Source organism: Vibrio sp. E150_011 (assembly GCF_053544015.1).
The window spans coordinates 57672-151946 of record NZ_JBHFOL010000012.1; the positions used below are offsets into that span (position 1 = coordinate 57672).

At 42.6% G+C, this 94275-nt stretch carries 66 protein-coding genes and 2 pseudogenes (1 of these 68 cut by a window edge); 48 read left to right on the plus strand and 20 right to left on the minus strand.

Translation table 11 applies throughout. The features are described from left to right. Positions 1 to 857: the 5' end (the start) of a sensor histidine kinase gene (locus tag ACE1OE_RS17050; protein ID WP_449211807.1), read on the minus strand. It extends 1189 nt beyond the left edge of the window; the window shows 857 of its 2046 coding nt (coding positions 1-857); the start codon lies at positions 855 to 857; its stop codon lies off the left edge, out of view. Next, positions 847 to 2307, minus strand: a complete 1461-nt coding sequence (locus tag ACE1OE_RS17055; protein ID WP_449211759.1) for a sigma-54-dependent transcriptional regulator — start codon at positions 2305 to 2307, stop codon at positions 847 to 849. Before ACE1OE_RS17055 ends, ACE1OE_RS17050 begins: the two co-directional genes overlap by 11 nt. A 255-nt stretch (positions 2308 to 2562) precedes the next feature. On the opposite strand from ACE1OE_RS17055, the gene ACE1OE_RS17060 reads away from it, so the two are divergent. From ACE1OE_RS17060 to ACE1OE_RS17100, 9 genes are all read left to right on the plus strand, one after another. After that, positions 2563 to 3381 (plus strand): substrate-binding domain-containing protein, encoded by an 819-nt coding sequence (locus ACE1OE_RS17060; RefSeq protein ID WP_449211808.1) that lies wholly within the window; start codon positions 2563 to 2565, stop codon positions 3379 to 3381. Next, the gene (locus ACE1OE_RS17065; RefSeq protein WP_102470101.1) at positions 3381 to 4082 is read left to right on the plus strand and encodes an ABC transporter permease; all 702 of its coding nucleotides are present in this window, start codon (positions 3381 to 3383) and stop codon (positions 4080 to 4082) included. Before ACE1OE_RS17060 ends, ACE1OE_RS17065 begins: the two co-directional genes overlap by 1 nt. A 152-nt stretch (positions 4083 to 4234) precedes the next feature. Next, positions 4235 to 4957, plus strand: coding sequence for an energy-coupling factor ABC transporter ATP-binding protein (locus tag ACE1OE_RS17070; protein ID WP_449211760.1), 723 nt, complete (start codon positions 4235 to 4237; stop codon positions 4955 to 4957). After that, entirely contained in the window at positions 4935 to 5519 is a 585-nt protein-coding gene (mobA, locus tag ACE1OE_RS17075) for a molybdenum cofactor guanylyltransferase MobA (protein ID WP_102470099.1), read from the plus strand. Before ACE1OE_RS17070 ends, mobA begins: the two co-directional genes overlap by 23 nt. Before the next feature lie 180 nt (positions 5520 to 5699). Then, entirely contained in the window at positions 5700 to 7478 is a 1779-nt protein-coding gene (locus ACE1OE_RS17080; protein ID WP_449211809.1) for a bifunctional molybdopterin-guanine dinucleotide biosynthesis adaptor protein MobB/molybdopterin molybdotransferase MoeA, read from the plus strand. A gap of 26 nt (positions 7479 to 7504) precedes the next feature. Next, positions 7505 to 7774 (plus strand): DUF2960 domain-containing protein, encoded by a 270-nt coding sequence (locus ACE1OE_RS17085; protein WP_102470097.1) that lies wholly within the window; start codon positions 7505 to 7507, stop codon positions 7772 to 7774. A 305-nt stretch (positions 7775 to 8079) separates the two neighbouring features. Beyond that, complete coding sequence (locus ACE1OE_RS17090) at positions 8080 to 9096, plus strand: DUF2817 domain-containing protein (protein ID WP_449211761.1); 1017 nt, start codon at positions 8080 to 8082, stop codon at positions 9094 to 9096. Further along, a complete protein-coding gene (locus tag ACE1OE_RS17095; RefSeq protein ID WP_449211762.1) occupies positions 9078 to 9821 on the plus strand; it encodes an alpha/beta fold hydrolase in 744 nt (247 codons plus the stop codon). Before ACE1OE_RS17090 ends, ACE1OE_RS17095 begins: the two co-directional genes overlap by 19 nt. A gap of 98 nt (positions 9822 to 9919) precedes the next feature. Next, positions 9920 to 10171, plus strand: a complete 252-nt coding sequence (locus ACE1OE_RS17100) for a hypothetical protein (protein ID WP_449211763.1) — start codon at positions 9920 to 9922, stop codon at positions 10169 to 10171. Positions 10172 to 10176: 5 nt separating this feature from the next. On the opposite strand, the gene ACE1OE_RS17105 is transcribed toward ACE1OE_RS17100, so the two are convergent. Beyond that, a complete protein-coding gene (locus tag ACE1OE_RS17105; RefSeq protein WP_372062567.1) occupies positions 10177 to 10812 on the minus strand; it encodes a LysE family translocator in 636 nt (211 codons plus the stop codon). Between the two features lie 244 nt (positions 10813 to 11056). Here ACE1OE_RS17105 and ACE1OE_RS17110 point away from each other — a divergent pair, with 244 nt between their 5' ends. The 3 genes and pseudogenes from ACE1OE_RS17110 to ACE1OE_RS17120 form a co-directional block, all read left to right on the plus strand. Next, positions 11057 to 12634 carry a carboxypeptidase M32 gene (locus tag ACE1OE_RS17110; RefSeq protein WP_449211764.1) on the plus strand — a complete coding sequence of 526 codons (1578 nt, stop codon included), beginning with the start codon at positions 11057 to 11059 and terminating at the stop codon, positions 12632 to 12634. Between the two features lie 351 nt (positions 12635 to 12985). Then, positions 12986 to 13396, plus strand: coding sequence for a LexA family protein (locus ACE1OE_RS17115; RefSeq protein WP_065677401.1), 411 nt, complete (start codon positions 12986 to 12988; stop codon positions 13394 to 13396). Then, a pseudogene (locus ACE1OE_RS17120) lies at positions 13396 to 13722 on the plus strand (Y-family DNA polymerase); the annotation flags it as partial. The gene ACE1OE_RS17115 and the pseudogene ACE1OE_RS17120, both read left to right, overlap by 1 nt. Here ACE1OE_RS17120 and ACE1OE_RS17125 read toward each other — a convergent pair. The 5 genes from ACE1OE_RS17125 to ACE1OE_RS17145 all read right to left on the minus strand — a co-directional run bounded on the left by ACE1OE_RS17125 (position 13715) and on the right by ACE1OE_RS17145 (position 21918). Continuing rightward, on the minus strand, positions 13715 to 14755 hold the full coding sequence (locus tag ACE1OE_RS17125) for a UvrD-helicase domain-containing protein (protein ID WP_449211765.1): 1041 nt from the start codon (positions 14753 to 14755) through the stop codon (positions 13715 to 13717). The pseudogene ACE1OE_RS17120 and the gene ACE1OE_RS17125 overlap by 8 nt on opposite strands. 188 nt (positions 14756 to 14943) lie before the next feature. Next, positions 14944 to 16386, minus strand: coding sequence for a sigma 54-interacting transcriptional regulator (locus ACE1OE_RS17130; RefSeq protein WP_449211766.1), 1443 nt, complete (start codon positions 16384 to 16386; stop codon positions 14944 to 14946). A gap of 4 nt (positions 16387 to 16390) precedes the next feature. Next, entirely contained in the window at positions 16391 to 17992 is a 1602-nt protein-coding gene (locus ACE1OE_RS17135; RefSeq protein WP_449211767.1) for a phospholipase D-like domain-containing protein, read from the minus strand. A gap of 3 nt (positions 17993 to 17995) precedes the next feature. Next, positions 17996 to 19111, minus strand: coding sequence for a hypothetical protein (locus ACE1OE_RS17140; RefSeq protein ID WP_449211768.1), 1116 nt, complete (start codon positions 19109 to 19111; stop codon positions 17996 to 17998). Further along, entirely contained in the window at positions 19108 to 21918 is a 2811-nt protein-coding gene (locus tag ACE1OE_RS17145) for an AAA domain-containing protein (RefSeq protein ID WP_449211769.1), read from the minus strand. Before ACE1OE_RS17145 ends, ACE1OE_RS17140 begins: the two co-directional genes overlap by 4 nt. Before the next feature lie 355 nt (positions 21919 to 22273). On the opposite strand from ACE1OE_RS17145, the gene ACE1OE_RS17150 reads away from it, so the two are divergent. The 17 genes from ACE1OE_RS17150 (at position 22274) to brxL (ending at position 53029) form a co-directional block, all read left to right on the plus strand. Continuing rightward, a complete protein-coding gene (locus ACE1OE_RS17150; RefSeq protein ID WP_449211770.1) occupies positions 22274 to 23173 on the plus strand; it encodes a WYL domain-containing protein in 900 nt (299 codons plus the stop codon). Between the two features lie 9 nt (positions 23174 to 23182). Continuing rightward, positions 23183 to 23782: a DUF1819 family protein gene (locus ACE1OE_RS17155; protein ID WP_449211771.1), complete on the plus strand. Its 600-nt coding sequence runs from the start codon at positions 23183 to 23185 to the stop codon at positions 23780 to 23782. Beyond that, a complete protein-coding gene (locus tag ACE1OE_RS17160; protein WP_102420195.1) occupies positions 23782 to 24345 on the plus strand; it encodes a DUF1788 domain-containing protein in 564 nt (187 codons plus the stop codon). Before ACE1OE_RS17155 ends, ACE1OE_RS17160 begins: the two co-directional genes overlap by 1 nt. A 109-nt stretch (positions 24346 to 24454) precedes the next feature. After that, the gene (gene brxC / locus ACE1OE_RS17165) at positions 24455 to 28198 is read left to right on the plus strand and encodes a BREX system P-loop protein BrxC (protein WP_449211772.1); all 3744 of its coding nucleotides are present in this window, start codon (positions 24455 to 24457) and stop codon (positions 28196 to 28198) included. An 87-nt stretch (positions 28199 to 28285) separates the two neighbouring features. Beyond that, positions 28286 to 29605 (plus strand): hypothetical protein, encoded by a 1320-nt coding sequence (locus ACE1OE_RS17170; RefSeq protein ID WP_449211773.1) that lies wholly within the window; start codon positions 28286 to 28288, stop codon positions 29603 to 29605. Positions 29606 to 29748: 143 nt separating this feature from the next. Further along, positions 29749 to 33462 carry a BREX-1 system adenine-specific DNA-methyltransferase PglX gene (gene pglX, locus ACE1OE_RS17175; protein WP_449211774.1) on the plus strand — a complete coding sequence of 1238 codons (3714 nt, stop codon included), beginning with the start codon at positions 29749 to 29751 and terminating at the stop codon, positions 33460 to 33462. A gap of 148 nt (positions 33463 to 33610) precedes the next feature. Continuing rightward, on the plus strand, positions 33611 to 34837 hold the full coding sequence (locus ACE1OE_RS17180) for an SEC-C metal-binding domain-containing protein (RefSeq protein WP_449211775.1): 1227 nt from the start codon (positions 33611 to 33613) through the stop codon (positions 34835 to 34837). A 30-nt stretch (positions 34838 to 34867) separates the two neighbouring features. Beyond that, positions 34868 to 36964 carry a GmrSD restriction endonuclease domain-containing protein gene (locus ACE1OE_RS17185; RefSeq protein ID WP_449211776.1) on the plus strand — a complete coding sequence of 699 codons (2097 nt, stop codon included), beginning with the start codon at positions 34868 to 34870 and terminating at the stop codon, positions 36962 to 36964. A 74-nt stretch (positions 36965 to 37038) separates the two neighbouring features. Then, positions 37039 to 38835: an ankyrin repeat domain-containing protein gene (locus ACE1OE_RS17190; protein ID WP_449211777.1), complete on the plus strand. Its 1797-nt coding sequence runs from the start codon at positions 37039 to 37041 to the stop codon at positions 38833 to 38835. Between the two features lie 130 nt (positions 38836 to 38965). Next, positions 38966 to 40417, plus strand: coding sequence for a hypothetical protein (locus tag ACE1OE_RS17195; RefSeq protein WP_449211778.1), 1452 nt, complete (start codon positions 38966 to 38968; stop codon positions 40415 to 40417). A gap of 1 nt (position 40418) precedes the next feature. Continuing rightward, positions 40419 to 42176 carry a hypothetical protein gene (locus tag ACE1OE_RS17200; RefSeq protein WP_449211779.1) on the plus strand — a complete coding sequence of 586 codons (1758 nt, stop codon included), beginning with the start codon at positions 40419 to 40421 and terminating at the stop codon, positions 42174 to 42176. 36 nt (positions 42177 to 42212) lie between these two features. Continuing rightward, the gene (locus tag ACE1OE_RS17205; protein WP_449211780.1) at positions 42213 to 43040 is read left to right on the plus strand and encodes a hypothetical protein; all 828 of its coding nucleotides are present in this window, start codon (positions 42213 to 42215) and stop codon (positions 43038 to 43040) included. A gap of 100 nt (positions 43041 to 43140) precedes the next feature. After that, positions 43141 to 45270: a RecQ family ATP-dependent DNA helicase gene (locus tag ACE1OE_RS17210; protein ID WP_449211781.1), complete on the plus strand. Its 2130-nt coding sequence runs from the start codon at positions 43141 to 43143 to the stop codon at positions 45268 to 45270. Positions 45271 to 45283: 13 nt separating this feature from the next. After that, positions 45284 to 46747, plus strand: a complete 1464-nt coding sequence (locus ACE1OE_RS17215; RefSeq protein WP_449211782.1) for a DNA-processing protein DprA — start codon at positions 45284 to 45286, stop codon at positions 46745 to 46747. A gap of 161 nt (positions 46748 to 46908) precedes the next feature. Beyond that, positions 46909 to 47970 (plus strand): hypothetical protein, encoded by a 1062-nt coding sequence (locus ACE1OE_RS17220; protein ID WP_449211783.1) that lies wholly within the window; start codon positions 46909 to 46911, stop codon positions 47968 to 47970. A gap of 154 nt (positions 47971 to 48124) precedes the next feature. Then, on the plus strand, positions 48125 to 50845 hold the full coding sequence (gene pglZ / locus ACE1OE_RS17225) for a BREX-1 system phosphatase PglZ type A (protein ID WP_449211784.1): 2721 nt from the start codon (positions 48125 to 48127) through the stop codon (positions 50843 to 50845). A 144-nt stretch (positions 50846 to 50989) separates the two neighbouring features. Then, positions 50990 to 53029: a protease Lon-related BREX system protein BrxL gene (gene brxL / locus ACE1OE_RS17230; RefSeq protein ID WP_198594227.1), complete on the plus strand. Its 2040-nt coding sequence runs from the start codon at positions 50990 to 50992 to the stop codon at positions 53027 to 53029. 545 nt (positions 53030 to 53574) lie between these two features. On the opposite strand, the gene ACE1OE_RS17235 is transcribed toward brxL, so the two are convergent. The 3 genes from ACE1OE_RS17235 to ACE1OE_RS17245 form a co-directional block, all read right to left on the minus strand. Continuing rightward, positions 53575 to 54315: a hypothetical protein gene (locus tag ACE1OE_RS17235; protein ID WP_449211785.1), complete on the minus strand. Its 741-nt coding sequence runs from the start codon at positions 54313 to 54315 to the stop codon at positions 53575 to 53577. Further along, entirely contained in the window at positions 54308 to 55027 is a 720-nt protein-coding gene (locus ACE1OE_RS17240; protein ID WP_449211786.1) for a hypothetical protein, read from the minus strand. Before ACE1OE_RS17240 ends, ACE1OE_RS17235 begins: the two co-directional genes overlap by 8 nt. A 690-nt stretch (positions 55028 to 55717) precedes the next feature. After that, on the minus strand, positions 55718 to 57799 hold the full coding sequence (locus tag ACE1OE_RS17245; RefSeq protein ID WP_449211787.1) for a recombinase family protein: 2082 nt from the start codon (positions 57797 to 57799) through the stop codon (positions 55718 to 55720). 58 nt (positions 57800 to 57857) lie between these two features. On the opposite strand from ACE1OE_RS17245, the pseudogene ACE1OE_RS17250 reads away from it, so the two are divergent. Then, positions 57858 to 58142: pseudogene (locus tag ACE1OE_RS17250) on the plus strand (carboxypeptidase M32); the annotation flags it as partial. A 335-nt stretch (positions 58143 to 58477) separates the two neighbouring features. Next, positions 58478 to 58846, plus strand: coding sequence for a hypothetical protein (locus tag ACE1OE_RS17255; RefSeq protein ID WP_449211788.1), 369 nt, complete (start codon positions 58478 to 58480; stop codon positions 58844 to 58846). A 198-nt stretch (positions 58847 to 59044) separates the two neighbouring features. Here ACE1OE_RS17255 and ACE1OE_RS17260 read toward each other — a convergent pair whose 3' ends face one another. Further along, complete coding sequence (locus ACE1OE_RS17260) at positions 59045 to 60250, minus strand: MFS transporter (RefSeq protein WP_449211789.1); 1206 nt, start codon at positions 60248 to 60250, stop codon at positions 59045 to 59047. A 150-nt stretch (positions 60251 to 60400) separates the two neighbouring features. Here ACE1OE_RS17260 and ACE1OE_RS17265 point away from each other — a divergent pair, with 150 nt between their 5' ends. From ACE1OE_RS17265 to ACE1OE_RS17285, 5 genes are all read left to right on the plus strand, one after another. Beyond that, complete coding sequence (locus ACE1OE_RS17265; RefSeq protein ID WP_449211790.1) at positions 60401 to 61306, plus strand: LysR family transcriptional regulator; 906 nt, start codon at positions 60401 to 60403, stop codon at positions 61304 to 61306. A 193-nt stretch (positions 61307 to 61499) separates the two neighbouring features. Beyond that, positions 61500 to 61910 (plus strand): glycine zipper family protein, encoded by a 411-nt coding sequence (locus tag ACE1OE_RS17270; RefSeq protein WP_372062657.1) that lies wholly within the window; start codon positions 61500 to 61502, stop codon positions 61908 to 61910. A 109-nt stretch (positions 61911 to 62019) separates the two neighbouring features. Beyond that, the gene (locus ACE1OE_RS17275) at positions 62020 to 62556 is read left to right on the plus strand and encodes a porin family protein (protein ID WP_449211791.1); all 537 of its coding nucleotides are present in this window, start codon (positions 62020 to 62022) and stop codon (positions 62554 to 62556) included. Positions 62557 to 63140: 584 nt separating this feature from the next. Further along, positions 63141 to 65012 (plus strand): methyl-accepting chemotaxis protein, encoded by a 1872-nt coding sequence (locus ACE1OE_RS17280; RefSeq protein ID WP_449211792.1) that lies wholly within the window; start codon positions 63141 to 63143, stop codon positions 65010 to 65012. A 114-nt stretch (positions 65013 to 65126) separates the two neighbouring features. Continuing rightward, complete coding sequence (locus tag ACE1OE_RS17285; protein ID WP_449211793.1) at positions 65127 to 65900, plus strand: EAL domain-containing protein; 774 nt, start codon at positions 65127 to 65129, stop codon at positions 65898 to 65900. Positions 65901 to 66074: 174 nt separating this feature from the next. Here ACE1OE_RS17285 and ACE1OE_RS17290 read toward each other — a convergent pair whose 3' ends face one another. The 3 genes from ACE1OE_RS17290 to ACE1OE_RS17300 all read right to left on the minus strand — a co-directional run bounded on the left by ACE1OE_RS17290 (position 66075) and on the right by ACE1OE_RS17300 (position 72185). Beyond that, complete coding sequence (locus ACE1OE_RS17290; protein WP_449211794.1) at positions 66075 to 66599, minus strand: outer membrane beta-barrel protein; 525 nt, start codon at positions 66597 to 66599, stop codon at positions 66075 to 66077. Positions 66600 to 66769: 170 nt separating this feature from the next. Then, positions 66770 to 70696 carry an ATP-dependent RNA helicase HrpA gene (gene hrpA, locus ACE1OE_RS17295; RefSeq protein WP_449211795.1) on the minus strand — a complete coding sequence of 1309 codons (3927 nt, stop codon included), beginning with the start codon at positions 70694 to 70696 and terminating at the stop codon, positions 66770 to 66772. A gap of 163 nt (positions 70697 to 70859) precedes the next feature. Then, entirely contained in the window at positions 70860 to 72185 is a 1326-nt protein-coding gene (locus ACE1OE_RS17300) for a MipA/OmpV family protein (protein ID WP_449211796.1), read from the minus strand. Positions 72186 to 72436: 251 nt separating this feature from the next. Between ACE1OE_RS17300 and ACE1OE_RS17305 the strand changes: the two genes are divergently transcribed. The 3 genes from ACE1OE_RS17305 (at position 72437) to ACE1OE_RS17315 (ending at position 75332) form a co-directional block, all read left to right on the plus strand. Then, positions 72437 to 72865 (plus strand): VC1380 family protein, encoded by a 429-nt coding sequence (locus ACE1OE_RS17305; RefSeq protein ID WP_449211797.1) that lies wholly within the window; start codon positions 72437 to 72439, stop codon positions 72863 to 72865. After that, positions 72862 to 74814 carry an alkaline phosphatase family protein gene (locus ACE1OE_RS17310; protein ID WP_449211798.1) on the plus strand — a complete coding sequence of 651 codons (1953 nt, stop codon included), beginning with the start codon at positions 72862 to 72864 and terminating at the stop codon, positions 74812 to 74814. Before ACE1OE_RS17305 ends, ACE1OE_RS17310 begins: the two co-directional genes overlap by 4 nt. A 71-nt stretch (positions 74815 to 74885) precedes the next feature. Continuing rightward, on the plus strand, positions 74886 to 75332 hold the full coding sequence (locus ACE1OE_RS17315; protein WP_102470077.1) for a tellurite resistance TerB family protein: 447 nt from the start codon (positions 74886 to 74888) through the stop codon (positions 75330 to 75332). 108 nt (positions 75333 to 75440) lie between these two features. Here ACE1OE_RS17315 and ACE1OE_RS17320 read toward each other — a convergent pair whose 3' ends face one another. After that, the gene (locus ACE1OE_RS17320; RefSeq protein WP_372062589.1) at positions 75441 to 75971 is read right to left on the minus strand and encodes an exonuclease domain-containing protein; all 531 of its coding nucleotides are present in this window, start codon (positions 75969 to 75971) and stop codon (positions 75441 to 75443) included. A gap of 90 nt (positions 75972 to 76061) precedes the next feature. Then, positions 76062 to 77597 (minus strand): sensor domain-containing diguanylate cyclase, encoded by a 1536-nt coding sequence (locus ACE1OE_RS17325; RefSeq protein WP_449211799.1) that lies wholly within the window; start codon positions 77595 to 77597, stop codon positions 76062 to 76064. Positions 77598 to 77978: 381 nt separating this feature from the next. On the opposite strand from ACE1OE_RS17325, the gene ACE1OE_RS17330 reads away from it, so the two are divergent. The 3 genes from ACE1OE_RS17330 to ACE1OE_RS17340 all read left to right on the plus strand — a co-directional run bounded on the left by ACE1OE_RS17330 (position 77979) and on the right by ACE1OE_RS17340 (position 83346). Then, positions 77979 to 78611, plus strand: coding sequence for a DUF2760 domain-containing protein (locus ACE1OE_RS17330; protein ID WP_102470074.1), 633 nt, complete (start codon positions 77979 to 77981; stop codon positions 78609 to 78611). Continuing rightward, entirely contained in the window at positions 78611 to 80449 is a 1839-nt protein-coding gene (locus tag ACE1OE_RS17335; protein WP_449211800.1) for an Hsp70 family protein, read from the plus strand. Before ACE1OE_RS17330 ends, ACE1OE_RS17335 begins: the two co-directional genes overlap by 1 nt. A gap of 95 nt (positions 80450 to 80544) precedes the next feature. Beyond that, the gene (locus tag ACE1OE_RS17340) at positions 80545 to 83346 is read left to right on the plus strand and encodes an Hsp70 family protein (protein ID WP_449211801.1); all 2802 of its coding nucleotides are present in this window, start codon (positions 80545 to 80547) and stop codon (positions 83344 to 83346) included. A gap of 159 nt (positions 83347 to 83505) precedes the next feature. Here the strand turns inward: ACE1OE_RS17340 and ACE1OE_RS17345 are convergent, their stop codons facing one another. The 3 genes from ACE1OE_RS17345 to rsuA form a co-directional block, all read right to left on the minus strand. Next, a complete protein-coding gene (locus ACE1OE_RS17345; RefSeq protein WP_449211802.1) occupies positions 83506 to 84162 on the minus strand; it encodes a DUF2913 family protein in 657 nt (218 codons plus the stop codon). Next, positions 84162 to 85367: a Bcr/CflA family multidrug efflux MFS transporter gene (locus ACE1OE_RS17350; protein ID WP_449211803.1), complete on the minus strand. Its 1206-nt coding sequence runs from the start codon at positions 85365 to 85367 to the stop codon at positions 84162 to 84164. Before ACE1OE_RS17350 ends, ACE1OE_RS17345 begins: the two co-directional genes overlap by 1 nt. Positions 85368 to 85769: 402 nt before the next feature. Next, the gene (rsuA, locus tag ACE1OE_RS17355; RefSeq protein ID WP_102470069.1) at positions 85770 to 86468 is read right to left on the minus strand and encodes a 16S rRNA pseudouridine(516) synthase RsuA; all 699 of its coding nucleotides are present in this window, start codon (positions 86466 to 86468) and stop codon (positions 85770 to 85772) included. A 71-nt stretch (positions 86469 to 86539) separates the two neighbouring features. Between rsuA and ACE1OE_RS17360 the strand changes: the two genes are divergently transcribed. The 6 genes from ACE1OE_RS17360 to ACE1OE_RS17385 all read left to right on the plus strand — a co-directional run. Beyond that, positions 86540 to 88279, plus strand: coding sequence for a DEAD/DEAH box helicase (locus tag ACE1OE_RS17360; protein WP_449211804.1), 1740 nt, complete (start codon positions 86540 to 86542; stop codon positions 88277 to 88279). Positions 88280 to 88356: 77 nt separating this feature from the next. Then, on the plus strand, positions 88357 to 88779 hold the full coding sequence (locus ACE1OE_RS17365; protein WP_372062596.1) for a PepSY domain-containing protein: 423 nt from the start codon (positions 88357 to 88359) through the stop codon (positions 88777 to 88779). Positions 88780 to 88861: 82 nt separating this feature from the next. Next, complete coding sequence (locus ACE1OE_RS17370; protein WP_102470066.1) at positions 88862 to 89518, plus strand: response regulator transcription factor; 657 nt, start codon at positions 88862 to 88864, stop codon at positions 89516 to 89518. After that, positions 89511 to 90887, plus strand: coding sequence for an ATP-binding protein (locus ACE1OE_RS17375; protein ID WP_449211805.1), 1377 nt, complete (start codon positions 89511 to 89513; stop codon positions 90885 to 90887). The genes ACE1OE_RS17370 and ACE1OE_RS17375 overlap by 8 nt, the downstream gene beginning before the upstream one ends. Before the next feature lie 167 nt (positions 90888 to 91054). Then, positions 91055 to 91333, plus strand: coding sequence for a 50S ribosomal protein L25 (gene rplY, locus ACE1OE_RS17380; protein ID WP_102470064.1), 279 nt, complete (start codon positions 91055 to 91057; stop codon positions 91331 to 91333). 951 nt (positions 91334 to 92284) lie between these two features. Then, positions 92285 to 94275 (plus strand): VCBS domain-containing protein (locus ACE1OE_RS17385; protein ID WP_449211806.1); only part of this gene is annotated, 1991 nt, incomplete at its 3' end.

Below are 94275 nucleotides of genomic sequence, written 5' to 3' on the forward strand. Positions count from 1 at the left end.
TAGACGTAGGCGTTATCGATCCAGCGATGTCCCTGTTCAAGAACACTTTTACTCACCGAATCAGAGACCATCGTCCCTACCGCTCTTCTACCTTGATAAGATGATTCAATAGGGACATTAGTGGCGACTCGCAAATCGTCCAAGAAAATCGTGACCGTCCCTTCTACGTGGTTAGCCTGAGCAGAGACTGGATAAATAGTATCGCGGATCGTATCAACCAAACGTAAGTTATTATTGAGTAGCACTCCGCCATCGAGATAACCAACGAGTGCACTGCTATCGTCATAAACAGCAATAACGGAACGACTCACCAATGAACGATTTTCTAGACGATGGTTGTCTTGATGGCGTACCTCTGAGTGTTCAGACAGCAGGGGCTCTAAATTAAAGGCAGTTTCACGGGTAAGTACATCAAAAAATGAACGTTGGCTCGCCATCTGGCGATAAGCGTCGGATTCACTCTGTGTTGGTTTGGATACGGCAACGTCTACTGGGATCCATCTTAAATAATCAAGTTGGTAACGAAGGTTTTGTGCTTTAACCCAATCATCAAACTCTTGAGCGGTTTGAATATGCATAAGACGCGTTCGAAATTCATAAGACTCAGAAAATGCTTTCAGGTGGTCATACTGCTCAACCTGAAGGCTTTCCATCTTATCGGTAACGATGTTGAGCCGCTCATCAACATCCACCAACGCACTTTGCCACGTATAGTGAATTGACCAATACGCAGTAATCGCGAACATGGCAATCAACGTTAGAATAATCGGCGCAGAGGTGAGAAACAGAAGACGATAACGCACCATGGCTTGAGTACGAAAGCGCAGTCGGCTCAATATATTGCCATCAGCTTTCATTCGATAGCTCATTGTCGTCCCACTCTTTGTATTTTCGCTCTAATGTTTTCCGAGCAACACCCAAGTCACGCGACGCTGCAGACTTGTTACCCGAATGAAAAGCCATCACTTGTTGAATATGCGCTTTTTCAACATCTTTCAGCGACCATGAATCTGGATAACCAAATTGTGCATCACCATTAATAGCCGCGGCTGGCATGGTCGACATATCGTTTGCAGACAGTGTAATAGAAGCATTAACTGGCCCCCCATTGAGTTCTCTAAAATAATGAGCAGGAGGCTTATTGAGTAAAATACATCGCTCTAGCATATTTTTCAGTTCCCGCACATTACCGGGCCAATCGTAATCTTGCATCGCAAACATATCTTCATGGGCCCATTTAGGCTCGACCACGCCCAGCTCTTTCGCTAAACGTCTTGTCAAATAAGGCACCAGTTCATTTAAATCCGACAATCGGCTGCGCAACGATGGCACTTCAATCTTCAACACGTTCAAACGATAGAACAGATCTTGTCTAAACTTACCCTGTTCAACTTGTTGTCGCAGATTTCGGTTCGTCGCAGCAACAACTCGAACATCGATACTGACCTCTCGCTCAGTTCCAACTGGCCTCACAGTGCGTTGCTCTAACACGCGAAGCAGTGAAGCCTGCATCGCTAAGGGCATTTCACCAATCTCATCTAGAAATAACGTCCCGCCACTTGCAACCCGAAACAACCCTTCACGACTCTTTTTCGCCCCAGTAAATGCACCAGCAGTATGGCCAAATAACTCACTTTCCAGCAATTCAGGCGCTAACGCACCACAATTTATTGCCACATAAGGACCCTGTCTTTTACTGGCATCATGAAGCCCGCGCGCCACCAATTCTTTGCCCGTGCCAGACTCACCCTCAATCAAAACTGACGCCTTAGATGGTGCGAACTGACTAATCAACTGTTTAAGTTGTGTGGTTTTGATCGAAGACCCGATTAAATCTTTTGACACCCTTCGACTAATATCGTGACTCAATGCCACCGTGACTCGTTCTGCTAACCGCTTATCCATGCAGCGTTGTACTGCTTGTAACATTTGCTGGAGATTAAATGGCTTTAATATGAAGTCTGATGCGCCTAGTTTTAACGCACTAATTGCGACCTCTAAATCAGCATAACCTGTCATGAAGATGATGTCGGCCTTACGGTCTAAATCGCTAAATGCTTCTTCCCATTCGATCCCAGAACGACCAGGCAAATTAATATCAAGAATGATGAGGTCATAATGGTGTTTGAGTCTTAACTCCTCTGCTTCTTCAACGCTGCCCGCGGTTTCAACATGACCAAAGGCTTTTCTGAGCGCTTTTTTAAGAACGGTTTGCATGCCTACTTCATCGTCGACAACTAACGCCGAAAACGCGAGATAAGGAGAAACATGAGACTGTGTTTTTTCTGAGGGGTCAAAGAATGCCATAAATACTTGTTATTATTCCTATTTGAGACAGAGTGTACCAATTTGAGTCAAAATATCCTTATTAGAATTGCGACATTTTGTCTCAGCTCAAATTAATTGTAGTTGACCTACAAAAGTTTTTAACAAAATGTCGCACTTTACCACTTTTTTCCTTTAAAAATTATGGCATTGTCTTTGCTTACATGATGTGTAATCAAGAGCAAACTGCTCACCTAGAAAATAAACAAAATGGACATTATTATGAAACTCCCTCAGTTGATGGTTTCAGCCCTTTCCGTGGCAACGCTTTCTGTAACGGCTTATGCAGAAACCAGTAATTCCGAACTCCCTCGCATTAAACTTGCTACTACCACGAGTACGTATCACTCCGGTTTACTCGACTATTTACTGCCTGAATTTACAAAAGAAAGCGGCTATCAAGTTGATATTATCGCCGCAGGTACAGGCAAATCGCTCAGAATGGGCGAAAATGGTGATGTTGATGTCGTCATGACTCATGCACCAAAAGCCGAAGCCGCCTTTGTTTCTGCTGGCTATGGGATTGAGCCTCACAAAGTGATGTATAACGACTTTGTGATTGTTGGGCCTAAAAGTGACCCTGCCCACATCCATGATCAAAAAACCATTGATAGCGTCTTTGAGAGCATCGCCAAGACTAACGCTATTTTCATCTCACGAGGTGACGATTCTGGCACACATAAAAAAGAACTACAGATTTGGCAACAAAGTAAAATTGAACCAAACTTTGGTGGCTATCGTTCAGTAGGTCAAGGAATGGGGCCAACACTTAACATGGCCTCAGAAATGCAAGGCTACACGATGACCGATCGAGGCACATGGTTGGCCTACCAAGCAAAACTTGACCTAAAAATTGTGTTTGAAGGCGACAAAGAACTGTTTAACCCATACCAAGTTATTTTAGTTAACCCCGAGCGGTTCCCTACTTTAAACACCGAAGGCGCAAAAGCACTAAGCCAGTGGTTGGTATCAGATAAAGGACAATCTATGATCAACAGTTACCGTAAAATGGGCGAGCAATTGTTTGTAGCAAACGCAGATAAATCCGGTCAGTAATGAGTATCACAGAAACAACCATGGAGGCGTTTAGCCTCCTATTTAGCCTAGACCGCGAGCTTTGGAAAATCGTCGCGGTCTCTTTTAGTGTCTCCGTTTCGGCGGTGTCCTTAGTCGTCTTACCTGCGATCCTCTGTTCTTACCTGCTCGCTTATACCAATTTCCCAGGGAAATGGATGTTGCTGTCGTTAGTCAACACACTGCAAGCCATTCCAACAGTCGTTATTGGATTATTACTCTACATGATGCTGTCACGATCTGGTCCATTGGGCGATTGGCAGATGCTATTTACCCAAAAAGCGATGATTATCGGTCAGATACTGATTTGTTTCCCAGTACTGGTGTCAATGATGCATGGTGCGCTTCAAAGTACCGACCGACGCGCAATGGAAACGTCAATTACGCTTGGCGTTTCACGAACTAGAACATTAATGACATTAATTTGGGAATCTCGCTTCCCATTACTCGCCGCGGTTGTTGCTGGGTTTTCTCGAATTGTCACAGAAGTCGGCTGCTCAATGATGGTCGGCGGCAATATTATGGGGTTGACCCGTAATATCCCTACGGCCATTGCAATGGAAAGTCATAAGGGGGCGTTTGCCCAGGGTGTGGCACTTGGGATTGTATTGTTGCTACTAGCACTAATTTTAAATTTTGTACTCTCTTCAATGCGAGGCAAAGGCGTACTGCGAACGCACTAGAAACCAGTCATTAATCACTGGCCCTTAAACATCAGGCATGACTGAGACTAAAGCGCGTAGAAGCGACTCAATTGGCAATAAATCTGATTCATACAAAGTGATGCTCAACCACTATACTTATTCTAAGATTCTGCTTTAGGACGATAAAAATAATGACGATACAACTGAAAGCAAAGCAGATTTCCATGCGATTTAATACCCGTGTACTCTTTCATATCCCCAGCTTAACTATTGGCCCTAATGAAGCTGTCTATTTGAAAGGGGCAAATGGCGTCGGAAAGACAACGTTACTTAAAATATTAGCCGGCTTGCTGAAACCCAGTTCGGGCGATATTGAACCGAGAAAGAAAGGGCTACTCAGTCGGTTCTTTGCAACTTCTGGTCGTAAAGATGTCATATACCTCCACCAGTCAGCTTATCTTTTTGACGGTAGCGTTTATCAAAACGTGGTGTATGGGCTGAAGCATCGAACGCAGAACGCCCATGACAAACGGGCAGATGTTATTGCCGCGCTTAGACTCGTTGGCCTAGAGACGCTTGCTGATGAACATGTATCCGTGTTATCAGGAGGCGAAAAGCAACGCGTAGCAATGGCGCGAGCTTGGGTTTTAAAACCGTCAATCCTACTCATGGATGAACCCAGTGCTTCGCTCGACCATGAATCGATAGAGCGACTCGTATCGATGGCGCGGAGTTTGTTGGATTTAGGGTCCAGTATTGTTGTCACTAGCCACCAAGCTAATGAACTCACGGCGTTGTGTCGAAAACAGTGGTGGATAAAAGATTGTACCTTGATAGAATCACCGTTACTGCAAGTTATCGATAGAAATAACACGAATCAAGAGAGTACTTATGCTGCATCCAGAGCAGACTAGCTGGGTTGTCCTCGCAGGAGGTCAAGCCTCACGAATGGGCGGTAATGACAAAGGGCTGATTGAGCTCGATGGCCGACCTTTAATTGAGCATGTACTAGAAAAGTTGTCCGCTCAAACTAACAACATCACCATCAATGCCAATCGCAATCACGAACGTTATCAACAATATGCCCCTGTCATCAGTGATACTTTCCCTGATTATCCTGGCCCTCTTGGTGGCATGCACGCCGGGCTTACTGCCGCAACAACCGATTGGGTAGGGTTTGTTCCTTGTGATAGCCCCTTTATCGATACCTCATTGATTCAACGATTTTGTGACGCGGTCACTAATGAAACAGATATATTAGTGGCACACGACGGAGATTTCCATCAACCCGTGTTCACCATGTTTCACCAACGTGTGCTGCCAAAGTTAGAAGCGTTCTTAGAGCGCGGCGATAGGAAAATCATTCTTCTCTATAAAGATTGTCATACTGAGTATGTTGATTTCTCTGACTCACCAGAGTGTTTCATCAACCTCAATACGCCCGAAGAGTTGGCTAAGCTCGCCAAACAAAAGTGATTCGATGCAGCGCCTATTGTTCATACGATGTTCACGCTTTATCAACGCGCCAACCGCACCTTGTAATTGTAAGTATTAATATGAGCCGCACGGCGTTTAGCTATTGAATCATTAACGATGTATCGTCGTTAATACTTATCATCGTTCATACTATTACCGTAATCAGAGTTTGTTATGACCATAAAAAAAATCAAAAACATTCCACTACTCGGCTTTGCTGCTTATAGCGGCACCGGTAAAACCACATTATTAGAAATCCTACTGCCTAAATTAACCGCAGCAGGGCTTAAGATTGGCGTACTCAAACATGCACATCATAATTTTGATGTGGATAAGCCAGGCAAAGACAGCTACCGCTTGCGTAAAGCGGGAGCGAGCCAAATGCTGATCTCCTCTCGCTATCGTCATGCACTCATGACCGAAACCCCTGAAGAAGAGGCAAATTTTGAGTACCTGCTCTCTCGTTTTGATCATTCGGCATTAGATCTTATCTTAGTTGAAGGCTGCAAAAACAATGCCTTTCCTAAGATCGAATTGAACAGACAAGAAGTCGGCAAACCTTGGTTGCACCCTAACGATGACAACATCATTGCGATTGCAAGTGATAGTAACGATGACGACTTAAATGTTGCGATTCCTACTATGAACATCAACGACTTAGAAGCCATCACTCAATTTATACTCAATTACGTCAAGCCTGAGCACAACGTCGACACGCCCGCGGCTTGCTGCGATACGCTATCCCCTGCGTTATTGTCCGTCCAACAAGGACAAGCAAAGATACTAGATGCCGTCTTGTCATCACCAATCACCGAGGTGCTGCCCTTGATGTCAGCCTATGGGCGCGTGCTTGCACAAGACATCATTTCACCAATCAATGTCCCTGCGTTCACCAATTCAGCAATGGATGGGTTTGCCATACGCGGTGACGACATTGGTCACGAGGATTTCAAGGTTGTCGCCAGTATTATGGCTGGACATGGCTTTGATGGCACGTTAACTCGTGGCCAAGCTGCACAAATTATGACGGGTGCGCCGATGCCTGACGGGGCGGACACGGTCGTCATGCGCGAACAAGCAAACCACAGCAGTAATAGTGTCACATTTGGTTCGGCCTCGATTTCTTCAGGACAAAACGTACGTCAGGCTGGTGAAGATCTTGCAATGGGCCAAGCCGTGTTCAAGAAAGGCACATTAATTGAAGCCCCTGAACTTGGCATGATTGGCTCTCTAGGCTTCGGTGAGGTAGAGGTAAAACGCAAGCTTAAGGTCGCGGTTTTCTCTACCGGCGATGAGGTGCAAGCTCCTGGACAACCGCTACTATCTAATTCTATTTACGACTCTAATCGTTTCACCATCATGGCCATGTTGCAAAAGCTCGGTTGTGATATCGTCGACCTTGGCATTTTAGAAGATGACGAATCCGTCATGGAAGCCGCGATCATAAATGCAAGCCAATCGGCCGATCTCGTGATCACTTCCGGTGGCGTATCGGTGGGAGACGCCGATTTCATTAAAGATGTGTTAGAAAAAAGCGGCAACGTAAACTTCTGGCGCATCAATATGCGACCAGGTCGCCCTCTTGCGTTTGGACATATCAATAACAAACCCTTCTTCGGGCTACCAGGTAACCCTGTTGCGGTTATGGTGTCATTTCTCAACTTCGTTGAACCTGCCATCAAAAAAATGCAAGGTATCCGAGAATTCTTACCATTTAAAGCCTCTGCAATTGCAGAAACACCGCTTCGCTCACGCCAAGGCCGAACTGAGTTCAGCCGAGGGATTTACACCATGGATGAGCAATCAGGGCAACTAACGGTGCGTACAACCGGCAAACAAGGCTCTGGTATCTTGCGTTCAATGAGTGAAGCCAATTGTCTTATAGAAATTGCCCCCCACATTGATACAGTAAAAACAGGCGAAAGCGTGACAATCGTCCCACTTCAGGGCAGAATCTAGCGTAAAATTTTAAGCAGGTCCAAACTATGGCACGTACTATCCTTTACACCTATAAAGAAGAAGACAAAACACTGACGTTTTCTTACCAGCAACATCGTAATATCCACGAAGCCGTTGCGGAAGCGGAAGGCATCGATTTGACTGAGTTTCTAAAAATGGAACAGCAAATTGAAGCCATTTCAGACACTAAGTCCGTTCGTAATTACCGTGACAACCATTTCCGTAAGCTTGGTTTCAGCAAACTCACTTTGGCTTTAAAAGAAAACCATGGTGTTGGGAAAAAACCTAAGTCTTAATCCAGACGGCCTCAGGTAACCAACGCGTCCGACTCCACGCATGATCAGTCATTTGAGTAAAACCCTCATATGGCTAATCATGCGTTTTGTATCATGTAATGCGCTTAGTATCATACTTTTCATTGAACAACACCTCCCCACCCTTCGATAATACCTTCATTCCAATTTCTCTTTAGGCTCTCCCCACTCACCACGCCCAGTGAAGTTCACTGACACCTGTTTTAATCACACGACAGGTCACAAATATTTAACACCTCTGATTCACTCTCGACAGTAGACTAAAGAAAACCAACTCGAGTCGAATTATGTTTATCGCAACGCCACGGGAACTGAGGCATATTGAAGACTATGCCGAGCGCTACTCCGCACTGTCGCTCACCACTCTTGCACATATTGGACATGGTGATCACAATCTGCCGCTGTATATGCTATCAATGGGCAACGAAGATCCCACCGCGCCGTGCTTAATTCTTACGGGGTCTATACACGGCGTCGAAAAAATTGGCAGCCAAATCATCCTTTCTTTTATTCGGAATTTGCTTAAACGGTTGCAGTGGGATAAACGTCTTAGCGAGGCGCTAGACAAGATAAAAATCATCACGGTTCCTGTCGTCAACCCGTGGGGCGTCGCCTTAAACACTCGCGCTAATCATAACGGCGTCGATTTGATGAGAAACGCCCCCATTAACTCTCACAATACGAAATACCAGCTCTATGCGGGCCAAACGATCAGCGCTCGTTTGCCATGGTATAGAGGAAATCCTGACGATATGGAACAAGAACTTAAGGTGCTGTCATCGCATATCCTTAATATTTCGAAGCATGCACGGTCAACCATTGTGCTTGATCTCCATATCGGTTTTGGTACGCGGGACCGGCTGTGGTTCCCTTTCGCTCATCACAAACATCCCCCACACAATCTGCATCAGTTTTATTTGTTGTACTCTATCTTTCGCAAAAGTTACCCACAGTACGAGCTTTATCAATTTGAACCTCAATGTCATCAATACACCACTCACGGGGATTTTTGGGACTGGATGCATCTCAAACACTATGAGACCTCAACGAATCCCTTTGTCCCTCTAACGCTTGAGCTCGGTTCATGGCTTTGGGTTAAAAAAAACCCGATGCAACTGCTAAAATTTAGCCAACTGTTTCACCCCACAAAACCACATCGCATCAAACGGGTTCAACGTCGTCATAGTGCTTTATTGGGTTATCTCACGCAGGTGCTCGACAATGAGTTATTAACAAATATGAGTGCGGATGAACAAAGTCGATTAACCAAGAAGGCCACAAAGTTATGGTACCCATCGTCTTAGTCAGGGGGTTGCTTAGGGAGTCTGGACATTGGCAGAGGATGATTGATGCATTCACTGCTCTCGACCCTGACCTGCTTATCATCACACCAAACGTGCCTGGGAATGGCGCGCTTTTTCAACAACGTAGTCCAACCAATATTGAGTCTATGTTGCCCTCCGTACTGCACCAATTGCCCAGTGACTGCGAGCGCTACCACCTTGTCGCCATTTCAATGGGTTCGATGCTCGCCTCATCTTGGGCACATCGATTACCTAATAATGTGGCAAGCTTGACGCTCATTAATCCTAGTTTCTCTCGCTATAGTCATTTTTGGCAACGGATTAATTTGCTTAAGCTTCCTTACTTATGTGGCTCAAAGTTACTAGGATCAAAACCTTTTGAAACCGCGGTCCTCAACGTCACTTACCCCCGCCATGTTAGCCAGCCAGACGTATTGCATCATTATTTAACGTTGAGGCAGTCACACCCAGTGAGTTTTTCGAATGCACTTCGTCAGCTGATCGCAGCCGCGAGATTTAAGGGGCCGGCCATTGCTCCTCGATGCCCAACATTGGTCATTACAAGTGAAAGTGACCAATTAGTCAGTAGTCAGGCAGGTTTAGCGATAGCGAAAGCATGGGGTGTACAACATATGTGTTATGCAAGCGATGCTCATGATCTACCATCAGAAAAGCCGGAAGAACTTGCCCGATTTCTTTATGGTTGGTTTCAAAAATTCATATGATGAGGGAACTTATGGCGGAAAATGGCCACTAACTCGCTAATAAGTAATTATAATACCTGGTGTAATTGTATGAAATTACGCTATTGATAAGAGTGAATATGTTTAGATTGTTATCTTTGACCGTTGTCTTCGCTGCGCTTGCGGGATGTGCGACACACGACCAGTTTGCGACGGAGCATGAGTTATACCAACACAATATTGACGCCCGAAATTTCTGTAAGGACATCAACGAAGCCGACTCATCGTACCGATGCTTCGATCAATATGTCTTAAAGGCGCCGTCGGTGACGGTTAAAAAGCTACTCGCTACACAAAAATCTCTGATTGAAGCTAAGCACAAACAGTCTTAACGCCGCTATATTTGTGGGTCTTCAATCAGCAGTTTCACACCAAGCGCAATCAAAACGACCCCTGTTGTGCCTTCCATCCAACGAATAAAACGACCATTTTTAAGAAGTGTTTTCGCAGAGTTTAACATCCCTGATAAGCCGCACTGCCAAGCCATGGCAATGACAAAATGGATTGATGCCATGGTCATTGATTGTATCAGCGGCGAAAAGTCTGGATTAATAAACTGAGGCAAGAACGCGAGATAGAACACCGCCGTTTTCGGGTTTAGAACGTTAGACAAAAAGCCCTCGCGCAGTGACTTACCCGCATTTAAATTTTGTGTCGCTATTTCGCTAACACTCACATTGGATGAAGCTCTTAGTGCACGTAAACTCGAAATTCCTAACCAAATAAGGTACGCCGCACCAATGCCTTTAACCAATGAAAACAACTCTGCAGATTGCGTTAGAATCACAGAGATCCCAAGCGCAGAAAATGTGGCATGTACAAATAGACCAGAGCAAATACCTAAGCTGGTCAACGCACCATCATGAAACCCACCTCTCGACGTGTTTCTAATCACCAGCGCGGTATCAAGACCCGGCGTCATGGTTAGGATAACAATCGCAATAAGAAAAGCTTCAAGATTCAAGATATGCATAAACGTCCACTGTACAAGTTAATTCAAAAACTAATGAGCTGATAGCCTTGTCTCGGATTTTGACTCAAGCGACGACAAATAGCCATACCTTACACGGAAAAGAAACCCCGCTTCGTCAACACGCTCAAAGCGTTAGGTGACACATGGTGGCCTAAAAAACCTTGACTCTGTCATCGCTTCATCTTTTCGTAAACGCTTGTAGGTGTTAACTTATAATCATCGTTCACTCGGAAGGTCAACCGACATGGAAAACTACAACAAGCTCGTTGAACACTACAAAACAATCTCAAATTTCGGTCATCTCTCCTCAATTTGTGGTTGGGATGCCGCCGCAATGATGCCATCAGGTGGCAATCAAGCCCGCTCCGAAGCGATGGCTCAGCTGTCTTTACATATTCATCAGCTCTCGACAGCTCCGCATCTTGCTGATCTCATCAGTAACGCACAAGAAGAACGTTTGTCATCATCTCAGCAAGCAAGCTTAAATGAGATGGAGAGGCAATGGCGTTTGACGACGGTTGTACCTGAAGATCTTGTCAAAGCGAAGTCTCTAGCAGGCTCTAAATGCGAACACGCTTGGCGAACACAGCGCGGTCAAAACGACTGGAACGGCTTTTGTAAAAACTTTGAAGAAGTGGTGCAGCTTTCACAAGAGGAAGCTCAAATTCGCGGTGAGGTATCTGGCTTAACGCCCTATGACGCTATGCTGGATATCTATGAGCCAGGCGTCAACTCTGAACAACTCGATCGTATTTTTGGCGACCTGACGTCTTGGCTGCCTGAATTGACGCAACAAGTCCAAGAAAAACAGAAGCTCGAGTCGGTACATACCACCAACGAAACGTATTCTACCGCGGCACAAAACGCATTAGGCCTAGAGGTGATGTCATTACTGAATTTTGATTTCAACCATGGCCGTCTTGATATCAGCTCTCATCCATTCTGTGGGGGTGTTCAACAAGATGTTCGCATCACGACTCGGTATGATGAACACGATTTCGTTCAGTCTTTAATGGGTATTGTTCATGAAACCGGCCACGCTCGCTACGAACAAGGGCTGCCTCTACAATGGGCTGGATTGCCAGCAGGGCAAGCGCGCTCTATGGGCATCCATGAATCTCAGTCGTTATTTTTTGAAATGCAACTTGGGCGAAGTGACGCATTTATCGGAAATCTTGCCCCCCTAGCCAGCAAACACTTTTCCGCTAACGACGCTACGGTATTTGCTCCCGACAACCTGAAAAAAATCTACACCAGAGTCCAACCCGGATTTATTCGGGTAGATGCTGACGAACTCACCTACCCTGCTCATGTTATTTTGCGTTATGAAATAGAACGCGACCTTATGAATGGCAAAATTAGCTATAACGATATCCCGGAATTGTGGGACACCAAAATGCAGCAATATTTAGGGTTGTCTACGAAAGACAACTACAAAGATGGGTGCATGCAGGACATTCACTGGACAGAGCAGCAGGGAACAAAGTCACCTGCACCTTATATCTCTGATATAAATAAAAAATATGATTATAAGAATGGTTGCCTTCAAGACATTCATTGGTGTGATGGAAGTTTTGGATATTTCCCAAGTTATACATTAGGGGCTATGTATGCCGCTCAATTCATGGCAGCAATGAAGAAAACCGTTGATGTCGATTCTGTCATTCTAAGCGGTGATCTCTCTCCCATTTTTTCTTGGTTATCAGAAAACATCTGGAGTAAAGGTAGTTTATTAACTACTGATGAACTAGTTAGTCAGGTCACTGGAGAAACCTTAAACGCACAATTTTTCCAAGACCATTTGAGAAATCGTTATCTATAGAATGGTAGACGTCAACCAAATAGAATTGTTCTGCTTGCAGAACTTGCTGTGCAAGTAGAACCAAGTTAGTTCGAAACAGCGACTGAGTCGAATAAAACATCTATCAGCAGCACATCGAATTCAGACAAATTATCCATCAAAAAAGTAAAGCACTTTTCCGTGACCAAGACTCATCTTAGACGTGCCGCAATTCAAATTAATTGCTCTCGAAAAGGACACTACTCCTCAAATTTGGTAATCGTTGGTAACTTTGCCTGAAGGCTAATTAATCCGCACTTAGTTTTACAAACATTGACGAACCATAAATCAAAGCTGTATATTTATACAGTGGTAATTATAAGGTCGTCAAACATGAACATCCTACCGCTTTCTCCATCCAGTATTTCTTGCTCACTCACTTCATGGGAATCGCCTGCTGCGGAGTATGTTGAGCTTGGTGTGTCATTAGATTCCATCTTAGTCAATAACCCCAACGCTACGTATCTTGCGTATGCGAACGGAGATTCAATGGAAAAAATTGGTATCTTCAATGGCGACTTATTGGTCATCGACAGAAAGCCGCAAGCACAGCACTTAGATACCGTAATCGTCAGCTTGAATGGTGCGTTCATGTGTAAAATTCTTGATGTACACAGCAGACTTTTGCTGTCAGCAAATCCTAATCACCAACCTATTGATATTCATCCTGAGGATGCCTTTGCGATTGAGGGAGTTGTGATACGTTCCATTCGTTTACATAAACCCTTACCTGATTTCATATAATGTTCGCTCTCATAGATTGCAATGCCATGTATGTAGCTTGTGAACAAGTCTTTCGACCAGATTTACGTCTCCTACCCTGCATAGTGCTCTCAAACAATGATGGTGCAGTGGTGGCAGCCAATCGACTAGCAAAAGAAGCTGGTATTAAGAAATTTGAGCCATATTTCAAGCAAAAACGGCTCATCGAACAGCGTGGTATAAATGTCTTCTCATCAAATTACGCTTTATACGCAGATCTATCAGCAAAAATGATGGCAACAGTTACAGCTTTCGCATCAAGAAGCCATATTTACTCAATAGACGAGTGCTTTCTAGATATCAGTCGTTTATCTTAAGGTCGGATTTCCCTGGTGTGCTCAAGCTTGAAAAATAATTGACCAAAGCAGATTTAAATAGAGGGTCATGCTCAGCCATATCACTGAGCGTCTCGTCAATAAACTTCGTGAACTGATGTGGTTGTTCCGTAAAAGATGTAATTGAACGTTTAAATCCGTGATGCCTTGCTAAGATGTCATTACCTAGAGCGTGAAATGTACTTGCCTTTAGGTGATCAGCATTAGCTGGAATACGATCTTTTATACGTTCGTTCATCTCAGCCGCTGCTTTGTTACCAAATGCCAGCATTAGTATGTTCTCAGCCTTAGCTATGTTCGCTTGAATGAGATAGCCAGCTTTACCCACTAACGTTGCCGTTTTTCCCGTTCCAGCGCCTGCAATTACAAGGTTGTGATCATCATTAGTTACACAAGCAATTCTTTGCTTGTCTGTTAATGGGTTTTTCTCTACCTCATCAAAGAAGCGTTTGTATTTGGAGACTAATAATGGCGTTACTTGTTCATTGTGCAGATTTCGTCCTAGTTCACTTACGCTTTCCGAAGAAAGTGATTTAGCCTCTTCATAGACACTTCTGTGCAAAGGACTCGTTAATTGATCTGGCGATATGCCCAAATTCTGCAACTTACACACGAGTTGATAAACTAGTGCTATCGGTCTCCATTCATAAGATGACAAATAACAACTTCTGGCGTGAAGCTTTGCTAAGGAATCTTGATATGCTAGCCATCGATCACTACTCGCAATGAGAAGCAACAAAGAATCAATCGTCTTTTGAGTAAAATCCATTAGATCTGATTGACGATAACCTTTCAAAACAACAACACCGTTATCTTCAGTTTCAATAACTAAACGATGAAAGAACAAACCCTTTTCAATGGATATATTTACTAGTGAGTCGAGTGGAAGTTCTAAATTTTGAGAGGCATTTTCTAGCCTTATGCTGGTAGACGATAGAACGATAGACTGGTTCTTTTTCCAAAGTTTATTCCACAAGTTTACCGCTGGATGTGTACTTAAATGCATCAGACTACTTCAATAATTGGATAACCAGTTCTGCATCGCCGCTAGTAAACCAGAACATATGATGGTTCTTATTCTAACCAATAGCACAGAACAAATCAGTAACTGTCCAACATTAATCAACCAATAGTTAGGCTACCTTAAAACTCGCTCGCTGACGGTTTCCTCCAGCTCTGTGTCGATAAGACAGACTATGATTTGCTTGCCTTCGTGAGCTTCGTATCATTACGCAATGTTTTTTCTGTACAGCCTAATTGCTCCGCTGCTTGCTCCCACGTTCCATGGGTACTCTTTGCCCAATTCGCTAAGTCAGATTTAAACCTATTCAAGTGTTCTTCTCTTGTTAATGAAGCATTGTCACCTACAGGGTGACCGACAAAACTGTTTCGGTCTTTCTTCCAGTACTTAATGCTAATACTTAGACATTTTTGAACATCGGACTCATCCCAGTAAGCCATAATAAGAACAGCAAGCTTCTGGAGATCTCTGATATTTCCGTGCAAATCATCCGATTGAAATAGCCGTTCCATCTCCTTACTCATCGGGGCGACTTTTGGGTAACGATTTCCGACATTTAGTTCATACCACACCTGCTGCCAATCTTGATTCAAATCTCGTCGACAATGACGTAAGGCAGGTACTGTAACTTTGAGCATTGAGATACGGTCTAGGAAATCTGCATCTAGAACTTCCGTTAATTCCGAAAAACTCTTATTTGATGCGCACACTAACTCAAAGCTCGATGTTTCTTCCTTATCTGCACCTATGGGCCTGTAACGATGTTGATGATCTTGCAAGACTCTTACAAGTTTACGCTGAACGGTCGATGGTAAATCTTGTATTTCATCTAGGAAGAGAACCTTATTATCAGCATACTTCAGTACCCCTTCCCTATCTGAGATTGCTCCAGTATAAGATCCTTTTTTATGACCAAAGATAAAGCTCTCTGCTACAGAGGAATCAAGACCACCGCATGCAACGGTGACAATTTCTTTTTGTTTAATCGCTTTGACATAGGTTTCAATAAGTCTTGTCTTTCCTGTACCTCGCTCCCCTAGCACCAATAATGGGACATTTGGAATTGATGTGAACCGCTTTAATTGTTCAAAAGCCTCTCTTCTATCTATAGAGTTAGGCTCTACTTCATATATAGCTAGTTTGTGCTCAGTAGTAGACTGTGCTCTTATCTCGGACATGTATGTCGAAATATTGAAGCCTACTGGTTTAAGACTGGTTCTTTTTGTTTGAGGGTTCCATTGAGTCGACCAAAGCTTTGTCGTTGGAGGGAAACGTCCACCAGCTTGCAAAATTAGCCAAATAGCATGCATTGCTGGCGTACCTGGAGAAATATTGATATGCAGATTCGAAATACCGCTAACTTTAGGTAAAACTTGATCAACTACTTTCTGGTATACCTGAACATGATCAGTTGGATCAGATACTTCAATTATTTCAATCTGAATACGCTCACTAAGACCCTCATACACATCCAGTTTTTTATCATGTTGTTGAAGGAGCATGATTTTTGCAACGCGCGTATCGAGCTTTGCTTCTAACTTTTTTACCGCATTAGTTAAAACATCACCACCAGCTCTAACCGATTGCCAGCATAATAGTACATGCTCCTTCTTCATCTTTTTATCCCGCCTTCTTTAATACAATACAAGCTGTCGGAAAGCTTTCAGCTTTAAGTTGAATAGCGCCTGCCAAATCGTCTTTTTCAGACACCGCAATTAGCTTGCGATTTCCAGCTTGGTAAACTTTTGGCTCGTATGAGTGCTTAATCACTTTCACTTTTGGCTTCTTCTTTTTTCTATTGGCTTTAGTAACAATTGAGTCTTCTCCCTCAAGAGGGACTACCTGTTTTTCTTCCCAAAGAACTTCCGTGCTATTTGCTGGTAGTTCAGGAGGCAAAACCTGCCATTTATATTCGACTCGACTGCTAGGGTTATTCTTCCACGTCGTTTTTGGTAATACATGTTCTAAATCTAAGTCAGTCAAACATTCAGCCGTCAATGATGGGAGGTCTTTTGTTTCGAAGTTTGATATTGATATCGAATGTAACCGCCTTCCCTGCCAATACAGTATTTCACCAGTATGCGAGGACAGCTTACTGTTAAGCGCTAACTCCCTTACATCACTGGTTGCGTTAGCAGATAGATCAACTAAACAATTTTTTAGTTGTTCTGCTCGCTCACCAATCAATGAGACACCGATCTCAAACCCTGTATCAAGACCGTGCTCCTGTAGATTTGCGGACATAATCATCCCATGATTATGCTCATTCCAAATTGCTTTAGCGTGTAACCATCGAAATCCAAACACCTTAGCCCCAGCTTCAGCCATTTTCACAAGCGCTGGCATTGAGCTTGGTCTAACCCTAGATAAGATCGTCACACTCACGCCTTGATAGGCTTTTGCACAAATTGCATCAATCACTTCATGATCTTCTTGCCAGCCAAAACTGGATATAATCAACTCCTTAGAGCTTTCATTAATTAGCTTCAACACCTGTGCTCTTAAAGAATGGCGACTGTCTGTTGTACATACGATACTGTCCAGTTCATTCGGGAAAGCAACTAGGCTTTGCTTACTAGTTGCGGAAAACTCTGAACTATCTAGCATCTCATGCTCTGCATACTCAAACATTGCCCACTTGATTACCTTTACAGTTTCAACAATCTCTTCAGGTGAAAGACACACCGCCAGCTCTTCATTTCTTTCAAAGGCTTCTCGGGTTAGATTCGCGGTTAACAAGACACCTTTCGCTATATGCTGGTCACCGTTAGATAACGCATCAACTAGGACGACTTTAGAATGAAAGTGAGATGCCGAACGAATCAAGACCCTACCACCTAAACGCTTGAGCATTTTCGTATGCTGGCTCAAGCACTCCTTACCAAAATCATCATCGGGTATATCGCCTTCCAGCCTCGTTTCACATGCCAGCATCAAATAAACTCTAATACCTCTAGTCGTTGCATCAAAAATAGCATCCTCTAAAGCGGCATCAGCTAATAAGAAACTGCTTAACACCACGGTTTGCTTAGCATTGGAAATAAGGTTTATGACGTAATTAGCCAGCTTGCGTTTTTTCCCTGAAACAAATAACTCATTCTGAGTTTCTGATATAGCTTCTCGACTTAAAACCCCGTTTTTGCTCCATACTGGAGGTAACCGAGTATTTGATAGATCGATGGTCTTACTTACATTCTTTGTATATTTGTTAATATTAGCCATATCTTATAATCCCCAATCTGACGCAGCCACAATATACCAATCACTCTTCGAACGGCTTTTTTGTTCAGTAATTACACTTTTTGCTAGTTCATCTCTGGATGGAAGATTTATGTCAAAATCATGAAACGGCTTTTTAGCCTTCTGAAGCCAAGTTTCAAATTTTTCCGTTGTAGCGTAGTTGTCAATATATGAGAGTAATAGCCACTCAGACCATTGTTGCGCACACTCTTCGGTTTTAGGTCTTAAACGAACACCTTTTGCCGTAACAGTATTGAACCTATGCAACCCCTCTAATGATGGGCGAGGAAAATCAAGATTAATCCGCATCGTGCTCTTCGAGGTAAGCGGAATGTTTTCGAAATATTCCTCAAACTCAGAAGTATCGCTTCTCCATGAATCGAGCATTCGACTTCCCAGCAACAGTTCATACCAAACGGTGTCGATATCTCGCTCGGGAGCTTTAAATCTACCCATTTCTTTATTGTCTTGATGCAAAGTTAAAGAACGTTTCGTCACATTCCATTTAACAGAAATACTGAGTGCATTGGCAACATGCTCACCCTTTGGTTTAATCTCATCAATATTGATTAACTCTCCGCCTGTACAAGTTTGCCCAATCTCATTTTGAACTCGCTTTTTTATCCAGCTCGGTATTTTTTTTAGATTGGCAACCCGCTTATCGGTTACGTCTTTATTCCGATGCATAGCCTCTTCTCTAGCCTCAGGCTCTCTATGCTTTTCAAAAGCAATAATCGGAAATGGCAACAATGGATCATTACTAAACGTGATTTTCCACACGCCCTCTTCAGGGACAAAAACACTTTTTCTCTGAATTGCTTCATGACCTTCATCAGTTAATGAAAATTTACCGCTTTTTTTGTATACCAACTTCAAATCTAAGGCGCTACTAAGCATACGCTGGGCAATACCCAAACGTGCTCTATCATCAAACAGTAAGTGTTGAGCAACCTGCTCTTCGGTACAAAACCCATCTCGGACACATTTCAAAACCAAGTCATACTCAGGTCGTTTTTCTGCTTTCAATATTGTTGCGGAAATAACCCAAGTTTCTAATTGAACAGCTCTTTCTAAAATTAAGTCATTTTTCATAATTTTCATTCTGTTACCTCAACAGTACGTGACCATTCAGTATCCTCAGCCAGTTGCGCTAAAACACCAGATGCCCTTTTCATTGCATTTCGGTTTCCAAAAATCACTTGTGCATACCTTGCTCGTGTAACTGCAACATTAAGCCTATTTGGGCTTTCAAGAAAACTCGTGGGATGTGAATTCATAAAGCTTAATAGCACTACGTCTGCTTCATGCCCCTGAAATTTGTCGACTGTACAAACTTGCACATCGATATACGGAGAACCATTGTCACCTTTGGAGAAATGACGGAATGCTCTTGGGTTATTCGACCATTTTCTCAAACGTGTTCGAAGTTCACGCTCCTGACCTCGATAAAATGAAAGCACGGCAACTTCCCATGGTTTTCCATTTTCCTTAGGGTTATTCATGGCCCACTTATCAAACTGGGCCAGTTCAACAATCAGTTGTTCAGCTTCCTTTGGGTTTCTATTACCACTTGTTGCACGACCACCTTGCACATCAACCCATAGCGAACGTTTTCTATCCGACCTGTAACTCCAAGCTCTCTTTTCAATCATTTGATCTGGTGTAAATAAAGCGGCTCGGTTGTATACCCTTTGATGAGAAAAATTCGCTATATCTGGATGCATCCGATGCTGAAATTGAAGAGTTATCGACCTATCCATGAGTACATTTTCAGGAAGCCCATCAGATAATGCAGTGTCATTGCGCTGACGTTGAGTTCTTTGAAAACCTGACTGAAGAGATTCCAATATTGAAGGCAGTGCGACTCTTTTTACTCGATTGATCTGCTCAGAAACTGAATCTCTTCCACGCTTACCATCAAACGGAAATAGCGCTTCAATTTGATTAGCCAACTTCTGTGAAGTTGATAGCTTTTCATTAGATTCAACATAATTTAGCCTTTGCTCATACTGCCTAGCCATTCGCCAAGCTATCTCATTTTCCCAAGAGCTGTCGCTATTACTATGGTTGTGAGTTTTTGACTCAATCGCACTTTTTCGATATTTCACAGATAATGGAACACTCTTCAAATTTCCTCGAATATTGGTGATATTTAAAGGTAAGGCTTTCTCATGCTCGACAAAAAATTGCGGGCCTCCGATAACCACAGACGAATACGCAACACTTTCACTACCCGTTTTTGGTGTCGCAACCAGTACTCCATTTGCTTCACCTTGCTTTCTATAAAAATCTTGGACAACATGACTATCACTGGATATGAGAGATGAGACCCGTCTTCTTGCTGCACCCGCTTGTTCAGACGCATTAAACACATCTAAACATGCTTCACGCTTATACGATTCAGATAAACAAGGAGCAATGTTTACAGCCGTTGATTCATCATCAACATAAGGCGAAAGCTGCTTTTTATCACCGACCAAAACCCAGCGTTTTGCTAACAGAGCAGGAACCAAAAATTCTTGGAAGGTCGTCTTTGATGCTTCATCAATGATCATGTAATCAAACTGAGGGTTGGCGGAATTTTTATCTTTAATATCTGGATGTTTTAGAATACCAATGGTTGTTCCACAAATAAGATTTGCAGACTCCAACGCCATTCGCTGAATAGTGTTATTACCTCTATTCAACTCAACCATAAGCTGTTGTTGAGCCTCTGATAGGTGCGAAAGTTTTTGAAGCTCTGACTGCAACCTTTTCTTTTCAGTGGATAGAAATCTTTCTAACTGATAAGGCTTCACTTTTTCAGAGATATTTGTTTTATCACCTATTCGAAGAGCAATAATTGCGTCCCGAACATCACTATCTTCTTCAATGATTCTCTCAAGTACATTATCAACAGCAACATGGGTAGAGGCGCATAGTAAAATTCGTTTCCCTCTTAAAACTAATTGGATAATTAGCTCTAATATTGCAGTCGTTTTTCCAGAACCAGGCGGGCCTTCCATAAAAGCAAAATCAGGCGTATTAAGAGCAATTTCTACGAAGTTGCGCTGTTCTAATGTCCCTGGGCGACTTTCATCTGTAAGAACATACCAGCGTTCAACATGCATAACTTTATTATTTGTTCCGCCTAGAAACTCCTCAAATAGCGATGAGAAATCAGAAGCATCTAAATTGGGAAACTTCCCCCACTTTGCATGATCATTAGACTCAAATAACCTCAGCAATGGTCTATGAGATGTAGTTGGAGAACTCTGTAATGACTGAATAGCATTTATCTGGCATCTAAGCGTGTACGTATTCGGTCGTAACACAATGAAGTCTTCACTTGGCTTTCGGTGAACGAGTAGCTGCTCAGATTCAGGATCTCTATCTAGAATCACAATCTTGTTGCCATCATTAAACCTGATTCGGTCGACATCAAACTGCCTGGTCAAATGCCAGCCATACCCTCTTTCACATTCATAAACATTTAGAGGGTTATTAGATAATGAAGCAACTTCCAAAGCATGTTCTTCGGTCTGATATGCTACTTTAGGTTTACCATTTCGCCCCTTACAGACGGCACAGTCCCGAGCAGGACTGCCTACAAACTTCCAATTCGCATTATCTGCTTCATAAACCGAATCATTGCTTTCATCTAGGAAAGATTTAAATACTGACTCTGGTGTAGCCCCATCAACTTCCAATAACTGTATCCAAACACCTTTCGCTTCCTCCCCTACATCAGAAGGTACTACTTTTTTTTCTATGGCTTGCCAGCGAAGGCGCTTAACAGCTCCAGAACTCTCCATGTATTTTTTTGTATTTTCCAGATACTTATGAAAATCGGTCAACCCATTGAATGTCCTTTGAAGGAGAATATCTGGGCGATGCTCTTCTAGGTTTGCGTAGTGTAGTAATGCCATTACTATTCCTTTTTCGTTGTTTTGATACTCCGTTACAATTGGCATGCCAACAAAACAAAACAATAAGCCCATGATTAAATTAGAAAAATAATTTAGTGATAAATTACAATTCGGAACTTTAATACCGAATCGGAATTATATTTCCAAATACAATAGCTACTTATACTAATGCACTCGGCCTATGTACAACAAGACACCTATCCAATTAGTATTAAAAACAATCAACTGAATAGCCATATTGCTTGAAGATTTGTCACTTTTCATCGTGAACTAGCTTATAGAATGACACCCCAACAATTGAAGTCCAACCCAAAATGGTTCATACTATGCCCAAATTAAAAATAGTATGGATTTCATGGATAATCTCAACTACGCACAAAAACAAAGGCTTGCTTACATCGACTTTAAATTGATGTTTGTCGGCCACTTTACGCGTTCAGAAGTTGTAGAACATTTTAAGATGGGACTATCAAATGCCACTCGCGATATCAACCTCTACAAAGAAATGGCGGCCCATAACCTTACCTACGACAACGCTGAAAAACGGTACTTCAACACCAACGAATTTACTCCACTATTTAATCACAACACCAACGAAACGCTTGGAAAGTTGGCGAATCAACTCTCTGGTGAAGACAGTGTCATAAATGGGTTATCCATTCCGTTTGAAACCCCTAGCCAACTTAATGCACCAGATATTCATATAGTAGCTATTTTGACTCAAGCAGCAATCAACGGTAAATCTGTAGACCTCTGTTATGTTTCTCTTACTAGTGGCGAGAAAAAACGAACTGTCGTTCCCCACTCTATTGTTGATAACGGATTGCGTTGGCACATTCGCGCTTATGATTGCCAAACGAATGAGTTCCGCGACTTCGTTATTTCTCGAATTACCAAAGCTGAACTATCGGATAACGCCGTACTCGAAACTCAAACCATGCTCGCAGACAAACAGTGGATGAGATTCGTACCGTTAGAACTAGTACCTCACCCGAATAACGTAGATTACCCAAAAGCAATTGAACTTGATTACTCTATGAAGAATGGAAGACTCTCCATTGAAGTTCGCGCAGCATTAACGGGTTACCTATTACGGCGTTGGAATGTCGATTGCTCTGAGAACGCAACGCAAACGACGCCTGAACACCAATTATGGCTTGCGAATAGACCAACCTTGTATGGTGTCGACAACTTGCATCTTGCATCGGGTTACTCTGAATCTACAAGTACAGTTAATACTGAAAGCATCAATTAGGACGTAAACATGGCAGAACATAAAAAATACCTTGGCGACCTGATCGGCGGCAGCCTAATGATCACAGAAGCTCAGCTTATTGCCGAGCTGCTGCTTTCAGATCCAAGCAAAGAGCAATGGGATGATGCCATTGTTGATCAAAACATTCTTCAAAAGCGCTCTCCAGCATCGGCTAAACGCAATGCTGCAACGATAAAAAAGCGCATTGCCAACTTGGGAAATAAATTCCTATCAACTTTGGTTAACGCTAACTACGAAGAAGCGGCACAGTTAATGATGGCTGCAACACTGATTAACTCTCCGCTACTTGCTGACTTCATGTGTACTGTTGTGATGGACGCTAAGCGCATGTATCGCGAAAATATCGATATGAAAGATTGGGAATACTTCTGGGAAGATAAGTGCCGTATTTATCCTGACTTTGCTGATATGTCGGAATCTTCAACCTACAAAATTGCTCAGGTCGCATTCAAAGTCATGACAGACGGTGGGTTCTTAGAAAGTACAAAAACCAAAGTACTCACCAACATTTACATTACGCCAGATGTACGCCAACTATTGGTTGATATGGATAGAGACGACATCATCCAAGCTATGGAGATTTACTAATGCTCCAGTTACAACAACGCTTAGACAACATTCAATCACGCCTAGAAAGTGATGAGTTTCTTCAGAATAAGGAGCTTGGTGGTGAGATCGGCTTTTACATCTTCGACTATAAACCAGAGCATGAACTGGCAGTTCGTGAGCATATTGAGCTGTTAGAAAAGAAACTGTCAAACAGAGGCTACACCTTTGCCAGTATCAATTTGTTTGAGATGATCATTAAGTTGCTGGAATCACGCCGACTACTCGATAAGTCATTCAAGATGCAATTTGCGAAAGGCGATGAAGCACTCTTTAAAGCATTAAAAGGGCCATTAGAGCAGAATCGCGTTGCAGAATTCATAGTGAAAGAAGCCAACATAGATAATTGTGACTTTATCATGCTTCATGGCATGGGAAGTGTTTGGCCTATTGTCCGAGGTCACGGACTACTCAATGCGTTGCACGCTAAAGTAGGCCAAGTTCCAACTGTAATGTTCTACCCAGGTGAATATGATGGCGCGGCGCTAAAACCATTTGGCCGTATCGAGTCAAACAACTATTACCGAGCCTTTAAACTGGCATAACGTTTCTTTGAGTCCACTTAAAAAACGTAGTCGCACTAAACATAATCGGAAGAAGTACTCAGTTATTAAATAAGTACTCTCTGAAACAAAAAGTTAGCTAGGAAATCAAATGCAGTTACAGCAGCTATTTAACAAAGATATCTCGCGCCCAATCAATGGCGTTGTTAAAGCCGATCAGGTAGGTAATGAAACCGTCTTCGTCGAACTCGACGAGTATGTCATCACCGCTGAACTTAAAGGTCATATTGAGCAGTTCTTCAAATACTACATGCCCTCAGTAGACGACCCTAAAAAAGCCTCTGCAACAGGTAAGTCTGGTATTTGGGTATCGGGTTTCTTTGGCTCTGGTAAATCTCACTTTATCAAAATCATGTCGTACCTACTGAAAAACGTAGAAACCACACATGATGGCGTTACAAAGCGAGCGATTGATTTTTTTGAAGACAAACTAGCAGAAGATCAAATGCTGTTAGGCGATATGCGTCGTGCGATTCAAAAAGAAAACAACGTTATCCTTTTCAACATCGATAGTCGCGCAGACACCGACGACAAAGAAGACGCAATCTTAAAAGTATTCCTAAAAGTCTTTAACGAAAAGATGGGCTACTCTGGCGATCATGCGCACATTGCAGACCTCGAGCGTGACTTAGATGCACGTGGCAAGCTTCAAGAGTTCCACCAAGCTTTTGAAGCACTATCTGGTTCATCTTGGCTTGAAGAGCGTGATTCTTATGACTTCTACCGTGATGACCTTGCTCAAGCCTTCGCCAAAGTAACAGGTCAATCTGAAGAAGCAGGCCGCCAAGCGATAGAGCGCTTGGAAAACAACTTCAGCCTAGACATTCAAAACTTCTGTAAATGGGTTAAACAATACCTAGACGGCAGCCCTGAACGCCGCATTAGCTTCTTTGTCGATGAAATTGGTCAGTACATTGGTCAAAACACACAAATGATGCTCAAGCTTCAAACCATCACAGAAAGCCTAGGAACAATCTGTGAAGGCCGCGCATGGGTAGTCGTGACATCACAAGAAGACATCGATGCTGTACTGGGTAAAATGCAAGAAGGCTCGCGTAAGAACGACTTCTCTCGCATCCAACAACGCTTTGATCGTATCTCGCTCTCTAGCTCAAACGTAAACGAAGTTATCGAAAAACGTCTATTGGATAAAACAGCGCCTGCGCAAACTGCCCTAGCCGCTTTATACAATGAAAAAGGCGACATCATTCGCAGTCAGTTAAGCTTTGAACAAACGAACAAAGCGGAGTTCTCAAACTTCTCAGGAACAGACAACTTCGTATCAAGCTACCCATTTGCACCTTACCAGTACAACCTGATCCAAAAGGTGTTTTCTGGTATTTCTCAGGCAGGTGCAGCAGGTACGCACCTAGCAAAAGGTGAACGTTCACTAATTGAAGCTTTCCAAACGGCTACCAATCAATTTGTTACCGATGAGATTGGCCGTTTGATCCCGCTATACAGCTTCTACCCTTCTATTAAGAAGTTCCTTGATACAGCAGTCGTGCGTGACATTAACCAAGCATCAGAAAAAAGCTCTATTTCTGAGTTCTCGGTACAAGTTCTTCAAACGCTATTTATGATTCGTTATGTAGAAGAGATGAAATCGACAATCGATAACATCGTTACACTGTGTATCTCTGAAGTAGACCAAGACAAACGCCAGCTTCGTATCGACATCACTGATAGTTTAGATGCGTTAGAAAACAACCTATTGATTGCTCGTGAAGGTGATGAATATAAATTCCTAACTAACGAAGAAAAAGAGATCGAGAAAGAGATTCAAAATACCGACATCGAAACATCAGATGAAACGGCTGAACTCAGCAAGATCCTCTTTGAAGAAATTCTACGTAGTAGTAAAACGTACCGTTACCCAGAGAACAAACAGGATTTCCCTGTATCACGCTACTGTAACGGTCAACCTTTTGAAAAAGGCTCGATTGATAACGATCTACACCTAAAAGTGATCTCGCCAATTGATGCCAGCTACGATGACATGAGCGATGCCGTTTGCGGCAATGAGTCTTCTGATTCAATCTTGATCAAATTACAAGACAAGTCTCGTTTGTTCGGTGAGTTACGTACTTATATTCGTACTGCTAAATACACCAAGCGTAATGCTGGTCGCGATGCCGATATGGAGCTGCTCATTCGTGCGAAAGCAGCTGAAAACAGCGCTCGACGTAAACTTATTGTCACTGAGTTAGAAGAGGTCATTAAGCAATCAGACTTCTATCTACTAGGTCACAATTACAATACTAAAGGTGCAACCGCCACTGCGATTATCGACAATGCTTACCGCCAAGTAATTGAAGATACCTTCAATAAACTTAAGTTTGTTAAACCTTATAACGGTGACATTCGCCAACAAATTCAACAGACCTTGATTGTTGATGACCTAAGCCAACTAAATATCGACTTATCAGACGTAGAAGCAAACCCTCGTGCTATTTTCGAGCTAGAGCAACATATCTCTATCAGTGACGAGTATGGGCGCCCTCTTACCGCAGGCGATATGGTGAAGAAATTTTCACGTAGCCCTTTTGGTTGGAACGATAACGAAATTATCCTGATGATTGCTCGCTTAGCGGTAGCAAACAAAATCACACTACAAGCAAACCAACAAGATGTGCCTTTACGCAGCGCCTTTGACCACCTAGACAAAAATGCTAAGCGTGCCAATTTACGTATTCGTCGTATTCAGCAGCAATCAGAAGCAAACCTAAAAAAAGCAGCCAAGCTTTATAAGTCTGTATTCCACAAGAATGCGCCTGCGAATGAAAAAGATCTTCATGAGCAAGCGCTTCAGCTTCTTAAGGGCATGCTAGCTAAGCTAAAGGATTTCAAAGCGAAATCGACTACAGGCAAGTTCCCTGGGAAAAATGAAATTGAAGATGGCATTCTCTCAATTTCTTCCCTTGTTGAGCAACAAGGTAGCTATAAGTTCATCGATGAGTTCTTACGCCAAGGTTCTGATTTAGAAGAATTTGAAGAGGACTATGAAGAACTTGAAGTCTTCTATGAAAAACAATTCTCAACATGGCAAAGCCTAGCAAATGCTCTAAGCATTGAGTTTGCGAAAAACCGTCATCTACTTAAAACCTCTGAAGTTGCGAATACCGCATTAGAAAAACTGGAAGCGATTTATAACAATGAGCGTCCTTATGGCAAAATTTTCCAGGTGCAAGGTTTAATCGAAACCGTAAGAACCATAAATGACGAAATGCTGGTAGCTCGCCGTAAAGAAGTAGCAAGTAAACTTGAAGCCGCTATTGATGATGTTCAACAACACGTAACAGACTCAAAAGCGACAGATACCATCAGTAACGATGCACTTCGCCCATTGCAGCTGTCTCGCAAACGCTTAGAACACTTGACTAGCATCGCTGAAATCAATGAGGAGCTGAGAAACTCTGAAAGCTTAGTAGAACAAGCTGAAGAGATCATCAATGCCTTTATTGACCAGCAAATTAAAGCGGCTGAACGCCAAGCAGCCCTTGAAGAAGAGCGTCGTAAAAAAGAAGCTCAAAGCTCGCAGCCAGACTCAACAAAAGGCTCAAGCGCTGAAGGTAATGGAGCGTTAGACATAGAACCTACTAGCTCAACTCCTTATGGTGCGAGTGCAACAAAAGAACCATTAAAAGTTGCAGAACCAGTTGTAGTAAAACCTAAAGCTAAAAAGGTTGTGACCGTCAAAGCGGGGGCTGTATTCCAAGAGTTAGGCGATACCACTTATCTTGAAACAGAAGAAGAACTGGAAAACTACTTAGCTGCATTGAAAGCCCAGCTTTCCGAGTTGATAACTTCGAACCACAAAGTTCGAATTAAGTAGCTAAATACTCCCTCATTGCTAGTATGGCTTAGCATAAAGCAATGAGGGAGGCTTATTGATACCAAGTATTTATAGCTGATGGTGATTATGTTGTCGCAATTCAATATCAAGCCGAGTTTCATAAAAGAACTCATTGAAACCAATAACTATGACCTGATTAAAACTAACTTTGTTTTTTTTAGTCAGTCTTACAATAGTTCTGAGTCCAGTAAACTGCTAAATCTTCTAGATAAGCATGAATACGTTCCGTTTTTCAACGAGTTAAATGACTCTTGTTTTGATGCTTCTTTAAGCGCAGATGAGCTGAACCTCTGGGTCGAAGTATTTAAAGAGAATGCTCACAATATCCTCATTGACGAGTTTTCTAGATTTACTCTGACGAACGATAATTCTCAAGTTTTCAAGGCTACTCTAGTATTTCATTTCAAGTTACATAACGTAATTGAACTAATACTAACCGCACCAGAAGACCAAGAAAGTCACACGTCTTTGCTTGATACATTCCGAAGTACGCAAGAAAAAAAGCAGAAGCTAACTCAAGAAATGGATCTACTCGACATTGGTAGCGATGAATATATCCATACACATGAGTCCTTGCTTGCAATTGAACACGAGTTGCTGCAAATAGCGAAAGAAGTGAAAAGTACTAAAGATAAGTCTAATTTTGCGGTTGAAAGAGAGCGCTTATGTGAGTTGTTACAACCCTTATTGACACTAGGCTTTCCTTATAACATCACATCTCTTAATGAAATCACTTCAATTAAGACCCTATATTCGTCAAATCATAAGATACTTAAAAGCCTCACTAGCCAATATTTATCTCTTAAAAATTCCGAAGCTGATTCGCTACTCAGTAAAAACACCCTAGATACGGTGTCGCAGTTTCACCATGAAAATAATGACGTTGTCGATTTTGATTTGTATCGATATCTGTATATTCCAATGATGCCTAACCTGCCATCTCTATTAACATCTATCGAACTCGCTCAGATTCACCTAAACGATCTGTTAATAACACTAGATCCAGAAAACGCTGAAATTAGTAAAGTAGCGGAATTGCCAGAAAAGCATAAAAACATAAAAAACTTCCGATTGTACAAACAAGGCGAACTCGCAATTTTATCAACGCGTAGAGGGGGCAAAATTTTAGAGTTCCAATCTATGGAAGAAGCGGATGAGTGGAGTCGGCAGTTTCAGCTGCTTAACAACGACGTGAAAATAACCAATGCACGCCCAGTTCCTAAAAAACCAAAGCTCACAACAGTAAGCCGAGCTTATTCAACCCCCGCACTAGGTAAAAGAACTTTAGTCGTCGGGAACGCAAACGCTTCATCAATTTGCAAGACCTGTAATGGCACAGGATTATGGGGAAATTGTAGAAATTGCGGCGGTAAAGGATTTTTGTAAAAAGCGCCTCTGGTGGGGTGGGTTAGCGAGTATATGAATCAAGAATCCACGCTTCCAACCAGAGTCCAATAGCAAAACTGTATTGTTAACTAAGATTCCACGCTCTATGAGCGTGGAAATCCAACCGAACAGATGAGAATTCGATGAACACTAATAAACTAAAATCCTACGCACCAAAAGCACGTGTTGCTTTCATGGAAGCAGTAAAAAACAGAGCGGCAAAACTCGGTATTTTCGAAGACAGAATTAGCGAGATCACGATTGACGGTGATAGCGCGATTATCGAGAAAGAGATTTACACTCGTAAACAAGGTCAACAGCGTAATCAGCTAGTAAAACGTATTGAAACGTTAGGCACGCACGATGGTAAATTCGACCACAAAGACGGCTATAACCAGTTTATTAACGAAACGGCCTTTACATGGTTTAACCGCCTTACGGCTATCCGCTATATGGAAGTTAACGAGTACCTAGACCATGGTTTTCGTGTGCTAAGTAAATACGAAGGCGCTCAGTTTGGCGAAGGCTTCGAGATATTAAACTCAGCGGCAGATGTGGCCGATGATTTAGGCTTAAACAAAGAACAAATCATCGACATGGTGCTTGATGGCAATAAAGAAGAAGAGCTTTATCGCACTCTCCTTCTTGGTCAGTGTCACAAGCTTAGCGAAGCAATGCCATTCATGTTTGAAAAGCTGGACGATGCGACCGAGCTATTACTACCAGACAACCTAACTAAAACTGATTCTATACTCAAATCTCTAATTAATAATCTACCAGAATATGAGGTTGAATGGACAAATATCGAGATCATCGGTTGGCTTTATCAGTTCTACATCTCTGAACACAAAGATGCGGTTATTGGTAAAGTCGTTAAGCGTGAAGATATTCCTGCTGCGACTCAACTATTTACCCCTAATTGGATTGTTAAATACCTAGTGCAAAACTCGCTTGGTCGTCAATGGCTTGCTACCTACCCTGACTCTGACTTAAAAGAGAAGATGGAGTATTACATCACCCCTGCCGAGCAAAGTGATGATGTGATTGAACAGCTAAAAGCGATTACGCCAACCAGCATTGATCCAGAAGAGATCAAAGTGCTAGATCCAGCTTGTGGCTCAGGTCACATCTTGGTGGAAGTATATGAAGTCTTACGTGAGATTTACTTAGAGCGCGGCTACCGCCTACGTGAGATCCCAGAGCTAATCTTAACCAAAAACATCTATGGTTTAGATATTGATGACCGTGCCGCACAAATGGCGGCATTTGCTGTTTTAATGAAAGCTCGCGAAGATGATAAACGTATCTTCACACGTGATATCAAGCTTAATATCCACTCAATTCAATCCACTGAAAACTTGAACATTAACCAGTTATGGGCCGATTTAGATCTTGATGGTAATCAGCAGTCGGGCGATGTAAGCGATCTCTTTGCTGCCACTCACTTTGCAGCGCCATCAGCAGAGAACAAGGTCTACTTTGAGCTGCTGAGTTACCTAAAAACTCAGTTTATTGATGCAAAGAACTTGGGCTCATTAATCGAGGTTGATAGCCAATACCTAGAATCTCTGACTACGTTGCAAGAAAAACTAGCTGAGAAAGAACTAGGTAATGAACCAACGGCAAAAGAAGCAGCACAAGCTCTATTACCTATTATTGAACAAGCAATTCTATTAGCAACTAAGTACGACGTAGCCATAGCAAACCCACCATATATGGGTTCAAAGGGCATGAATGCTGCGTTAAAGGATTTTGCTAAGAAATCGTATGTAAATTCAAGGTTCGACCTATTTTCTATTTTTATGGAGCGTGTATTTAGCTTTTTAAAAGTTGGAGGGGATAACGCTCAGGTAAATATGCAGTCATGGATGTTTTTATCTAGTTTTGAAAAATTACGAGAATCAATGTTAAATACAAAAACAATAATTACTATGGCTCACCTTGGTTCTCGGGCATTTAGCCAAATTTCAGGAGAAGTAGTACAAACTACAGCTTGGGTGATAAATAAAAAGCATATTGATAATTTTAAACCATCCTTTCTTCGATTAATTGAAGGAAATGAAAACGACAAAAAGCAAGCATTACTATCAAAACACAATCTATTTAACAAAAGCACACAAGAAGACTTTAAAAAGTTACCTAGCAGTCCTATATCTTATTGGTTTTCGTCAAATATACATCGTGTATTTGACGAGAATACTATGTTGAAGGATTTGCATCATCCGAGACAAGGTAATACTACTACAAATAATGATAAGTTTGTACGATCTTGGTGGGAGCTTGATTCACAGAATATTGGGTTGTCGCATAATTCAGCAAGTGAATTGATTGAAAACAAAACAAAGTGGGTTCCATATAACAAAGGGGGGGGGAATAGGAAATGGTACGGGCTTAATGAGTCTGTTGTTAACTGGGAAAATAATGGCGAAGAAATAAAAGCAATAAAACATTCAGTTGTTGCGAATGAAGCTATGTATTTCAAGCCAGGAATCACTTGGTCGACAGTTTCAACAAGTAAGTCACCTGGTTTTAGAAGATACAAAAATGGATTTGTTTTTGACAATAAAGGAGCTAGCATTTCAATTAATGAAGATAATAATGCTAGTTTTATTCTTGCAATATTAAACTCTCTAATTGTTTCGGAGATAATAGGAGAGTTAGCTCCATCAGTTTCATTACAACCAGGCGACATAGCTAAAACACCGATCATAACCAATGTAGATCAAGAATTAAAGAAGACGATTATTCATCGTGCTTCAGAGCTTGAAGAAATCACTAGAAAAGATTGGAATAGTCAAGAAATCTCTTGGGATTTCGAACAGCTAACAATAGGAATTTCAAACAGCATATCTTTAAGAGAAACGTTTACAAACACTCTAAAAGAAAATAGAACAACGGTTGAAAATGTAAAACAGTTAGAACAATCTAACAACAATGACTTAGCTAAACTTTATCGCATTGAAAATGATGTGAATACAGTCGTTAATGATGAAGATATCACATTAAATATAAATCCGATTTATAGGTTCAAAGGTATTTCTGAGTACGATATCCAAGTGAATAAATTTTATTGTCAATCAAATGTTTCATTAATAAGCTACGCTTTAGGCTGCATATTGGGCCGCTACTCTATTGATCGCGAAGGCCTAGTTTATGCATATTCAGGAAACAACGGCTTCAAAGACCTAGTTGAAGAAGGTGCATACAAGACCTTCCCTGCTGATGATGACGGCATTGTGCCTTTAGCTGATGAAGATTGGGTGTTTGAAGATGATGCCACTACCCGCTTCCGAGAATTTGTGAAAGCAGCTTGGGGTGAAGATCACTTACAAGAGAACTTAGATTTTGTAGCAGAAAGCTTGTGCCTTGATGCAATCAAAGCTAAGAAGGGTGAAAGCTCGATCGATACTATTCGTCGTTACTTCTCTATCCAGTTCTACAAAGACCATTTGAAGACTTATAAGAAGCGCCCTATTTACTGGCTCTTTAGCTCAGGTAAAGCGAAAGCATTCGAGTGTTTGGTTTACCTACACCGTTACAACGAAGGTACACTGTCACGCATGCGCACCGAGTATGTCACACCACTTATGGGCAAGCTTGAGAGCCGCAAGAACATCCTTGAAGACTCTAAAGCAACAGCGTCTGGTGCAGAACTACGCGCAATCGACAAAGAGCTTAAAATTATCGATAAGAAGCAAGCTGAACTGGTCACATTCGATGAAGAGCTAAAACACTTAGCTGAAATGAAGATCAACCTAGACCTCGATGATGGCGTTAAGGTTAACTACGGCAAGTTCGGTAACCTACTCGCTGACGTAAAAGCGATCCACGGTAAGAAACCTGAAGTAATCAAGTAACTACATTATGAGTTAATCCACATCGTTCTCGATGTGGATTCCTCTACAGCTATTTGAGCTAGGTAATAAACACCAACACACTCATAACCTATGCACCAAGAGTACTGAAGCTTAAGGTTTCTAACTTCCAATTTTAAATGGCACATAAATGAATGACATCGAACTAGCGTACCAAATTGACACTTCAGTAGGTGAGCAATACCAACACGCTTTCGAAGCCCGAAGCTTGTATAAAGGTTCAGAGGTACATTTCATCAGAAAAGCTCTCGAAGCATTCGTGTTTAACGCTCTCGATGAATATCAGCTCCCTATTTGCTCTAATCTGCATGACAATATTGAAACAATGAAGTCAAGTTCCGCATTCTCTGATGGTGTTGTTATTTTATGTCATAGTGTTCGAAAACTGTGCAACCAACAACTGCATTTCTCTTTAGCAAATAATTGGAAGGAGCAACAAACAACAGATGACGCCTTTGATAAATTTGAGCAGTTACTCTGCACTTACTATATTGCTATTGGTGGACGCCTCACTGAGTATGAGAGACGTAAACTAGATGATTGTGATTTAACAAAAGCAATTGAAAAAATATATGTCGAAGAAGATTTAACTAGCCCTCAGATTGCTAGCGTAGCCTACTATTGGTATGAGAAACACAAAGGCGAGCGTAACCCAGTCACTGGACAAGTGGATTCAATGGGTAACCCTTTTTTCTTGGAATCTGCTGCCGCCTTAATGAAGCAACACCTCAAGACAAGCGATGATTCTTTACTACGACTTTACTTGTGCTTTTTATGCGAGCCTGCGCTCATTGATAACCACTTTGAAGAATTGTATTTCATTGCTGAATCAAAAGTTGGGGAGGGAGATTTAGAGTACCTTAATGATCTAAACTCCGTTTCATTATTCACCCAAAAGAACGTTCAAAAAACGGCTGATTATTATCGGCACGCCTATGAAAATAGTAAAGAACAGTTGTCTGATATTCAACTGGTCGCTATATACACCTATTTTAGTGGTTTAGTTCACCTCTTCGAAGACGTAAAGGTAGATACTGATTTAGCTAAAGAAGCACTCCTAGCTGCTGTGAACAAAAATTCTAGCCAGGCTCTACGGTTTTACGCCACGGATCTATTTAAAGGCTCATTGTTCGATCAGGATTTCAATAAATCATACGAAGTCTTAGAACAACTCGAAGAACAAAATCCCAAGTGGGCAGCTGAAACAAGAGCAATCTTACAAAAGCAGTTTCAATTAGGACATATCTCCGACAACTCAGGTAAAGCACACGTGCCAATAAGTTCAACTAAGTCTGTAGGTCGCAATGATGCTTGCCCTTGCGGATCGGGAAAGAAGTACAAAAAGTGTTGTGCATAAAACATATAAATTAATTCAGTTGGTGTAACCATGAAGGCAACAGAAAGTAAATTATTCAAGTTCTTACAAAAATCAGCTCAATTCATCATCCCGATATACCAACGGCAGTATAGCTGGACTCAAGACCAATGTGAGCAGCTATGGAAAGATATCGTTCGAGCAGGAACAACTGATCTTGAAGCTCATTTCATCGGTTCGGTAGTCTACGTAGAACGAGGCTTATACAGCCACAGTGATGTACCTCAACTATTAGTCATTGATGGTCAGCAAAGACTGACTTCCACAACGCTACTAATCGCTGCATTAGTTTCAGAACTAAACGAGCGCAATACTGACAATACCCCCGTCATTGAGGGTACAAATGCTAAAAAGCTCAAGAAGTACTACCTTTGTAATGACGCTGAAGATGGCGATCTCTATTACAAGCTTCTATTAACAAAAGCGGATGATAAAGAGCTAAGAACAATCATCGACGGTGAAGCAAAACACGATGATGATGCCACTTCTCGTGTGATTCAAAACTACCAGTTCTTCAAAAATAAGCTGAGTAAACTCAGCAACGATAAAGTATCTGAAATCTACCTTGGCCTTCAAAAACTGCTCATTGTAGATATTGCTTTAGACCGTGAAAGAGACAATCCTCAGCTTATCTTCGAAAGCCTCAACTCAACAGGTCTAGACTTGAGCCAAGCGGATCTTATCCGTAACTTCGTACTCATGGGGCTTGAGCCAAAACAGCAAAACACTCTATATGAAAAATACTGGTTCCCGATGGAAAGCGACTTTGGGAACGGTGAGTACAGTTGGTTGTTTAATCAGTTCATGCGTGACTACTTAACACTTAAAACTAATAAGCCACCAAGAATCAACGATGTATATGAAGCGTTCAAAAAGTATGTAGGTAACTCTCATCTCGACATAGAAGATGTTGTGGCAGACGTGCGCAAGCATGCTCAGTTCTATATTGCCTTTTCCCTTGAAAAAGAAAAAGAGCATAAGTTACTTGAAGCATTTCAAGACTTAAACGCATATAAAGTGGACGTATCTTATCCATTGATACTAGAGCTGTATCATGATTACGATAGTCAAATTTTAACGCTCGATGAGTTCATTGAGTGTGTACGTCTCATTGAAAGCTATGTGTTCCGACGCTATGTATGCGACATTCCCACGAATTCACTGAACAAAACATTTGCTAGCTTCGCTCGTTCAATTCGGAAATCAAGCTATCTGGAGAGCTTTAAAGCTGAGCTTATCTGCTTGACCTCTTATCGCCGTTTCCCATCAGATTTAGAATTAAATCGATGTCTACAGCATAAAGATATGTACAACGTTCGCAGCAGAGCCTATTGGTTACGTCGTCTAGAAAACTACGATAAGAAAGAACGTATCAGCGTTGAAAATTATACGATTGAACACGTATTGCCTCAAAACAAAAACCTCTCAGCTAAATGGCAGCAAGCATTGGGTGACGAATGGCAATCAGTACAAGAAGAGTACGTTCATACCATTGGCAACCTCACATTAACAGGCTACAACTCTGAGTTGAGTGACCGATTCTTTACCGAAAAACGAGATATGGAAGGCGGTTTCGCAAACAGTCCATTAGCCTTAAACCAAAGCTTAAGAAACCATGAAACTTGGAACAAGGAATCCATTCAAGTTCGCTCTAAGCTGCTCTCAGATAAAATGCAGACAGTATGGCGATACCCGAATTTACACGAGGAAGTACTCAAACAGTATCAAACTCAGCCTGCGGAAAAATCGGCTTATACAATAACAGATCACCCGTACATTGCTGTAGGCTCCTCAAAGGAATTGTTCCAAGCCTTTAGTCAAAAAGTGATGTCGCTGGATGATAATGTAAGGCAAGAGTTTTTAAAGCTTTATGTCGCTTTCAAGCTGGATACCAACTTTGTCGATGTTGTCCCTCAAGCTTCTGGACTAAGGCTGTCACTCAACTGTAAGTTCACCGAGATTCATGATCCTAAGAATCTATGTAGAGATGTGACTAACCTTGGCCGTTGGGGTAATGGTGATGTTGAAATCAAAATCAGTGAATTTTCAGATATCCCCTACGCTATCCAACTAATCCAGCAAGTTGTTGATATGCAGGTTGAAGGTTAATATTCATTGAGTTAGAGCAAGCATAGCCTTAAAGCTGTGCCTTGCTTTACTGATACAAACAGAGAATTACTATTATGCGTCGGACTTTTTCGCTTATCGGCTGGGTAGCATCTTTAGGGCTATCTTCCACTGCACTCGCTAGTGTTCAGCCCCCTGTTTGCCAAACTCTTTCTCAAGAGCTAAACATCATTTATTCAAGCCCGCAGTCTGACAGCTACTCTCTCAGACTGGCAAGTGAGGTGAACCTCAACGATGAAAATCAACTGACAGTAAAGCCACCATTTACTAATGATAATTTTTCGTGGACTAACTGGACTCTAGACTCGGCGAAGTTATCATCGCCGAAATCTTTGAACTTCAGGCCAGGTGACACTTCAAAAAGTGAAGACTTACAACTACACATCAGTGGCTTTGAGTGGTGGCGAGGTCTTACTTATCAATACCAGACTAGTGATAACAAAACACTCCAAGGTAACTTCCATAATGCGGGGCCATTCGGCTGGTTTTATAGCTCATTTTGGAATGTATTCTATTTCCAAGAACAACCTTATGTGATGGCAACTTCAGGTCTTTATAAACCAATTACAGTTTATTCCATCAAGAATGGTAACGGACAAGAAGTGTGCAACGTAGAGCCACCTATATCTGTTGATGTCAGGAAAGAAAACCTCGATTTAGCTTATCGCCATGCTCTGCAATATTTTATGACGGATATCGAAGGCAACTTTGGGAGCATGGGAAGTCGTTACTATTCCTATACTCATGATTTGATGTTAGATGTCATATACCGCCCATCTGTTCATGTAGAGAAAGCTGATAGCGATGAAGAAATCGATAGCTTGGCATATCTGGCTCAAAGTGACGCTTGGTCAGCTAGAGAGCTGGGGGCTGCGAAAAACATAGTATCAATCAATCGCTCGTACTTGAAAGGTTACTTTACTGATACTTCTAACCAGTTCGATGCTAATAACCTTGCTTCGCTAGTATTGAATCAAGTTTATTCTGATTATGACCGAAAACAACTCGATGAAAATGGACAGACTCAACTGAAAGAGCTAACAAACGCCCTTTCAGGCAATGATACCGAGTCCATTTTGAAAAGCTGCCAAGAAAACATTCACAGTGAGTCATTCGATTACTACCATGACAATAAAAGAAACATGGTCGACTGCCTCTCGCTAGCATTGGATAAGCCAACGGTGCTTGGTGATTTGGCAACGCAATGTGCTGAGTCTAACCCAAAATGTGCGCTATCAGAGGTCAATCAATTCGGCAAAAACCTCTTAATGTATGCTGCACATATGAACAATCCTAAAGCCGTAACCGCACTCATTGGAAGCACGGCAATGATCAATGCTTCAACCATAAACACGGCTCGCTTTGACTTCCCACTAGCAGAAAACCTGACGACTTATGGCAGAACACCGCTGATGTATGCAGCAGAGAATGCGAGCCAAAGAACAATACAGTTACTACTAGATGCAGGTGCCGACCCTAAATTAAAAGATAGTAAGGGCAATGACTATTTTAACTACATGGATAAGAACTGGCGATTCAACTCAAGTAAAGCACGCGCCTATTTATCCAAACCAGGGCCAAGCTTCAACTGTGAACTGGCTGCAAGTACCAGAGAGAAAGCCATTTGCTCCGATACCATGCTTTCTGATTACGACAGAGAACTTAGCTATCTGTATCGTGAAGCCTACGACCAGTCTCCCAACGTAAAGGCGCTAAAGACTGACCAGAGAAAATGGTTAAAGGACATCGACCAATCATGCTCTTCTGAAGCCAGTTTAGTTGAATGTTTATCACATGAGTATCGAGAACGCATTCGAGCTTTTGAGTTCATTGTATTTAGCTCACAACTTTAAATCGTATAGTCATTTGGTACGGACGATTCGGCACTAAACCACCATATAATTGTTCACCGAATGACTGATATCAAAATATATGGTATGCAGTTAGGTACACTAACTTCACATTAAAATTGAGGAATTGTAATTGAGTAGCGAAGTCATATTGTCTGAAATTGAATCACAAGATTCTTTGGTAGGCGTAAACACTATCCTGACTGACTGTATGGCAAAGCAATCCATTCAGGGCGTTATTAAAGGTGATAACCTTCATCGAGTTCTTGATGTAGTCATAGATTTTGCTACTGAAGATAGTAATCCTCTCAGCCCACTGAGATTGAAAGCAGCAGCTTCTCTTGGGCGATTGGCTGCTGTCGCTCGAAGTAGGCAAAATGAAGTTTATCAATACCTTCCCCAGCTATTTAATGATGAACCTTGTGATTTTGATATGCTCACGGACGGTGACGAAAAACATTATGCCGCTCAATCTATAAGGCACATTCAAGACTCTTGGGTCGTAGACTACTGTTTGAGGCAAGCTGTTCTAGCTGATACAGCTGAAAATGCTCGTAGAACACTGATTCAGAATGCTTTGATTGGCTGCGGCAACCTAAGTGACTTACTTCTACTCGGCAAAGATTCATTTACCTACCTTTCTATTATTGACTCTGCTGATACTCGCATGAAGCGTGCTCGTCGGATTACAAGAGCTTGGAATGAAATAATAAAAGATTGGAACGGCGACGTTGGTAACAACGTTGGCAAATCTCTTGCTAGTTGGTTGCATTCGATTCTTATGCACTCCTCCCCTTCCGTCGAGTCAACAGTAATGATTGATATTGTTGACGACGCTTTGGCGATACTGATCCGTACCATCGAGCTAAGATTTTCAAACGCCCTACTTGCAGATACCTATCAGGTCTTAGAAATATCCAGAAATGTTCTGAGTAGCAATCTTTGGGGAGAAATTAATCGGGACTCGGAGTTCCTTCCGAGAATCAAGACTAACTTGAAAGAAGCTGCTCTTGTTCTCGCTCGCCAGAATCGAACTGACAGCAACATAATGAAACAGCTCTCTAAAGCGTACTACTCAAAAGCTCAAGTCATTCCAGCACTCAAGCGTCACTTTGATTCCAGTCAAGAGTTAGACCCACAAGTCAAAGAATGGTGGTTGAATGGAGGAAAGCAAGTTATCTCGGCTAAAGAACCAGTGCACACCCTTGGTAATTCTGAAGATCAACAAATTGGCTCGCTACTTATTCAAGTAGAAACAAGTCAAAATACTATGGAGAAACTCGAACGAGCTGTCGTTCCTTTCTTAGAAATTTCAGATCCTCCTCTCGCATCGACCGTAAAGAAAGCATCAAGTGGTTTTGGTGATATGTCTAGAATTGCCCGTCAACTAGCACGAATGCGAAAATTAACGCACACCGAAAATCTAGGACAAGTCATTGAGTACAACCCAATGCAACATGAAATGCTTGGTGGACATAAATACGGTGTTCGAAAAGTCCGAGTAGTCCGAGATGGCATCCAAAAAGAATTTGGTGGAAAAATAAAGACACTGGTAAAACCTTGGGTAGAGGCTGTAGAAGATTAAGATGACGAATAACCTAGAATCACAAATATTACTCCAGAATCTACTGGAGAGGTTTAAGCCAGCACAGGATGGTGGATACGTATTACCTGGCGAGCTGACTGAACGTGAATTTCGAGCTTTAACACATGCACTCGATCACTTAAAGCAAGAAGTTGACCAGTCACAAGGAGAAGATGAAAAAACGACTTTCATTGATATTCCTGTTGCTAAACAAGAGAAAACAGCCGAACCCGAACCTTCTTTAGTCGAGCCTGAATTAGAGTTAGAAAGCGATGTCAGAGCCGACATACCCTCTATTGAAGAAGTCAAACCTTCGGTAACTTATACCCCATTAAATATCAGTACCATGTCTCTCCCTACGCCTAAAAGTAATGTTCGAGTCTGCTTAGACTTTGGTACAGCAATGTCTAAAGCCACCTTGATTTCTGAAGAAACTGATGATGACGCAATTGAGGATATAGAAGTTATATCTCTTGGAATACCTGGTGACCAAGAAGAAATCAGTGAAAATATGCTTGTTTCATCCGTCTTTATTGATGATCTAGGTAAGATTTGGTTCGGTCAAGCCGCAGTACAGATGTCACATATTCAACCTCCTGATACTCACAGACAGCGACTCGATAATATAAAACGCTACTTATCTGAGGAAGGTTTATCCTCGGAAGTAGGTAAGCAATTCAACCCTACTAGCTCACAAATCACTTATGAAGATATGGTATTAGCTTACTTAAGCTACTTTACATGGGCAATGAACCAAGCTACGTCATTACAGGGGATCGATAAAAACATACTCCGCCGCTTTGCTATGCCTTGCTTCGACAAAATGAAACATGTCCAAGTCGTGAATAAACTCAAACAGCTATTAGGAGAAGCGCAGATCCTCGCTGATACATTTGATTTACAGTTTTCTTCAGGGATCGAGTTGAATGATTTCCTTAATGCTATAACGCAAATCAGAAAGAAAAATTTAAAGTTCAATTTTATTCGAGAGGATGTAACTGAACCACTTGGAGTCGCTGGCTCCCTTATCTCGTGGCAAGAGAATGTTAACTCATTAGTAATGGTTATTGATATTGGCGCAGGTACTAGTGATTTCAGCCTGTATCGCATGAAATATGATGAGAAGTTGAAGAAAAGTGCAGCTTTAGAGATTAAAGATTCCAACAGAGGTATCACGGAAGCAGGCAACCACCTAGATAAACTACTTCAAGGCGTGATCCTCAATAAAGCAGATATACGCCAAGGTAACCCTCTCTACCTTAATACATTTGGCGCGTTAAACTTACACTTGAGAGATTACAAAGAAGCACTATTTAGAGACGGTTTCATCTCCGCCACCTTATTCAACGGAGACGTTGTTGAAATCACGCTTGATGAGTTTATGGCTTTGCCTCAAGTAGAATCATTTTCAAAATCACTCAAAGAGTGTATGCAAGAAATCTTAAACAACATATCGCCTAGTTTTGTTCACGCTGCTCCTAACAACGCACTCGCAGTTGCCTTAACGGGCGGTGGTGCTCAGTTGCCAATGGTCAAAGTTCTCGCAAATGGAACCATCTCGGCGCACGGAAAAACACTGAACCTAGTACAGACACAAGAATTCCCTCAATGGTTAGCGGCTGAATACCCAGAACTTGAGCAAGACTACTCACGGATAGCTGTATCTTTAGGCGGTGCTAGGAAAAATATTCTCCAAGCTTCAGGCCCCGCGACGATTACGTGTGATCCTGTCGGTGAGTACCGACTTGCGACATATTAACAATTTGGGATTTTCTACATTTCTGGAGAAAAAATAATGACAGCACAAGTATCCGAAACACTTATTTATGAAGGTGAGGAAGTTCAGCTTCACAGCGAACCCCATTTCCCTTTAGATCACCCAGAGATAATAAAGGCTGAATCAAGCGAAGGTATCTTTAATTCAACCGCTTGCTGGCGCGGTTATGTGGGTACATGGGAGCTGAAAGATAGAAAGCTACTGCTCAAAAACATCGAAGGAAAATACACGCTAAAGACGACACCAATAGAAGCGAGTTGGTTTACTGGTCAGCTTGTGATTCCCGAGTCAGGGAAAGGTGCATATTTCCATGGTGGTTGGGGTCATGACTACGCACAAAACAAAATCATAACTGTTGTGAAAGGTAATATAACAAGCATTGAGTACCAAGATAAAGCAGCCCCAGACTTTATCGATGGATGGGTTAAAACTCGATTAAACCGAATTTTGGGAGCTATTACTGAAGCATCTGACAGCTGCCATGTTCAACTCGATGAAAACAAGGAAGACAGTAAGATCTTTGTTTTTATCTTCGAGCAGAAAACTGTATTAGAAACAATGACGGGCAAACTTTTTGTGACTGCACAGGAATGTAAATTAGCTTTACCTATCTCTACATGCCTTGCAAAGCCTAACCTAATTAAAGGTAACAAAGCTCACATGCTCACTGTTTCAATTCCCTTGCGTTGGGCTGTAGAACTTGAACAAATGTTTATTAGTAATAATTGGGCAAGTAAAGAAAACTCACTAGAAAACATCAATGGATTTTGGCATTTTTCTGAGAAAGAAGTGACAAACAACCCTAATAGTGGCGGTAGTCTTTGGGATGAAGATATCCCGTTCTGAGGAATTAACAGAGACTATTTTAGATCCTGTCTTAACTATATAAATCGAATTAGACAGTGAGTATTTTAAATTCACATTACAACGTCAAATGGCTTATACAATGTTTAGAAATTCAAATAATAGTTCAAACCTAGAAACACAAGGGTTAGCGCTTCTTCAGCAAATGACAGGCTCTTCGGCTGCCCAGTTTCACGCAGATCAATGGGAAGCAATTAATGAACTAGTCGCAAATCAAAACCAATTACTTGTCGTACAAAGGACTGGTTGGGGTAAGAGTGCAGTTTACTTTATTGCAACAAAGCTACGTCGTATGCAAGGGCATGGGCCGAGTATTATTATCTCCCCTCTTTTATCCTTAATCCGAAACCAAATCGACAGCGCCGCTAAACTTGGATTAAATGTTGTTTCTTACAACTCATCTATGGATCAACATGAGAAAGCACGTTCTGAACGTCAAATCCTCAGCCAGAATGTGGATGCAATAATCATCGCCCCAGAGCAATTAGGTGATACTAAATTCGGTCAAGAGATTCTGCCTCGGATTGTTGGTAACATTGGTTTATTCGTTGTCGATGAAGCCCACTGTATCTCAGACTGGGGGCATGACTTTAGGCCAGACTACGGTAGGATTGTTCGTGCTATTCAGTTTATGCCGCGTAACATGCCTGTACTTGCAACAACAGCAACAGCTAACAACCGAGTAGTCACTGACATTAGAAATCAACTGGGTGATCGATTAAAAGTGTTTCGAGGGTCTTTAATGCGAAGCTCTCTTAATTTGCAAACAATCCATGTACACAGTAAGTCTGAGCGTTTAGCGTGGCTTGTCGAAAATCTCCCTCAGCTTTTAGGCTCTGGAATTATCTATTGTAAAACGACGAAGGATGCAAATATCGTTGCCGAGTTTCTACAAACGCAAAATATTAATGCCCATGCCTACCATAGTGATATAGATGGTGATAACAAGCCTCGTTTAGAACAGGCATTGCAACAAAATCAAATTAAAGCCCTTGTCGCAACATCTGCATTAGGTATGGGGTTTGATAAACCAGATCTAGCGTTTGTTATTCACTTTCAAGCACCAGGCAATATAGTCGAATACTATCAGCAAGTCGGTCGTGCGGGACGTGGAATTGACAATGCCATTGGTATACTAATGGTAGGTGAGGATGATGCTCGAATTCAGCAATATTTCATCAAAAATGCTTTCCCAAAAGAAGAACAAATTGACTCATTCTTAGAACTGCTTACTAACCATGACGGGATTAAGCTAGCTGAATTAGAGAAGCATATGAACTGCTCTCGAGGCAAGCTCACTCATACGATCAAGTTTCTAACGTCGGAGTTTCCTTCTCCTATCATGAAAGATGGCCCGTTGTATTACCGAACTGCCTCTGACTATAGTTTGCCTCACGATAAAATAGAAAGATTAAATGATCTAAAAGAAGAGGAATGGCAGCGCCTACTTGCCTACTTTGATGGTTCGCTAAACCGTTGCTTAATGCAAATTTTAGGTTCTGAACTAGATGACCATGACATCCAGGCTTGTGGAAAGTGCGAATATTGCAAACCCACTACTAAGCTCACCGAATCTGTTCAGCAAGAGTCCATCAATAAAGCATCTGATTTTCTTCGCAACCGTTATATAGAGCTTAAGCCAAGGAAATTGTTTGGAGCATCAAACGATGTCGTGCGAAGCGCTTTCCCTATCTATAACCTTCCTCGTCAGAACCCCAATCTAATGTGCGATACTGGCTGGACTCTTTCGACTTGGAGAGATGGCGGTTGGGGTGATATGGTCGCGCAAGGAAAATTCAATGATGTATTCAGTGATGACTTGATTGCACCAATGGTAAAAATGTTAAATAGCTTACCTTGTGAACAACGACCAACATGGATAACTTATGTTCCATCACTTAGGCATCCAACATTGGTGAAAGATTTTGCACACAAATTAGCGTTCGCCATAAGCATTCCTTGTAGAGATGTTATTTCTGTCGCTGAGTTGCGTCCAGAACAGAAGAAAATGGAAAATAGTTATCATCAAAGCAAAAACTTAGATGGTGCATTTAACTTGGATACGACCCAAATATACAACAATCCTGTCTGGCTTTTAGATGATGCTGCCGACTCAGGTTGGACTTTTACTGTAATCGGGGCATTATTGAGAAGAGCTGGTGTACAACGAGTTGTCCCTATCGCATTAACTAGTACAAAGAATAACCAATAGAATGAATCATATTATGCAAAATGAACTATCAGAAAATACCAAAGCAATGCTAATGCTCACGCATTACTTCAACCGTTCCGATAGAACTGCATGTAAGCCGTTGACCGATAATGGATTCGGTTATCTAGCTCACTGGATGGCAGCAAACCAATTTCAGCCTCAGGATTTACTCGACAATGATCGACTAGAGTCCTTCTTTGTCGAGTTTGGCGATGAAGCTACACATTTCGCCTCTAAAAATGCACTTTCGGGCTTTATGAGAAGTCTAGATAAGACTGTTTCAGAGATGACAAATGACCGATTCCAATCATTATTGTCACGCGGTATGGCCCTATCACAAGCGCTAGAAAAATGGCAAAGTGCAGGTATTTGGATTCTAAGTCGAGCAGATAAAACCTACCCAGTTCAGATAAAGCAAGGGTTAAGAGAGAAGGCTCCTGCAATCTTATTTGGCACAGGGAATATCGACTTATTGAATTTTAAATGTGTCGGCTTTGTTGGCTCTCGTGATTGTGGTGCAACGGACGAATCAGCCACGATTACCTATGTTGATAATATTAATCAACATGGTTTGCAAGTTGTTTCGGGAGCAGCAAAGGGCGTCGACAGTATTGCTATGCATCGTTCGATGAGTAACGGTAGTAATTCCATTGGGATTCTTGGTGATAGTTTGTTTAAAGCTTGTGGTGATAGCCAATGGCGAAGCTACTTAAAGAGCGGTCAATTACTTCTACTCTCTCCGTTTGACCCTGAAGCAAGTTTTGGCCGTGGTCAAAATGCAATGCAACGCAATAAATATATCTACTTCTTATCTGAAGCCGTTGTCGCAGTTTGTTCTGGTTTAGAAGGCGGGACGTTTAATGGAGTAAAAGAGAATTTGGTAGCTAATTGGTGTCCTCAATACATCTCACGCCATGACTCCCCTAACTTAGCTGGCAACGAAGAAATACTGAATGGTTTCCCTAGCAGCAAAACCAAAGTAAAAGTACTTATGCAAGCAAAGTCAATTACGCCAATGGATTCTTTGTCTTCTGCTTTGGGCGCCGTTGGAGAGACAGAATCAAATTCAACAGAAACTGACACTGCTATAGATATTAAATCAGATGCGGATTCGCCTACTCCGAAGACAGCAAGCCTATCAGAAGAGAACCTCGCGTTAAGTGCTTCTGAGGGTCTACAAGAAAACTCTCATAACGATGATGCTGACAGCATGGCTAACATTCATCCTGCATTCTGTGGCTCAGAAACACTCGCATTTTTCTATTTTGATTTGCTTGATTTATTCAGGGCAAAACAAACGAATGATGCTAGTCATGCCTCGTTATCGGAAGCAGATATCCTTAAAGGTTTACATGTGTTGGTAGAAATAATTGGAAAGGCTGCCGTTACTAAATTGGTGTCACACTTTCAAAGTCATGAACTACTCATCCGTCAAGGGCGAGCTAAAACCTATCAAATCGTTGATATTGAAAAATAAGATTTATAATGCTCTTGAGCAGCCTATCTGCTGCTCTTTTTCACTACACATGCTTAACACCATATTTTAGTAGCACCCTAGAAATAAAATAACTAGATATCAAAAAACTCTTATTATTGATACTATTCACATCAATATCCCCCCTAGTTTCAAAGTACCTCATGTCCGAATCTATACCACGCAATTACCCGTCAGAGCTTAAATCTGTACAGAACTCTATCACTGCCTACATGAACCTCGTCGATTGTAGTGACAAGTCACCGAATCAAATTGAGAATGCCTCTTTCCATGCACTAGATAGTTGTTTTGAAGAGGTCTTTTTTGTCGAGCTAGCGGGAACAAAAAGTTTTTTTAAAAATGCTAGTCGTGCTCTAGGTGCTTTAACCTCCCTTGGAGGGTCGTATGTACTTGCTCTTCAGAAACAGCACTATTCTGATCTCTATGAAGCGCTATACACTCCCGCACTTTATGAATTAGAACAACTGCAAGAACAAACCAATGAGATTCTAAATAGTATTGGTACTTTGATAGATCGCTATAGCTTCACAATGAAGAAAGTCGAAAAAGTACTAAAAACCAACTCAACAGGTCAATTCAAAGCAACACAGCAAACCTTCTCTCCACTGACACAAGTTCAAAAATTTAATACCAAATACCATTCTATTTTAACAAATGGCTTTGGTGGATTAGTTGGCGGAAGTACTGCTGTTGGCGCTTGGGGTATAGTATCAATTATTGGTAGCGCATCGACTGGAACTGCTATTTCGTCCTTGTCAGGAATCGCCGCTACCAACGCTACTCTAGCATGGTTTGGAGGAGGCTCACTTGCAGCAGGCGGTGCAGGCATGGCAGGTGGATTCTGGGTACTTGGTGGGATAGTAGCTGCACCTTTAGTCTACTTTTCAACAAAGAGTTCTTATAAAAAAGCTGACGATGTCAAAACCGAAAAACAAAAACTTTTAAAAGAACTGGATAGATTCAATATTCTAAAGCCAGAAGCCAGCCAACACTTAAGTGAAATCCGACTTAAGCATACGGATGTACATAATGTAGTTAATAAATTTGTTCCTAAGCTTGAACAAGCACTATCTGAGTTCAAGTCTAATAGCTCTTTTTTCTACAAAATCTTCGGCGGTCAAATGAATTCCGCCCAAAAAGCAGCCATCAAAACCATAGAGGCGTTGAGTTTAGAAAGTATGACAAAGCTTGGTTTTCGTAGTTAGGATTAAATAATGAGTCCAATAAATACTTCTAAATAGTATCGGGGCACTGGCATCTTTCATCATCGTATCAGCAGCGATTTTTACTCTAAAAAGTGATAAGCTATTAATTAGTTACCACTTTTAAACAGCCACACTCAGGCGAAGTAAAACAACGATGAATATTGATCAGATCACTAGTGGGCTATTAGCCAAATTTGAAAAAAGTAGACTTGTCTTTTGGCAGGATACTGACAACGAGTTTAACGATCTCATTGAATCGCTATCTCTTGATACGTCTTACGAAAGGACTCAAGTTATCTACCTTGATACTTTGTCCCACTTGGAAGTAAAGCATCGTATTGAGCTAATGGAACCTGAAACGGCTTTCCTTCTATACAGCAACACGGCTCCTAATGACCCAACCCGTGATTGGCTATACGACATCAGGCTTTACGCACAGGAGTTTTATGCAGATAACAGCTCCATGATTCTGAATGAAATCGGTATGAACATGGAATTTCGTCCTACTATTGCTAAATATAAAGCATTCTTTGGTGACAAGAAGCGAGTAGCACGATTAAAGAAAATTCTTCCGCCTTCTGCTACAGAGAGAGAGTTAGAACTTACCCTGATAGCGGCTACCCTAAAAATTGAAACACCTACGTTTGTAACTATCCTGCAAGCCCTGCTTACTCAACTATCCGTCGATTTTGATTCCGAAGAACTTTTAGCAGAACTTGAGAAGTTCAATTTAATCGATGCATTCTGGAAGTTTGCTTACGAAGAACTTGGATATATTGTTGAAGCAACAGGTGACTCTTGTCACCTAAAACCAACAATTCAAGAACTAGCAGTAAAGCTTCTCTTTACTGAATGCTATCAGTCTCTTATCAACAGCGGTTGTTCAAACAGTGACGAGGTCATTGGACGGTTTACTACACATCTACTACCAATGCCTACTCAAGAGCAGCTTGAAGCAGGATATACCGCTGAACGCGTGGGTTTGAATTCAGGCCGTCGTGCTCAAGTTGTAAGTTTTGTCGTACAATTACGTGAAGGTCGCAGTTGTCAAGATGGCTATAATCGCCTTTCTCGTCGTATAGAAACTGATTATGAAATCTCAGATAAATTGCGTCTGATAGAATCACCTGAAAAACTAAGACTCGTTGAAACATTTGAGTTTGCAGACAAACAGTTATCAATTTTACTCGCAAAACATATCGCTTCATTAAGCTCAGAAGAACTGAACAGTCTTGTATCACACCGTCTCACGACTCACTGGTGTCATGTTAGAGCTGAGTTTGTGGATACAAAATACGCAAACGTTTATAAGGCAATCAAAGCAGCGAAACAGTTCTACTCTCTTAAGTCTAAATATATTGATGGCTTTGATTTTGATTCAGCTAAAGAGCTTTACAGGGCTTACGAGCAAGAGCTTTTCCTTTTCGATACGGCTTATCGAAACTTCTGTGAGAACGCAAACCATGTTGCTCATCAAGGCTCAGACATTCTAAAGAAACTGAAGCTAGTCGAAGACATTGAAGACTTGTACGTAAATTGGTACTTGCATGATTTAGCCATTGCGTGGGGCAAGCATGTCGACGATGAAAACTTATTAGACACATGGAAAATCAATGGCGTCTTGAACCAATATGACTTCTACAACAATGAAGTAGAACGCATCTTCCAATCGAGTCAGATAAAGCGCGTATTTGTAGTTATAAGTGACGCCCTTCGTTATGAAGTCGCACATGATATACATGAGCAAATAAATAAGGAAAAACGCTTTAAGTCTGTTATCAAATCACAGCTTGGTGTCGTGCCTAGCTATACTCAACTTGGAATGGCGTCTTTACTACCTCACAAAGAGCTGACTGCTCACATTGGAAAAGATGTTAAATACAAAGCTGATGGCCTAAGTGTTCATGGCTTGGACAACCGACACGCTGTACTTGAAAAATACCAAGGTATGGCAGTAAAAGCTTCTGATGTTCTCAATTGGACAAACGAAGAAGGTCGTAAAGCGGTAGCTGATGCTCGTGTCGTGTACATTTACCATGATCAAATAGATGCTATTGGTGATAAAGCGGCAACAGAGAACCAGACCTTTGATGCCTGTGCCGATGGTATCGAGCAAGTCAGATTACTTGTCGAGCGCATCATCAACAAATTAAACGGTAACAGAATCTTGGTCACGGCTGATCACGGTTTCTTATTTAAATCGAGTGATGTCGTTGAGTCCGATAAAACCGCGCTATCCGTAAAACCAAGTGGGACGGTAGAGGCTAAAAAGCGTTACCTTATCGGTCAACAGCTTCCAAAAGACAGCTTCTACTGGAAAGGCGATATGGCCGTAACGGCTAAGTTGTCTGCCAATGGTGACCAAGCCGAGTTTATTGTTCCTCGAGGCTCAAACCGCTTTAACTTTGTGGGTGGTGCTAAGTTCATTCATGGTGGGATCATGCCTCAAGAGATTTGTGTTCCAGTCCTTCGTATTGAACACTTGAAAACAACCAAGCAAAAGACGACCGCAAAACAAAAAGTAGGTGTAGTGCCACTGAGTAATGGGCTTCGTATTGTTACACTTAGTGAGAAAATTGAATTCTTACAAACCAATGCCGTTGGCGATCAATTTAAAGAGCGTAACCTCAACATTTGGATAGAAGCCCCTGAAGGCACAGTTGTTTCAAACAAAGCACAGATACTATTTGACTCTTCAGCCTCAAATTCTGATGAACGCAAGCGCAATGCGATACTGACGCTAAACGGCAGCAACTTCGATCGAACTACCCCCTATAAACTGATCATGTGGGATAGTGAGCAGGGTGATCGCTACGCAACTCATTCGGTAACAATCGACTTAGCAATCCAAGACGATTTTGATGATCTTTTTTAACGGAACCTATTCATGATTGACGATAACAACGATAGTAAAGCAACGGAAGTTCATCACTACCATCATTTTGACAATGAAGAAAATGACACATCTCCACAACCTGATGAAAGCCCCCTTTCTCAGGAAGAGGTCATCGCACAAGAAATCAAAGATGTTCGAGATGTCGACTTAGACGATCTCATGACCACTGAGTTCAAAGGACGCGTTGTTCGCAAAGACTTAACGAAACAGCTTAAAGAAGGGGCAAATGTCCCTGTTTATGTCCTTGAATATCTACTTGGTATGTACTGCTCGGCAACCGATGACGACCTTATCGAAGCAGGAATGGGACGTGTTAAGAAAATCTTAACGGATAACTACGTTCGACCTGATGAAGCTGAGAAGGTTAAATCTCTCATACGTGAACGCGGTACACATAAAGTCATTGATAAGATATCGGTTAAGCTCAACCAAAAGAAAGACGTCTATGAGGCAAGCTTATCAAATCTCGGTATCAAAGATGCTGTGATCCCTGCCAGCATGGTGAAAGAGAACGAGAAACTACTTACTGGTGGTATCTGGTGTATCGTGACTCTAAGCTATTTCTTTGAAGAGGGACAAAAGACGTCACCATTCTCTGTACTTGGTCTTAAAGCAATCCAAATGCCATCGATGAATATGGACGAAGTCTTTAATGCTCGTCGAAACTTCTCGATGGATCAGTGGTTAGATTTGCTATTGCGCTCGATCGGCATGGAGCCTACAAATCTTGAGCAACGGGCTAAATGGCATATCTTGGCTCGCATGATCCCGTTCGTAGAAAATAACTATAACGTCTGCGAGCTTGGCCCTCGTGGTACAGGTAAATCACACGTATACAAAGAATGTTCTCCGAACTCTTTGCTCGTCTCTGGTGGTCAAACAACTGTTGCTAACCTTTTCTACAATATGTCTTCACGCCAAGTAGGGCTTGTAGGCATGTGGGATATTGTGGCGTTCGATGAAGTTGCTGGTATTCGTTTTAAAGACAAAGACGGCGTGCAAATAATGAAGGACTACATGGCTTCAGGTTCTTTTAGCCGAGGTCGTGACTCCATTGAAGCTAAAGCTTCTATGGTTTTCGTCGGTAACATAGACCAAAGCGTAGAAACTCTCGTAAAAACAAGCCACCTACTCGCTCCGTTCCCTCAAGAGATGATCGATGCTGCTTTCTTTGACCGTTTCCACGCCTATATCCCAGGGTGGGAAATACCTAAGATGCGCCCTGAGTTCTTCACAAACCGTTTTGGGTTGATTACAGACTATCTAGCCGAGTACATGCGTGAAATGCGTAAACAAACCTTCTCTGACGCTATAGATAAGTTCTTTAAGTTGGGCAACAACCTCAACCAACGTGATGTGATTGGTGTTCGTCGCACAACTTCGGGGTTACTGAAACTGCTCGTTCCACACGGTGAATATACCAAGGAAGATGTTCGCACTTGCTTAACATACGCATTAGAAGTTCGTCGCCGTGTCAAAGAGCAGTTGAAAAAAATCGGCGGTATGGAATTCTTCGATGTGAACTTCTCTTATATCGATAATGACAGTCTTGAAGAGTTTTTCGTTAACGTACCAGAACAAGGCGGTTCTCAGCTCATTGCACCAGGTATTCCAAACCCAGGGGTGATTCACTTTGTTAGTCCTGGTCATAGCGGCAAACTCGGTGTGTTCCGCGTAGAAACACAAAAGACAGCAGGAAATGGCAAGCTTACGACTTCAGGCCTAAGCTCCGATACTGAAGCAAAAGAACAAGTGAAGATCGGGTTTGAGTATTTTAAAGGCAACTTGTCACGCATTGCTGCAAACAGCCAATTCTCAGACCATGAGTTCCACCTGCACTTCGTTGACTTACAGATGTCGGGTAATTCTCACAGTTCAAGCCTTGCCTCGCTAATCGCTAGCTGTTCAGCTTTGCTGAATAAGCCTATGCAAGAATCAATGGTTGTACTAGGGTCAATGACACTTGGCGGTGTACTAAACACAGTGCAAGATTTAGCTGGTTCTATGCAAGTTGCTCTTGAAGCGGGCGCAACAAAGATATTGATTCCAATGGCATCTGCTTCAGACATCCCTACCGTGCCAGCAGAGACTTTTACCAAGTTCCAAGTGAGCTTCTATAGTGATCCTATTGATGCGGTATATAAGGCTCTTGGGGTGAATTAGACCAGTTAACATCATGTGCAGTTCCCTTTGTAATTATATATACACTAGTGAACTGCACATGGACTTGAGCTGCTCTGCTTGCAGAGCCTAAGGGCTTGCACTGCAAGCAATATCAAAGTGAAATACGTTAAACTCGCCTTTTCATACTGAACAAATCTCATGTGCAGTTCCCTATGATTTTATATATACCTAAGGAAACTGCACATGGACTTGAGCTGCTCTGCTTGCAGAGCCTGAGGGCTTGCAAAACAAGCAAATATCAAGAGAGACAAAATACTGTTGCATTTCGCCTGCCAAGGAAACACATCAAAAGCATGATTCTGGTCAAATCATCTCATGCACTTTTCCTCAATATTATATATATCAGGAGAAAGTGCATAGAATCATTGGCACTGTTCTGCTTGCAGAACCTTAGCTCTAATTACCCCCTAATGAACTGCCACAAACTTGAGCCGCTCAGCTTATATAGCATTAGAGCTGCCATAGCTTTCTTGACCTAAGTCGACATTAAATTAGCCGAGGCAAGCCACGCCACTTTTATCTCGTTAAACGCTCGCTAAATCTTGCAAAAGCATGATGTTACGAACTTTAGGCATTCCCTTAATCGGTGTCGTATCATCGATAATACAAACTGAAAGGTCTGTTTTTTCGCAGAAATGGCTAGCCAGACACTTCACTTCGATTGACATGGTCGTATGAGTCAGCCTATCTTCAATCTCAATAATGCATCGTTCTGTATCAAGTGAATTACATTTATGAGTAACGCAATAAATCAGAACTGTGGCAACAGCAGATTCTAAGTCTGTGGCTGGAACCACGCATTCAGCAACATCATGGATATTGATGTACTGAAATTGTTGTTCATTACTGAGCACAATTTTTAAATTATTTTGAAGCCGCTTATCTTCCATGAAGTCCTCTCGAATTTCCCTCCAAAATTTTTGGTATAGAAAATAAGGAATAGCTAACCCATTACTTACATCTTGCTGTTGAAGCCAAGCCGAGAACGTATAGTCTTCAATCCCCAATAATTTTTTGAATTCTAGAAACCCGCCAAGAATATTTTTAGATTGAGTTGGTGACATAGCTTCTTCAGTAAAGAAATCTTCCTCATCGAACCACGGACACTTCATTAGTAGATCTATTGCGCGGTCGTAAAAACCAATTTCAGCTTCCGTAATACCTAGCTTCAAGAAATAAGAGAGATCGAGAGTGTCACGATAACTAGCACCGTTTTGAAGTGCGTAAATCAGTTGAGTCCGATTTGTTTTGTTTAGTCTAGTCATTATAATTTGTCCTTACTAAGCTCAGTTGGAGTTTCCATTCAATGTTTTCGGCTGGATTTAACGATATGAACCCCTTCATATCTAGCCATTTTAAAAATTGTGTCGTTGAGTTGAAGTAGTCTCTACTGCTTTTTGGCGAGCGACCTTCACTACCAAGTAATTCGAGATAATGCGAGATATCAGCAGGGGTCACTTTTGCGATGTAGTATGTCTCTGTGTACTCAATAAAGTGATTAATTCGCTCTTCTTGTTCTTGACAATCTTTCGATGCCCTTACGCTATCAATGAAGAGCTTCAGATAGCCTCTATAGGGAAAAGGATTATGCAAATCTTCACTGGTTATACCCTCAGGAAGATCTGAACCAATGCAATCATCAAAATCGACAGCATGCCCAAATTCAATTGGCTCTACGCTGCTTAGTTTATGAGTAGATAAAGATGTGATTATGTAGATAGCTTGCTCTCTAACTGCCTGCATATGCTTATCAAGTACGGATTTAAAATCACAGTAAGGAATTGGCTGCGAAGTCTGGGAGGCAATTACCGCTTCTTTAATACAAGCTGATATCCCAACATTACGTTGAATAGCAACCTGGCGGTCTTTTGTCATTAGCGGAACTTTGATATCGAATGGATACCCCTGTTGCGCAAGATTTTGGGGGAAACAAACACGAGAAAAATAGAATTCGTTTTTTGATTTTAATAGGTACATTTTTCGACGTCCTCGGAAAAGAAAACAGATCGGCAAATTGCTACTCAACACTAGTGCGAGCAGTGATACGAAGTGAGTTAATGTGATGTTTGGACGACAAAAAACCTTGCACGATGTACAAAGTGGGTTGATGTGATGCTGATGAAGAAAAAATAATGACATAACAAACACTCCTATCCAAAACAAAAAAACACACTACTGGCGTGGTAAACCAGATTCCCAACGATTATCAAGTTGGGTATTACTAAATTGTATTTTGTTTTTATTTTGAATATTTTGTGCTTGTCTACGCTAGAGTGCCGACGCAACCTAGCTAGATGAGCTGAATCGAATTGGGCAAGGCAAAAGAATTTTGCTTTGATTCCGCTGATTCAACTTCAGTATTAACAACTAATAAGCACAAGTCAAGCGAGATTTGTATCTTTTTTATTCATTATACTGGATAAAAAATCTAGTCAACTAAAAAGTGAGCAAACATAAAGCACAGAGGAGCTTATCTCTAGAGTAAATGATTGGTAATTCTGTGCCAGTAGATAGCAAAACGTAGTCAGATACAAAATTCAGGTGTGCGATTTCCGACTTAAGACACGTTCGTCCAATACGATGTAAACCAAAAGCTCGACAAAGCCTAGCACTGTTACTTTCGTCAAGCTAAGCGTCATCATCAAAACATGAATTTGGAACTCAGAATCAGTTCTTCTTACGGTTACTCTTGGCTAAAAAGTCTTGATGTTCCCGAAAGTTCGCTTCATTTGCAATATCTCTCTCCCACTCAATCCATTTCTCCTGAATTTCGTCCGCTTGTGTCTTCTTTTTTTGATCACTCGAACCAAATACTTCTTCGGCAGCAGCAAAAGTTCCATCATCTTGTTCGCTGTCGAGCAACTTTTGCATTACCTTATCGAAAGCATCAAAATCTTCATAGGCTAAGTGTTGTTCGTACAATTCATCTCCTAATTCGTTCCACAGGCTTAGCTCAGATTTTGTTAAACTATTCTCGTTTTCATCCGAATTTAATACGACCGTAAAAGCAGACTCGTCTCTCTGGACGTTGTGAAAGCACCACAAAATCTTTCCTGATTTGAAATGCACTTCAATAGCGTAAATTAAAACACCTGGCAATATATTTGGTAGATTGAAGTCTGCCATAGTCTGTTTCTTGTCTATGTGCATGACGATCTTAGTCGTCGACTGCATTAAAATACTCTTTACATCTTCTCTCGCTTTGTGATCATCAACATTAAATGCGGCTCGATCAATCAAACGAATAAAACGGTCAATTGCTTCTTGGCTGATAATAAATTCCTTACCGTCCAGTTTCTTGACTTCAAGCTCTTTTTGCTCTTCTTGTAGCGCAAGCAAATTCTTATTAGCTGTGTTCTGGATAATTTCATTGTCAGTTGTGATCAATAGATTAACCGCTTTTTCTAGCTGAATATCAATCTCTTTAAGTCTACTGTCAATCACCTCTACTTCTCGACTATCCGTGCTTTTATTTAATAGATTGAAGTCAATATGCTTGGAAACAGCTATTAGAAACGATGCCTCCATGTTACCAATTCTTATACTGCCAATATCGCACTTTTTGTTGTTTGTTGTACCAGAGTCGTTGCACGCAAGCCTGTACTCAGTTTTTGTGTACTCTCCTGTTCTTGTATATTGTCGCTGCCGTCTTGTTCCCATACTTCCGTTGCATTTCGAACATCTGCATTTAGCAATACCATCTTTAGCCAGCCCATAGCTACTAAGTAAATAGATAGAGTTCTGCTCTACAACCTCGATAATACTACCATTTTCATCAGTCACTTTTTTCGCGGTTCTATAACCCGTTCTACCATGCGTCTTTAACCTCTTGATTTCTTGAATTAAATCATACTCTTCTTTACTAATTAAAGCGGGAAAGTAATTGTCTAGCACAGCATGAAACGGGGCAATAACACCATCTTCTGAACCACCTAAATCTACAGTTTTTTGGCCAAAAAGAGCTTCATTCTCTAGGATTTTGGTAATGGTATTTACTCGCCAATGTGATGATTTTCCGTATGTTTCTATTTTATTATCGGTAAGAAAGCCCGCTATATGATTCATAGACTTACCGTCAATGAACATATTGCATATGGCTTTTACTGTTTTTGCTTTGTCATCAATAAGAACAAAACCATTCCTTGTTCGCTTAACCCAGGTTGGATTTGCCCCGCCCACACTAATGCTTTTATTTCCATCCTTCCACTTCATAACCGCCCCACTGATTTTTTCAAGTGAGCGCTTTTGCTTTTCTAAAGATTCATTGTGAGCACGCATCATAATGCCCGCCATCATAAAGATTTGCCCAGGGTTCTTATATACAGACTCTTTGTTATATACCTGCATATCACTAGAGGTAATAATAGTGATATCGCTCTCTATTAAAGCTGAAATATCAGTTTGAGCACGCATTGCGTGCTGTCTACTCAGACGGTCAAAACTTTCTACTATGAGCACTGAGCCTTTTGCTACATTTCCATTTTTGACAGCTTCCAGAAAAACACCGTACATTCCGTTTTTTTTATGATCTGCATGAAATGCTGATTTGCCATGATCAGAAAAAACTAGATCTTCATTGATTGTGAGGTTGTATTCTTTTGCTATTTTTTCCGCGTACATTGCTTGACGCCTAATCGAGTCGCCGTCTTTTTGCTTCATTCGTGAGAATCTACTATACGAGTAAACTTGAGCATTTTGAGAGAAAGAGACCATTATAACGCCTTGAAATAACCAATAATTATTCAACATATCTCACGCTACTATCTAGCACAATAGCAGGAATAGCTTTTTGTCTACGTTGAGATCTTGCGCAAGTGATATTCTCCACTGGATAGATGGTGCTTTTGGTTACTTTCCTAGCTACACTTTAGGCGCGATGTATGCGGCGCAGTTTATGGCGACAATGCGTAAAACTGTGGATGTTGAATCAGCGATCGCTTCCAAAGAACTCTCCCCAATTTTCTCTTGGTTATCGGATAATATTTGGAGCAAGGGAAGTTTGTTGACTACTGATGAGTTGGTTAAAGCTGCGACTGGTGAGGCACTGAATGCTGATCATTTCCAAGCGCACTTGAAAAATCGTTATCTGTAATGATGTAAGCAGAATGAGGCTGAACAGGTGTCTGATTCAGCCTTTCAATTCGTTTCAATGCGCGTCAAAAATATGCTCTCTTTACTTATAAAGCAAAATGTCGTTGGCGATGATCAACCAGACATGCTTCTTCTGTGATTACAAACACGCTCATTTCGAACACTGAATAAAACTAAACTCACTTTTCAATGCAATCCAATTACCATAGAACGCCAAGGCGATTACAATAATAAAACTTAGTCAACTCAGGAAAAATGAATACCTGTAAGACTATCTCGCATCTTATTTCACATTACGTGAATCATATAGTACTAAGAAAAATGGTAAGAATATAAATGAATGAAGTATTAGCTAGCACATTATTGTGGGGCGGAATCATAACAATTACAGCTGGGTTACAAGGCATCTTTCTAGACAAGTATTTGCAACTTAGTTATAAAATGTCGGTGACTGAAAGCTTAGGGCGCCTATTTTCACGTACGTGGGGCTTCAATACAGCAATTCTCGGAGCTTTAATGATCACTGCATCTCAGAATACAGCACTGACGACCGTTATCACGTTAGCCGCTATCTTATCTAAAACTTTATTAATAGGTACAATTTTATTCACTGGAAACGGCAGGTTGAGAGCGCCAATGAAATCAATTATTGCCGTCGATAGTATTATGACTCTTCTGCTTATTTATGGCCTTGATATTAACTAAAACATAAAACCAATTATAAAGACACTCCGTAATTATAGAAAACAAAACCAACAATATTTCGATAACGTTAATGGCCTCTCTAACAAGATCTTTAAGGCTGCCTGCGCTATTCATGACCGTATTTCTACCATTAAAATACGGTCATGATATGAAGCAGCACTCGCTTTTGCTAAAGTAGTGAATGATATTGCGCCTTCACTAGTCAGTTTGTGGCAACGAATGTAGATTATTATCTTCTTTAGCAAATGCCTGTTTTTCACGTTTGTTGGTCTGAAATATAAACGCTAACCCAACAACCGGAACCAACACCGCGGCAAAGGGAATCATACTTGCGCCCAGTTGGCTATCAATCACCACACCACCAAGTATTCCACCAAATGCATTGGCTAAATTAAACGCGGAAATATTGGCTGTTGCGGCTAACTCTTGACCATTTCCACCATGATTCATTACTCGAAGCTGCATCGCAGGGACGTTGGCAAACGAGGCGACACCAAACACAAATGCCGCGGCAACAAACAATATCTTGCTATCAACGGACAACCCAACAAGTACGAGGGACAAGACCATAGCCATCGCCCAAAACATGGATGACTTCTGAAGATTGATATCCGATGAACGACCGCCCAATGTATTGCCGACAATTAACCCAACACCCACAATAACTAAAATCCACGTGACCGCACCTTCGTCAAAGCCAGTGATGTGCATAGCTATTGGAGCAAGATACCCATACAACGTCATAAACCCTGACCACGCAAACACCGTTATCGCCAAACTCATTAGTAGCATTGGATTTTTGAATGCTAACAACTGGTCTCGTATATTCTTCGCTTCGCCATGCCCGGTTGACTGAACCACAGCGAGTATAAATAACATCGCAACCAAGCCAAGACTCGCAACAACAAGAAACGTCACATGCCAACCAAACTGTAGCCCAATCCACGTCCCTCCTGGTACGCCAAGGACATTAGCAAGCGTCAAACCTGCAAACATTTGCCCAACCGATCGACCAGCCATTTTTTCAGACACTAGGTTGGTAGCAACGACAGCGCCAATACCGTAAAAAGGCCCTTGGACCAAGCCAGTAACAACTCGGCTCCACATCAATACCTCATAGTTTGGCGCAAACGCTGACAAAACATTCCCTAATATAAACAACACCATCAAGCTCGCCAGGACCATTTTTTTGTTAAACCGAGCGAGATAGATAGTCAATATCGGTCCACCGAAGACAATCGCTAGCGCATAGGCGCTAATCAAATACCCAGCTTGTCCTTCAGTAATCGATAGTGACGTTGCGATCTGAGGTAAAATACCCGCGATAACAAACTCTGCGGTACCAATCGCAAACGCGGCCAGTGTTAATATCCAAACCTGAAGCGGCATTTTATCTTTGTTCATTGTCATCTCACTTAATCTCTCATCGCCAGCTATCATTAACTTTACTGGCGCTCTCTATATCGAATACAGCCAGTATATTCGTTCACTTTATTTTGATAATTGGTTAATATGTGAATTCATTATTCAGCTGAGCCGAATTAAGAGAGAAGCATGGACAAATTCTCAGACATGACATTGTTCGTCAGTATTGTTAAACATCAAGGCCTTGCTGCTGCTGGACGCGAACTTGGGCTGTCTCCAGCAACGGTGACTGCCCGCTTACAATCTCTAGAGCAGCGTTATAGCGTGAAACTGCTCAACCGCAGCACCCGTCACTTATCACTGACCGACTCAGGTGCGTTGTACTATCAAGCATGTCTGGATATTATTGAAAACGTCAATGAGACTGAGAACTTACTTCAAAATGGCTTAAAAGAGGTGAAAGGCACGCTTAAAGTCTCCGCCCCGAAAGACATCGGCAAACAGGCGATCCTTCCTATTCTCGATGAATTTTGTCAACGTTACCCCGATGTTATTCCTCACTTGTACCTCAACGACAGCCTGTCCAATGTAACCGAGTCAGGTGTCGATATTGTCATTCGATATGGAGAGCTTGCTGACAGTTCACTAATATCAAGGCGTCTCGCATCAAGTACGCGTTTACTCTGTGCCTCACCTTCTTATTTACAGCGAATGGGGACACCGAAAACACCGCGTGATCTGTTAAATCACGACTGTTTGGCAATGTTGAGAAGCCATGAAGAACTAAAAACTTGGCATTTTCACAACGAAGAAGACCGCCACTCAATTACCTTACTACCATGCCGTTTTTCTGATGATGGAGAAGTCGTCCGTCATTGGGCGCTCGCCGGCGCAGGTATTGCACTAAAATCTCAATTAGATATTCAAGCTGATCTGGATGATCATCGATTAGTCACCGTACTCGACGATTACATGGCTAACTTCACGACGTCGACGTCGGCATTTAGCTCCGACCTGAATGTGGTTTACGCGAGTCGTCAATATCAACCCAAACGAATCAGACTGTTTCTAGAGTTCTTGTTTGATAAGTTTTAATCTCGCGATACCCCGTCAAAACTACTCTCCAAGACGAGGCTGCCACTATCGAGCATCACAATTTGGCCTAAACAGAGCGTGATTCGATTTGGTTATCAGCCCTATAACGAATAATCAATTCTTAAAGTAAACGTCATTTTGTATTATCTCTATGCCCCAACAACACACAGTGAGATACGAAATGACATTTACAATCAAACACACTAAGGCCGCACTGGTCACAGCAACATTGATGGTACTTGCAGGATGCGCTTCACCCGCCTTTGATTCAGACAATGAAAATGCTGCTCGCAATCGCGGTGCTGCAGGTGGGGTTTTACTCGGTGCTACAGTGGGCGCTCTAACAGGTGATGCAGGACTTGCTGCAAAGACTGCTGTAGCGGGTGGCGTTGCTGGTGGTGTTGCTGGTTCAATGAAGGATCTCGATGACTCACGATCGTCTAGCGATACAAAAGTTCTCGCTGACGGTGTATCTCAAGACCATCGTAGCGATGCAGAAAAGCGCGTTGCTGAGTTAGAGGCTGAAATCAGAATTCGCGAACTGGAAGAGCAACTTGCTGAAGCAGAAAAAGAAAACAAAGCGAACAACGATAAAAATAGTTGAGCGTAGAAAATTCCTCTACTCCTCTTAAAGAGGTGGTCATATACAAGTCAACACATTCTTATCATGGATTAATTAGAACGGATGCTACCACTACAAAGGTTCTAATTCTATGACATATACAAAGCACCTAATTCCTGCTGTATTTTTGTTTGCCACTTCAATCTCAAGTTTTGCAGAAGATTACAACGACGTGTCAGGTCACCGGATAGGTTTAGGATACTCAAACACCGATTTGGTTGTGGGTTACTCTGGCTTAGATTGGGGAGATGGTATCAAATTGGAGTATGGTTATGATATCAACTGTATCGTAGGTATCAACTTGTCGTATCAAAATAATAGCAATTCGGCATTTGGTGCAGATATTGATGGTAACAATGTAAAATTCGATACAGACCTAGGGTATATGTTTTCTCTTGATGGTTGGTCCATTAAGCCGTACGGTGCTGTCGGGTTAGTGCGAGTAGATGAAACGATTTCCTTCGCCAATTACACGCCAGATTCTTTCACTGAGACATCATTAATGGGTGGACTCGGTGTTCGAGCAACCCTTGATATGGGCGTCTATGCTGACTTACGCTACGATTTTTACAATGTTGAAAGTGTTGATATGGATCAGCTGTCCATCACCTTCGGTTATAAGTTTTAAATCCTAATTCGTATGATAGGCAGCGTTGCCATCATTGAAGCCCTGCCTATCACTACTAATTATTAAAAACAGTAATCAATAGCAATATTTAATTTCTAGAGCGGATCTTCTGGTGTGGTCCATAACATAGCCAATAAGGCGATTAATAGATATTAATGCAATTAGACTTATAGCAACATATTTTATATATCCACTGCAATCATTAACATAAATATAGATCTACGCCCTTATAAAACAAAGAAAACTGGAACTAATAAACTAGATTTTAGTTACAGCAATATAGAATTATCGTTAATTTTTTTATTTTACTTTGAAAAGCCATTAATAGAAAACTTCAATATTGGCTTGATGCCAGATATTGAAATTGCAAGCTTTATAATTTAACACCCTAACTATGAGGTTCCTCCTTTAAATAAAGATAATTTACTTTAACCTTTCATTACAACACCTTGGTAATAAAACCCCTTTAAATATAACCAATGGTTATATTGTTTATACCCCCATTTTTTGTAACATTCGTTCATAATAGCGCCATAAATTTATAAGCGACGTATCAGATATCGCTAGGCTACGAAAATACTATTATGAAATTCAGAACAAAAATCGTTATTGCCTCTAGTTTATTATTAATGCTCACTATTTCAGCATTAGGTTTCACCCAACAAATTACCGCTCGAAACGAATTAGAGCGTCATATCGATAACAGCATTCAAGAATTAATGACTGCTGTTAAGCATATGGTGACCTATGAGTTAACATCAAACAACAACCTCGCTAATTCAGTGACTGAATCGTTGAATATTAGCGCAAATGATTCTGCCTATGTTCAAAATATCATTGCTTCCCCTACTCTCAAAAATAGCTTTCAAGCCATTGGGGTTGGATATGAAAGTAACGGTCAATTAATTAGTAATGACAACTGGGTACCCTCCGATAGTTATGATGCTAGGCAGCGGCCGTGGTATATCGAGATGAAAAACGCGATGAGGACAGTCGTCACTGATCCGTACGTCGACTCATCGACGCAAGAAATGATCATCTCTGTTTCGTCGCCTTTATTCGACTCAGAAGGTGAATTCGTCGGAGGCGTTGTGTTTGATGTGTCTCTATTACCTCTCGCCGAACTCATTAACCAAACCAACCTATTTGATGCTGGCTACCTGTTTATAATCACGGAAGACGGCATGACGATTGCGCACCCTAACCGCCGTTATAACGGTCTGCCCATGACGCAATTTGCACCGGGTGTGAAGCTTACTGAAGGCCCACAAGAATTGTTAATTGATAACGCTCATCAGCTTATTAACCTAATCGAAATGCCCGGAAGTGGCGCTTATATTGGGTCCATTATTGACACCGACATTGCGTTTTCAAGTATTGATGACATGCGAAATCAAGTCATCTTAATTGCCATAATCGGTATATTAGTGATCGTCTGCTCGTTATCGCTACTAATCCACTATCTCTTCAAGCCTCTTAATGACCTTAACTTCGCCATTGCCGACATTGCGAATGGCGAAGGCGATCTGACAAGACGATTGGATACTCACACCGATTTGGAATTTTCTTTACTTGCCAACAACTTCAACGCTTTTATGGATAAACTTCAAAAGCAAATGATTGATTCAAAGCACGTATCTAATGAAGTACTCGCATTAACACACCAAACAACAGCAGCAAGTTCAACCTCGTATGCTGCTACGTCAGAACAACAGCAACAGCTTTCACAATTAGCAACCGCCATCAACCAAATGACCAGTGCCTCGGTGGAAGTGGCTAATAACACTCGAAACGCAGCCGACTACGTCAAAGCGGCAGACTGTGTCAGCCAAGAAGGCTCTGCCGTTGTAATCGAAACCAACAATATAATTAATGAGTTATCGAACAAAATCGCGAAGGCATCAAGCGAAGTACAGCAATTGTCAATCGCTACAGATAACATTAGTAGCATACTTGATGTCATCAATCAGATTGCTGACCAAACAAATTTACTAGCATTGAATGCCGCAATTGAAGCTGCCCGCGCAGGTGAGTCTGGTCGGGGTTTTGCCGTCGTTGCAGATGAAGTTCGAACGCTGGCACAGAAAACACAAGCAGCCACAACCGAAATTCATGAAAAAATCGAAGAGCTAAAACAGGGGTCTTCACAAGTCTGCAGCGAAATCGAGTTAAGTCGAAGTAATGCTCAGCAAGCCGTTCTAAGTGCACAAAAAGCAGAACAGTCCCTCGTTGATATTCGAGAATATATTGTACAAATATCAGAGATGAACATTCAAATCGCGACATCAGCTGAACAGCAAACATCAGCAGCTAAAGAAATTAATGCCAATACAAAGAAAATTAAAGACCTCAGTGAACAGGTAGCGCTAGCATCAAGTGAAACCAATACTGCGATGGAAATGCAAATAGAACAAGTTAACAAACAAGAAAGCACCTTAAATCGTTTTATCGTGTAGAGTTCGCTCTATTTAGTTTCTCCATCTGACACTAACAACGTTCACTCTATTGCTTTCAATAGAGTGAACGTTGTTAGCTTTTAATCATGACCGTATTCTAAAGTATTAATAATTATGAACATTAGCAAAGCACTCATTCATACTGGGTCTTCTTTTCAGTTGCAATATAACGACTACCTCCTTTCGTCTGCATTTCAAACTATTTATAACTTGAATACGACGACCCCTTTTGGGTACGAGCTTTTACTCCGATGTGAAAACGCATCAGGGGACACCATTTCCCCTAATGCGTTTTTTGACCAGCCAACACTTTCTTCCATTAATAAGATCCATATGGATCTTGCGGTCACCACTTTACACGTAATAAATTATCGAGCATTCAAAGACAATTTACACGGTAAGGTCTTTCTGAACATGGCTCCCAATACATTAGGGTATCTAGGCGTACACAAGAGAATTTGGCCCGTTATGATACGTTGCATAAAAAAACATAGTATTAGCCAAAGCAGCTATAGTAATGCCAATGTTGTCGTTGAGATTGTAGAAAATGAAACTAGTTGCCCTACAGCACTAATGCAGAAAATCAAATTTTTGAAAAACCATAACTTTAACGTCGCGATAGATGATTTTGGATCAAGGCATTCCACTGAAAATCGACTAAAAATCATTCAACCAGAAATTGTCAAAATTGACATTGGGCTACTACAACAATATCGCGAAGGTAACTCATTACCATTAATTGAGGCAGTACATTTAATTAAAGGCAACGATCAAAAGATTGTTCTTGAAGGTATTGAGAGTCCGGGCGACCTCGAAATAGCACGTCATCTCGATATAGATTTTGTTCAAGGCTTTTATTTAGACATGCCGACACTGATTCCACAGTAAGCAAAAAAACACCTCAAAGGCATCCCTAAGCGATCATGATGTTTAACTTGCCACTAAATTGACAGATGTTCAGCCCAACACACTGGTAGCAGTATTGATGCTTCGTGATCGCACCACAATAAAAAGCGACCAATTCGGCCGCTTCTATTTTTATCTTACAAAGCCAATAACAATTTAGAAAATGTGAAGCGTTGCATTGATAGTAAAGCTATCGAGATCTTGTCCACCCGCTACCGTTTTAATGCCGTTAAAACGCTGCCAGCTTGCGCCAATAGATAGCATATCAGTCACAAAATAATCCGCACCAAGGCCATACATAAAGTCAGTACCGCTGTCGCTGCCTTGGCTACTCAAGCCACTTTTGTAATCCGCGTTAAAGTAATGGAGACCACCCTTCGCATAAAGTTGAACAGGGCCAAGGTCGATACTTGGCTTTAACGCCGCGTACCATGAACCTAGTTCAGCGTAGCCACTTGCGCCCGTATCTCTATTCGTCATATCAAAGTTACCGTGCTTCCAGTAACCGCCTTCAACACCAATGATTGGTAGAATGCCTGTACCAACATGAAAGCCCATTGGTGTGTCATTGTTATCATTATAGTCGGCACGACCAGCAGAAACGCCACCATATAACCACGCATCAGCAAATGCTGACGTTGATGCACCAATAAGCGCAAGCGCTAAAAGAGTCTTTTTCATTGTTAACCTTCTTGTCTATGAAATAGCGGCGAGTCCAATAAAAGCCACCGCGAAGCTTTATAACACATAGCATACCCTTTACGGAATGCTAAAAGTTCAAATTTAAGTCAAACTTATTGAATTAATTCATTGTTTTCATGAAAATATCGAATGCATGTTGATATCTACAATCAACATGCATCGATGGCATTACGAACCCGTTTATCAGACACTGGATACGGTGTGCCTAATTGCTGTGCAAAGTAACTCACTCGAAGCTCTTCAAGCATCCAGCGTACTTCTTTCACATTCTCAGGTATCTTCATCCCTTTCGGAATTTTATTCAGTAATTCTTTGTAATCTTGTGTGACTGATTCCACTTTCAGAATATGCATACGGTCACGATTTGGGTCGATCGGCAGTTTTTCTAAGCGGCGTTCAATCGCGCGAAGATAGCGCAAAATATCAGGCAAGCGTTTCCAGCCACACTCTGTCGCAAACCCTTTAAAAATCAAGCCTTCTATCTGAGCTTTAACATCAGATAGGGCAAAGGCCATGGATAAATCCACTCGTCCTTTCAGTTTCTTGTTCAGGTTAAACGCCGTGGTAAGAATGGTCTCGACCTGTTGAGCAATATCCACTACTGTCTCATCTAAGTTTGCACGTACATGCTCTTTCAATGTATCAAATTTCTCAGAATCCCAGACCAAGCCACCTTGCTCTTCGATCAACTTATCAATACCGCACGATATACAATCATCAATAAGGTCTAACACTTTGCCATATGGGTTGAAATACAACCCAAGTTTAGATTTGTTGGGTAAGTTCGTGTGCAAGTATTTTATCGGTGAAGGTACATTGAGTAGCACCAAGCGGCGCTGCCCTTCCTTCATAACCAACTCCTGCTCAACTTCGGTCTCGAACAACTTAATTTCAACGCTGTCTTTCTTATCCACTAGCGCTGGATAAGCCTTAACATCGAATCCACCTCGTTTCTGAGAGTAAACCTTAGGAAGCTCACCAAAACTCCAAGTATGCAGCCCTTGCTGTTCGATGTCGTCATCCGCAACTTTAGATAAGGTTGCTTGAACTTTATCTTTTAGACTTTCTTTAAGCTCGTAAAGGTCGCGATTTTCTTTGAGTTTACGGTTTCGATGATCCACCGCTCTAAAAGTGATTCTTAAGTGCTCCGTTAACTGAGACAGATTCCATTGTTCTCTAAGAATCTCAACGCCCGTCATTCGACGCAGTTCTTTTTCCAGCGAGTCCAATAGCGGCGCTTCCATCACTTTCGTTCTAGCCAAGAATGCATCGGCATAGTTAGGCGCAGGTACAAAGTTCTTTCTTACTGTTTTAGGCAGCGACTTAATCAAGCTAATAATGAGCTCTTGTCGAAGCCCTGGAATTTGCCAATCAAACCCTTCACTGTCGATTTGGTTTAATATCGGCAACGGAATGTGAACCGTCACTCCATCGTTATCTTCGCCCGGCTCGAACTGATAACTCAGTTTGAGTTTAAAATCGCCTTGATACCAAAAGTTCGGGTAATCCAACTCAGTGACGTGGCTAGCATCGCCCTTAAATAACTGTTCTTTCTCAAAATTCAGCAAGTCTTTGTTCTTTTGACTGGCTTTTTTCCACCAAGTGTCAAAGTGTCGTCCGGAAACGACATCGGTATCCACTCGCTGGTCATAGAAATCAAACAGGTCATCGTCATCAACCAATATGTCGCGGCGACGAGATTTATGCTCAAGCTCTTCTACTTCAAGAAGCAACTTGCGGTTTTTCTTAAAAAACGCATGCTTAGTTTCCCACTCACCTTCGACCAATGCACTACGAATAAAGATTTCACGACTCACTGCCGGATCGATATTGCTATAGTTCACAAGGCGCTTAGGAACAATGGGGATCCCGTACAACATGACTTTTTCATGAGCCATGACGGCCGCTTGTTTTTTGGACCAATGCGGCTCGCTGTAACTGGTTTTCACCAAGTGCTTCGCAACAGGTTCTATCCATTCTGGCTGAATCTTGGCAATGATTCGTCCCCACAGCTTTGAGGTTTCTACCAACTCAGCTGACATGATCCACTTGGGTTGTTTCTTAAACAGCCCTGACCCTGGGAATATATGAAAACGGGCGTTACGAGCACCTTGGTATTCATTCTTCTCTTGGTCTTTAACGCCTATGTGGGACAGCAAACCGACAAGTAAAGCGGTATTAATGGACTGCTCATTCGCGGGTTCTTGATTGACTTTACCATCCATTTCACGCATGGCCTGATGAATTTGAAAATACACATCCTGCCATTCACGCACGCGCAAGTAGTTCAGGTAATCCGTTTTACAATGACGTCTAAATTGATTGCCTGTCAGCTCTTTTTGTTTGCCTTGGATGTAGTCCCATAGATTAACGAAAGCCATAAAGTCTGATTCTTTATCAAAGAATCGACGATGCTTTTCATCCGACGCTTGTTGTTTATCACTCGGTCTTTCACGCGGGTCTTGAATCGATAGCGCTGACGCAATTACCATGATTTCTTTCAAGCACCCTAACTTTGGTGCTTCTAAGACCATACGACCAAGTCTTGGATCGATTGGCAATTTGGATAACTGTCGTCCAATTGGCGTCAAACGTTTACGTGGATCCGTTGCTTTGTCGTTAATGGCACCTAACTCTTCAAGCAAACGAATACCATCTTGGACATTGCGCTTGTCTGGCACTTCAACGAATGGGAAGGCATCAATATCGCCCAGCCCTAATGCCGTCATTTGCAAAATAACAGAAGCCAGGTTGGTGCGTAAAATCTCAGGATCGGTAAACTCACTACGAGACTCAAAATCTTCTTCTGAGTAAAGACGAATACAGATACCTTCAGCCACACGGCCACATCGCCCTTTCCGTTGATTGGCACTGGCTTGTGAGATCGCTTCTATTGGCAGTCGCTGCACTTTTGTCCGGTAGCTATAGCGGCTAATTCTCGCCGTACCTGGGTCAATGACATAACGAATGCCTGGCACCGTTAATGACGTTTCTGCTACGTTGGTTGCTAATACAATGCGTCGACCGGTATGCGACTGGAAGATCTTGTTCTGTTCGCCTGATGATAGTCGCGCATATAAAGGAACCACTTCAGTGTCACGCAAGTTACGTTTATTGAGCGCATCTGCGGTATCACGAATCTCTCGTTCACCGTTCATAAAGATCAGGATGTCGCCAAGCCCTTCATCACACAACTCGTCAACGGCTTCAAAGATCCCTTCAAGCTGATCGCGATCGGCGTCATCATCGCCATTCAATGGACGATAACGTGTATCAACCGGGTAAGTGCGGCCTGAGACTTCTATAATCGGCGCGTCGTTGAAGTGTTTTGAAAAACGCTCTGGATCGATAGTCGCGGACGTGATGATGATCTTGAGGTCTGGGCGCTTTGGTAGCAACTCTCTTAGATAACCCAAGATAAAATCAATGTTAAGGCTACGCTCGTGCGCTTCATCGATAATGATAGTGTCATATTGATTGAGGTAACGGTCATGTTGGATCTCAGCTAGCAAGATACCATCGGTCATCAGCTTAATTTGCGTGTTGTCTGAAATCTGGTCGTTAAATCGGACCTTATAGCCGACAAACTCGCCTAATTGGGAGTCCATTTCTTCAGCAATGCGGTTGGCCACTGAACGAGCAGCAAGTCGACGTGGTTGAGTATGGCCAATAAGACCAAACTTTCCACGACCAAGCTCTGAGCAGATTTTTGGTAGCTGAGTCGTTTTCCCCGACCCTGTCTCACCGGCAACGATGACCACTTGGTTTTCTAATATTGCTTTTGCAATATCATCTTTCTTTTGACTAACTGGCAACAATTCTGGGTAGTTGATCGTCGCTTTGTGCGCGCTACGTTGCTGCGCTTTCATCATTGATTGCGCAATATCCATCGCAATTTCATCAAACACGGCCGTTTTTGACTGCTCATTCTTAATACGGCTCGCACCGTTTATGCGTTTATGCAGACGAAAACGGTCGCGAATCATGCAGTCATTCAGTGCTTTCTTCAACGAATGTGCATTATTGGCTTTAGCCGCCGGATTATTTTTATTGTTTTCAGAGAGAGAGGAAGTCAAAACGTTTCCTAGTTCAATTTTACGATTTACAAACTGGCCGGATTGTAGCACAGCTCAGTGTTGGCGTTAACTCAGGCGACAATAAAAAGCCCCGCTTACGCGAGGCTTTTTAGCTTATATGCCGCTAGCTCAATCACAAATTCACGGCTTAAATCTAAAATGGTTAAAAGTCATACTGTAGGTAAACCGTACTGTAGTTACTGCCGCCTTTGATTCGGCCGAACTGCGATGAAGCTTCAAAAATAGCGCTTCGATGATGTAATGAATAACCTAGCCACAAGGCTTCCCACTCTGGTTTTCTGAAGATTGAACCAATATTGACATCATAAGAGATATCAATGTAGTTCATAACGTGACTGGCACGTTTTTCTTTCTTATCCATTTCTTGCTGTTCAATGTAAGTCACGTTGTCGATATACGACACACCATTACCAACACCAAGTCGCATTTTCACCGGCCAGTTAAAGGTGTAGTAGGCTTTAATAAGTGCCACAAATTCATTGCCTGTCTCTTGCACTTCTGAGCTCCAGTGATGCGCATAGCCTGGGCTCAAATAGATATCAAGAGGCAAACCAAACAACTCATCGGTTAACGGGTGTCCGTAAAAAATAGAGGTTACTTGGTTATTGTATGGGTCACGTTTTCCATTGAACGTCAGAATATCACCCATATCCGATGGCGATGCATAACCGTGCGCGACTCTCACGTATGGCTTCGTGCTGATATCCCGGCTATGTTGTTTCGCTTTAGATGTTGTTGTTTTTTTCTTCTCATTGAAGAAGCCAAACCCTAGATAAACTTCACCCTCAAATCGATCTTTAATGACATCGGAATGATACGCTGCATTATCAAGCATTCGAATGTTCGTCGAACCCAACATGTACAGGTTTGAAACCACATGATATTTGGCATCAACACCCATGGCATAATCGAACGCCCCATTGATGTCTTGGCTATAGCCGTTGTAAGAACCGTAATACTCCGTATTAAATCCAGAGTCTTTGTAACGCAGTGTGACATTCGGCTTTAATTCAAGGTCGCCGTAATCTAGCGTCCCTTGTAACCTCAAGTTAGCGTGTTTGCGAAACTCGTTGTCAGTCATCAATTCTGTATCAAGGTGCCACGTCTCATCCAAGTTGTATCGCAATTGCAGACCGTAATCGAGGGTATCCCCTCCCGCTGCATTTTGTTCATCGGCTGGGATATCAATAAAACGTAGTCGAGTAATGGCATTCAATTCAAATTGTTTATCATCCGTTTTATAAAGATGCGCGCCTGCCGTCATTCCGTCGAGGAACACGTAGTCATTTTTAAAGTACATCATTGGGATGAACGTACTCACGGTAGAATCTTCACTCTGCGTTTCAAAAGGGATATTTGCTGTACGCCAAACCGCGGCAATGCCCCATTCTGCCTCTTGCGCTGCATTTGCGGCCGAGGGGCTACCTAAAATAACAGCCACTCCCAACGCGAGATTTTTCTTTATCATGTCTTACAGTTTCTCCAGCCGAATAATCATTCTTAATACAAAAACTAGGGCTCGTGTCAACAAAATAGACCGATGGTACCGATGGTAGGCAAGCATCATGTCAAATATACTAACAACCGCTACCCCTAAGAAGAAGAGTTGTTATATTATTAGTTTTATTGAATTTATATGTCACGACAGTGTGATTAGCCCATCGGTTGATCGATAGCACCACATTATCGGTGACATAGTTTCCACTATTTAGACCAATCGTGAAAGTATCAAATTTAAAAAATATCCTCGATTCTTTGCCAATTGACAGAGAATGCCACGTCGTGACAGGCGAAAAGTGGCTGCCAGAGCGTCTTGTAGAAGCAAAACTTGATAACGACCTGTTATTCTTAGGGTTTGATAATGCCCCAGATGAAGGGGAAGATGGCGCTGAAGGGCGTGGCTTTGTCGATCATGAAATCGAACTATTACGGACTCGACTGACTGACATCGTGACCCAATCTCAGCATTCAGACATCACTATCGATGCACTGTTGGCATTTTTTCTCGTCGGACATGAGTCCACAAGCAGTGAATTTGTTGAGTTACTTGAATCCATGGATAGCGTAGATAATCATCCTGACCTATCACTGACTTCAACCGAAGAACCGACACCACAAACCCAACCGCTTGAAGAGAACCTATCATGACTGCTCACGTGTTGTCTCTTGCCCCTATTCTTGCAGGTCCAATTTTAAGGCGCGTCAATCCGCACGAGTTTTCATTGTGGATGGCATCGTCGGTTGAGCCAACGCGTCTAATTATTTCATTGCAACATGGTGATACGACGGAAAACTTCGCTATTTCCTACGAACAGTCATACCAACTAAGCCCCAAGTTATGGATCATACTCGCGCATTTCAAGCCTGACTTCGCATTCGATAGTCAAAACCTTGCAACGGACGCCCATCACCTTAAATTGGATAAAACCGCTCGATATGACATTTTTATTGACGAAGTAAACAACAGTATTTTACCAACAGACCTTTCTTATTCTGAAGGGCGTGGGATTGACTTTAATGTTTCTGATCGTGCCGACCATATACTCCATGGTTCGTGCAGGAACCCCCACCACCACAGTGGCGATAGTTTATTGGCCATCGATGCTCAGCTACAAAAGGGCATTCACCATCGCCCTGACATGTTATTACTCAATGGCGACCAGATCTATGCCGACCATGTCGCGGGGCCAATGCTCGACGCTATTCACCAAGTAATTGAGCTTCTAGACCTACCAGATGAAGACTTTACTAAGGGGCCAGTTGCCGACAGCCAAGCGCTGTATCTTCACCCTAAAACCCTTTACCGTAGAGATGATCTGTTGCCCAAAGCAAGACCGCAACAAGCAAGGTTTAATACCAGCGACATCCCTATCTTTAGCTCTACTGACGCTCATAACCATCTCGTCACGTTTTCCGAGTTCATTGCTATGTATCTGTTGGTGTGGTCTCCAGAATTATGGACACATATCAATATTGACCGGCTCGAAGACGCGCAATTCATCGTCAACGGTGAAAATCTATCGCTTCATTTTCAGAAAGAATGGCATGAAGAAAAAGCTCAAATTAATCAGTTCGTTGAAGGCTTGTCACAAGTGCGTCGCGTGCTTGCACATATCCCGACGTACATGATTTTTGATGACCATGATATTACCGATGATTGGAATTTAACCGTGGGGTGGGAAAAAGCAGCCTATGAACACCCGTTTTCAAAACAGATCATCGGTAATGGCTTATTATCCTATTTATTGTGCCAGGCATGGGGAAACGACCCGAGCATCTATCACACCGACTGGCACCGTACACTAACGAACTTATTCAAACCTGGAGAGCCCCCTGCTCAGTTTGACAAGCAAATTCTTGATGAGACTATCTATGATTTGTTGCGGTATGAGCGCTGGCATTTTTCCATCAACTCAACGCCAAAAGTCGTTGTGTTAGATACAAGAACTCGACGCTGGCGATCGGAGTCGAATCTAAACAAGCCCTCAGGTCTTATGGATTGGGAAGCCTTGGTTGAATTTCAACACGAGCTGATCGATCAAGACTCAGTCATCGTTGTATCAGCCGCGCCGATGTTCGGTGTAAAGTTCATTGAAACCATGCAACGTCTGGCGACGATTGCAGGTAAACCACTGATGATCGATGCAGAGAACTGGATGGCGCACCCGGGCAGTGCGAATACATTATTATCGATTTTCACTCATTCAAAAACGCCGAAAAACTTTGTCATCCTATCCGGTGATGTTCATTACTCCTTTGTTTATGATATCGCGCTTCGCTATCGAGAAACCGACTCTCATATTTATCAGATTACTTGTAGTGGCATTAAGAACGAGTTTCCGGCAGTACTGCTCAATCTATTTGGCAAGCTTGATGCGTGGCTTTACACCCCTCGCTCTCCGCTTAACTGGTTTACTAAGCGTAAGCAGTTGAAAATATTTAAGCGCCATCCAAGTCCACCAGCGTCGAACCACTTGGTTAATCGTAGCGGTATTGGCCGACTTAAACTCGATAGTGATGGTAAGCCAAGCGAAATCTGCGTCATACACAGCGACGGCACTGAAACACATTTCCCTGAAATTAATGATCATTCCTAAACACAAAGTGCTTGAGTTTCGCTTCATGAGACACTATGTATTAATAGTTAGGCGTCAAATGAGGATCCCCTATGTTTAGTTCAATCACCTCTATATTTAAACAATTGATCGAGGGTAGCGATTTATCACAAAGCAACACCATTAGCCCAAATCTTGCCATTGCGGCGCTATTGTGCGAAGTGTCGAATGCCGATCATCACATCGACTTAAAAGAGGAGCAAGCGAAACAAACGCTCATCGCTCGCTTACTTGAGTTAACTGATGATGACGCGCAATTATTGATTCAACAGGCAAAAGAGAAAGTGAAAGAATCAGCATCACTCTATGATTTCACATCTGGGTTACGCGAACTGTCTCAAGAGAAACGATTTGAATTAATTAAAGCCATGTGGGAAGTGGCTAACGCAGATGGCATCATTGACCCGTTAGAGGATGCCGTGATTCGTAAGGTCGCCGAACTTCTGTACGTTGATCACAGTGAGTTCATTCGAGCAAAACTTCAAATAGTGAACAAATAGCGAATACATACTCGTCATGTATCTCATCAGTGTCTTTTGAACAGCCAGAGTCACCTCGGCTGTTCGGTTTATGATTGACTCATGACACGAATAGCGACATTGAATCGACTACAACATCGTTAACGCAAGTTTAGCGAGGTTATAAGCATCAACATAACCAGAATGCTGACGCCCTTCCCATTCGATACCTTTTGCTTCTTGCGCAGCTTTGTGACCTATACGCTTTTCCTTGAGTCGATTTTGCATACGATAGAGTGTCGCAAGATTCACAAACTCTTTGAACGGGGGGGTGATACCTTTAGCAATGCATTCTTCGAACAAGATGGCATCATCTCGCCCCCAAGCGGCATATATTTTGTTGCGACCACCAAAGTTTTTGGCCATCGACTGAATCACCGCCGCTAATGGTCGGCCTTGTTTTTCTATTTTTCGCGGGGTAATCCCAGTTAACTCAGCGCAGAATAACGAAACTTCGTCTGTTTCTGGCTTCACATAGTATTGAGCCCGTTTCACCACTTGCTGAGTCACGAGGTCTATTTCTGCCAAACCAACTTCAATGATCTCTCCAGTCGTGCCGACGCCATCAACATTCCAACAACACATTTCAAGATCAAAACAAACGACGCGGTTATAATTCATAGCAACTTTAGATTATCAAATAAACAACGGGCAGAAGTGTAGCTCAAAACAATCGAAACCTCGATAGTCACTAGGTTAACTGCTTTAGAATCACGCAACATTTGTTACGTTACGGCCTTTTTCCTTGCTGATGTAGAGCTGCTCATCGGCTCGGTTCATCAAATGTTCTAACGATTCCCCGCGGTAAACAGCTGCGCCGATACTTAATGTGCAGTGAAATTGACTGTCAATTTCCAACCACTTTAGCAACCGTACTTGCTCACAAATATTCGTTAAATAACGATGCAACGACGTATAATCAACGCATCGACTAATAATCGCGAACTCATCTCCACCTAATCGAAATAACATATCATCAGGGTACATATTACGTTTCATATGCGAAGCAACTGCAACCAACATTTCGTCACCAATCACATGGCCATATTGGTCGTTAATTTGTTTAAAGGAGTCAATATCTAAGATCGCGAGTGAAAATGGCTTACTGCAAGATATATGATATTCAACCAGTCGATTGAATGCCCTACGGTTATACACTTCAGTCAGTGGATCACGTTCAACTAAGTACTGCAGGTCTTTGGTTCGGCGATCGACTAATTTCGTCAAACGCCGCTGCTCGCGTAACATGAGCTGAACAACATAGCCAAGCAGCAATGAAATAATCATACCACCCGATATCACGCACGCTAAAATCAGTCTCTCATTTGCAGCAAGCGAACCATCGTGCCTAAACTGCAGACTCCACTGGCGATCATATAAATCGATTGTGACCTCTTTGCCTTCGCCCAGTATTGTGCTCCAGGATTCACTTTGATACATAATAGGGTCATCTTCTGCGTCGAACCCTAAATCAACAACGCGAATCCCAACCTCTTTACCTATCGATGTTCTCGATACTATCTGTTCAAAATACACCGTTGTCCGAATCACACCAATCACAACGCCTCGCAACGCTGCACCACCCGGCTCAAATACCGGGTGATAAACCAACATGCCTTGTTTTGGAATCGAACGATCAAACCCATCTTGTATCAATCGAATTTTATCCGATAAACTGGGTTGGCCATCGAGCATCGACTTTTCGATAACGCGGCGAACGCGCTCTCTTGAAGAGTAGTACCCCAAAGCTCTTAGGTTAGCAGTGTTAACCGGAAAAATATCACTCGCCACGTAGATGGGAGCATCATTTTCAAGAATATATCCCTGCGTCACCGGCTGATCTTTCGGAACGGTATAGATAGCATAATCAGGGAATCGCTCACGCACCCTTGCCACATGGCTATCAAGTTGCTCTGGATACACTTTTTTCATCCATTGCATAGCGATCAAGCTTTTTGAACTTGCAATTAGAGGCTCAGCAAAAGATGCAAAACTGCGCCAAGCATCCGGAGTGGTGGCATGATAAAAGCCCGCCCCCGAGCCTATAAAGCTAACATCCATCATCACCAGTTCTTTAATATTTTCGGCTTGGTTTTGTATGAGGAAATCAAAATTGGATTCGGCAAGCTTTTGCTGCCCTGTGTAGACGATATGTGTAATAAATAGTGTTATTAACAACCCGATAATGAAGACCATCACTGAGTATCGCTTCACTCCATGATCGCCCGTATTTAAACCTGTATTCATCCTGAATTACTGCCCTAGCTAATAATTATTTTTTAAGCAGTGCTGATTGTTGTTATTTACGCCGTCAGCCAATGTGCCACCATCAGCACACTCACGAATGACTTATTTCACCACTGCATAGATAAAATAACGGTACTGTGTACTCTTATTTTTCACCTATGCATCAGATTTTACACGCCTTTTTCTTCTCCCCTAGTCACTAAGGTTAGAAAAACAGCAAAGATCACTTAAATTTGTAAAATCATCACTATATGCTTATTTATTCACCAATAAACTCACTTTCAAATGACATTATTGTGAAAGCATCGCGCTAAGAGTCTTGATTATGTTAGAATTCGCCCCAAAGTTAGCACCTAATGACAGACACATAGAGAATCCCCTATGACCTTCGATCTAAATGTTATTCCTACAACCTTCGACATGCTCCACGCGGGCCTTGCGGCATCCAGCGTACTGCTTTTAGCTATTGCGGTTTCTCGTAAGAGTAAAGTCGTTGAAAAAATCGTAGAGAAACCTATCGAAAAGATTATTGAGGTTGAAAAACCTGTAGAAAAAATCGTTGAAGTAGAAAAGATTATTGAAGTAGAAAAAGTTGTTGAGAAAGTCGTCGAAGTCGAATCTAAACTCGCCACCGCGCCTACCGACTCAGCAATGCAACTGCTGTCCCTTATGCAACAGGAAGCGCGTATTATTGACTTCCTCCAAGAAGATCTGACGGCTTTCTCTGATGAAGAAGTTGGCGCAGCAGCGCGAGTCGTTCATTCTGGTGGTAAAAAAGTCATCGGCGATTACTTCGTTCTTTCTCCAATTCGTACTGAAGACGAAGAATCGCGCCTCACTATTGAAGAAGGCTTTAATCCACAAGCTATTCGCCTAACGGGCAATGTCACTGGTAACGCACCATTCTCTGGTGTGTTAGTTCATAAAGGCTGGAAAGCGGACAACATCAATTTGCCGAAGTTGTCTGAAAACTACGATGCCTCAATCATCGCTCCAGCAGAGGTAGAATTATAATGGATCACAACGCAAAATTTAGTGTTGGTATCGACCTTGGTACCACGCACTGCGTTATGTCATTTGTTGACGCGCAGGATGAAAACGCCGAAGTAGAAGTGATGTCAATCCCTCAACTGACTTCACCTGGCACCGTCGAAAGCCTAAGCCAGCTTGGCTCATTTCTTTACCAGCCACACGAACACGAGCTTGGCCATGGCTCACGTACCTTGCCATGGACGGAACAACCCAATGCACTCGTAGGTGCCATTGCTCGCAACTTGGGGTCAAAAACCCCTATTCGTTTGGTCGCGAGTGCGAAATCATGGTTATGCCACGGTGGTGTAAACCGTAGAGAAGACTTTTTGCCACAAGGCAGCCCAGAAGAAGTCGTCAAGGTATCACCATTGCGCGTCACAGAATTGTACTTAGAGCATCTTAAAAACGCTTGGAATCACGTACATCCAGACGCTAAGCTCGAAGAACAAGATGTCACCATCACGGTTCCGGCTTCATTCGACCCAGCCGCTCGTGATCTCACGGCAGAGGCGGCGCGTAATATCGGTTTAATGCATCTAACGCTACTTGAAGAGCCACAAGCGGCACTTTATAGCTGGATCGACAATAGCAATGATGCATGGCGCGATGAAGTTGACGTGGGCGACATTGTACTTGTCGTTGATGTGGGTGGCGGTACGACCGATTTGTCTTTAGTTGCCGTTACTGAAAACGATGGAAACCTAAATCTAGAACGTGTTGCTGTTGGTGAGCATATCTTGCTTGGCGGTGACAATATGGATCTTGCTCTGGCTTATCGCCTTAAAATGAAGCTTGCTCAAGACGGCAAAGAGCTGCAACCGTGGCAAGTTCAAGCGATGACTCACGCATGCCGCGACGCCAAAGAAGCGCTTTTGAATGATTCAGAGCTTCAGTCCGTCCCAATCGTTGTACCAAGCCGTGGTTCTAAATTGCTTGGCGCAACGCTCAAAACTGAGTTGACTCAAGAAGAAGTACAGCAAACGTTGGTAGATGGGTTCTTCCCGCAAGTTGGGATTCAAGAACACCCTGTACAGCGTTCACGCGGTGCATTGACGCAAATGGGCCTGCCTTATGCTCAAGACGCGGCGGTGACACGTCACATTGCTGCCTTTTTGAGCCGCCAAAGTAACGCAGCGGATCAAGCTTTCGCAGGAATGCCTGGCATGCAAGCCGCGCCTGAGTTTATCAAACCAACGGCAGTACTTTTTAACGGTGGTGTATTAAAGTCACCTCTGCTTTCTGACCGTCTTTTTAACACCATCAATAGCTGGTTAGACACCGCGAATGCGAGCTCAGCGAAAATGTTGACTGGTCTTGATCTTGACCTCGCGGTAGCAAGCGGCGCGGCCTACTACGGTAGTGTACGTCGTGGACAAGGCGTTCGTATCCGTGGCGGTATTGCATCAAGCTACTATATCGGTATTGAAAGTGCGATGCCGGCGATTCCAGGCATGGCACCACCAATGGAAGCACTTTGTGTCGCACCATTTGGCATGGAAGAAGGCAGCAGTGTCGATGTTCCTAGTCAAGAATTTGGATTAGTGATCGGCCAGCCGGTTCACTTCCAATTCTTTGGCTCTACGATACGTCGTGAAGACAATGCTGGCGTACACCTAGATTATTGGAAGCCTGAAGAGTTAGAAGAACTGCCAGAAATCCAAGTCACCTTACCGGTGTCTGAAGGCAGAACCAGCGGTGAAGTAGTCCCGGTCACACTCTCCTCGCGAGTCACGGAGCTCGGTACGTTATACCTCGAAGCTATCGCCGCCGATAATGGTCAAAAATGGCACGTTGAATTTGACGTCCGTGAAGACGCCTAGCGTTTAGGTTACCCATATTGACCTTTGAAACACCCTATCTCAAACGGCACTTTTTAGTGCCGTTTGTCTCTTCTCATATCTGATTGGAGCGCATCATGGCATCTTCTCAATATTTGGTTGGTATTGACCTAGGCACAACCAACACCGTCGTTGCATTCTGTGAAATTCAAGACGACCTCTCAAACGCGCCCGTTGAATTATTTGAAATCGACCAGCTAGTCGGGCCCGGCGAAGTGGTGCGAAAAGCATTACTGCCTTCGTTTCGTTACCACCCTGCTTCTCAACAAGTCTCCGACTCCGATTTAACACTCCCATGGGAAAACCAGCCAGTAGCCGGCGATCTCAATAAAGTTATTATTGGTGAATGGGCACAAGAGCTCGGCGCGAAAGTCGAAGGACGTCAAGTATCGAGCGCCAAAAGTTGGCTCTCCCACCAAGGTGTCGATCGAGAAGATGACATTCTGCCATGGGCTGGTGCTCAAGACGCAGAAAAAGTCTCACCCGTTATCGCGAGTGCAAGTTATCTCAACCATATTCGCCAAGCGTGGAACCACCGTCACCATTACAACAAGCTTGAAGACCAAGATGTCGTCATCACGGTGCCGGCCTCGTTTGATGAAACTGCGCGAAAGCTGACCTTAGACGCAGCAAAGAAAGCAGGACTACCTCGAGTGCATCTACTCGAGGAACCACAAGCGGTGTGTTATGACTGGTACGCTAGACATAAAGAAACGGCTTCACAAGAGCTGGCTCAAATACCGCTCATATTGGTGTGTGATGTTGGCGGTGGTACGACTGATTTAAGCTTAATTGAAGCAACACATGATGACGACAATACCTTAGCATTGAACCGTATTGGGGTTGGTGAGCACTTGATGCTGGGCGGAGACAACCTCGACTTAGCCCTCGCCCACGTGGCCGAGCAACGTTTTAACCAAACAAAGAAACTGAATGCCGCGAGCTTGACTAAGCTTATCCAACAAACTCGCAAAGCCAAAGAAGCGTTACTCTCAGAAGCGGCACCCGATGAAATGAAGATCACGATGCTAGGAAGTGGTTCTCGTCTCATTGGGGGCACAAAAAGCATCTCAATAAGCAAAACCGAAGTCCACAACATCGCCTTAGATGGGTTCTTCCCAACTACCGAGTTCGGTGAGTTACCCGATAAAAAGCGCAGCGCGGTTGTTGAGTTTGGCCTGCCTTACGTGGCTGATCCTGCTGTGAGTAAACACGTTTCCGAATTCTTGCATTTGCATCAAGAAGTATCAAAAGACGCCCTAAACAGTGACAAAGAGCCTGCGATTCCAGTCGGCATTTTGCTCAACGGGGGCGTGTTTAACAGTCAATTAGTGACCAAGCGTGTTATCGAGCTTATCGAAGGTTGGAAAGGATCGCCTGTCACCCTACTGAATAACCCCCACCCGGATTGGTCAGTGGCGCTTGGAGCCGTTGCGTTTGCTAAAGCTCGGCGCGGTGCCCAGTTAAAGATTGGCGGCGGTAGTGCTCGTTCTTATTTTTTGCACCTTCAGGAAAAGAACAAACTGGGTCAGGCACTGTGCTTGCTGTCTAAAGGCACAGATGAGGGTCAAGAAATTCGATTGTCTGGGCGCCGATTCTCGCTAACGCTAGGCGAGCCTGTTCGCTTTAACTTGTTAACGTCTACCCATGATTTTTTTGGCCAACATCAAAAAGTACAAAATGGCATGTTAGCGAGTATCGACCCAGATCAGTTCTTACCATTACCACCCTACATAAATACGTTACAGGGTGACGATGTCGCGCTCGCTGAGAATCAAAAGCAACGCGTCGAGGTTCAACTGGCTTGCCAGTTAACTGAAGTGGGTACGTTAAAAGTTGAATGCGTCAGTGTTGAAAATGACAATCAGCGCTGGGAGTTAGAGTTTGAAGTTCGCAATAAACAATCCGAACAAAATGACATCAAGATCCACCCTGGTCTTGAGGTGAGTCAGGCGTTAGTTTCTCGGCTATACAGTGGCAACAAAAACAGCGCTGATACCAAAGAAATTAAAACGCTCAGTAAAGAGTTAGAGAAAAAGCTTGGCAAAAAAGAAGCCTGGGACTTTCACTCTCTTCGTTCGCTTGTCGACACCTTCACGCTCGGCCGTAAACGTCGCCGTCGCTCTGAGCAACACGAAAAAAACTGGTTACGTCTTACCGGTTTTTGCATGCGTCCTGGGTTTGGCGATGCCACTGACTCATGGCGTATGGAACAAATTTGGGGCATCTATCAGCAAGGTATTCAGTTTCAAAACCACCAAGGCTGGAGTGATTGGTGGGTATTTTGGCGTCGTGTCTCTGGTGGCCTCAATGAAGAGCAACAGGAAATCATACTGAGCGACATCGCCAAATACCTGCACCCTGGCGCGATGAAAAACGCCAAGACCTTTCAAGCGGCAAAAGACAAAGGTTATGAGGCAATGGTCCGACTCTCGGCCAGTTTGGAGAACCTGTATGTGGATGATAAAGTTTTGCTGGCGAGTTGGTATCTCAGCAAAATCATTAACCAGCCTCAATTCCTACAAGCTCATTGCTGGGCTTTAGGGCGTTTGGGTTCTCGCACGCCATTATATGGCAGTCAACACAACGTCATCCCTAAAGAACAAATTGAGCAATGGTTACCTAAATTGCTTGCGCTTGATTGGTCAAAAGAGTCGATGATAGGCTTTGCGTGTGTATTGATGTGTCGAAAAACAGGGGATCGAACACTCGATATCGCTGATGACTACCGCGAACAGATCTTAACGAAACTTCGTCAAACTAAAGCGCCAGAAAGCTGGATTTCGCTTGTCAGCGAGGTACAAGTATTATCAGAATCAGATTCAAAACGAGTCTTTGGTGACGCATTACCCGTTGGTTTGCAACTAATTAATCACTAATTACTGGTTGCTGGTTGCTGGTTGCTGGTTGCTGGTTAAGACGATAAGCACAAACATTAAAAAAGGTGAGCCCATGTAGGGTTCACCTTTTCTTTTATCTACGCTCAATCATTATTAATAACCGAGTTATTTGATAATGAATCGTCATTTTATAGTGGTTTACTTAACCACATAAGACAATGGGATCTCAACAAGCTGCGGGCCTTGATTCATTGGGTACACAAGGTACTCCCCATGATACTTAACCTTCGATTTGTAATCGGTACGCTTATGCAACATAAAACCCGCTTCATACGCTTTGGTAATAAACTCTGCATGATTACCACGTACAAACCAGCTCATTGGTTTCACCAACTTTTCACCATCAAAACAATCATCACATTGGTTCGCACACAAGGCAAATGAGTTTTGGCCATCCGTAAAAAATTGAACCTTGCTGCCGTCCGTCAACACTTCAGACGTGGTCACACCCCAGTCTGCTTGTTCCATATCTTCAAGGAACGTTTCAATCATTGCATCGGTAACGACTTTAGTTTCATTACCAAAGAATTCTCCATAGTACCCAGAGATACGACGGAAAGTAGATTCAAGCATGGCGTCATTACCTTTCGAACGACCCATTTTTTGCCATCGAATAATGTCACCAGCAATGACTTTATGAAAGCGTTGCGATTTAATACTCTTTGTTACCCAACGAAGCAGGAACAAATTGTTCGACGTCGGTGAGTTAATCACCTTGCCACTCTCATGCCCTTGTTCTAGTTCTTCAAGTGCACTGTTCACAACGTTTTGGATTTCTGAATAATACTCAGACATTATGCTTTTTTTCCTAGTGTCCAATATAAGCCCGCGGATAATACCGAACAAATGGCCATTAATACAATCATTGGCCAAATAGATCCGCCCGGAAGAACCGCAACAATCGCGCCAACCAACGAACCCGTACCAAATCTTAGTGTGCCAGCAAGTGACGAAGTCGTCCCTGCCATTTTAGGGTAACCACTCAATAATAGACCCATTGAGTTACTACCAATCGTAGAGAGTGTCCCAATAAACAACATGACAAAAGGAACAATTCCCCAGATACCAAGATCCAAAAGACCACTTGCTAACAGCCCTAACCCGGCAAAAAGCTGAACGCTTAAGCCAAACTTTAGCATGCCGTGCAGACCCACTTTCTTGACAAGGCGGCCGTTGATACTGGTCATGATGATCATTGTGATGATATTTAAACCAAACAGATATCCAAATTGATCGGGTGTCACCCCGTAAATATCGATGTAGACAAATGAACCCGCGGTCAAGAAGGCAAACATACCTGCAAACGAAAAGGCGCCTGAAAACATCAGCCCCATCGCAACTGGGTTTTTACACAAACGTGCATAGTTTTTTATCGTGGTTCGAAATCGCAATGGTTGTCGATTTTCTGGTGCTAGTGTCTCTGGTATTTTCCACAATACCGCAGCAATAACGACAACAGAAAATGCGGTTAACACCCAGAAAATTGAGCGCCAGCCGAACCAAATAGCAAGGTGTCCGCCGATCATTGGCGCGACTAACGGGGCAAGCGTAATCACTAATGTTACAAACGACATGGTTCGAGCAAAGTCTTCTTTGTCGAACATATCGCGTACAATTGCTTGAATAATCACCGCCGCCGCTGCGCCAGCAAAACCTTGCGCGGTTCGTACTAACGTCAAGGATTCTATACTCGTCGTCGTAGCACTTACCGCTGAAGCGATACCAAAAAAGAACACTCCAAAGAGTAAGATTGGTCTGCGGCCATAACTATCGGCTAAAGGACCATGTAATAATTGACCGAGCGCGAAGCCCGCTGTGTACACCGTAAGTGTTATTTGAACAGCACCAGCATTTACCCCAAGGTCTTGTGCAATCGTTGGCATTGCAGGCAAGTACATGTCGATCGCGAGTGGTGTAAGAGCACCAATTGCGCCAAGAACTAGGAATAAAAGAAGGCCTAGCTGGGGTATGTCGGGCTGCGATAGTGGTTTAGAACTCATATCGCTCCTAATTGATTGCGCTATTATCAGGCATTCCATGCATTCAAATAAGCTAAAAAGACTCAATCATTCCAAATTGAGGTCATTGCCGACCATTGCCTTTGTTACTAAAAAGCTGCTTTTATTCTCACAGAGCTCGTTTCATTGCAGTAAGAAAGCACGAGTAACGGTATGCTTATAACTTTGTCGCCACATAAGTCTCTAGAAATATTCGTACTGCGTTCTTTGTAAACTCTATCGTATTTCTTTAGACAACGGTCGTTCACAATGGGGTGATAGTGCGGCTCTTTAAATCACAACAATAAAATAAGTGCCATGGTATTTGAAAGGCATAACACTTATTCCAGACACTATGATGACAGGCAAGAAGGATTCACCACAGTGATAACACTCTCTTTTGTATTACTTTTTCCAGATCGAGTCAATTTCTTCTTGGGTTAAATAACGATATTCACCAAGTTCCAATTCTTCATCTAGTTCAATTTCACCGATTCGTTCACGATGTAATGCTTCGACTTTGTTGCCTAATGCCGCAAACATGCGCTTAACTTGGTGATACTTCCCTTCATGGATAGTTAACAACACTTCTTTTTCGGCTCTCACTTCTAGGTGAGCAGGCAGTGTCGGCGCTTTTTCACTTCGCAGCTCAATACCTTGCTTAAACTTCTCAACATAATCGTCTTCAACTGGCTCAACCAACCATACACGATATGTTTTTTGGCACTTATGCTTAGGGGAAGTAATACGGTGCGACCATTGACCGTCATCAGTAATCAATACCAAGCCTGTCGTATCAACATCTAAACGGCCAGCAAAATGAAGTGAATCCATTTTGATTTCATCAAGTAACTCAAACGCCGTTTGATTCGAACCGTCTTCATGCGAGCAGACAAAGCCTTCAGGCTTATACAACATGATATAACGAGGACCTTTCACCGTAATTTCACGCTCTTGCCATTCGACACGACATTGCTCGCTTACCTTAACGGAACCGCTTTTTTTTATCTCGTCGTTAACGGTCACTTCACCCTTTCTTAAAAGGATGGTTGCTTCTCTACGGGTGACACCTAGCGAATCACACAAAAATTTATCTAAACGCATGAATACCTCAATCTGATTAAGTCCGCTATTATATGGGCTTTTCTGCCAGATGTAGAGTCAAACTCACTCATATGTACACACTTCGTCCGTATCAAGCCGATTCCGTTAAAGCGGTTATCCACTATTTTCGCAAAAATGACACGCCAGCAGTCATCGTATTGCCTACTGGAGCGGGCAAAAGCCTGGTAATCGCTGAACTTGCTCGCTTGGCCAGAGGTCGTGTCCTCGTTCTTGCTCATGTCAAAGAACTTGTCGAACAGAACCACGCGAAATATGAAGGCTACGGACTCAGTGGTTCTATATTTTCGGCCGGACTGGGAAGGAAGGAAACCTCTGAACAAGTAGTTTTTGCCTCTGTTCAATCCGTAGTACGAAACCTACACCACTTTGCGAACCAATTTTCCCTGCTCGTCATTGATGAATGCCACCGGGTGCCTGAAGTCAAAACTTCAAGCTACCAAAAAGTCATTTCTCACTTAAGCGAAGTCAACCCCGGCATTAAGATACTCGGGCTAACAGCAACCCCCTATCGACTCGGTGTTGGTTGGATTTACCAATATCACACAAAAGGCCTGGTTCGCAGCGACGAACCCCGTTTTTTTAAAGACTGCATCTTCGAGTTGCCGATTCAATATTTACTGGATGAAGGATTTTTAACACCGGCAAAACTTATCGATGCACCGGTTCTCAGCTATGACTTTTCGCAGCTTAAACCTTCGAGTATGGGAAAGTACAAAGAATCAGAGTTAGACCTCGTCATTGAACAGTCAAAGCGAGCAACACCACAAATCATCGAGCAAATCATTCGGTACAGTGCGGATAAACAAGGCATCATGATATTTGCAGCAACCGTTCGCCATGCTCAGGAGATACTCGCATTATTACCTGCCGATAGTAGCCAAATCGTCATCGGTGATACACCGACACCTGATCGCGATTCCATCATCAATGACTTCAAAGAAAAACGAATTAAATATTTGGTTAATGTCTCCGTATTAACAACAGGCTTTGACGCACCGCATGTTGACCTCATTGCCATTCTTCGTCCAACAGAATCCGTTGGGTTATATCAACAAATTGTTGGACGGGGCCTTCGCCTTTCGGAAGGAAAAACGGAATGCCTTGTGCTCGATTATGCAGGGAATACATACGATTTATATCAACCCGAGATAGGCAATCCTAAACCCGATTCGGATTCCGAGATCATTACCATCCCTTGCCCTGCGTGTGGATTTAATAATAACTTTTGGGGCAAGCTCGATAGTAATGGTTTCCTGCTCGAGCATTTTGGGCGTAAGTGCCAAGGATATTTTACCGATGAAGACACCAAAGAGCGTGAACACTGTAACTATCGATTTAGGGCTAAATACTGTAACGAATGTGGCGCCGATAATGATATCGCAGCGAGAATTTGTCATGAATGCGATGCAACCTTGGTTGATCCCGACAAAAAACTAAAAGAAGCGTTAAATTTAAAAGACGCGCTCGTGTTTGAGTGTGTCGATATGTCACTATCTGTACACAAAGACAACAAGGGTAAAAGTAGTCTTCGTGTGAATTACATTGGTGAGAATGAGGCGCAAGTCAGTGAGTTTTGGTCACTCACGACAAAAAAACAAAAAGAAGGGTTTCTTGCCAGGTTTGTGCGACCACACCTTGCTGATAAGCACCGAGAATTTGATGCAACCTCACCGACTAAGGTTGTCAACAATCAACATAGATTCCGTTTGCCCGCTTTTGTCATCGCACGAAAAAGTGGTCGTTTTTGGAAACTTCGCGATAAAATCTTTGATGACGAGTTGAAGTCATAGCATTCAGCTTCTATTCATATTGAAAACATTATACTTTGCATTACAGTAACCATTAACTCTTCTGATAGGTGCTTAACATGACCATTAAACCAAAAGGATCATTTTTGAACTCCCAACTGCCCTTAATCGCGCTATCTTTTATATTGATACTGCCGGCAACCGTTCATGCCGAGTTTTTCTCTGACTCACCTAATGGCCATGAGCTCGTTCAAGATGTCCCTCTTGGTGACGCTCGAATTGAATTTGATGAAGACCAAGATGAGGTGTACGAAGCGGTACAAGATGGCTTAATCCGGCCATTTTCAGAATTATTCGCCACCGTCGAGAATGACCTGAACGGGCGAGTGATCAAAGTCGAGCTCGAAGAAGACGATAATGAGTGGACCTACGAATTAAAACTTATGCACGAACAAGATGTTATTCAGGTTGAGTACAACGCTACCACATTGGAGCTAATGGAAATAAAAGGCCATAATCTTCAAAGAGTGATAAAAAAATAAGCGCGTCAAACCATATATCGGCCGTTCAACATGACGATAAGTCATCATAAGTTTATGACGAGATACCGAAGAGATTATAATAATGAAAATTCTTGTAGTGGAAGATGACCCTAAATTGGGTGAACAAATTTTAGCAACGCTCGAGAGTGCCGAATGGGTGCCTGAACTCGCACAAGATGGCATTGATGCGCTGTATCGTGCAACATCCGAAGAGTGGGACGTTATTGTCCTAGACTTGGGACTACCCAAAATCGATGGGTTAACCGTTCTTAAGGGCATTCGTGACGAAAATATCAATACCCCGGTCGTGATATTAAGCGCACGCGACACCCTAAGCCAACGAGTGGAAGGCTTGAACGCTGGTGCAGATGATTACTTAACCAAACCATTTGAGATGATCGAACTTATCGCACGCATTCGAGCTCAACTGCGCCGAGCATCAGGAAACGCCTCTCCCATCGTACAGATGGGCGATCTAAGCTTGGATACGCGATCGTCGAAAGTCATGTGGCAAGGTCAGGCCGTAAGCCTTACGGCGCTTGAATACAAAGTCGTTGCGTATTTTGTTCATAACGCGGATAAAGTCATTTCTCGCACTGAGCTAGTCGAGCATATTTATAAACAAGATTTTGACCGTGATTCAAATACGGTTGAAGTGTTTATTGGACGCATCCGCAAAAAGATATCACCGAAAATTATTAAAACAGTACGAGGTCTTGGATACCAGCTCAATGCCTAAACAAGACATGGCTCCTTCTCGAGCTTCATCACTAAAGGCTGGGTTTAAAAAACTCAGCCTTAAAACCCGATTACTTCTTGCTGCGTCGTTGTGGTTGTCGGTAATAACCATCGCAGCGGGTGTCATCATCCCAGGCCTGGTTCGTGAGTATCTGGTTCAAGATCTAGAAACACAATTGGGACGCTCAATGGATGAAATTGCGGCCAACTTAGAAACAGATAAGCAAGGTCGCCTAGTTTTGTCGTCACGCCTTTCTGACCCTAGATTTAACCAACCTTATAGTGGATTGTATTGGCACATCAAAACCCCTGCCGATACGCTACGGTCTCGCTCACTTTGGGACAAAGATATATCGCAAAAAGAGCGCGCACACGCGTCTTCTTATTTTGGCGCGCGTGATGAGCGCCTTGTCGCGATAAAAAGAACGGTGTTTCTTCCAGACATAAGTGACGGCGTCACTATCATTGTCGCGCAAGATGAAGATCCTATAGACAAAGCACTGCACACCTTAACAAACCAAGTATGGGTGATACTCGGCATTATGATGCTAGGCCTTCTCAGCCTCGTTGTCGCGCAAGTTAGCTGGTCACTCCGCCCACTTAACAAGATGCAAAAAGAGCTACAAATGTTGCGAAACGGTGAGCGTCAATCCTTAGACGAGCAATATCCAAAAGAGATCGCACCATTAGTGAATGACCTCAACGCATTGATTTTCCATTATCAAGAGTTACTCGCCAGAGCAAGAAACCACGCGGGTAATTTATCTCACGCACTGAAAACCCCGTTGTCCATCTTGAAAAACGAGCAAGCGAACCTAAACGAAGCCGATAGACATAAACTAGCGCCGGCCCTACTTCAAATTCAATCGCAGATTGATTACCACTTAGGCCGAGCACGCATGGCTGGAGCGATGAACATCCTCTCCGTGAAAGCAAACCCAAGTGAACGCGTAGACGCGATGTCTTTGGCGTTTGATAAGGTTTACGCACAGCGAGAAATTGCGCTTATTAACGAATTGGACCCTGACTTGTTCGTCGCGGTTGAAAAGACTGACCTCGACGAAATGCTGGGTAACTTAATAGAAAACGCATACAAGTGGGGAGAAAGCCTTATACGCGTTCACTCTATCGCACTAGATAACGACGCCATTCAAATCATCATTGAAGATGACGGTGTCGGCATCCCAGAGGCACAATGCCAAGATGTGATAAAACGCGGTGTACGCCTAGACGAAACCACACCAGGAACAGGTCTAGGGCTAAACATCGTCAGTGAAATGGCTCATGGTTATCGTGGCGATCTTGTTCTTTCTTTAAGCAAATTGGGTGGTTTAAAAGCAACGCTGACGTTAAGAGCAGTAAAGGATTAAAAAATCTATAGATATCACTCCGAATCTATTGCTCAGACTGCTATTGAATGTTAGTATCCGCGCTCGTTTTGAGAGTATCTTTGATGCTTTTTTAACGATATATGTTCTAACTAGGTCGCTAAGATTAGAACGGCATTTATTAATTTTACTAATTGAGAGTAAATACTATGAAATTCGAAGCAGTAGTACGTACTGAACTAGGTAAGGGTGCGAGCCGCCGCCTACGTCACGCTGGCAAATTCCCAGCAATCATCTACGGTGGTGAAGCAGCACCGATCTCTATCGCGCTTACGCACGATGAAGTGATCAACCAAATGGACAAGCCTGAGTTCTACGAAGCAATCACTCTATTGATTGACGGCGCAGAAGTTAAGGTTAAGCCGCAAGACGTTCAACGTCACGCGTACAAGCCAAAGGTTGAGCACATGGACTTCATCCGTATCTAATTTCCTACCAAGGAATTAGTTGGATAAATCCAACCTTTTGCATAAAAAGATTCTCAGTCTTACCAACTAAGTAATCTAAAGAAATTCGAAACCCCGATGCTACCAACATCGGGGTTTCACCGTTTCTGGGGACTCACATTACTTTTATACCCTACACAGAACACCTGATAATTCTTTGGGAATACATATAGAACTAGGCGCACAGAGCAACGATAGGTTCTGTGTATGACACAGCTTTGAACCAATAATGAATCGTAAAAAAATTCAGAGGTAAAATGGTAACGTAATTTTCTATAATCAGGATAAGGCGTCATTGTCACTTTGATAGCATGAGCCCAGAGGCGCTTGAGTTAACTTCAAAATGATGCTGGAAAATGTCTATTGTTCTCTGCCCTCTCCTCTTCTCTCTTATTAGAAGCTATTTTTGAGTATGTAATACTGTTTTACGAATGTAATCATTTCTTAATTTGCATATGACCTTGATTGGTGTACATGTAGCGTTGCTCTTCTCACCCTTATCCGACGTCAGGCATAAATCAAGGCTAAGCAGTCGACCTTAAATAAATTAATTTAACACTCAGGCCCGTAGCCGCTACCATCATTTAATGTGGCCCATTTTAGGCAATATTTCTTAAGTATTTAGATAGAATTCGTGGCGTCTAGCGACTTAATTAGCTCACCTATTGATTTTCAGTCTTTTCCCGTTAAACATCATTAAATTGGCTAGCGCAATATCTAGTGTTGTACTTAACTTAAAATAGTGGCTTCACGTTATTTATGGGTTAAATAAGCATGAAAAATAAAGGCAAGAACGCGGTAAGTTCAAGTGTAAAGAATAATAAGAAACATGCCTCATCATCGGTACAACAACGAAGTACAAATAAGAAAAATAAATTAAGATTATTTTCGAGGTTCAACGTCAACGTCAATGCATTAAACTTACAAAGTTTAATGCTGATTTTACCCTCATTTGCACGCACTCATGACGATGAAGTGAATGTGAACAGTGATGAGACCCCTCTCGATAAATTGGCACCTGGAAATCTCGATGTAGAAAAAGCCAACCACATATCCGATGATAATACGACCGACAATACCGCCTTCGCTAAACCTGAGCATTCAAATAGCACCACACTAACAGTGGATAACGAAGCAGCAGTAAAACCTACCTCAACCGTAACTCATTCTTCGCATCACTTGACCGATCACTCTCATGCTAAAATGAACATGATTCCCGCAGCAACCAATAACTCAAGCGTTGCGGTGCCAGAGCATCACGATACTGATACACACACAAAAATGTCACCACCGACTCCATTCAATCACGAGGCGACGGTCAGCACGGCAACCGTTGCTGTGGATGAAACCGATACGGCCATCTCGACGTCAGGCACATTAACCAGCACCGATATTGATAATCCGGATAACACGTTTACTCCAGACACCATAACAGGCAACAACGGTGACTTGACCATCGATGCTAATGGCCATTGGACGTTCACCGCCAACAATGCCTTTAATCAGTTAAATGTCGGCGATAAGGTTGAAGAAACCTTCACCGTCTCGTCCGTTGATGGCACCCCATCAACCATCAAAGTGACGATCAACGGCACTAATGATGCAGCGACCGTCAGCTCGGCAACCGTTGCTGTGGACGAAACCGATACGGCCATTTCCACTTCAGGCACGTTAACCAGCACCGATATTGATAATCCAGATAACACGTTTACTCCCGATGCCATCACGGGCACAAACGGTAACCTAACCATCGATGCCAATGGCCACTGGACGTTCACCGCCAACAGTGCCTTTAATCAGTTAAACGTCGGCGATAAAGTTGAAGAAACCTTCACCGTCGCTTCCGTTGATGGCACCCCATCAACCATCAAAGTGACGATCAATGGCACCAATGATAAAGCCACGGTCAATACAGCAACTGTAAGTGTGGATGAGACTGACAAAGCGATAACCACTTCGGGTACCCTAACCAGTAACGACGTCGATAACCCAGATAACACCTTCACGCCAGATGCCATCACGGGCACAAACGGTAACCTAACCATCGATGCCAATGGCCACTGGACGTTCACCGCCAACGGCGCATTTAATCAGTTAAACGTTGGCGATAAGGTCGAAGAAACCTTCACCGTCACTTCCGTCGATGGCACCCCTTCAACCATCAAAGTGACGATCAATGGCACCAATGATGCGGCGACCGTCAGCACGGCAACCGTTGCGGTGGATGAGACCGATACGGCCATCTCGACGTCAGGCACGTTAACCAGTACTGATATCGATAATCCAGATAACACGTTCACGCCAGATGCCATCACAGGTACAAACGGTAACCTAACCATTGATGCTAATGGACATTGGACGTTCACCGCCAACAGCGCCTTTAATCAGTTAAACGTCGGCGATAAAGTTGAAGAGACTTTCACTGTGTCTTCTGTTGATGGTACCCCATCAACCATCAAAGTGACGATCAATGGCACTAACGATGCAGCGACGATCAGCACGGCAACCGTTTCTGTGGATGAAACCGATACGGCCATCTCAACGTCAGGCACGTTAACCAGTACAGATATCGACAACCCGGACAATACATTCACGCCAGATTCCCTTACGGGTAACAACGGTAACCTAACCATCGATGCCAATGGCCACTGGACGTTTACTGCTAACAGCGCATTTAATCAGTTGAATACCGGCGATAAGGTTGAAGAAACCTTCACCGTCACGTCGATTGATGGCACCCCATCGACCATCAAAGTGACGATCAATGGCACCAATGATGCGGCGACCGTCAGCTCGGCAACCGTTGCGGTGGATGAAACCGATACGGCCATCTCGACATCAGGCACGCTAACCAGCACCGATGTCGATAATCCAGACAACACGTTCACTCCAGATTCTATTGCTGGCACCAATGGCGACTTAAC

What these genes read in the sequence shown, in the direction of transcription:
- ACE1OE_RS17245 (WP_449211787.1), bottom strand. Translation starts at nt 57,799, where the DNA reads ATGTTGAATAATTATTGGTTATTTCAAGGCGTTATAATGGTCTCTTTC.
- ACE1OE_RS17185 (WP_449211776.1), top strand. Translation starts at nt 34,868, where the DNA reads ATGAAGGCAACAGAAAGTAAATTATTCAAGTTCTTACAAAAATCAGCT.
- ACE1OE_RS17265 (WP_449211790.1), top strand. Translation starts at nt 60,401, where the DNA reads ATGGACAAATTCTCAGACATGACATTGTTCGTCAGTATTGTTAAACAT.
- ACE1OE_RS17160 (WP_102420195.1), top strand. Translation starts at nt 23,782, where the DNA reads ATGCTCCAGTTACAACAACGCTTAGACAACATTCAATCACGCCTAGAA.
- ACE1OE_RS17310 (WP_449211798.1), top strand. Translation starts at nt 72,862, where the DNA reads ATGACTGCTCACGTGTTGTCTCTTGCCCCTATTCTTGCAGGTCCAATT.
- ACE1OE_RS17280 (WP_449211792.1), top strand. Translation starts at nt 63,141, where the DNA reads ATGAAATTCAGAACAAAAATCGTTATTGCCTCTAGTTTATTATTAATG.
- ACE1OE_RS17105 (WP_372062567.1), bottom strand. Translation starts at nt 10,812, where the DNA reads ATGCATATCTTGAATCTTGAAGCTTTTCTTATTGCGATTGTTATCCTA.
- ACE1OE_RS17235 (WP_449211785.1), bottom strand. Translation starts at nt 54,315, where the DNA reads ATGACTAGACTAAACAAAACAAATCGGACTCAACTGATTTACGCACTT.
- ACE1OE_RS17095 (WP_449211762.1), top strand. Translation starts at nt 9,078, where the DNA reads ATGGTACCCATCGTCTTAGTCAGGGGGTTGCTTAGGGAGTCTGGACAT.
- rplY (WP_102470064.1), top strand. Translation starts at nt 91,055, where the DNA reads ATGAAATTCGAAGCAGTAGTACGTACTGAACTAGGTAAGGGTGCGAGC.
- ACE1OE_RS17155 (WP_449211771.1), top strand. Translation starts at nt 23,183, where the DNA reads ATGGCAGAACATAAAAAATACCTTGGCGACCTGATCGGCGGCAGCCTA.
- ACE1OE_RS17205 (WP_449211780.1), top strand. Translation starts at nt 42,213, where the DNA reads ATGACAGCACAAGTATCCGAAACACTTATTTATGAAGGTGAGGAAGTT.
- ACE1OE_RS17365 (WP_372062596.1), top strand. Translation starts at nt 88,357, where the DNA reads ATGACCATTAAACCAAAAGGATCATTTTTGAACTCCCAACTGCCCTTA.
- ACE1OE_RS17255 (WP_449211788.1), top strand. Translation starts at nt 58,478, where the DNA reads ATGAATGAAGTATTAGCTAGCACATTATTGTGGGGCGGAATCATAACA.
- ACE1OE_RS17240 (WP_449211786.1), bottom strand. Translation starts at nt 55,027, where the DNA reads ATGTACCTATTAAAATCAAAAAACGAATTCTATTTTTCTCGTGTTTGT.
- ACE1OE_RS17130 (WP_449211766.1), bottom strand. Translation starts at nt 16,386, where the DNA reads ATGAAGAAGGAGCATGTACTATTATGCTGGCAATCGGTTAGAGCTGGT.
- rsuA (WP_102470069.1), bottom strand. Translation starts at nt 86,468, where the DNA reads ATGCGTTTAGATAAATTTTTGTGTGATTCGCTAGGTGTCACCCGTAGA.
- ACE1OE_RS17145 (WP_449211769.1), bottom strand. Translation starts at nt 21,918, where the DNA reads ATGGCATTACTACACTACGCAAACCTAGAAGAGCATCGCCCAGATATT.
- ACE1OE_RS17335 (WP_449211800.1), top strand. Translation starts at nt 78,611, where the DNA reads ATGGATCACAACGCAAAATTTAGTGTTGGTATCGACCTTGGTACCACG.
- ACE1OE_RS17150 (WP_449211770.1), top strand. Translation starts at nt 22,274, where the DNA reads ATGGATAATCTCAACTACGCACAAAAACAAAGGCTTGCTTACATCGAC.
- ACE1OE_RS17085 (WP_102470097.1), top strand. Translation starts at nt 7,505, where the DNA reads ATGGCACGTACTATCCTTTACACCTATAAAGAAGAAGACAAAACACTG.
- ACE1OE_RS17140 (WP_449211768.1), bottom strand. Translation starts at nt 19,111, where the DNA reads ATGAAAATTATGAAAAATGACTTAATTTTAGAAAGAGCTGTTCAATTA.
- ACE1OE_RS17200 (WP_449211779.1), top strand. Translation starts at nt 40,419, where the DNA reads ATGACGAATAACCTAGAATCACAAATATTACTCCAGAATCTACTGGAG.
- ACE1OE_RS17375 (WP_449211805.1), top strand. Translation starts at nt 89,511, where the DNA reads ATGCCTAAACAAGACATGGCTCCTTCTCGAGCTTCATCACTAAAGGCT.
- ACE1OE_RS17370 (WP_102470066.1), top strand. Translation starts at nt 88,862, where the DNA reads ATGAAAATTCTTGTAGTGGAAGATGACCCTAAATTGGGTGAACAAATT.
- ACE1OE_RS17215 (WP_449211782.1), top strand. Translation starts at nt 45,284, where the DNA reads ATGCAAAATGAACTATCAGAAAATACCAAAGCAATGCTAATGCTCACG.
- ACE1OE_RS17315 (WP_102470077.1), top strand. Translation starts at nt 74,886, where the DNA reads ATGTTTAGTTCAATCACCTCTATATTTAAACAATTGATCGAGGGTAGC.
- ACE1OE_RS17260 (WP_449211789.1), bottom strand. Translation starts at nt 60,250, where the DNA reads ATGAACAAAGATAAAATGCCGCTTCAGGTTTGGATATTAACACTGGCC.
- ACE1OE_RS17360 (WP_449211804.1), top strand. Translation starts at nt 86,540, where the DNA reads ATGTACACACTTCGTCCGTATCAAGCCGATTCCGTTAAAGCGGTTATC.
- ACE1OE_RS17115 (WP_065677401.1), top strand. Translation starts at nt 12,986, where the DNA reads ATGAACATCCTACCGCTTTCTCCATCCAGTATTTCTTGCTCACTCACT.
- ACE1OE_RS17090 (WP_449211761.1), top strand. Translation starts at nt 8,080, where the DNA reads ATGTTTATCGCAACGCCACGGGAACTGAGGCATATTGAAGACTATGCC.
- ACE1OE_RS17325 (WP_449211799.1), bottom strand. Translation starts at nt 77,597, where the DNA reads ATGAATACAGGTTTAAATACGGGCGATCATGGAGTGAAGCGATACTCA.
- ACE1OE_RS17220 (WP_449211783.1), top strand. Translation starts at nt 46,909, where the DNA reads ATGTCCGAATCTATACCACGCAATTACCCGTCAGAGCTTAAATCTGTA.
- ACE1OE_RS17290 (WP_449211794.1), bottom strand. Translation starts at nt 66,599, where the DNA reads ATGAAAAAGACTCTTTTAGCGCTTGCGCTTATTGGTGCATCAACGTCA.
- pglZ (WP_449211784.1), top strand. Translation starts at nt 48,125, where the DNA reads ATGAATATTGATCAGATCACTAGTGGGCTATTAGCCAAATTTGAAAAA.
- ACE1OE_RS17345 (WP_449211802.1), bottom strand. Translation starts at nt 84,162, where the DNA reads ATGTCTGAGTATTATTCAGAAATCCAAAACGTTGTGAACAGTGCACTT.
- ACE1OE_RS17135 (WP_449211767.1), bottom strand. Translation starts at nt 17,992, where the DNA reads ATGGCTAATATTAACAAATATACAAAGAATGTAAGTAAGACCATCGAT.
- mobA (WP_102470099.1), top strand. Translation starts at nt 4,935, where the DNA reads ATGCTGCATCCAGAGCAGACTAGCTGGGTTGTCCTCGCAGGAGGTCAA.
- ACE1OE_RS17125 (WP_449211765.1), bottom strand. Translation starts at nt 14,755, where the DNA reads ATGCATTTAAGTACACATCCAGCGGTAAACTTGTGGAATAAACTTTGG.
- brxC (WP_449211772.1), top strand. Translation starts at nt 24,455, where the DNA reads ATGCAGTTACAGCAGCTATTTAACAAAGATATCTCGCGCCCAATCAAT.
- ACE1OE_RS17275 (WP_449211791.1), top strand. Translation starts at nt 62,020, where the DNA reads ATGACATATACAAAGCACCTAATTCCTGCTGTATTTTTGTTTGCCACT.
- ACE1OE_RS17340 (WP_449211801.1), top strand. Translation starts at nt 80,545, where the DNA reads ATGGCATCTTCTCAATATTTGGTTGGTATTGACCTAGGCACAACCAAC.
- ACE1OE_RS17100 (WP_449211763.1), top strand. Translation starts at nt 9,920, where the DNA reads ATGTTTAGATTGTTATCTTTGACCGTTGTCTTCGCTGCGCTTGCGGGA.
- ACE1OE_RS17065 (WP_102470101.1), top strand. Translation starts at nt 3,381, where the DNA reads ATGAGTATCACAGAAACAACCATGGAGGCGTTTAGCCTCCTATTTAGC.
- ACE1OE_RS17170 (WP_449211773.1), top strand. Translation starts at nt 28,286, where the DNA reads ATGTTGTCGCAATTCAATATCAAGCCGAGTTTCATAAAAGAACTCATT.
- ACE1OE_RS17110 (WP_449211764.1), top strand. Translation starts at nt 11,057, where the DNA reads ATGGAAAACTACAACAAGCTCGTTGAACACTACAAAACAATCTCAAAT.
- ACE1OE_RS17210 (WP_449211781.1), top strand. Translation starts at nt 43,141, where the DNA reads ATGTTTAGAAATTCAAATAATAGTTCAAACCTAGAAACACAAGGGTTA.
- pglX (WP_449211774.1), top strand. Translation starts at nt 29,749, where the DNA reads ATGAACACTAATAAACTAAAATCCTACGCACCAAAAGCACGTGTTGCT.
- ACE1OE_RS17055 (WP_449211759.1), bottom strand. Translation starts at nt 2,307, where the DNA reads ATGGCATTCTTTGACCCCTCAGAAAAAACACAGTCTCATGTTTCTCCT.
- ACE1OE_RS17285 (WP_449211793.1), top strand. Translation starts at nt 65,127, where the DNA reads ATGAACATTAGCAAAGCACTCATTCATACTGGGTCTTCTTTTCAGTTG.
- ACE1OE_RS17300 (WP_449211796.1), bottom strand. Translation starts at nt 72,185, where the DNA reads ATGATAAAGAAAAATCTCGCGTTGGGAGTGGCTGTTATTTTAGGTAGC.
- ACE1OE_RS17070 (WP_449211760.1), top strand. Translation starts at nt 4,235, where the DNA reads ATGACGATACAACTGAAAGCAAAGCAGATTTCCATGCGATTTAATACC.
- ACE1OE_RS17180 (WP_449211775.1), top strand. Translation starts at nt 33,611, where the DNA reads ATGAATGACATCGAACTAGCGTACCAAATTGACACTTCAGTAGGTGAG.
- ACE1OE_RS17350 (WP_449211803.1), bottom strand. Translation starts at nt 85,367, where the DNA reads ATGAGTTCTAAACCACTATCGCAGCCCGACATACCCCAGCTAGGCCTT.
- ACE1OE_RS17330 (WP_102470074.1), top strand. Translation starts at nt 77,979, where the DNA reads ATGACCTTCGATCTAAATGTTATTCCTACAACCTTCGACATGCTCCAC.
- ACE1OE_RS17190 (WP_449211777.1), top strand. Translation starts at nt 37,039, where the DNA reads ATGCGTCGGACTTTTTCGCTTATCGGCTGGGTAGCATCTTTAGGGCTA.
- ACE1OE_RS17320 (WP_372062589.1), bottom strand. Translation starts at nt 75,971, where the DNA reads ATGAATTATAACCGCGTCGTTTGTTTTGATCTTGAAATGTGTTGTTGG.